At 36.7% G+C, this 115343-nt stretch carries 96 protein-coding genes, 2 pseudogenes, 3 riboswitches and 1 other annotated feature (1 of these 102 cut by a window edge); of the genes and pseudogenes, 58 read left to right on the forward strand and 40 right to left on the reverse strand.

The window, feature by feature from the left end:
* Positions 1-106 precede the first annotated feature (106 nt).
* A riboswitch (Lysine riboswitch) is annotated at positions 107-295 on the forward strand.
* Between the two features lie 117 nt (positions 296-412).
* The 4 genes from MHH70_RS02165 to MHH70_RS02180 all read left to right on the forward strand — a co-directional run bounded on the left by MHH70_RS02165 (position 413) and on the right by MHH70_RS02180 (position 3624).
* The gene (locus tag MHH70_RS02165) at positions 413-1261 is read left to right on the forward strand and encodes a transporter substrate-binding domain-containing protein (RefSeq protein WP_066162947.1); all 849 of its coding nucleotides are present in this window, start codon (positions 413-415) and stop codon (positions 1259-1261) included.
* Between the two features lie 144 nt (positions 1262-1405).
* Positions 1406-2137, forward strand: a complete 732-nt coding sequence (locus tag MHH70_RS02170) for an amino acid ABC transporter permease (RefSeq protein WP_066162949.1) — start codon at positions 1406-1408, stop codon at positions 2135-2137.
* Positions 2134-2868 carry an amino acid ABC transporter ATP-binding protein gene (locus MHH70_RS02175; protein WP_066162952.1) on the forward strand — a complete coding sequence of 245 codons (735 nt, stop codon included), beginning with the start codon at positions 2134-2136 and terminating at the stop codon, positions 2866-2868. Before MHH70_RS02170 ends, MHH70_RS02175 begins: the two co-directional genes overlap by 4 nt.
* Positions 2869-3426: 558 nt before the next feature.
* Positions 3427-3624, forward strand: coding sequence for a DUF6501 family protein (locus MHH70_RS02180; protein ID WP_042475574.1), 198 nt, complete (start codon positions 3427-3429; stop codon positions 3622-3624).
* Between the two features lie 390 nt (positions 3625-4014).
* Here MHH70_RS02180 and MHH70_RS02185 read toward each other — a convergent pair whose 3' ends face one another.
* The 5 genes from MHH70_RS02185 to MHH70_RS02205 all read right to left on the reverse strand — a co-directional run bounded on the left by MHH70_RS02185 (position 4015) and on the right by MHH70_RS02205 (position 8803).
* On the reverse strand, positions 4015-5070 hold the full coding sequence (locus MHH70_RS02185) for a toxic anion resistance protein (protein WP_342472430.1): 1056 nt from the start codon (positions 5068-5070) through the stop codon (positions 4015-4017).
* Between the two features lie 2 nt (positions 5071-5072).
* The gene (locus MHH70_RS02190) at positions 5073-5714 is read right to left on the reverse strand and encodes a 5-bromo-4-chloroindolyl phosphate hydrolysis family protein (RefSeq protein ID WP_066162958.1); all 642 of its coding nucleotides are present in this window, start codon (positions 5712-5714) and stop codon (positions 5073-5075) included.
* Positions 5715-6006: 292 nt separating this feature from the next.
* Entirely contained in the window at positions 6007-6285 is a 279-nt protein-coding gene (locus MHH70_RS02195) for an acylphosphatase (RefSeq protein WP_107942780.1), read from the reverse strand.
* Between the two features lie 68 nt (positions 6286-6353).
* Positions 6354-8069 (reverse strand): methyl-accepting chemotaxis protein, encoded by a 1716-nt coding sequence (locus MHH70_RS02200; protein ID WP_342472431.1) that lies wholly within the window; start codon positions 8067-8069, stop codon positions 6354-6356.
* 389 nt (positions 8070-8458) lie between these two features.
* A complete protein-coding gene (locus tag MHH70_RS02205) occupies positions 8459-8803 on the reverse strand; it encodes a hypothetical protein (RefSeq protein WP_342472432.1) in 345 nt (114 codons plus the stop codon).
* Between the two features lie 306 nt (positions 8804-9109).
* Here MHH70_RS02205 and MHH70_RS02210 point away from each other — a divergent pair, with 306 nt between their 5' ends.
* The 4 genes and pseudogenes from MHH70_RS02210 to MHH70_RS02225 all read left to right on the forward strand — a co-directional run bounded on the left by MHH70_RS02210 (position 9110) and on the right by MHH70_RS02225 (position 12316).
* Positions 9110-9655 (forward strand): NUDIX hydrolase, encoded by a 546-nt coding sequence (locus MHH70_RS02210; protein WP_342472433.1) that lies wholly within the window; start codon positions 9110-9112, stop codon positions 9653-9655.
* A gap of 128 nt (positions 9656-9783) precedes the next feature.
* On the forward strand, positions 9784-10479 hold the full coding sequence (locus tag MHH70_RS02215; RefSeq protein ID WP_066162970.1) for an RluA family pseudouridine synthase: 696 nt from the start codon (positions 9784-9786) through the stop codon (positions 10477-10479).
* 233 nt (positions 10480-10712) lie between these two features.
* A pseudogene (locus MHH70_RS02220) lies at positions 10713-11700 on the forward strand (IS1595 family transposase).
* 181 nt (positions 11701-11881) lie between these two features.
* Positions 11882-12316: an NUDIX domain-containing protein gene (locus MHH70_RS02225; RefSeq protein ID WP_342472434.1), complete on the forward strand. Its 435-nt coding sequence runs from the start codon at positions 11882-11884 to the stop codon at positions 12314-12316.
* 118 nt (positions 12317-12434) lie between these two features.
* On the opposite strand, the gene MHH70_RS02230 is transcribed toward MHH70_RS02225, so the two are convergent.
* Together MHH70_RS02230 and MHH70_RS02235 are read right to left on the reverse strand one after the other, a co-directional pair.
* Complete coding sequence (locus tag MHH70_RS02230; RefSeq protein ID WP_342472435.1) at positions 12435-12998, reverse strand: nucleotidyltransferase family protein; 564 nt, start codon at positions 12996-12998, stop codon at positions 12435-12437.
* Between the two features lie 437 nt (positions 12999-13435).
* Entirely contained in the window at positions 13436-14059 is a 624-nt protein-coding gene (locus tag MHH70_RS02235) for a class I SAM-dependent methyltransferase (protein WP_066162972.1), read from the reverse strand.
* Between the two features lie 372 nt (positions 14060-14431).
* Between MHH70_RS02235 and MHH70_RS02240 the strand changes: the two genes are divergently transcribed.
* The 5 genes from MHH70_RS02240 to MHH70_RS02260 all read left to right on the forward strand — a co-directional run bounded on the left by MHH70_RS02240 (position 14432) and on the right by MHH70_RS02260 (position 18821).
* On the forward strand, positions 14432-15142 hold the full coding sequence (locus MHH70_RS02240) for a hypothetical protein (protein ID WP_342472436.1): 711 nt from the start codon (positions 14432-14434) through the stop codon (positions 15140-15142).
* Entirely contained in the window at positions 15135-15854 is a 720-nt protein-coding gene (locus MHH70_RS02245) for a hypothetical protein (RefSeq protein WP_342472437.1), read from the forward strand. Before MHH70_RS02240 ends, MHH70_RS02245 begins: the two co-directional genes overlap by 8 nt.
* A 534-nt stretch (positions 15855-16388) precedes the next feature.
* Positions 16389-17837, forward strand: coding sequence for an ATP-binding cassette domain-containing protein (locus MHH70_RS02250; protein ID WP_342472438.1), 1449 nt, complete (start codon positions 16389-16391; stop codon positions 17835-17837).
* A gap of 253 nt (positions 17838-18090) precedes the next feature.
* Positions 18091-18381: a DUF1033 family protein gene (locus MHH70_RS02255; RefSeq protein ID WP_342472439.1), complete on the forward strand. Its 291-nt coding sequence runs from the start codon at positions 18091-18093 to the stop codon at positions 18379-18381.
* 239 nt (positions 18382-18620) lie between these two features.
* Positions 18621-18821, forward strand: coding sequence for a cold-shock protein (locus MHH70_RS02260; RefSeq protein ID WP_004230088.1), 201 nt, complete (start codon positions 18621-18623; stop codon positions 18819-18821).
* A gap of 245 nt (positions 18822-19066) precedes the next feature.
* On the opposite strand, the gene MHH70_RS02265 is transcribed toward MHH70_RS02260, so the two are convergent.
* Positions 19067-19669 (reverse strand): hypothetical protein, encoded by a 603-nt coding sequence (locus MHH70_RS02265; protein ID WP_342472440.1) that lies wholly within the window; start codon positions 19667-19669, stop codon positions 19067-19069.
* 259 nt (positions 19670-19928) lie between these two features.
* Here MHH70_RS02265 and MHH70_RS02270 point away from each other — a divergent pair, with 259 nt between their 5' ends.
* Positions 19929-20129: a cold-shock protein gene (locus MHH70_RS02270; RefSeq protein WP_004225195.1), complete on the forward strand. Its 201-nt coding sequence runs from the start codon at positions 19929-19931 to the stop codon at positions 20127-20129.
* A 393-nt stretch (positions 20130-20522) separates the two neighbouring features.
* Here MHH70_RS02270 and MHH70_RS02275 read toward each other — a convergent pair whose 3' ends face one another.
* The gene (locus MHH70_RS02275) at positions 20523-21761 is read right to left on the reverse strand and encodes an IS110 family transposase (protein WP_342471849.1); all 1239 of its coding nucleotides are present in this window, start codon (positions 21759-21761) and stop codon (positions 20523-20525) included.
* Between the two features lie 617 nt (positions 21762-22378).
* Here MHH70_RS02275 and MHH70_RS02280 point away from each other — a divergent pair.
* Positions 22379-23224 (forward strand): MBL fold metallo-hydrolase, encoded by an 846-nt coding sequence (locus tag MHH70_RS02280; RefSeq protein ID WP_342472441.1) that lies wholly within the window; start codon positions 22379-22381, stop codon positions 23222-23224.
* Positions 23225-23596: 372 nt separating this feature from the next.
* Here the strand turns inward: MHH70_RS02280 and MHH70_RS02285 are convergent, their stop codons facing one another.
* Positions 23597-25183, reverse strand: coding sequence for a catalase (locus MHH70_RS02285; RefSeq protein WP_342473148.1), 1587 nt, complete (start codon positions 25181-25183; stop codon positions 23597-23599).
* Positions 25184-25781: 598 nt separating this feature from the next.
* Between MHH70_RS02285 and MHH70_RS02290 the strand changes: the two genes are divergently transcribed.
* Positions 25782-28190: a putative Ig domain-containing protein gene (locus tag MHH70_RS02290; protein WP_342472442.1), complete on the forward strand. Its 2409-nt coding sequence runs from the start codon at positions 25782-25784 to the stop codon at positions 28188-28190.
* A 663-nt stretch (positions 28191-28853) separates the two neighbouring features.
* On the opposite strand, the gene MHH70_RS02295 is transcribed toward MHH70_RS02290, so the two are convergent.
* The gene (locus MHH70_RS02295; RefSeq protein ID WP_066163003.1) at positions 28854-30458 is read right to left on the reverse strand and encodes an ATP-binding cassette domain-containing protein; all 1605 of its coding nucleotides are present in this window, start codon (positions 30456-30458) and stop codon (positions 28854-28856) included.
* A 180-nt stretch (positions 30459-30638) separates the two neighbouring features.
* Between MHH70_RS02295 and MHH70_RS02300 the strand changes: the two genes are divergently transcribed.
* The 3 genes from MHH70_RS02300 (at position 30639) to recQ (ending at position 34687) form a co-directional block, all read left to right on the forward strand.
* Positions 30639-31805 carry an MFS transporter gene (locus tag MHH70_RS02300; RefSeq protein ID WP_066163006.1) on the forward strand — a complete coding sequence of 389 codons (1167 nt, stop codon included), beginning with the start codon at positions 30639-30641 and terminating at the stop codon, positions 31803-31805.
* 227 nt (positions 31806-32032) lie between these two features.
* The gene (locus MHH70_RS02305; protein WP_107942765.1) at positions 32033-32887 is read left to right on the forward strand and encodes a hydroxymethylglutaryl-CoA lyase; all 855 of its coding nucleotides are present in this window, start codon (positions 32033-32035) and stop codon (positions 32885-32887) included.
* A gap of 30 nt (positions 32888-32917) precedes the next feature.
* Positions 32918-34687, forward strand: coding sequence for a DNA helicase RecQ (gene recQ / locus MHH70_RS02310; RefSeq protein ID WP_066163012.1), 1770 nt, complete (start codon positions 32918-32920; stop codon positions 34685-34687).
* A 147-nt stretch (positions 34688-34834) separates the two neighbouring features.
* Here the strand turns inward: recQ and MHH70_RS02315 are convergent, their stop codons facing one another.
* The 4 genes from MHH70_RS02315 to msrA all read right to left on the reverse strand — a co-directional run bounded on the left by MHH70_RS02315 (position 34835) and on the right by msrA (position 36948).
* Positions 34835-35140 (reverse strand): hypothetical protein, encoded by a 306-nt coding sequence (locus MHH70_RS02315; protein WP_342472443.1) that lies wholly within the window; start codon positions 35138-35140, stop codon positions 34835-34837.
* 238 nt (positions 35141-35378) lie between these two features.
* Positions 35379-35705 (reverse strand): branched-chain amino acid transporter permease, encoded by a 327-nt coding sequence (locus MHH70_RS02320; protein ID WP_342472444.1) that lies wholly within the window; start codon positions 35703-35705, stop codon positions 35379-35381.
* Positions 35702-36415, reverse strand: coding sequence for an AzlC family ABC transporter permease (locus tag MHH70_RS02325; protein WP_066163023.1), 714 nt, complete (start codon positions 36413-36415; stop codon positions 35702-35704). Before MHH70_RS02325 ends, MHH70_RS02320 begins: the two co-directional genes overlap by 4 nt.
* A gap of 14 nt (positions 36416-36429) precedes the next feature.
* Positions 36430-36948 carry a peptide-methionine (S)-S-oxide reductase MsrA gene (gene msrA, locus MHH70_RS02330; protein WP_342472445.1) on the reverse strand — a complete coding sequence of 173 codons (519 nt, stop codon included), beginning with the start codon at positions 36946-36948 and terminating at the stop codon, positions 36430-36432.
* Positions 36949-37492: 544 nt separating this feature from the next.
* Here msrA and MHH70_RS02335 point away from each other — a divergent pair.
* Together MHH70_RS02335 and MHH70_RS02340 are read left to right on the forward strand one after the other, a co-directional pair.
* A complete protein-coding gene (locus tag MHH70_RS02335; protein ID WP_342472446.1) occupies positions 37493-38431 on the forward strand; it encodes an LCP family protein in 939 nt (312 codons plus the stop codon).
* Between the two features lie 163 nt (positions 38432-38594).
* The gene (locus tag MHH70_RS02340) at positions 38595-39800 is read left to right on the forward strand and encodes an AI-2E family transporter (protein ID WP_342473149.1); all 1206 of its coding nucleotides are present in this window, start codon (positions 38595-38597) and stop codon (positions 39798-39800) included.
* 103 nt (positions 39801-39903) lie between these two features.
* Here MHH70_RS02340 and MHH70_RS02345 read toward each other — a convergent pair whose 3' ends face one another.
* Together MHH70_RS02345 and MHH70_RS02350 are read right to left on the reverse strand one after the other, a co-directional pair.
* Entirely contained in the window at positions 39904-41061 is a 1158-nt protein-coding gene (locus MHH70_RS02345) for an aminotransferase class I/II-fold pyridoxal phosphate-dependent enzyme (RefSeq protein ID WP_342472447.1), read from the reverse strand.
* 174 nt (positions 41062-41235) lie between these two features.
* Complete coding sequence (locus tag MHH70_RS02350; protein ID WP_342472448.1) at positions 41236-42216, reverse strand: S-layer homology domain-containing protein; 981 nt, start codon at positions 42214-42216, stop codon at positions 41236-41238.
* Positions 42217-42523: 307 nt separating this feature from the next.
* Here MHH70_RS02350 and MHH70_RS02355 point away from each other — a divergent pair, with 307 nt between their 5' ends.
* The gene (locus MHH70_RS02355) at positions 42524-43339 is read left to right on the forward strand and encodes a hypothetical protein (RefSeq protein ID WP_342472449.1); all 816 of its coding nucleotides are present in this window, start codon (positions 42524-42526) and stop codon (positions 43337-43339) included.
* Between the two features lie 23 nt (positions 43340-43362).
* Here the strand turns inward: MHH70_RS02355 and MHH70_RS02360 are convergent, their stop codons facing one another.
* Positions 43363-44151: an enoyl-CoA hydratase/isomerase family protein gene (locus MHH70_RS02360; RefSeq protein ID WP_066163047.1), complete on the reverse strand. Its 789-nt coding sequence runs from the start codon at positions 44149-44151 to the stop codon at positions 43363-43365.
* 416 nt (positions 44152-44567) lie between these two features.
* Between MHH70_RS02360 and MHH70_RS02365 the strand changes: the two genes are divergently transcribed.
* The 6 genes from MHH70_RS02365 (at position 44568) to MHH70_RS02390 (ending at position 47994) form a co-directional block, all read left to right on the forward strand.
* Positions 44568-45443: a site-specific integrase gene (locus MHH70_RS02365; protein ID WP_342472450.1), complete on the forward strand. Its 876-nt coding sequence runs from the start codon at positions 44568-44570 to the stop codon at positions 45441-45443.
* A gap of 42 nt (positions 45444-45485) precedes the next feature.
* Positions 45486-46343: an aminoglycoside 6-adenylyltransferase gene (ant(6), locus tag MHH70_RS02370; protein WP_342472451.1), complete on the forward strand. Its 858-nt coding sequence runs from the start codon at positions 45486-45488 to the stop codon at positions 46341-46343.
* Between the two features lies 1 nt (position 46344).
* The gene (locus MHH70_RS02375) at positions 46345-46737 is read left to right on the forward strand and encodes a hypothetical protein (protein ID WP_066163051.1); all 393 of its coding nucleotides are present in this window, start codon (positions 46345-46347) and stop codon (positions 46735-46737) included.
* A gap of 69 nt (positions 46738-46806) precedes the next feature.
* Positions 46807-46906: riboswitch (guanidine-I (ykkC/yxkD leader) on the forward strand.
* 58 nt (positions 46907-46964) lie between these two features.
* The gene (locus tag MHH70_RS02380) at positions 46965-47297 is read left to right on the forward strand and encodes an SMR family transporter (RefSeq protein ID WP_066163053.1); all 333 of its coding nucleotides are present in this window, start codon (positions 46965-46967) and stop codon (positions 47295-47297) included.
* Positions 47297-47608 carry a multidrug efflux SMR transporter gene (locus MHH70_RS02385; protein WP_342472452.1) on the forward strand — a complete coding sequence of 104 codons (312 nt, stop codon included), beginning with the start codon at positions 47297-47299 and terminating at the stop codon, positions 47606-47608. The genes MHH70_RS02380 and MHH70_RS02385 overlap by 1 nt, the downstream gene beginning before the upstream one ends.
* A 194-nt stretch (positions 47609-47802) precedes the next feature.
* Positions 47803-47994 (forward strand): hypothetical protein, encoded by a 192-nt coding sequence (locus MHH70_RS02390; RefSeq protein ID WP_107942757.1) that lies wholly within the window; start codon positions 47803-47805, stop codon positions 47992-47994.
* A gap of 207 nt (positions 47995-48201) precedes the next feature.
* On the opposite strand, the gene yeiL is transcribed toward MHH70_RS02390, so the two are convergent.
* Positions 48202-48861: a transcriptional regulator YeiL gene (gene yeiL, locus MHH70_RS02395; protein ID WP_066163059.1), complete on the reverse strand. Its 660-nt coding sequence runs from the start codon at positions 48859-48861 to the stop codon at positions 48202-48204.
* 82 nt (positions 48862-48943) lie between these two features.
* Between yeiL and MHH70_RS02400 the strand changes: the two genes are divergently transcribed.
* The 6 genes from MHH70_RS02400 to MHH70_RS02425 all read left to right on the forward strand — a co-directional run bounded on the left by MHH70_RS02400 (position 48944) and on the right by MHH70_RS02425 (position 55694).
* Complete coding sequence (locus tag MHH70_RS02400; RefSeq protein ID WP_107942755.1) at positions 48944-50086, forward strand: 3-phenylpropionate MFS transporter; 1143 nt, start codon at positions 48944-48946, stop codon at positions 50084-50086.
* A gap of 135 nt (positions 50087-50221) precedes the next feature.
* A complete protein-coding gene (locus tag MHH70_RS02405) occupies positions 50222-50560 on the forward strand; it encodes a metalloregulator ArsR/SmtB family transcription factor (RefSeq protein ID WP_107942754.1) in 339 nt (112 codons plus the stop codon).
* Between the two features lie 29 nt (positions 50561-50589).
* Entirely contained in the window at positions 50590-52311 is a 1722-nt protein-coding gene (gene sulP, locus MHH70_RS02410) for a sulfate permease (RefSeq protein WP_342472453.1), read from the forward strand.
* Positions 52312-52698: 387 nt separating this feature from the next.
* Positions 52699-53157: a DinB family protein gene (locus tag MHH70_RS02415; RefSeq protein ID WP_342472454.1), complete on the forward strand. Its 459-nt coding sequence runs from the start codon at positions 52699-52701 to the stop codon at positions 53155-53157.
* Between the two features lie 93 nt (positions 53158-53250).
* Positions 53251-53497, forward strand: a binding site (T-box leader).
* Between the two features lie 54 nt (positions 53498-53551).
* Entirely contained in the window at positions 53552-54745 is a 1194-nt protein-coding gene (locus MHH70_RS02420) for an MFS transporter (protein WP_342472455.1), read from the forward strand.
* Entirely contained in the window at positions 54726-55694 is a 969-nt protein-coding gene (locus MHH70_RS02425; RefSeq protein WP_342472456.1) for a tyrosine recombinase XerC, read from the forward strand. The genes MHH70_RS02420 and MHH70_RS02425 overlap by 20 nt, the downstream gene beginning before the upstream one ends.
* Before the next feature lie 81 nt (positions 55695-55775).
* Here the strand turns inward: MHH70_RS02425 and MHH70_RS02430 are convergent, their stop codons facing one another.
* Positions 55776-55931 carry a transcriptional regulator gene (locus MHH70_RS02430; protein WP_066163079.1) on the reverse strand — a complete coding sequence of 52 codons (156 nt, stop codon included), beginning with the start codon at positions 55929-55931 and terminating at the stop codon, positions 55776-55778.
* Between the two features lie 433 nt (positions 55932-56364).
* Here MHH70_RS02430 and MHH70_RS02435 point away from each other — a divergent pair, with 433 nt between their 5' ends.
* A complete protein-coding gene (locus MHH70_RS02435; RefSeq protein ID WP_342472457.1) occupies positions 56365-58071 on the forward strand; it encodes an EAL domain-containing protein in 1707 nt (568 codons plus the stop codon).
* A gap of 101 nt (positions 58072-58172) precedes the next feature.
* Here MHH70_RS02435 and MHH70_RS02440 read toward each other — a convergent pair whose 3' ends face one another.
* Positions 58173-59543: a hypothetical protein gene (locus MHH70_RS02440; protein WP_066163084.1), complete on the reverse strand. Its 1371-nt coding sequence runs from the start codon at positions 59541-59543 to the stop codon at positions 58173-58175.
* Between the two features lie 582 nt (positions 59544-60125).
* The gene (locus MHH70_RS02445; protein ID WP_342471849.1) at positions 60126-61364 is read right to left on the reverse strand and encodes an IS110 family transposase; all 1239 of its coding nucleotides are present in this window, start codon (positions 61362-61364) and stop codon (positions 60126-60128) included.
* A 618-nt stretch (positions 61365-61982) separates the two neighbouring features.
* Here MHH70_RS02445 and MHH70_RS02450 point away from each other — a divergent pair.
* The 6 genes and pseudogenes from MHH70_RS02450 to MHH70_RS02475 all read left to right on the forward strand — a co-directional run.
* The gene (locus MHH70_RS02450) at positions 61983-62969 is read left to right on the forward strand and encodes a zinc-dependent alcohol dehydrogenase family protein (RefSeq protein ID WP_066163087.1); all 987 of its coding nucleotides are present in this window, start codon (positions 61983-61985) and stop codon (positions 62967-62969) included.
* A gap of 83 nt (positions 62970-63052) precedes the next feature.
* The gene (locus MHH70_RS02455; RefSeq protein ID WP_107942746.1) at positions 63053-63523 is read left to right on the forward strand and encodes a GNAT family protein; all 471 of its coding nucleotides are present in this window, start codon (positions 63053-63055) and stop codon (positions 63521-63523) included.
* A 108-nt stretch (positions 63524-63631) separates the two neighbouring features.
* Positions 63632-64042 (forward strand): peptide ABC transporter substrate-binding protein, encoded by a 411-nt coding sequence (locus MHH70_RS02460; protein WP_342472458.1) that lies wholly within the window; start codon positions 63632-63634, stop codon positions 64040-64042.
* 462 nt (positions 64043-64504) lie between these two features.
* Positions 64505-64831, forward strand: coding sequence for a metalloregulator ArsR/SmtB family transcription factor (locus tag MHH70_RS02465; protein ID WP_066163097.1), 327 nt, complete (start codon positions 64505-64507; stop codon positions 64829-64831).
* Positions 64824-65879: an ACR3 family arsenite efflux transporter gene (gene arsB, locus MHH70_RS02470; protein WP_342472459.1), complete on the forward strand. Its 1056-nt coding sequence runs from the start codon at positions 64824-64826 to the stop codon at positions 65877-65879. The genes MHH70_RS02465 and arsB overlap by 8 nt, the downstream gene beginning before the upstream one ends.
* A 15-nt stretch (positions 65880-65894) precedes the next feature.
* Positions 65895-66134 (forward strand): annotated as a pseudogene (locus MHH70_RS02475) (arsenate reductase); the annotation flags it as partial.
* Between the two features lie 175 nt (positions 66135-66309).
* Here the strand turns inward: MHH70_RS02475 and MHH70_RS02480 are convergent.
* Positions 66310-67104, reverse strand: coding sequence for an Abi family protein (locus MHH70_RS02480; protein ID WP_342472460.1), 795 nt, complete (start codon positions 67102-67104; stop codon positions 66310-66312).
* 141 nt (positions 67105-67245) lie between these two features.
* Between MHH70_RS02480 and MHH70_RS02485 the strand changes: the two genes are divergently transcribed.
* Positions 67246-69477: a Piwi domain-containing protein gene (locus MHH70_RS02485; protein WP_342472461.1), complete on the forward strand. Its 2232-nt coding sequence runs from the start codon at positions 67246-67248 to the stop codon at positions 69475-69477.
* Positions 69478-69631: 154 nt separating this feature from the next.
* Here the strand turns inward: MHH70_RS02485 and MHH70_RS02490 are convergent, their stop codons facing one another.
* Positions 69632-72856, reverse strand: a complete 3225-nt coding sequence (locus tag MHH70_RS02490) for a UvrD-helicase domain-containing protein (protein WP_342472462.1) — start codon at positions 72854-72856, stop codon at positions 69632-69634.
* Positions 72853-75549 (reverse strand): PD-(D/E)XK nuclease family protein, encoded by a 2697-nt coding sequence (locus tag MHH70_RS02495; protein ID WP_342472463.1) that lies wholly within the window; start codon positions 75547-75549, stop codon positions 72853-72855. The genes MHH70_RS02490 and MHH70_RS02495 overlap by 4 nt, the downstream gene beginning before the upstream one ends.
* Positions 75550-76484: 935 nt before the next feature.
* On the opposite strand from MHH70_RS02495, the gene MHH70_RS02500 reads away from it, so the two are divergent.
* The 4 genes from MHH70_RS02500 to MHH70_RS02515 all read left to right on the forward strand — a co-directional run bounded on the left by MHH70_RS02500 (position 76485) and on the right by MHH70_RS02515 (position 84863).
* Positions 76485-76766 (forward strand): transposase, encoded by a 282-nt coding sequence (locus MHH70_RS02500; protein ID WP_342472464.1) that lies wholly within the window; start codon positions 76485-76487, stop codon positions 76764-76766.
* 627 nt (positions 76767-77393) lie between these two features.
* Positions 77394-81920 carry a hypothetical protein gene (locus MHH70_RS02505; RefSeq protein ID WP_342472465.1) on the forward strand — a complete coding sequence of 1509 codons (4527 nt, stop codon included), beginning with the start codon at positions 77394-77396 and terminating at the stop codon, positions 81918-81920.
* Between the two features lie 17 nt (positions 81921-81937).
* The gene (locus MHH70_RS02510) at positions 81938-83095 is read left to right on the forward strand and encodes a helix-hairpin-helix domain-containing protein (RefSeq protein WP_342472466.1); all 1158 of its coding nucleotides are present in this window, start codon (positions 81938-81940) and stop codon (positions 83093-83095) included.
* Between the two features lie 331 nt (positions 83096-83426).
* Positions 83427-84863, forward strand: coding sequence for a hypothetical protein (locus MHH70_RS02515; RefSeq protein ID WP_342472467.1), 1437 nt, complete (start codon positions 83427-83429; stop codon positions 84861-84863).
* A gap of 429 nt (positions 84864-85292) precedes the next feature.
* On the opposite strand, the gene MHH70_RS02520 is transcribed toward MHH70_RS02515, so the two are convergent.
* A complete protein-coding gene (locus tag MHH70_RS02520; RefSeq protein ID WP_082798923.1) occupies positions 85293-85457 on the reverse strand; it encodes a DUF2197 domain-containing protein in 165 nt (54 codons plus the stop codon).
* 465 nt (positions 85458-85922) lie between these two features.
* On the opposite strand from MHH70_RS02520, the gene MHH70_RS02525 reads away from it, so the two are divergent.
* From MHH70_RS02525 to MHH70_RS02545, 5 genes are all read left to right on the forward strand, one after another.
* On the forward strand, positions 85923-86258 hold the full coding sequence (locus tag MHH70_RS02525) for a DUF485 domain-containing protein (protein ID WP_066163103.1): 336 nt from the start codon (positions 85923-85925) through the stop codon (positions 86256-86258).
* A gap of 2 nt (positions 86259-86260) precedes the next feature.
* A complete protein-coding gene (locus tag MHH70_RS02530) occupies positions 86261-87811 on the forward strand; it encodes a cation acetate symporter (RefSeq protein WP_342472468.1) in 1551 nt (516 codons plus the stop codon).
* A 435-nt stretch (positions 87812-88246) separates the two neighbouring features.
* Positions 88247-88567 carry a DUF485 domain-containing protein gene (locus MHH70_RS02535; protein ID WP_066163107.1) on the forward strand — a complete coding sequence of 107 codons (321 nt, stop codon included), beginning with the start codon at positions 88247-88249 and terminating at the stop codon, positions 88565-88567.
* Positions 88568-88575: 8 nt separating this feature from the next.
* Positions 88576-90120, forward strand: coding sequence for a cation acetate symporter (locus tag MHH70_RS02540; RefSeq protein ID WP_342473150.1), 1545 nt, complete (start codon positions 88576-88578; stop codon positions 90118-90120).
* 291 nt (positions 90121-90411) lie between these two features.
* The gene (locus tag MHH70_RS02545) at positions 90412-90585 is read left to right on the forward strand and encodes a hypothetical protein (RefSeq protein ID WP_342472469.1); all 174 of its coding nucleotides are present in this window, start codon (positions 90412-90414) and stop codon (positions 90583-90585) included.
* Between the two features lie 3 nt (positions 90586-90588).
* Here the strand turns inward: MHH70_RS02545 and MHH70_RS02550 are convergent, their stop codons facing one another.
* From MHH70_RS02550 to parE, 4 genes are all read right to left on the reverse strand, one after another.
* Positions 90589-91494, reverse strand: a complete 906-nt coding sequence (locus tag MHH70_RS02550; protein WP_342472470.1) for an EamA family transporter — start codon at positions 91492-91494, stop codon at positions 90589-90591.
* A gap of 60 nt (positions 91495-91554) precedes the next feature.
* Positions 91555-92742, reverse strand: a complete 1188-nt coding sequence (locus tag MHH70_RS02555; protein ID WP_066163110.1) for an MFS transporter — start codon at positions 92740-92742, stop codon at positions 91555-91557.
* Positions 92743-93131: 389 nt separating this feature from the next.
* Positions 93132-95555 (reverse strand): DNA topoisomerase IV subunit A, encoded by a 2424-nt coding sequence (parC, locus tag MHH70_RS02560; protein ID WP_342472471.1) that lies wholly within the window; start codon positions 95553-95555, stop codon positions 93132-93134.
* A 3-nt stretch (positions 95556-95558) separates the two neighbouring features.
* Positions 95559-97550 carry a DNA topoisomerase IV subunit B gene (gene parE / locus MHH70_RS02565; RefSeq protein WP_066163114.1) on the reverse strand — a complete coding sequence of 664 codons (1992 nt, stop codon included), beginning with the start codon at positions 97548-97550 and terminating at the stop codon, positions 95559-95561.
* Positions 97551-98101: 551 nt separating this feature from the next.
* On the opposite strand from parE, the gene plsY reads away from it, so the two are divergent.
* Entirely contained in the window at positions 98102-98704 is a 603-nt protein-coding gene (gene plsY / locus MHH70_RS02570; RefSeq protein ID WP_107942739.1) for a glycerol-3-phosphate 1-O-acyltransferase PlsY, read from the forward strand.
* Between the two features lie 217 nt (positions 98705-98921).
* Complete coding sequence (locus MHH70_RS02575) at positions 98922-99215, forward strand: hypothetical protein (RefSeq protein ID WP_066163118.1); 294 nt, start codon at positions 98922-98924, stop codon at positions 99213-99215.
* A gap of 109 nt (positions 99216-99324) precedes the next feature.
* Here MHH70_RS02575 and metA read toward each other — a convergent pair whose 3' ends face one another.
* From metA to MHH70_RS02600, 5 genes are all read right to left on the reverse strand, one after another.
* Positions 99325-100263, reverse strand: a complete 939-nt coding sequence (metA, locus tag MHH70_RS02580; RefSeq protein WP_342472472.1) for a homoserine O-succinyltransferase — start codon at positions 100261-100263, stop codon at positions 99325-99327.
* Positions 100264-100398: 135 nt separating this feature from the next.
* Positions 100399-100506, reverse strand: a riboswitch (SAM riboswitch).
* A gap of 51 nt (positions 100507-100557) precedes the next feature.
* Positions 100558-101538: an LLM class flavin-dependent oxidoreductase gene (locus MHH70_RS02585; protein WP_107942737.1), complete on the reverse strand. Its 981-nt coding sequence runs from the start codon at positions 101536-101538 to the stop codon at positions 100558-100560.
* Between the two features lie 236 nt (positions 101539-101774).
* Complete coding sequence (locus tag MHH70_RS02590) at positions 101775-102488, reverse strand: nucleoside-diphosphate sugar epimerase (RefSeq protein ID WP_342472473.1); 714 nt, start codon at positions 102486-102488, stop codon at positions 101775-101777.
* Positions 102489-102497: 9 nt separating this feature from the next.
* Positions 102498-106232, reverse strand: a complete 3735-nt coding sequence (locus MHH70_RS02595; RefSeq protein WP_342472474.1) for an AAA domain-containing protein — start codon at positions 106230-106232, stop codon at positions 102498-102500.
* 169 nt (positions 106233-106401) lie between these two features.
* Positions 106402-106827, reverse strand: coding sequence for a thioesterase family protein (locus tag MHH70_RS02600; RefSeq protein ID WP_107942734.1), 426 nt, complete (start codon positions 106825-106827; stop codon positions 106402-106404).
* Positions 106828-107115: 288 nt separating this feature from the next.
* On the opposite strand from MHH70_RS02600, the gene MHH70_RS02605 reads away from it, so the two are divergent.
* A complete protein-coding gene (locus MHH70_RS02605; RefSeq protein WP_342472475.1) occupies positions 107116-107247 on the forward strand; it encodes a hypothetical protein in 132 nt (43 codons plus the stop codon).
* 218 nt (positions 107248-107465) lie between these two features.
* Positions 107466-107927 carry a DinB family protein gene (locus MHH70_RS02610; RefSeq protein WP_342472476.1) on the forward strand — a complete coding sequence of 154 codons (462 nt, stop codon included), beginning with the start codon at positions 107466-107468 and terminating at the stop codon, positions 107925-107927.
* A gap of 227 nt (positions 107928-108154) precedes the next feature.
* Here MHH70_RS02610 and MHH70_RS02615 read toward each other — a convergent pair whose 3' ends face one another.
* Complete coding sequence (locus MHH70_RS02615) at positions 108155-108670, reverse strand: hypothetical protein (protein WP_342472477.1); 516 nt, start codon at positions 108668-108670, stop codon at positions 108155-108157.
* A gap of 618 nt (positions 108671-109288) precedes the next feature.
* Here MHH70_RS02615 and MHH70_RS02620 point away from each other — a divergent pair.
* Positions 109289-110527, forward strand: a complete 1239-nt coding sequence (locus MHH70_RS02620; RefSeq protein WP_342471849.1) for an IS110 family transposase — start codon at positions 109289-109291, stop codon at positions 110525-110527.
* Between the two features lie 396 nt (positions 110528-110923).
* Here the strand turns inward: MHH70_RS02620 and MHH70_RS02625 are convergent, their stop codons facing one another.
* From MHH70_RS02625 to MHH70_RS02640, 4 genes are all read right to left on the reverse strand, one after another.
* The gene (locus MHH70_RS02625; protein ID WP_342472478.1) at positions 110924-111592 is read right to left on the reverse strand and encodes a M15 family metallopeptidase; all 669 of its coding nucleotides are present in this window, start codon (positions 111590-111592) and stop codon (positions 110924-110926) included.
* A gap of 512 nt (positions 111593-112104) precedes the next feature.
* Positions 112105-112518, reverse strand: coding sequence for a YugN family protein (locus tag MHH70_RS02630; protein ID WP_066163139.1), 414 nt, complete (start codon positions 112516-112518; stop codon positions 112105-112107).
* A gap of 203 nt (positions 112519-112721) precedes the next feature.
* Entirely contained in the window at positions 112722-114053 is a 1332-nt protein-coding gene (locus MHH70_RS02635; protein ID WP_066163140.1) for a hemolysin family protein, read from the reverse strand.
* A gap of 38 nt (positions 114054-114091) precedes the next feature.
* On the reverse strand, positions 114092-114478 hold the full coding sequence (locus MHH70_RS02640) for a MerR family transcriptional regulator (RefSeq protein ID WP_066163142.1): 387 nt from the start codon (positions 114476-114478) through the stop codon (positions 114092-114094).
* 302 nt (positions 114479-114780) lie between these two features.
* Between MHH70_RS02640 and MHH70_RS02645 the strand changes: the two genes are divergently transcribed.
* Both MHH70_RS02645 and MHH70_RS02650 read left to right on the forward strand, forming a co-directional pair.
* Positions 114781-115152, forward strand: a complete 372-nt coding sequence (locus tag MHH70_RS02645; RefSeq protein WP_066163144.1) for a nucleotide excision repair endonuclease — start codon at positions 114781-114783, stop codon at positions 115150-115152.
* 144 nt (positions 115153-115296) lie between these two features.
* Positions 115297-115343, forward strand: partial view of a DUF2619 domain-containing protein gene (locus tag MHH70_RS02650; protein WP_066164422.1) — the start only. The gene runs 196 nt beyond the window's last position; the window shows 47 of its 243 coding nt (coding positions 1-47); its start codon is at positions 115297-115299; its stop codon lies beyond the right edge, outside the window.

Consider the following 115343-nt stretch of genomic DNA (forward strand, 5'->3'; position numbering starts at 1 on the left):
ATTAGTAGCATCCTAAATAATGTATGACTTTTCGAAGCCACTTGACAATGAGTATTTGGTAGTATATGATTTAGCTAAATAACTTTATAAGAAATACCTCACGTTCTAGTGGGGTAGAGGCGCGATATTTAATAGTTTTTCATGGAGTTTTGAGCAACAGTGAAATGAAGAAGAAGGAAATATCGCCGAAGTGTATCGGAAAGCTCGTAATTCGATATGCTGGGCTTGCAGTGAATAATTGCAGGACTGTCTTGAGTATTTCTTTCCAGCTTACTCAAGTTGTGCTATCTCATCAATGGAACTTAGAGGATTTGGGCTTTTATTTTATTAAATGGCAGCGACCTAAAATTCTTTAGGTCGCTTTTTTGTATAAGATAAAGCCCAAAATAAATAAGAAAAGGGGAAATTTTACATGAAGAAAAAATGGCTGTTTATGTTAGTTACTATGTTAACCGTTATTATGTTGGCAGCATGTGGCACTGGAGAAAAACAGGGTTCATCCTCCACGGAAGATGGTGAAGGAAAAAAAGTATTAAAGGTTGGTATGGAAGCGGGCTATGCACCGTTTAACTGGACGCAGCAAACAGATGCAAATGGTGCTGTGAAAATTAGTGGCTCTGCTGAATATGCAGGTGGCTACGATGTACAAATAGCGAAAAAAATTGCCGATGGACTTGGTATGGAGCTCGAAGTCGTGAAAATTGAATGGGATGGTTTAGTACCTGCATTACAATCTGGTGTGGTAGATGCTATTATCGCAGGGATGAGTCCAACGGAAGAACGTAAAAAATCAATTGATTTCACATCAAATTACTATACATCTGATTTCGTCATCGTTGTGAAAAAAGGTAGCCCATATGAAAGTGCGAAAACGTTAGCAGATTTTTCTGGTGCAAAAATTACATCACAGCTAAATACGTCAAACTATTTAGTAATTGATCAAATTCCCGGTGTGAAAAAGGAAGTAGCGATGGATAGCTTCCCAGCAATGCGAGTTGCAATTGAATCAGGCGCAATTGATGGCTATGTTGCCGAGCGTCCAGAAGCAATTTCAGCAGCAATGGCCAATAATAATTTTGCCTACGCAGTGTTAGAGGACGGCTTTGATACAGATCCTGGTGATACAGCAGTTGCAATTGGTGTACGTAAAGACTATGAACTTACTGATAAAATGAGTGAGATTTTAGAGGGAATTTCAGAGGATGATCGCCAAAAGTTAATGGAAGAAGCGATTGCAAATCAACCAGCATCTGCTGAGTAGTTGATAAAGTAAGGGGCTGTCCGAACTTTCTCGGACAGCCCTAGCTTCTATATTTTCAAGGAATAATCCTTGGCACAAGGAGCCATCTCAAAATGGCTGGCTCCCTTTATAAGATAAAGACAGCCTGCTGTTAGGGGGATTTTTATGAGTTTCGAAACAATCATGGCAATTTTGGAAAACAACTGGCCGATGTTTTTACGTGGCGCATATATGACGCTTGCAATTGCAATTATTAGTACAATTATTGGTGCGTTTATCGGATTTTTCATCGGTATCATGCATACGATTCCTGTTAAAACAAAATCTTTTAAAAGTATTTTATTAAAAATAGTAAACTTCTTACTTACTTGCTATGTAGAAATTTTCCGTGGTACACCAATGATTGTACAGGCAATGGTTGTGTATTATGGTTTGTACGCATACGGTCTTGAGCTAGATCGATTTGTAGCGGCGTTAGTAGTTGTCGGTTTAAATACAGGTGCTTATATGGCTGAAATTGTGCGCGGTGGTATTGTATCGGTTGATAAAGGGCAATATGAGGCGGCACAAGCAGTTGGTATGAATCATTTACAAACGATGATTTTTGTTGTTTTACCACAAGTAGCACGTAATATTTTACCAGCAACAGGAAATCAGCTTGTAATGAATATTAAAGATTCAGCAGTATTGAGTGTAATTAGTGTCACAGAGCTATTCTTTCAAACAAAATCTGTTGCGGGGGCAAATTTTAAGTTTGCGGAGTCATTTTTAATTGCATGTATCATGTATCTTATAATGACATTTACAGCAACGCGAATTTTACGTTTAATGGAGCGCAAGCTAGATGGTCCTGATGCGTATCAGGTCGATAAGGAGAGAGAGGGGCAAATGCAATGACAACAATGATTGAAATTAAAAACTTACGTAAATCATTTGGCTCTCATGAAGTGTTGCGCGATGTGAATTTTTCAGTAAAAAAGGGCGAGGTTGTTTGTTTAATTGGCTCGTCAGGTTCAGGGAAATCAACGCTCTTACGCTGTGTTAATTTATTAGAAACACCTTCAGGCGGCAGCATTATTTATAATGGTGAAAATATTTTAACTGGCAAACATAATGTAGAGCAATATCGAACACATTTGGGTATGGTGTTTCAGCAATTCAATTTATTTAATAATTTAGATGTTATCGGAAATTGCACAGTGGGCCAACAAAAAGTGTTGAAACGCAATAAAGTAGAAGCTGTTGAAAAAGCAATGAAGTATTTAGAAATTGTCGGAATGGCAAAATACAAAAACGCAAAGCCGCGCCAGTTATCTGGTGGACAAAAGCAACGCGTAGCGATTGCGCGCGCATTAGCGATGGATCCGGATGTTATGCTATTTGATGAGCCAACATCAGCACTAGACCCTGAAATGGTAGGAGAAGTATTAAAAGTCATGCGTACTTTAGCGAATCAAGGCAATACGATGCTCATCGTAACACATGAGATGGAGTTTGCTCGTGAAGTAGCAGACCGCATTGTTTTTATGGATAAAGGTGTTATTGTGGAAGAAGGGCATCCAGAACAGGTGCTAGTCAATCCGCAGCATGAGCGTACGAAAGAATTTTTAAAACGCACACTGAAATAAAAAGATTGTCTGGAAGTAAGCTAACGCAACGCTTTCAGACAATCTTTTTTTATTTAGAGCATAATACTGTTCTAGATTTGCTTAGCTTAGATAAATGACCTAATTCGCTCATTTAAAATAGTAAAGGTAACTTCACCTTAATATGTACGAAAAAAGCTCCTCTAACGTCTTGAATTCCATTCAGAAACGACAATAAAAATAATAGCAAAAGCGATGGCTAATGCCCAAAACCAGCTTGGTATACTTGACATAAACTTTCACCTCACACGCCATTTTATCATGTCCTATAAGTGGGCGGCAATGGTTTACTCTTCATTTTGAATTCAAAGAAAAACGATTGAAAAAGTAACGTCTTTTTTTAAATCAAAGAAAGCACCCTCTATTTTCATAAGTAAACATTTTTCCGAAATACTACCAGGAATGTGCGAAATGGTGGCAATATACGTCTTTTCGCACGCCTATATCTAACAATTTTTTGCTAAATGCTTTGAAAAACTACCATTCTTAAGGGAAATCGTATAAAATATAAGGAAACAGGCTAAAAGAGAGGTTACACAAATGTTACATTTAAAATGGAAAGATGCGCCTACAATTCGTACAGTGAAATGTGTGCATACAAATGCCGCAAAATACTTAGTATCGAATGTATTAACAGTTGGCAAAGAATACGAAGTGAAAAATGAAACAGAGGAATTTCTTTTTGTAGTTGACAACACAGGAAAAGTTGGCGGCTATTATAAAGATTATTTTGAGTAATATAGTATAAGAGGCGGGTATGATACAACTGCCAAAAGAGAAGGGGGGGGCGTCTGAAAAGTCATTTTGAGATGTTCCCTTTGCCCACGGGGATAGTGATAATTTACCACCGCAAAGGTAAGTATTTTTAGATATAGAAGCAGGGCAGGGGGCTATCCGAAAAAATCTACACTTTTCGGATAGCTTCACTTTATTTTTGAGACTTATCAAGCAATCTCTTTTTGCGTAGACAATCAAAATTCAATTTTTACTTTCATACGAAGGAAAATCCGATAAACCTTGTGTTTCTCCTATTTTTAAAGAATCATCAGTGAATTCTTTAAAGAAATATCAACGAAAGCGTCCAAAATGCTGGCAACTTCACCGCTTTTTGGACGCTCTCTTCATCTTTTAAATGGACTCGTATACATCAGTTGTTTTCGCGTGTACACGGAGTGTTTCTTCGATATCCTGTAGTAATTTTAGCTGTGTTTGTTTGAATTGATCTATGTCAGCATGTGAGATACCAGCTTGCCTTGACTTCATTTGCAGCATTTTACCGTTTTTGCGAGCCAATTCATCAGAGGCACGCATTAATTTATCCTGTGCCTCTGCTACACGACGCTGTTGATTCATTGTCAGTAGTGTAGAAATTTGTGTTTGCCACATAGGGATTGTTGTCATAACAGATGCCTGTATTTTATCGATTAATAATTGATTCGTTTGTTGCATTAAACGAATTTGTGGTGCGGCTTGAATAGCTATTTCCCTCGAAATTTGCATATCATAAAGACGTCGGTCAAGCCATTCAATCGCCATTTTTTGATCATTTAATTTCTGCAATTCCATTGGGTCAATCGGCTGGACGGCGGGAAGCTTATTTTTGACATCAGCAAGCTTAAGCTCGCCAGCTGCAATAAAGATGTTGATCTCTGCGAAATATTGCTCATTCAAGGCATATAAATCATTTAATAGCTTAAAATCACGCAATAAACCCATTTGTGCATGTTCTAATTGAATTGCAAGGCGGTCAATTTGTTTACTTAGTTTTTTATAATGTGTCATAACTTCTTGTGTTGATTGCTTTTGCTTTGAAAAAAGCTTACTCAAAAAGCCCTTTTCTTGCCCGATAAGCGCATCTGGATTAATTTGCTCTAAATAAGAAATAAGCTGTGATAGCACCTCGCCAACTTTGCTATGATCCTTTCGCTCGATATGGATAGCCATATTAGCGGTAAAATCACGAAGCGCTTGCTGGGCCTGTAAGCCGAAAGCAAGCACATTTTCATAAATATTAATTTTAAGCTCGCTCGCTAATGCCAGTGCTCGACCTTTATCTTGCTGACTTAATGCAGCATAAAGAGGACTTACAGATTGGCTTTCCTGCGCAACTTGGAATTCCTCCTCTGCCATTTCAGCAAAGCGACTCCCTGTATTTTTAAATGCTTCAAATGGATTTTGTTGCATGCTTATTCACCACCGATTAAACGATCTTTCCTTTTTTGATTTTCAAGCTTTGCAAAATCAAGCTCAAGCTTTAAATGCTCAATATCAGAGCTTAATGCCAACTTTAAATCGTCTTCCATTGTTGTATATAGCTCCTTCAGTGTTTTGCGGGCTTCTTCTAAAGCTAAATGTATTTCCGTACCGCCTACCTGCTCTTTTGTTAATAAAGTGTACTTGTCTATTAACTGCACAGCAGAAGGGAGGTGAGAATAGAAGAAATCCTCAACCGCATAAAATTTTTGCGGATTTGATTGCACAATACCAATGATGCGCTTGGCAAGTTTATTCATTTCATTAATTAATTTAAAAGAGCGTACAGAGCGTACACGTACATATTGTTGCATAAGTAAGGCTAAGTCATTTTTCGCTAGTTTGATATGCTGTTCAATATGTTTATATTCCGAGCGTGTTAAGCCAAGCATTTTGCTTCGTTTTGCTTTTTGAAAAGCTAAAATTCCTTTATTACTTGCATAATAGCTTGCGATCGTTAACAGCGGCACGATAAAAATGCCTAAATCAAAATTGATAACTGTAATAACAAATACAGCAAAGCTAATGATTAAGCTCAGTCCATGGCGATTGATAAAGTTCATTGTGCTAAGCATTTTCGTACCTCCTATATTGATTGTTACTACTAAATACGAGCTAGCTGCAAAAAAGTTTCACCAATATGTTTTTTCTTTTATTTTACGCTAAAAAAACATATAGACAAAGCCAAATGACTTTGCCTACATGTTCACCGATTTTTTTATCCTGCATTAGCGGGCAGTAAGACCCTACCTCAAGACTTAAGTGAAAATCGGCTGAAGGATAAATGGGGGATTAACTGCCCATAAAAGCCTGATTGATTCAGCTAGCAATCAGTGGGGAAAGCTTCCTCTGATTGCTAGTTTCACTTTATATAATGTCGGTTTTCATTGTTTTAAAGCCTTTTAAATCGTCAAAGATTTCTATTGTAAAACGATTTGATTGTGCTTGTAAGCTAACGCCTTGCTGGACAAAATGAATAAATTCATCAACAGCAGGGGTTGTACCCTCAACTTCTGCCTCAATATTATTTTGCTCGTTCAATATACAATGTCCTTTTAAGCCAAGCTCGAGCGCTTTTTGTTTAATGAAAAATCGATGACCTGTTCCTGTAGCATCACCAGAAAATATTACACGTGCTCGTTTCATCGTAAGTCGACACTCCTTTTGCATAAAAGTTTTAACTGACCTGCGCATTAGTTGAGCCGAAGCATCATTTAGATAGATTGTCTCTCTTTGACAATGATTTCAATTAAATCATTAATATAGCGTAGCACTTGTTCAGACGCGTGATTAATTTTTTGTAAGCAATCATCAGCAATTTGGATATTACCATTATTGTACGCCTCTACAGCTTGTTTCGCAAATACATGCACTTGCTCATGATAATGGTCTAAGTCAATAAATGATTGATGTGAGCCTAAGCGACGTTGTGTTTGCTCATTGGAATACCATTTACCAAGGCGGCATTCCTTGTGTGAAGATACATCGCTTGGTTGTAATTTTTCTAAACCTAAAAACATATTGTAAACTCGCCATTTCCATAAAATATGGTCAGCTTTTGAAAGTTGTAGCAAAGCAATGCTTGATAATGTCACACTACTGTCAGTTGTAAGTTCTGTTCGGAATCGATTAATTTCTTTCCCTAAATAATGTATATCTTGAGATGTAACATCGCTTAATCTTTGAATATCTTCCTGAATGCTCGCAATATCGACAATTCGGGAAGACATATCATCAAGTGCCGCAGCTTGTTGCTGAGAAATTGCAGCAGTATTTGTTACATCTTCATCAATACTTTCGATTGCCTCCACAATTGATGCTAAAAGTGGTAAAGATTGTTTTGCCTCAGATGTTGCCTCTTTAATCGTTGTTGTCGTTTCTTTAATCGATTGAGAAACAGAATTAGAATATGATTTTAACGCATGTACATTATTGGAAACTTCCTCTAAAGCAGAGACTGTTCCTTCTGCAAGCTTTCGTACTTCCTGTGCAACGACCGCAAAGCCTTTCCCGTGCTCGCCAGCTCTTGCTGCCTCAATCGATGCATTGAGTGCTAATAAATTGGTTTGGTCAGCAATTTGATTAATTAATATTACGACTTGCTCGATATCATCAACATATTTCTGCAAATTCGTAAAACCTTCAACAATTGCTGTAAATGTTTCTTCTGTTGTAAAAATTTCCTGTAATGCATGCTCAATCGCCTGTTGTCCTTTTGCGGCATAGGAAACGGATTCATTGGTTTTTTCAGCGATGCGTGTGGAAGTGCGGGCAACTTCAGCAATGGAAGCCGTGAGCTCCTCAATTGCAGCTGAGGAGGAGGCGATTTCCTCGGTTTGGTTATTTAAGCTAATTACTAAATCTTTCATATGCATAATACGCGCATGCGCATCTGTTATTGTAGCCACCTCTGTAATGACATCTTCCATAAAGCGTTCTGCACATACTTCCGTTAATAGCTGTAGTTCAATATTAATTGTGGCAGAAATCGTTTTTAAAAATTCATTTGAAGAAGGCTGTTTATGTAAGACATAAGAAAGTAAATAAAATGATAATTGACTCCAAGTAACGGTTAATTTACCAATTTCAAATTGTTGCTCACGTAGCATATTAAAAAATTTAATCCGCTGATTTACATAGTCATTATCACGTTTATCATTAAAAAAGCTTTGTAAGTACGCCGAAATCTGCTGAGTAGATACAGAGTGTCCAGCACTTGGTGCAATCTCATCTAAGTGGCGCATTAAAAATTGTTCTAACGATGGGTCAGCATCTTTTATCTGCTGAGATATCTTTAATAGATTTTGTTCGTCCTGCTGTGAGAAATGATTAAAAGCAAGAATGTCATAAAACCGTCCTGTAACCTGTAAATCCGTACCTCTCATGAAGAAATCATGAACATTTGCTTTTCGTTTGAATGCTGTAAACAAAAAAATCACTCCTATTGCCTTTTTATGAAGTTAACTTTATTCAGCAAGATTCTCACTTATTAATCATGCTCGGGCAGACTCAATTTGTGAGAAAAGACCCTCTGATAGAAGTCACATTACGGCTATTTTATCATAGCAAGTAGAGGAATAATAGACAGAATAATGAAAAGGTTTAACTTCTTTCAAGGGTATCTAAAGACCCGCTAAAATGGAGGAACTTCTCCTAAGAACGTCACGACAGAGTGCCCAATATTATGTTGGCTTAAAGTTCTAGCGGATATAACAGAGATTTGCGTAACGCAGGCATATGTCGTGACGGTTTTGAATTAGCTAGATAAAATTTGAATTAAAGTTAGTGCAGGCGTAAATGGTTCATAGAGAAAGTCATATTAAGAATAGCAAATAATTTCGCCTGTTTCGGCATTGATACAGGCAATTTTCTTTTGTGGCTTTTTCTCAGCAAGACTGTAAATGAACTTCTCGCTGGTTTCGACTTCATCGTATTCATGAGCCCATTTTAAAATTATATCGATGTTTTTTAGTGTGCTTTGAAATTGCTCTTTCGTAATAAGCGACCTTCTTTTATATGCTTTTAAATTAGCAATCGTAATTCGAGGTCCCATTAAAAATTCGATAAAACCTGTTGTCATATTAACAGATAAGTAAAAATGCTCGTCTTCAATTCTATTATAGTTAGAGTCCTTAAAGAGAGAAAAAATTTCAGGAACTAACATCCACCATAAGTCTGCCTATCAAATGGAGACTTCATGCGCTATATGATAGCATGAATATAAATTTGCTTTTAAATTTAGAGGGAAGGGCGTCCCAAAAGCGGTGCATTGCCTGCTTGTAGGACGCTTTTGGCGTAGTTTCAACAAAGAAAAAACTAGATAAGATGCAAAAGTATTTCTTTGAAAAGGAAATAATCACTGAAATTAGCGGCATTCTTTTAAATTTGAAGTAAGTGGAAAGCTAGTTTTCACTGCGCTGAGAAGAAATTCGGCTTTTGAGATAGCCCTAATATTTGGAGGTAAGAAATCATGAAAAAATGGACAACACACAATCAAGCCTATATTTATCAAACTGATTTTGGCAATCTTCGAAAGGATGAGTGTGAGCTGCCAAATGGCTTTGTTATTAAAGATTACTATGTAAACGAATATGCGGATTGGGTTAATGCCGTCGTTATTACGCGGAATAATGAAATCGTCCTAGTAAAGCAGTATCGCCATGCGGCAAATGACTTTTTCATAGAAGTACCAGCAGGGAAAATCGAACAAGGCGAAACGCAAGAAGAAGGTATTTTACGAGAGATACGTGAAGAAACTGGCTATACTTCGAGTGCTCCCCCAATCAAGCTAGGGGAATTTTTTGTAAACCCTGCAACACAGACAAATAAAATTGCTACATTTTTAATTTTAGATGCGTATCAAGAGGACAATCAGCAATTAGATATAACAGAAGAAATAGAAGTCTTTTTATTCAATTTTGATGAATTTGAAAGATTAGTAGAAAAAAATCAAATTAAAACACAGTTATTTACCGTAAATGCTTATTATTTAGCGAAGAACAGGCTAAAAAAATAGCATGTATTGCTTATTGTACTGAGTTTAAAATTGGTAGCTCACTAATGAATCATTGCTTTTCACCTTTAGAATATGGAATGTTTATTATATAATTGTTAATGATTTCATATTTTATGAGGGAGATAGAAATGCATATACCAATTTTGTATGAAGATAATCATTTAATTATTGTAGAAAAACCAATCAATATACCTGTGCAACAAGATGATACAAATGATCCTGATTTATTAACAATATTAAAGCAAGATATTAAAACTCGTTATAACAAGCCGGGGAATGTATATTTAAGCTTACTTCATCGATTGGATCGTCCAGTAGGTGGAGCCATCGTTTTTGCCAAAACATCTAAGGCAGCCTCACGAATGTCAGATTTATTCAGAAAAAAAGATATTGAGCGTGGCTATTTAGCGGTTGTGCGAAGGCAAGTGAAAAAAGAAGCTGACATCCTTGTCCATTATTTATGGAAGGATCAAAAGAAAAATATGGTTTTTGCAAAAAAAGCAAATGATAAGGAAGCAAAAAAGGCGATTCTTCATTATCATGTCGTTGCTAGACAAAGCGATTTAACACTAGTAAAAGTAAAACTAGAGACAGGGCGTTCCCATCAAATACGGGTACAATTTCAGCAAATCGACCACCCGCTTTATGGAGATCAAAAATATGGACCAGAAGTAAATAAAAAAGGACAACAGATAGCCTTATGGGCACATACATTATCCTTTATTCACCCTGTAACAAAGGAGCGCATTACTGTTAAATCTGAACCACCTAACAAGCATCCGTGGAATATTTGGAATGAACCCTTACTTACTTCTGTTCAATAAGAAGAGGCTGTCCAACAAGCCGTGCAGTAGCCGGCTTTTGGACAGTAGTGATAATATTTTTGATAAAATAGTAGCTAAATAAAAGAGAGAAGACTATCTTTGAAGAGGTGCTGGACACTGGATTTAGCCGTGTTTACTTTAAATAAAGGCTCTGTTAAAGGTTGATGTTGAAAATTGATTATCTTCAAAAAAAGTGGTTATAATAAGAACGATCATTCTTATTGGGGGCAAAAGTGAGTAAAGCGTTTAGCAATTTATTAAAACATATCAATAAATTATCACATACAGATAAAGAACGGGTGTTTCAATGGGGAAAACGCTATGTTGAACCTTCCTCGACTGTTGATGGTCGCCTAATCAATGAAATGCAAGAAGTACGTTTTAAAGAAGGTTTTGAATGCCCCCATTGTACTTCAGAACACATTAATCGATTCGGTAAAGTTAATGGTCGCCAACGATATCGCTGTAAGGTTTGTCGTAAAACGTTTATGGATACTACAAATACAATTCTTTACCGCACTCCAAAAGCTAATGAATGGATTACTTTTGTTGAATGTATGTTTAAAGGATATTCCTTGCGTAAATCAGCAGAGATTGTGGGCGTTACTAGGGTTACATTATTCTATTGGAGACATAAATTGTTATCGGCTCTTAAACAAATGGATTTTGAACAATTTGATGGTATCGTTGAGGTAGACGAGACCTATTTTTTGTATTCCCAAGAAGGGCAACGTGGTATTAGTGAACGTAAACTACGTAAGCATGGTGGTAAATCTGCACTTAGAGGGATAAGTAAGGAACAAGTCTGTGTTTTACTAGTCGCTAGAGACCGAACAAAAGCAACTGTTTCAAAAGTAGCCTGTATGGGTCGTGTTGTGAAAACCAAAGTTGATGGTATGATTGGGTCTATAACACCTAATAATGTACTTGTAACAGATGCTTGGAGAGCCTATAAAACGTATGCAGATGAGAAAGGGATAGAAGTCTGATGATGGAAAGCACGTTATTAAAGGTTTATATCATACTCAAAATGTAAATGGACTGCTTTCACGTTTAAAACATTGGATAAATCGTTTTAAAGGTGTAGCTTCTAAATACCTTGATAATTACCTTGTTTGGTTTAGTCATAGTAATGAAAGTACAAAACACAATATAAAAGAAATTCCTTTGACATCCTTTGTTTTTGAAATGACAGAAACCTATCAAAGTTTACGGTTATGAGATGAAATTTCGAAATTAATTCATACATATCCTGAAGACCAAGAAGTTATTGAACAATTACTATCTAATTTAGATTCTTAAATAAATATTCAATACTTTTAAAAATAACGTTCCCAATGACACTTTGGGGACAATTTTTATGTTATAATATTTTCTTTAAATTCCAAATTAGGGGGCAATTATGAGAACATTTGGTGAACGCGATTATGATTTGAATTATTGGAAAAGAACTGGCGCATATGCCGTCATTCGAAATGAACATCAACAATTTTTATGTGTGGAAGATTCAGATGGGAATTTATTTTTAGTAGGCGGAGGGATTGAAGATGAAGAATCTCCTGAACTTGCATTATTAAGAGAGAGCATTGAGGAAACAGGTCATGAAATCCAAATCGTTGATGTTATAGGTAAAGCAGAAAGACATTGGGTTTCAGAGAAATATCCTAATGACTCTCAACATAATATTGGAATACTATATGTTTGTGAGCTATTAGAAAAGATAGCAGAACCGATTGAAAAAGAAACAATGCGTTGGGTCGATTTTAATTATTTAGAAAAGCATCTTTTTCATGAACATCATTTATATTTAATAAAACAGCATTTAAATATTGCATAATTAATATAAAGCTTTATACATAATAACGTTCCCAATGACACTTTGGTAACTAATACACCTTATTCAATTGGATAAGGGGTATTGTGCTGCTTGTGACTAAAGAATGCTTTAAGGATTTTTATTCAAATTCAACTGTTAATTTACTCCAAATAGAACCCCAATTTTTACTTCGTATTCGATTTGAATAAATAGTGTGTAATTCGGAATTTTGATTAAATGGAGGCGTAGGTCTAACTATTCCTTCAAATAAATCGGTCAAACCATAAGGAGCCAATATTTCTATGTGATTGTTATTTAAACGAACAGCAATTGCTGTGGGTGTTTCAGGAAAATGAGCAACACCATCAAACGATGAGCCATAAGGAGAAATCTTGTTTTTAATATGCATTCTAGCTTGGTTTTTCACAGACCAAGGTTGATCCGGCATAATTTCTCGCAGCTTAGATTCTAAAGCTTTTTCTTTGCCTATTGAACTATCGAACTCGTCAAAATAAATAACATCAATATCATTTATTTCTGTATGTACATTGTGTAAGTAATCCCAAACTTTATTTCGAATAACACCCGCTGCAACCCAGCAATCATTCAATTGTAAGACTTGTACGGCTTTCAAAATTGACATCAATAATTGGTCTGATTTGATAATGTCGGTCAGTTCTAATTCATACTTCAAAAAAATCATCTCCTTTTTCTAATCTTATTATATCTTTTAGACTTTGAGCCTACTATTTTCCATACAAACCTATACAAATAAACGTTCCCAAATCAAAGTTGGGGACAGTTTAAAAAGGCACGAATGTTGATTTAACAGCGTTTTGCGCCTTTTCTTGTGAATATTTTTTAAGCAGTATTTTATACAGATGACTCAAAATGTTGATGCAACTGTATTTGTGCTTGATGGGCATGTTCTCTAACTTGTATAAAATCGTGTATATTCCATATTGTTATAAATCCATATTTCTCTCACTATACCTAAAATGGGGAACCACAATAAATCAGGTTCCCTAAATTATTTATTTTAAAACAACAATTAAATTTAACAGAGCCTAAATAAAAGAGAATCGATGAAGTTTTTCTCAATGCTTTGTCAAAGCAAAACTGAATTTTTGGATAGTTTGCTTATCTCAATGAAATAATATAAAGTCCACCACAATGGGATATTTGTTCATATTGTACATTATATTTTTCATCTAATATCGGTCGAATTGTATTATCAACAAAGTAAAATTCATCATCGTCCCAGCTATTTGAATGTGTGAGCTTGCACGCTTCAAGATGCTCCTCTGTTGTAAAGGAAATATCACCGATGTATAACTTTCCAGATGTAGTTATTTTTTTTAACATATTTTCGATTAAAACTATTTTTTCCTGATTATTGAAATGATGTAACACATATGTGCAAGTAATAGCATCAAATTGGATGTTGAGCTGTTCTGTCGGAATGCCTTTTGTTAAATCCCATTCAAAAATATGAGCATTCGGCATTTTCTCCTTTGCAGCAGCGACCATTTTGGGCGAAAAGTCAAAAGCTGTAACTTTGTTATCTGCATCATATAATCTTTTCGCAAGTGACCCTGTACCAACGCCAATGTCTAAAATATTTTGATTAGATGTGATGCCTCTACAAATTTTTTCGAGCAGCTTTTCGTAGCCAGCAAACGGATAGCGGTTGCTGGATTCTGCCTCCGACACCGTTTTTTCATAATAATCTGCCCAATGGTCAAAGCCTAATTTATCTAACATAAAAAAATCCTCCTGTTATAAGCATGTTTTTTATTTATATTGAAGTTAGTGTTTAATTTTTTCATCATCTCGAACACTCCTCTACGATTAGTTTAGATAATTTGGAATATTAGCTTAGTTTATCCCGCATTAACGGGCAGTAAGGCACCCGCTTCAAGACTTGAGTGAAAATCGGCTTAAGGATAAGTGGGAAATCAACTATCCGTAAAAGCCCTATACAATCAGCGGGGAAAAGCTCCCACTGATTGAAGTTTCACTCTATAGTTTACTAAAAACAAGTCAATAATTCCATTTTCTACATCTCTATATACTAATCTCATTTAAAGTTTAGTATAATCAATGTAATTTTACGAATAAATGGGGTGAGCGCTTTTGTTGCAAGTGAATATCGTTGAGTCATTGCTCACAATTATTAGCTGGCTTATTGTTATTTCTGCTGTGGTAATTATTTATCGAAGGCAAGAAAAAAAGGGGCTTATTTGGAAAATTATTGTGGCAGCTTTTGTTGGTTTGTTTTCATTTTCAATCACGCTAACTATTTTCGATAGGCCTGTACAATTTGCGATTTTACCGCTAGGGGTTTGGGTTTTATTTGCAATTTTAAATCGACGTGGGAGTTGGGATACATATCGACGCTTTGCATGGCTCGGTTTTTTAGCAAATTATTTATTTTTCCTCCTATTTTTTATTGGTCTATTACTTAATCATTTCTTTTATCCAAAAAATGAGCTTGCAACTTATTTGAACGATGTTGAAAATGCTGATTTAATCGCTATTCATCCAACAGGCAAGCAACATATTGAGCTTGATATTCCAGACGATTTAAGAAAAGTAAAAGCGATGCCTCATGATACGTATGATGTTCATGTTTGGTATATCGATATTGTATTGAATGAATCCTCAATAACTAACGAGAGATTTCCTTATTTACTAATTAATACGCAAGCAAAGCCTGGCAGCGGTTTGAGACCTACAATTTATGTTGAGGAAAATGGAAAAGGCTTACTCATAACAACTCAAGGGAAGCAATTTTACTTCTCTTTAAAGGATTCGATTATTCGTGAGGTGAATGGGTATGACTAAAAAACGAATCTTTATAGTAATTATTTTTTTACTCTCCATATTATTTGTCGTATATAAGCTTTCTATTTTAAAGCCGAAAGCATTTATTCATGAGAATGAAATCATACGTCAATTAAAAGAATTTGAACCGAATATAGTTGTTCAAACGATTGAGGATATAATTCAAGTCGATGGCAAGCATTATTTTGTTCCTGCTTCTGCTGAAGATGGACAACGGCTTTCCCTATACTATCAATGGGTAAAAGGAAAATGGCGAATAACTTATATTGATATAGGGACTAACGAGTTTATATATGGCTGGCAACTTGACTCAAAAGATCCAAGCTCCATCGTTTTTGTTTGGCATTTTCCAAAAGAAACGCTTGAAAAAATGGATGTATACTTAATTAAAAATCGTAATTACTTCATTTCACAAGGTCGCCAGCTCTACAGTCCTAAAATTCAATTGAAAGAAACAATTACGATTGATAAGCATTACGGTGTACAGCATATATCTGAAACATTTGCAAAAACAATCCATCATCTTTATTCCAATGAATTGCAGCAAACACACTTCAATTTAATTGTTCATAATGAATCACCACAATTTTTTGCGAAATATTATTATAAAACAAATTTCCAAAGTGGAGGAAATGGCTTTAGCTACACAACAGGATATGGAAGAAGCCAGCTTCATATCGTAATGGGTATAAATGAAGCTGATTTAGAATAAAGAAAATTGCAGATTTTTTTCAACAGTCATTAAAAATATTTCTAGCTATATATTGATAGGAATTTAATTGTTATTGCCCCTTGAAATCCCATACTGATAATGATATATTGATTTAAGTATTTTCGAAAGGATGATGGATGGAGCATGAGCAAATAATTCTATTTTTAAAGATAAAATGTATACGCATTTTCAATTTAAAATAGGATTAGTATGCCCATTTATCAAGCATGAAAATAGGTTTATCCTGATTCAGCAATTATTACTGCGACGAGTAACCGTAGGAGCGTATTTGAGAGATGAATGTAGTTGTTCAAATACTTGCTGATAAAAGGGACCTTAGTCTAAAATCGCTCGAAAGCCCGTAAATCGAGGTCGTATAACCGTTAACGACTTCCTCTACGTAGTTCGAAACTCTAGATTAAGGTTAAAATGAGGCGTAATTGATAAAATATAAATTCTAATCCTTCTGAATTTTTTTCAGAAGGATTTTTTGTTTATGCGTGTACACCAATTTCAACAAAGGTGGACAGAATAATGACAAATCAAATACTTATAAAAAATCTAACATTTCAATACGATTCGATGACGAAGCCAATTTTCAAAAATTTGAATTTCAATATGCATGAACATTGGAGATTAGGGCTTGTAGGTAGAAATGGGCGAGGGAAAACGACCTTTTTCAGGCTATTGCTAAATGAGCTAGAATATGAGGGCAACATTCAAACAAATTTGCGGTTTCACTATTTTCCTTCGTATCCAGAGGAGCAGGTAACTGTTTCAACGCTTTTTAAAGATGCGGAAATTTGGAAAATTGAGCAAGAGTTAGCCTTGATGAATTTACCAGTAGCTATTTTAAATAAACAATTTGCTGTCTTAAGCGGTGGCGAGCAAACGAAAATATTATTAATAGCGTTATTTTTAAATGAGCAAATCTTTCCATTAATTGATGAACCTACAAATAATTTAGATTTGCAAAGTAGAAAAATCGTTGGACAGTATTTAAAAAGAAAGAAAGGCTTTATTGTTATTAGCCATGATGAAAGTTTTTTAAATGAATTTGTAGACCATGTACTCGCTATTAATAAGCAATCGATAGATTTATATAAAGGTAATATTGCAACGTGGAAATACGAAAAAGCAAATGCTGATTTACTAACGGAGGAAATGAATGGAAAATTAAAAAATGAAATAAATAGATTAGACAATGTAGCAAGACGTGTAAGTAACTGGGGGATAAAGAAACAAAACAGTACGAATGATGCTTCTGCAAGACGAATTGCTGCTAAACATATGAAAAGGTCAAAGGCGATTAAGAAACGAACCGAAGCTTTAATTGAGGAAAAGAGAGAATTAATCGATAATATTGAAAAGCTCTCTGTATTAAAAATGCATGTTTTGCAGCCAAGAAAACAGATTTTGTATTTTAGAGATTTTACGCTTATACAGGATGGACTACCACTGTTTCAGCCTATTACGATAGACGTTTATCCAAATGACCGATTTTTTATCGAAGGAGGAAATGGTGCAGGAAAATCCTCTTTATTAAAATTTATTCTAGGTGTAAAACAATTTGAAACAACTGGTAACTATAGCATCCATTTACCTAAAAATATATCGATTTTTCATCAGAAAAATGCTGATAATGAAAATTATTTATGTACGGTTGACCAGCTAACGAAAATAGAGAAGGAAGAATATTGGCATATACTGCACCAACTAGGCATTGAGCGCTCAAAATTTACAGATAAATCAAGCGAAACATGGAGTGCAGGGCAAGAGAAAAAAGCATTATTAGCGAAGGCATTGTTAGGACAAAATGAGCTATTTGCCTGGGATGAAGTAACGAATCATCTTGATATGCTTGCAATCGAGCAATTAATTGCCGCAATACAGAAATATGAGCCAACGATGATTGGGATTGACCATAATGAGCATTATATGAATGCAATTGCAACGAAGAAAATCAAATTATTTAACAATTAAGGAGCTAGGAAAAGAAGTTTTACTCGTAACATACGGCTGCAATTTGAGTCATCCGAATATTTAGTGAAGGAATGGATTAAATAAATTCAATTGGAACTATTTAGTAATTGAAAAAATATAGTTAATTGCGAAATTTCAGCTCAATACAAATCATGTTATGGCTTTTAGATAGGAAAAGAAAGTGGACCAACCTTTTTATTAGACAACATGGCAGAATACCATTAAAATAACAGTTATCGGAATGCATGAAAGGGTGTCTAAGCTGTATAATATTATTTATATGAAGGCCGATTTTGAGCCATGGTGGCAATTTGAAGGCTGGGAAGAGACAATTCAGGAGACATACTTTTACGACACAGAAGAGGCGTTAGAAAAAGCTTTTCAAGAAATGCTTACGGCATTTCGAGCGCAATTTGAAAATGAAGGGCAAAAAAATGGAAAATACTTCGCTTTTTGGACTGAGAATGAATGCGAATATTGCGAGGCATGCGATGAAGATGCGCAAATTTATCACGGTTTAATAAAAATAAAGCCTGAAATATAAAGGTTTTAAGCAATTGACAGAAATAAAGGAAAATTTTAAAAAAATTTAAGAAAATAAATTGACATAGTGTAAAATCATGGTATACTTTAAATAACAATAAAATTGTTTGACCGGATACAATGGATTCACATATTACAAAGAGTGATCGGTGTAAATGACGGTACTCTTTGTAATATGTGAATTTTTATTTCGGTAAACAATTCCATATTGTTCACTTTATTTTTTGGAGGTTTTCTCAAATGAAACAAGGTACAGTAAAATGGTTTAACTCAGAAAAAGGCTTCGGATTCATCGAAGTAGAAGGCGAAAACGATGTATTCGTACACTTCTCAGCAATCCAAGGCGAAGGTTTTAAAACTCTTGACGAAGGTCAAAAAGTGGAATTCGAAGTTGTAGATGGCAACCGCGGACCACAAGCTGCTAACGTAACTAAACTTTAATTCTTAGAATTAAACTTAAACTCGTTAATCCAAAGCACTTCCTATAACAGGAAGTGCTTTTTTCAATCTGTAAAGTATGATAAAAGAAGGGGATAACCAATGCTTGCAACAATTTCGCAAAACCGAAATATAATGTTTGCTCGATTTGAACATCTGTTACCCTTTCAAGTTTATAATGAATAAGCGAAAGCCGTATTTCTATTGACTCCTAATTCTCTCAGCTTTTTCGCACAACCGCTCATTTTTCATTCCATTTTTAGCTGCCTTAAAGTTGAAGAAACAGTATACACCTCGTCTCCATTCATCATTTCTGTTACGCTCTTTACTAATCCATATCCGCGGATATAATAATTTGTTTCAGTTGAGTTTTCATCCTCTGTAATAATAATAATTGCATTGTCGAACATTTTATATGGTGTATCAACCTGTGCATCGATGGCTGTAATCGTCCATTTGTCCTCTGATTGTCCTACCTCAATTGGCACTTTTAAAATTGTCGCTAAAACAGGGTACGTATCAAGTGCAGCAAGGTCAAATTGTGCTACACCCTCTACCTCACGAAAAACTAATTCAATGGCCTCGTTAGTTATGCGATAAACTTTATTCATAATTGCACCGCCATTATCAACGCGAACATGCACATAGTTTGAGTTGAGCCAAAAGGTTTGCTCTGTATAGCTAGCAAATTCATTGCCCTCGCCTTCGAAAAAGGCTGTTGAGCCATCCTCTTTAAAAAATAACTGTAATTCATTTGCTTGATCTTCCGCAGGTGGATTTTCAGACGGTGGTAAATCATTCGTACAGCTTGCTAAAAACAACACCGTACATAGCAAAAAGAAGTAACGCATTTTTTTCACTTCCTTTTGGATTTTTTTATACTTTACCATTTTTATGTTTGATGTAAACATATTAGAAATAAATTCTGTTTTACACTTGATAAATGATTTTTTTTATTGTATACTAATAATTAATAAAGTCAATTGTAAAAGAAGATATGAAATCACATATTACAAAGGGTAATCGTGTTTTGATAGTTACTTTTTGTAATATGTGATTTTTTTTCGAGTAATAAGATTTTATTGAATACAATTAATGGAGGTCATCTAAATGACACAAGGTACAGTAAAATGGTTTAACGCAGAAAAAGGTTTTGGATTCATCGAAGTAGAAGGCGGTCAAGACGTATTCGCTCACTTCTCAGCTATTCAAGGTGAAGGCTTCAAATCACTTGAAGAAGGTCAAAAAGTTGAATTCACAGTAGAAGAAGGTCAACGCGGACCACAAGCTGCTAACATCGTAAAACTTTAATTGCGAAAATAGGCTAGAACCAAAACGTTCTAGCTAAATAAAAATCCGAACTATGATGCGAAACTTTAAGTTAAGATTTCGTAATAGCTCGGATTTTTTTATTTCATTTATATCCTAAATATTAAAATGCTTCTAAGTATAAATGATTATAAACAGGATAATTTAATATTTAAGTGAATGAAAAAGATGATATGTAAGAGGCTGATTCCTACAAATTAAAGCACAGTGGTGTAATGTCAACCATTAAAAACAGTAAAATTGGAAATTCTTAAGTGCTGTAACTGCTAAATGACCATTTTTAGGCGCACTCAAATAAACCTCGCGTTTTCCAACTAAAAATAGTTAAAAAATGGAAGTTTGGAAAACGGCTAAAGAAAAGTGAGAAATTGTTGGTTATTCTCTCCTTTCTTCTTTCGGAATGTACAACTGTTTCGTGCGTAGTAGCGAATGCACGAGTCGTACAAGTTTTCTAGCGGTTAAGACGAGAGCGCGTTTGTGTTGATGCTTGGTTACTTCATGGTATTTCTTTTGATAAAAGGCTTTATATTCGGTGTCATGTTTTCGTATGGCGTCTGATGCTTGCACAAGATAATAGCGTAAATACTTATTACCGGTTCGCATTCGGCTGGTATCCTCGGCTTCATACTCGCCTGACTGATACTGTGTCCATACTAAACCTGCATATTTCGCTAAAGCGTGATGATCATCAAAACGATGAATATCCCCAATCTCAGCGATTAAGCCCGCTGCGTACACGGGACCGATGCCTTTTACCGATGTTAATGTTTGTGGAATGCCTTTCATAATGCGCTCGATTTCCTTATCAAGACGCTTCACTTGGCTTTCGATGTGTTGAATGGTGCTTAAAATCACGGATAAAGAGAGATTAACCGGATCGGCCATCACTTTATCTAAACGGTACGAATTACGTGCGAGCTGCTTGAGATATTTCGCAATCTCTTCCGGCTCTGCAAAACGATTTTTGCCTTTCTCTTGAAGGAATTCGACCAGTTCCTCCAAAGGCATATCGGCAATGATGCCAGGGTCCAGTTCTTCAATGACCGCAATGCTTGTCGCACCGAATGTATCGGAGAACGGATTGTCTTGGCGTAAGCCACTAAATTTTAAGTACAGTTGATTTAACATGTACGTTTTATTACGCGCAATTTCATGGACTAAATGGAATCGTGTGCGTGTTAAACGACGCAGTGCATCATAGATTAAGGTTTCTTGCATTTCATGTGGCAATCGTCCAAAGCGTAGATGATCCGCAATAACCCAGGCGTCTACTTTGTCGTTCTTCGGTAACGTATCATAGCCCTTCTTAAAACGAGCTACTTTACGGGCGTTGAGCATATAAATCGCTGTTTGAAGATGGGGTAAGACTTTCTTACATTGTGCTTTTAAGTAATGGGCAAGGTGCCAACTATATTGATCCGTGGCTTCCATCCCAATTTTTAATTGATCTGTTTGATTTTTTTCCGCTGTTCGTACAATTTTATGAATCAAGGTGTCCGCACCTATAACATCATTTTGAACAGAAAAATCAGCGAGTGTGTGTCCCTCTCCATGCATGAAATGGACATGATGGGAGCGCAAACTCACGTCAATACCGACTAGCATTTGTGACATGCCAATCACCTCCTAAGGGGGAATTAATCAAGATACACTCAGACCTGGGTGCCCACCCGAATCATCGATGTCTGCCTCGTTATCAGCAATCGCAAGCAGAAGACCATAAATGAGCGCTACACTCTCTTCTAAACCTTGCGTCGCAGCCAGTGGTTAGACCTTCAATAATGAACGATGGGTAGCAGGCTTATTAAGCAGTACAATGGATGTCTGCAAGGAGGGAAAGCTATTTCCTGCGAATACCTTGTCTGTTCCATTGTCGCATGGACACAGGGCTGAGTGAACTATTTTGGATGAATAAAAAAGGACGAAGTACTGAAATGGAGCTTCCTCCATCCTTCGCCCATGTGCTATAAAATTAGGTTAAAAAAGTGTATGACAAATAAACAGGTAAGCACCTGTAGGCAATACTTAAAATAGTATTTAACAAAAAATGATGATTTCCTTTTGGCTCCCTCGGTAAAGCAGGGGTCAAACAGGTAAAACATAAAACAAGAGTGAGGGAGCCAATCGGCGACCACTTCCTATAGGAAATCCAACAGATCCCCCAGCTGTCCGGATCAACTGGAAATTCTATCGGAAAGAGCTCTTACTACTAATATACGAGGGGGGATTTTATGGATAAAAATTTAAGGTATGGTGAGGATTATCAATTTATTCCTGCGACTTCTGTTGGGAGTGGTATAGGTATTGAAGTATTGGCTGATTTATATCAGTATACGATTCAAATTGTTAATATTGTGCTTTATAGCAATCCAAGTACAAATGAGTTTGTGTTAATTGATGCGGGGATGCCTAAAAGTGCCGATGAAATAATTTCTGTTGTTGAAAATCGCTTTGGCTTTAATGCCCGACCGAAAGCAATCATTTTAACACATGGACATTTTGATCATGTTGGGGGAATTATCGAATTAGTTAAGCATTGGGATGTTCCTGTCTATGCACATCCATTGGAAATGCCTTATTTAACTGGAAAGCAGAATTATCCAGCACCTGACCCTACTGTCGATAGTGGGCTAGTTGCAAAAATGTCGCCTATTTTTCCGACTGAAGCCATTCAATTAGGGAACTATATTCAAGCTATTCCTGCCGACGGTACGATTCCATTTATGCCAGATTTTCGCTGGATTCATACGCCAGGACATGCACCAGGGCATATATCATTGTTTCGAGAGAGCGACAGAGCTTTATTAGCTGGCGATGCATTTGTAACAGTTAAGCAAGAGTCGCTTTATAAAGTTTTGACACAGCAAAAAGAAATTAGTGGCCCACCGCGTTATTTAACAACGGATTGGCAAGCTGCTCGGGCATCTATTGAAAAGCTAGAGGCATTAAAGCCTGCTGTAGCGATTACAGGTCATGGTTTGCCGATGAAAGGTATGGAGCTTACAGAAAATCTTAAAAAGCTTGTAAATAATTTTGAGGAAATTGCCTTACCGAATGAAGGGAAATATTTGAATTGAAGCCGTAACACATTTCCGTATACAAGCTGAAAAGGAGCTGACCAAAAAGTCCATTTTGTTTTGACACCACATTGAAATCAATGTTTTCATCGCTTCCCTTTTACTGAGGGATAACACTGCTAAAGCCAATGTTCATCCCATTTTTAAAGGAGGCGTTCTCTGTTTATATGAATCAATATTTTATGAAACATCATCGCTACTGTCCAAAATGCCGGCTATGCACGGCTTTTTGGACAGCTCCTATTATGCTGGTTTGTTATGCAAAGTATCAAAGTATTGATTAGTCTACACTAAGTTAGACAAATAAAATAAGGGTTTGTAAGCTTAGACTACTAAAACGGATAATATCAACCTTAGCTCGATAGGTAGGGTTTAATAAGGCGCTGCATTATGACCTTTATCAATCGCATCTTCTAGGGCTTTAGTGCCTGCTATATTGCCAAGCGGTTTTGAAGAACTAGAATTGTTTTGTGCATTATGCAAGCCATCTTTCAGCAAACGACCGTATTCCTCATCAGCTTCCTCTGCTAAGGCAATCATGGCATTTTGAATATCAATATGACAGACCGATAAATCACGTATTAAATTTGCAAGCAGCTCATCGCGTTCCCATTGCTCAAAGTTGCGATAGGTTTCACCAGCTTGCTTTGTATTGTTTTGACGGTCAATTGATTCACGAACAAGATTTCCTTCGATATATGGCGTATACTCTTTACCGTTTTGTGTTGCTTCCTTTAAGCCATTTAACATAGAAGGCTCATAATTAATATGTGGATTTTGCCCAGGTGCTAAATCGCGTTTATACATCATTTGCCCTCCGGCTTGATTTGTTGCAACATGCTTTTTCGGTGCATTAATCGGAAGTTGTAAATAGTTTGCCCCTACGCGATGGCGCTGTGTATCAGAATAGGAGAATGTGCGACCTTGCAACATTTTATCATCAGAAAAATCTAAGCCGTCGACAAGTACACCAGTGCCAAAAGTGGCCTGCTCTACCTCAGCAAAATAATCTTCAGGATTTTTATTTAATACCATTTTGCCAACGAGATGCCACGGAAATTGGTCATTTGGCCAAAGTTTAGTATCGTCCAATGGATCAAAATCAAGCTCGGGGTGTGGACCGTCCTCCATAATTTGAATATAGAGCTCCCATTCAGGATATTCTCCGCGTTCTATCGCATCATATAAATCCTGTGTCGCATGATTGAAATTTTTCTTTTGAATTTCTTCTGCCTCTTTTTGTGTTAAATTTTTAATGCCTTGAAGTGGCTCCCAATGATATTTCACAAGCACAGCATTTCCTTCACTATTTACCCATTTATAAGTGTTTACACCAGAGCCTTGCATCATTCGATAATTCGCTGGAATGCCCCAAGGTGAGTATACCAATGTAACCATATGGAAGGTCTCTGGAGAGCTCGCACAAAAATCAAAAAAGCGTTCCACACTTTGAATATTTGTAATAGGGTCAGGCTTAAAGGCATGAATCATATCTGGAAACTTGATGGCATCACGAATAAAGAAGATTTTTAAATTATTACCGACTAAATCCCAGTTGCCATCCTCCGTATAAAATTTTACCGCAAAGCCTCTTGGGTCTCGCAATGTTTCAGGGGAATGACCTCCATGAATTACAGTTGAGAAACGAACAAATACTGGTGTTTTCTTCCCCTTGTCTTGAAAGACTTTTGCACGTGTATATTTAGAAATGGGCTCATCACCAACGACACCATATGTTTCAAAATAACCATGTGCGCCAGCACCACGAGCATGCACTACACGTTCTGGAATTCTTTCGCGGTCAAAATGACTAAGTTTCTCTAAAAAATCGTAATTTTCAAGTGTAGCAGGACCACGATTACCAACAGTTCGTAAATTTTGATTGTTCGTAATAGGATGCCCTTGCCGATTTGTTAAAGTTGTATCTTGCTGATGTTTCGAATCGTTTTGTTTAGTCATCATATAACTCCTTTCTAGTAAGTAATTTTATATTGTCCATTATTGGGACAAACTAGACATACGAATAAAAAGGAGCATTCTTGTTAGAAATATTTTCGGGGACTTGAAAAAAACCCCTCCTGTATGATGCTTGAGTGTCAATCGGAAAATTGACTTGCACATCTACAGAGAGGACTCCATTCAATGAATTTTAATGCGAATGAAAAAATTAATCAAGCTTCTGAAACATGAGCTAGACATTCGAGAAGGGAGTATTTTAAAAGGGGAAAAACTGTTTTTAAATAATAAAGTTGTTTAGATAGGTAATAAAGTCATTTACACAAGTTAGTCTTGCCATTCAACAAATAGACCGAATTAGGGAGGCGCGTTTTTATGAAAAGGAAGCAAAATCCGCTTGAGCTGCGTTTTCCAACAGAAGTATTTTTGTCAAAATATAAATCAAGTGTAAACGAAAAAGAAATAGCCATTATTTCCTTCTCATAACCTTCCACAATCATTTTTCCGAAATAAAAAATTAAACTTTTTTAACCTAATTTTAACCTTTGCTCTGTATAATCTATCCATGTAAAAACAAAATCAATCGAAAGGAACAACACGTATGCAACGAAAAACAAAGCCAACCCTCGTTCCTATAGCGATTGCAGTCTTGTTTATGCAAACGTTATTTGGTAGTTTACCAGCAAGGGCAATTGAAAATTTTGCCAATCAATCTTATTATGAGGGAAAAATGATGAAAAATCCTATAGTAGGACAATTAGCTCTAATTAATCCAAAGCTTGAAATCGAATACGCCGCAGTGCCAGTGAATACAGCGCCCATGCTAGCAGCAATTGGCAATAAAACGGTCAACGAAGGAACTCCTCTTACTTTTACAGCGACAGCAACAGATTCAGATTCTGCTTTATTGACTTACAGCTTAGTGGGTGCACCAATGGGAGCAAGCATCGACGCAACGACAGGTGTGTTTACATGGACACCGACAGAAGCGCAGGGTCCAGGAAGCTATACCTTTGCAGTACGAGTAAGTGATGGAGCGTTAACAGACGAAGAAAGTATTACTGTTACAGTTAATGAAGTAAACACAGCGCCCGTGCTAGTAGCTATCGGCAATAAAACAGTAGATGAAGAAAGCATGCTTACGTTTACGGCAAGCGCGATGGATGTTGATTTACCCGAAAATTCATTAACGTACAGCTTAGTAGGTGCACCAATGGGAGCAAGCATCAATGCAATGACAGGTGTGTTTACATGGACACCGACAGAAGCACAAGGTCCAGGAAGCTATACCTTTGCAGTACGAGTAAGTGATGGGATGCTAACAGACGAAGAAAGTCTTACTGTTACAGTTAATGAAGTAAACACAGCGCCCGTGCTAGCAGCTATCGGCAATAAAACAGTAGATGAAGGAAGCTTGCTTACGTTTACAGCAAGCGCAACGGATGCTGATTTACCCGAAAATTCATTAACCTACAGCTTAGTAGGTGCACCAACGGGAGCAAGCATCAATGCAATGACAGGTGTGTTTACATGGACACCGACAGAAGCACAAGGTCCAGGAAGCTATACCTTTGCAGTACGAGTAAGTGATGGGACGTTAACAGATTCAGAAACTATTACTGTTACAGTGAATGAAGTAAACGCAGCGCCCGTACTAGCCTCAATTGGCAATAAAACGGTCAACGAAGGAACTTCTCTTACTTTTACAGCGACAGCAACAGATTCAGATTCTGCTGTATTGACTTACAGTTTAGTGGGTGCACCAATGGGAGCAAGCATCAACGCAATGACAGGTGTGTTTACATGGACACCGACAGAAGCACAAGGTCCAGGAAGCTATACCTTTGCAGTACGAGTAAGTGATGGGATGCTAACAGACGAAGAAAGTATTACTGTTACAGTTAATGAAGTAAACACAGCGCCCGTGCTAGCACCTATCGGCAATAAAGCAGTAGATGAAGAAAGCATACTTACGTTTACAGCAAGCGCAACGGATGTTGATTTACCCGAAAATTCATTAACGTACAGCTTAGTAGGTGCACCAACAGGAGCAAGCATTGACGCAACGACAGGTGTGTTTACATGGACACCATCAACAACTCAAAGCTTGAAAGAGTATACCTTTACAGTAAAGGTGAGTGATGGCTCATTAACAGATGAGGAAGTAATTACAGTTACTATAAAAATGGTGCATGGTAATAATTCGACTATTGATGTACCAGGTTCAACAGGAACAGCAGTCAATGCGTTAACCATTACATTGCATACGAACGGTGGCACAGCGATAGCACCAATCGACATAAGCTCTCATACAAAAGTTGGCGATTTACCTGTGCCAATAAGGGAGGGTTATCGCTTTGAAGGTTGGTATCAAGATGAGGCATTGACAAAACGATGGGTAGAGGAAACGATTTTGCGAGAAAATATTTCGCTCTATGCAAAATGGACAGCAATACCTATAGAGGAAGCTGAACCCTCACAGCCACCAAAGTCAATCGTGCCATTTCATGATGTAGAAAGACATTGGGCAAAAGAGATGATTGAGGAACTAACAGCCCTTGGTATTATCCAAGGCTTTGAAGATGGTACTTTCCGTCCGAATGCTCCGATTAGTCGTATGCATGTGGCAGTGCTACTAACAAGAGTATTTTCACTAGATGCAGTGAGAGAAGCAGATGGTTTCTCGGATGTACCGTCCACACACCCTTATTATGAGGCGATTCAAACATTGCAACAAGCAGGCATTATAGACGGGGCAAATGGTGCGTTTCTCCCAGCAGAAAATATGACGAGAGCGCAATTAGCTAAAGTGCTTGTGGGCGTGCTTGAGCTAACACCAGAAGGCATAAGTTCCTTTGCAGATGTGGCTAGCTCCCATTGGAGTGCTGGTTATATTGCGACGCTAGAGCGTGAAGGAATTACATTCGGTGATAACGGCCAATTCAGACCGAACGAGCCTGTCACAAGAGCGCAGTTTGTCGCATTTTTATATCGGATTATGCAAAAATAGTAAAAAGAAAAAACTTGAAAGGATGTTTCTTTCAAGTTTTTTTGTGCGGCAAGCGTAGCGATAAATTTTATTTGTACCGATAGTAAGGCGACAGGTACAGAAGACTCCCGTCTCTATAGGTGTCAGAATGAATCATAGGAACTTAGTCTAAGAACATCGCAATCTGAGATAACGACTGAGTGGCCCACATCGAAAGCTTTCGGTGGATGTCACAAATTTAGAAGGAAGCCTACGTGATGCAGGTCAGTTAACCGTTCTCACAGGACGTGATAATTTTAGGTTAACACTAATCAACATATGGAAGGAAATACCGGATGAAAGTTGTTTGATAGGGAAGCCCGAGTTTATCTATCCAAAATTTATAGATGCTTATAATTGGCTAAAAAGGAGATTGAAGGGGAGGTTTCCCAACTATAATGGCGAATACCCAATATGACTATGGAAGATATCTTTTGAAATTGTTTTCATGAAAAAAGACTTCTCCATTGAGAGAGAAGCCTTTTTTACCTTATAACTGCCCGTTTGATATGCCCTAAAATCTCCCCAATTCGTCCCCAAATAGAACGATTTTATATGGAGGTGTTTGGATAGTAAATAAATTATCAATTGTTTAAAAAAGCCGTTATATCAATGTTTTGAGCGATTATCATATGAATAGATGGACTAGTTTAAACCTTGGCTATCTTTCCATTCAAGGAATTCGTCGTATGTTAATTGCTTATCTAAAATTGACCCATCTTCGCGAATTTCAATTACGCGGTTGGCAATTGTTTGGATGAATTGGTGGTCATGTGATGTGAATAACATAGCCCCTTTAAAGCGAATTAAACCTTCGTTTAGCGCTTGAATAGACTCAAGGTCCAAATGGTTCGTCGGCTCATCTAAAATTAATACATTAGAGTTAGCTAGCATCATTTTTGATAGCATACAACGAACTTTTTCGCCTCCTGATAAAACAGAAGGGGATTTTTTCACTTCTTCACCTGAGAATAGCATACGACCTAGGAAGCCGCGTAAGAAGCTTTCCGTTTCGTCCTCTGGTGAGTATTGGCGTAACCAATCAACCAATGTTTTTTCAGTACCAGTGAAGTATTTATCATGGTCGTTTTCAAAATAGCTTTGAGATGTTGTGACACCCCATTTGAATGTACCGCTTTCTGGCTCCGCATTTTCTGTTAAAATATCAAATAATGCCGTTTTGGCATTTGGGCTACCTAGGAAGACAATTTTGTCCTCTTTATTCATTGAGAAACGAAGGTCTTTGAATAATATTTCACCGTCCAAGGAAGCAGAAAGCCCTTCAACCGTTAGCACATCATTGCCGATGTCGCGTCCGATTTGGAAGTTGATAAATGGATATTTTCGGCTAGATGGACGAATATCATCTAACTCGATTTTATCTAACATTTTCTTACGTGAAGTTGCTTGCTTCGATTTCGATGCGTTTGCAGAGAAACGAGCGATAAACTCTTTTAATTCTTTAATTTTCTCTTCTTTTTTCGCATTTTGATCAGACATCATTTTTTGAGCTAGTTGACTTGATTCATACCAGAAATCATAGTTACCAACGTATAATTGGATTTTACCAAAGTCAAGGTCTGCAATATGCGTACATACTTTATTTAAGAAATGACGGTCATGCGAGACAACGATAACTGTATGCTCAAAGTTAATTAAAAATTCCTCTAGCCATTGAATTGCCTTTAAGTCAAGGTGGTTAGTAGGCTCGTCAAGTAATAATACATCTGGCTCACCGAACAATGCTTGTGCAAGTAACACTTTGACCTTTTCAGCACCTTCTAAGTCAGCCATTTTTGAATAGTGAATATCGTCACCGATGCCTAAGCCATTTAATAGCGTTGCCGCATCTGATTCCGCTACCCAACCATTCATTTCTGCAAATTCACCTTCAAGTTCCGCAGCACGCATGCCATCTTCATCTGAAAACTCTTCCTTTGCATAAATAGCGTCTTTTTCCTTCATTACTTCATAAAGGCGTTTATTACCCATAATGACAGTATCTAAAACTGTATATTCATCGTATTCAAAATGATTTTGCTTTAATACCGATAAACGCTCGTCCTTGCCCATTGATACATGGCCTTCTTGCGGCTCGATATCACCAGCTAAAATTTTTATAAACGTTGATTTTCCAGCACCATTCGCACCAATCAAACCGTAACAGTTCCCAGGTGTGAATTTAATATTTACGTCTTCAAATAGTTTACGATCGCCATAACGTAAACCAACACCACTTACTTGAATCATGTAAGCTTCCTCCTTCAAATTAAACAGCGAGCATAATGCTCTTATTTGTACACAATACTTTCTATTATAACGCAACTTAGAAATAAAAGAAATGAAGAAGTAAAAATGATAGCGAGTAGAAATGACGTAAAGTTTATGCTTAACTTACTAAGAGAGTCGTTAAGGAAATGAGGAATTTGAGTGAAGTGGAAAGATGTTTTGATTATCATTGCGATTTTTATCGTAGCATTAAATTTGCGCCCTTCGATTACATCAATTGGACCAGTATTGAATAGCATTCGCACGGATTTATCTATTTCAAGCACACAGGTAAGCTTGTTAACGGCAATACCTATTTTCTGTATGGGATTATTTGCACCGCTTGCCGTACCTATGCAAAGGCGCTTTGACTATCGTTTAGCGGTTACTATGCTCGTTGCCTTAATTGGTGTTGCGACATTTATTCGTATGTTTGCAGCAAGCTACAGCATGTTACTTATAACAAGCTTGCTAGTCGGCTTCGCCATTGCCATTATTAGCCCGATGCTCAATACCTTTATTAAATTATACTTTCCGCATAAGGTAGCTGCAGTTGTGAGCATTTATTCCTTGGCGATGGGGGCAGGGGCAGCATTAAGCGCAGGCTTTACTGCTGTTTTTTATAAATATTTCGAGGAATGGCCAATCGCTTTAGGTATTTGGGGCATCCTTGCTATTATCGCAATCGTTTTTTGGTTATTTGCGATAAAGCGGGATGAGGGAGCAACGTTATTTGCTGCACTGTCGTTAGAAATTCGTAATCCGTGGAAGACAAAGAAAGCGTGGCTTTTATTATTATTTTTTGGTTTGCAAGCATCACTATTCTTTTCACTAACAACTTGGCTAGCGCCTGTTGCGATAGCGCATGGATTTTCAATTGTCACAGCAGGGGCGGTTTTAACAGTGATGTCACTCGTTCAACTAACAACCAATGCGCTATTGCCGAGCGCACTCGCGAAATATCCAAGCACGATTTTTTGGCTATTTATATTACTAGCAGTCGGTGGTATTGGGGCTAGCTGCTTATTTATCGGTACAAATAGTGCGATTTGGGGAGGGGCGATGCTGTTAGGAGTGACACTAGGTGGTTTATTTCCACTCGCATTAACACTTCCATTAAATGAAGCGCGTAATAATGAGGAGGCAAATGCATGGAGCTCGATGGTAATGTCAGGGGGCTTTATGATGAGTGCAATCATTCCTTTATTAATCGGCTTCATTTACGATATAACACGAAGTCATTTGTATACGAAAGCCATTTATATCATTTTAATCGCTGCATTATTACTTACTGTTTTTGCAATCAACAAAAGAAACAATAAAGCTTAATTTTATTCTAAGAACGCCATAAACCGCTCGTAACCAATACGATGCTTGGCTAAAGTATCCGGCGAATTAAGATACTACTACACCGAAAAGGTTCTAAATCAATTGTTTAAAAATCCCTCCTAATATAAGGGCAAATCTCTTTATGAAAAGTGAACTGCTGCACCACTTTTCATAAAGCCTATTTTCGGTTAAGGTTATAGTATATGTGAATAAGGGGTGGGGAAACTATGCATTTTCCGAAAATGGTAGAAATAACTGAGGTAGGACCGAGAGACGGCTTGCAAAATGAAGCGCAATTTGTGCCGACAGAGCAAAAAAAGAAGCTAATTGAACAGCTTGTTAAAACAGGGGTAAGACGCATTGAAACGGCTTCGTTTGTACATCCAAGGGCTGTACCACAAATGGCGGATGCGCAAGAAATTGTTGCTTTCTCGAAAAGCTTGGGTCTTGATTTTCTCGTATTGACACCGAATATGAAAGCGTTAGAAATGGCATTGGCAGCAGGGGTACAGCAAATTGCCGTTTTTGTCGGAGCGAGTGAAACTTTTAATGAGCGCAATATTAGACGCTCTATTGCTGATTCTTTGCAGGAATGTGAAGAAATGTTTCGCATAGCTAAAGAGCAAGGTTTATTCGTGCGTGGCTATGTATCGATGTGCTTTAGCTGTCCGTATGAAGGCGCCATTTCATACGAGCAAGTAGCACGTGTTGTAAGCCATTTTGTTCAGCATGGTGTTGATGAGATTTCCATTGGGGACACAAATGGTCAAGCAACGCCAAAAATTGTCTATGAGCGCTTTACTAGATTGAGAGAGGATTATCCGAATACTAAATTTATCGCTCATTTCCATGATACAAATGGCTTCGCTTACGCCAACACCATTGCCGCGCTGCAGGCAGGAATTACAGCTTTTGATAGCTCAGTTGGTGGGTTAGGTGGCTGTCCGTTTTCTCCAGGTGCAACAGGCAATATATCGACAAATAAGCTAGTAGAGCTTATGCATAAAATGGGCATTGCAACAGGCATTGATGAAGAGAAATTACTTGCTACAAGCAAATATGCACATAAAATTATTATGTAAACTAAGGGAGGTTTGTTGAAAGTTTTGAAGATGCAAGAAGCAAAAAAGCATTTACAAACATATTTTGGCTATGCATCCTTTCGCATAGGTCAGGAGCAGGCAATCGCACAAGTGTTGGATGGGATAGACACGCTCGTTGTGATGCCGACAGGGGGTGGAAAATCACTTTGCTACCAGATTCCAGCACTTTCATTAGAAGGAACGACTATCGTTATCTCGCCGCTTATTTCGCTTATGAAAGACCAGGTCGATATGCTAGTCGCAAGTGGTGTACCTGCAGCCTTTTTAAATAGCTCCCAATCGATGGAGGAAGTGCAAGATGTTTTACGCGATGTGCGCAATGGTCGAATAAAAATGCTTTATATTGCACCAGAGCGCCTAGACAATGATTATTTTTGTCAAACATTAGCGACGATTAAAGTGCCGCTCATCGCTGTCGATGAGGCACACTGTATTTCGCAATGGGGGCATGATTTTCGTCCGAGCTATCGCAATATCCACAACATTTTACAGCTTTGGCCAGAGCGCCCAACCGTTATTGCCTTAACTGCTACTGCAACGCCAGCAGTTTGTGAGGATATTCGAGGGACGCTATCGATTCAGGATGAGCATACCTTTATTACAGGCTTTGCCAGAGATAATCTGCGTTTTTCTGTGCAGTCTGCTATTAGCAGGGATGCGTATGTGAAAGAGTTTTTAAAAAATGCAAGGAATGAAGCTGGTATTATTTATGCCGCAACAAGAAAATCCGTTGATTCATTGTACGAGCAGCTTGTAAAAATGGGCGTGCGGGTAGCAAAATATCACGGTGGCATGGATGAGGTTTCACGCGCGCAGGAGCAAAATCGCTTTTTACGTGATGAGGCACAAGTGATGGTGGCGACAAATGCATTTGGAATGGGGATTAATAAAACAAATGTGCGCTTCGTGTTACATTACCAAATGCCACGAAATATGGAAAGCTATTATCAAGAGGCAGGACGGGCAGGACGGGATGGCTTGCCAAGTGAATGCATTTTATTATATGCCTCTAGTGATGAGCAGACACAGCGCTTTTTAATTGATCAAGCCCAGGATAGAACTCGCATCCCGATGGAGCTCACAAAGCTGCAGCAAATGGTCGATTATTGTCACACAGAAAGCTGCCTACAGGGCTATATTATCGAGTATTTTGGGGAGAAAGATGCTGAAGCTTGTGGGCAATGTAGCAATTGTGCAGATACACGACCGAAAGAAGATGTAACAGAGGATGCGCAAAAGGTCTTATCTTGTATTGTGCGTATGGGGCAAAAATTTGGTAAAACAATTACAGCACAGGTGCTAGCAGGCTCCCGTAATAAAAAGGTAAGTGAGCTGCGCTTTGATAGATTGCCGACATATGGTATTTTAAAGGCAATGTCAGCAAAGGATGTGGCTAACTTTATCGAGTTTTTAATTGCAGAGCAATTAATCGCTGTTAGTAACGGGCAATTTCCGACAATTTTTGTCGCAGAACGAGGCAAAGAGGTATTGCTAGGCAAGCAACGCGTTTATCGCAGACAAGCATCCTCTGTGCAAGTTGCCCATGATAAAGACCCGCTATTTGAAGAGCTTCGAGCTGTACGTATGGTGATTGCTAAAGAAGAAGGCGTGCCACCGTTTGTTGTCTTTTCAGATAAAACATTGCATGATATGTGCGCAAAACGCCCGCAAAATGAAGTGGAATTTTTAGCGATTAGTGGCGTAGGGGAGAGCAAACTTAAAAAATACGGTGCACAATTTATTGAAGCGATTATCATGTTTGAGACGGCGAATGTTTAGTTTCTTTAGGCTGCTGCTAGTGTCCAAACGCCTGCTAAAATAAGAACATCATATCCAGCTACAATTACAAATTTATATAAATAATAATATTATGTTAACTGAAATCATATGACGCGAGTGAAAATTCGCTGTCATATGGTTTTAATTTTAATCATTTAGTCTTGCATAGGGCCAATGATAGTGGACTTCATTTTTGAAACTAATCGGTGCAGGGTGATGAAGAAAATGCTCCTCACATGAAATAATATCTGGGAAATCTGCTATTACTTCTGTCGCTGCAATACTTAATAAGTCTTTTTCATTTTCTGAAGGCTCTTCATCAAAAAAGACTTTCCATATTAAATGGTTATTCTCGATTTTAGCGTAAATGGCTTTTGTATTTTTGGTAATGGCTAAAAATAGAGCTCTCTGTGCACTCAACATAAGCTCGGTATGAGGGTTAATAAGCTTCATTATGAAAGAATCTCCTTATCAAAAATGCCATCAATCAATGTCCTTCAATTGACTGCTGGCAACTATGGTTAATATGTACCTACCACATTAGCGCTTTTCGCTAAATTTGTGGTAGTAACCAAGAGCTGTCACAATTCTTAGTGCAAGGAGCCGTCTGAAAAGTCATTTTGGGACAGCTCCTTGCTATCAGTGATTTTAAATGTTTCCCCTGTTTGTAGCTTTTTCAGATTTCTGCCTCCTAAAAGACATACTGCACAAGTACCATATAGAAGCATGTGCCTGCTGCGATAGATAATAGCATGCTTCTTTTCCAAAGATGCAGGGAGACGACAAGAATTACCGCTAAAATTTCAGGCAATCCATGACGATTAGAAAAAAAGCTGACATCTTTAAAGCAATAAATAATGAGCATACCGATAACGGCAGCAGGTAACACTTTGCCAAGATATTGGATGTAGACGGGAGTCGGTTTATTAGCTGGGAAAATGAAAAAGGGTAAAAAACGTGTGAGCATCGTACCAATTACAACGACCCCAACTGTTATAATTTGCTGTGTAATTGTCATAGGGCAGTCCTCTTTTCCTTTTGTAATGTTGGACGAAGTAGTGTTAAAACACCTAAAATTGCCAGCATTGCAGGGATGATAAAGCGTTCACCACCGAAAACGGCTAGCGAAATCGCCGATAGCAAGAGTCCTAGCATTGCACTATAGTGCTGCTTTGTATTTAACCAATGTTCTAAAAAAATAACGACGAATAGAGCGGTCATTACAAATTCCAAGCCCTCTGTATTAAAGGTAATGAACGAACCGAAAACACCCCCAATTGTTGCACCAGCCACCCAATAAATTTGATTTAACAGTGTGACGAATAGCATGACCTTTCCTTTATCAAGATTATTCGGAATATTCAGCGTGCTATTGATAGCAAAAGATTCATCACACATACCGTATATGAGATACCATTTTTTATGACCAGACTGACCGTATTTATCTAACATGGAAATACCGTAAAATAAATGTCTTGCATTGACCATTAGCGTTAAGAAAAAGGCGCTAAGTGGATTAAAGGAAATAAGCAGTAGATTCGCTGCCACAAACTCCATTGAGCCTGCGAAAATAAAGAGGCTCATTAAAATCGGATAAATGGCATGGAAGCCTAGAGAATTCATAAAAATTCCATAGGCGATGCCTAAAAATAAAAAGCCCGCTAAAATGGGAACCGTTTGGGGAAACGCGAATTTTAGCGCAGCACGTGTTGCGTTTGTGCTGTTCAAAGTAGCCACATCCTTTACTTTTGCCAATGTGTGTTAATAAATTCATCGCGCCCTGATTTTGCGCGGTCTTCCTTGTAATGCTGCGACTCTTTTTTATAGTAATCTTGGTGATAATCTTCAGCTTCATAGAAAGTTGCTGCGTCTCGAATGGCTGTGACGATTGGTTTACTGAAGCGACCGCTTGCAGCAAGGGCCGCCTTCGAATTTTCTGCCTGCTCGCGCTGCTCTTTGCTATGTGTAAAAATCGCTGTTGAATAAGATTCACCTCGGTCATGAAACTGTCCGCCTGCATCTGTCGGATCAATTTGCATCCAGTAAATTTCAAGCAATTGTTCATAGCTAAATATGCTTGGATCAAATTCGATTTGAACAACCTCTAAATGCCCAGATTGCCCAGCCTTCACATCTTCATATGTTGGATTATCAATATGACCACCCATATAGCCGCTTGTTACTTTATGTATGCCGTCCCACTCTTCAAAAGGCTTAACCATGCACCAAAAACAGCCGCCGGCAAATGTTGCTTTTTCCATCTATATTCCTCCTTCTCATAGCCTGTATTGTATCATGCGCGAAAAACTATCGACAACCTTTTGAACTGGTAGGACGTCTGTAAAGGAGGACAGTAAATTTCTTTTCAGAAGATTCGTTTTGTTTTATTAAAAATATGGCCGTTTCAAAAAGGAAAATAGAATGTTTGACATGATTGCAAACAGCGAATCTATCAACTTTTCTTTAAAATTTTGTACTTGCCTCCTTAGCCTGCGTTTACTCGTCGCAGAAAAGATGTGCTCCTGCGGTTACTCGTCGCAAAAAAATTGCTGAAAGATGTTAAAATTTATACGGAAACAGTATAATAAGGGAGGACTGTCCGAATAGACTAACGCATCTTTGGTTTAGTGAAAAAGACTTTCACTTATTTTAAATTTACAAGAATGCTGTTAGTTTAAGAGTTTATAGCTTTTAAAACGAGTTACTTACTTTTTAAATAGTGAGTGATTTTAATGAAATATTAATAAAACGTTCAAAAAGTAGTGCGAAGCATTCGCTTTTCGGACGACTCTAAAGGAGAATTTTATGGAGCAGCTTGAACGACGACAAACACGACATAAACGAAAAAAATTTCGTACAGGAAGGTTTATTTTTCTAATAATTATCGCATTGCTATTAGGAGCAGTTGCTTATAGTGTTCAGCAATATCGCAGTGGACAAAATCTTGCGAGTGAAACAAAGCTACCTGAGCAAGACTTTGTAGCGGATGCAAAAAAAGGAGAGATTGAAAACTTTTTAATTTTAGGTGTCGATAGTCGGGGAGAGGAGAAGTCGCGTACAGATACGATGATGCTATTATCATGGAATCATGACACGAATGATATAAAGCTTGTCTCATTTATGCGTGATATTTATGCAGACATTCCGGGCTATCAATCCTATAAGCTGAATACAGCCTACTACTTAGGCGGTGTGCAATTATTAAAAGATACGTTAAATGCAATGTTTGAAGTGCCTATTCATCATTATGCAGTCATTGATTTTAAAAGTTTTGAAGCGCTAATTGATATTTTAGCGCCAAATGGTATTACGATGGATGTCGAAAAGGATATGTCGGCATATATTGGAGTTTCATTAAAGCAAGGTACGCAGCAGCTAAATGGCAAGGAATTGTTAGGCTATGCACGCTTTAGACAAGATGCAGAAGGTGATTTTGGGCGTGTTGCTCGTCAACAAAAGGTGATGGATGCATTAAAGAGCGAGCTATTATCACCAGCAAATGCCAAAAATTTACCGAAATTTATCGGTGCAGCACAAGGCTATATGACTACTGATTTAACATCTGCACAGGAGTTAAAAATGGCGCTATCTATAGCAGCAGGTGGTGGCGTAGAAATCGAAAAGATGACGATTCCTGTCGAGGGAACATATACATTTAACTCGTATCAGCATGCAGGCTCTGTTTTAGAAATCGATCAGCAGCAAAATCAAGCTTTGCTACATGAGTTTTTACAGATGAAATAAGCAGCTAATTCATGCTAGAATAGCTGCACAGATATCTTTTTTGAAAAATAAGAAAGTGTATGTTTAATGTTTGAGCAGCATCTAGGATAAGCTTGTGCTGTAGCAATTTTCTTAAAATTTGACAATTAGCAGGGGTGGTTTTTTGGAGCAGGGAAAAACAAATATGCAAAATAAGCAGCTACCGCAAGAAACTTCGAATTTCTTTTCGACACGTTTCATCCGCTTTTTAGGCGGAAAAAACTTATTGTTCTTACTTCTTATCTTGTTAATTGTCGGCTGTGTTATTTTTATTTATGATAAAATCTCATTTATTTTCCAGCCACTTCGTGTATTATTTGAGGTCGTTATTTTGCCAGGGGTGCTTGGCGTTATACTGTATTATTTAACACGACCATTTTTACGTTTATTAATGCGATGGAATATTTCTAAAATATGGGCGATTTTAATTATTTATTTAGTTGCAATCGGTGCTTTAGCATTAACAATCGTATTAATTTATCCATTTTTACGCGACCAGTTCACAAATTTAATGAATGAGTTTCCAGCGTATTTTATGGCATTTGTTGAAAATATTGTTTCATGGCTGAATAATTCACGGCTAGCTGAATACTTTGCGAGAATTAATTTTGATTACGATCAAATGATTACAAGCTTGACGGATGATATTGTGACGCAAGTAAAGGATTTGGCAACAGGCTTTGCTACAAGTGTTGCATCGGGAATTACCGGATTTGTTTCTGCTTTGACAGGTCTTGTGCTATCACTTGTTATAGTGCCATTCATCTTGTTTTATTTATTATATGAGGGCGAAAAAATGCCGAAGTTTATCGTGCGTCTTACTCCGCCGAGCATGCGAAAATTCGTAGGTGAAGTATTACACGATATGGACAAGCAAATTAGCTCCTATATTCAAGGGCAAATTTTAGTGTCTATTTGCATTGGGGCGATGGTAACAATCGGCTTCCTAATTATCGGCTTAGACTATGCATTACTGTTAGGGGTACTGGCGATGGTGACGAGTGTCGTACCATATTTAGGCCCTGTTATCGCGATTACACCTGCTGCAATTATTGCTATTGTCTCTGATTCACCGTTTATGATTTTAAAGCTTGCGGCTGTCTGGACGATTGTACAATTAATTGAAGGGAAGTTTATTTCGCCACAAATTATGGGCAAATCATTGAGCATCCATCCAATTACTATTATTTTCGTGTTATTAACAGCAGGCTCCTTATTCAGCGTTCCAGGTGTTATTTTAGGGATACCAGCTTATGCGTTAATTAAAGTGCTAGTGACACATATTTATCAAGTGTTTAAAAAGCGCTACAATCGTTTCCAAACGACTGAAGAGGATATGTACGAGGAGTAGCGAATTTCATCATAAAAGGGGCTGTTCGAAAAAATAGACATTTTTCGAACAGCCCCGTCTTCTATATTAAATATTCGCTAAAACATGCTTAAGGTAGACTTAATTAGATAGCGCGAAGCTTTTCAACAGCTTGCGCTAGTAATTCTACATCTTGTACAAGTGCTAGGCGCATATACCCCTCGCCAGCCTTACCGAATACGGTGCCAGGAACCATCACAACACCAGTCTCTTCAATGGCTTTAAAGGCGAATTCCTCGCTTGTCATCTTATATGGGTGCTTTGCCCAGACGAACATTCCGCCATTGGAAGGTGCTACCTCCCAGCCAATTTGCTGAAGCCCAGTCATTAATACACGGTGTCGCTCTGCAAATGTCGTGCGTAAGCTTGCTGTAATTTCCTCTGCATGGTCTAGGGCGAGTGCAGCAGTTAGCTGAATCGGCTCGAAAATACCAAAATCTAAATTTGATTTAAGCTGCTTAACAATGCCAATCATATTTGCATTGCCTACAATATAAGCAATGCGTGCACCTGCAAGGCTAAAGCTTTTTGATAAAGAATTAATTTCTAAGCCGACCTCTTTTGCACCCGGTGTTGCTAAAAAGCTTCCCGCAGCATTCCCAGTGAAATAAAATTCAGAGTAAGCCGCATCGTGTAAAACGATGATATTGTGCTTTTTAGCAAATGCCACAACTTGCTCAAAATATTGCTCAGAAGGCATTGCCGGTACAGGGTTGCCCGGTAAGTTTAAAATAAGTAGTTTAGCTTTGTCTGCAATGTCGTTTGGAATACTAGCTAAGTCTGGCAAATACCCATTGTCCTTTGTAAGTGGCATATAATAGGGCGTTGCACCTGCTAAATGAATGCCCGCATCGTATGCGACATAGGCTGGGTTCGTTGTTAAGACGATATCACCAGGGTTGCAAAAGGCAATTGGTAAATGGACTAATCCTTCCTGTGAGCCCATCGTTTGTACAACTTCTGTTTGTGCATCAAGCGCAACACCGTTTACTCTTTCATAGTAGCGACAAACAGCCTCGTTGAAAGCCTGTACACCTGTTAATGTGTAACGATACGATTGTGGTTTGGCTACTAGCTGTGCCATATGTTCAAGCAGCATAGGAGCAGGGGGAATATCTGGACTGCCTAAGCTTAAATCGATAATTTCCATACCTTTTCGCTGCTGCTGTGCTGCAAATGCTTTTAATTTCCCAAAAATCGCCTCTGTAAATAGCGACATTTTTAATGATGGCTCAATATTCAAAAAGAACACTCCTTTAACCTGTTAAAAACTTCAATTCATTGTAGCACAAACAAGACATTTTGTATTTCGAGAATTCAGAAAATAGTATATATACTTCTAAACGAGAATATATCGCTGAAGGGAAGAACACTGGGCGTGCCCCAAAATGGATTATTAGGCACGCCCAGCGCTTTGTTATTCTTTTACAAATGCTCTTATTAGTTTATTCTCATTATAATCGTACCATAACACCCATTGCTGATTGTCTTGCGTTTCAAGATTTTCGGCTATGCCAGTATAATAAACTTGATAAAGTATTTCATCTAATTGTTGCGCAGTTTTATTGAATGACTTTTGAGCAAGTTCTATAAACGCATTATATTCCCTGGCATTTTGTAGCATAACTGAGGCTGTTTCATAGCTTTTGTCTTTGGCAAATAGTTTTTCTGCTGAGTTTTTAGAGGCTGTCGTTGCTTCTGTCGCATTTTTATATTTTGCAGGATATTGAAAATCTGCTTCTTGCATACTAGAAAATTTGCTAGAATCCGCAAAAGTAATTACCTCACTCGTTTCAATGGCCTCTGCTGCGCGGTACATAAAAACAGTGAAATGTACACGTGTCAGCCCTTTATCTTCACGGAATGTTTTGTCCTCAAAGCCTGTTGTAATATTATTAGCATATAAGGCATCCACATATGAAGCGAGCTGCGGCGAAACATCCGTTAATGGGCTTTTCTTATCATTGCTTGTTAGATTGTAGGCTAGCGCTAATGCACGTGCCATTTCGCCTCGTGTAATAATATCATTCGGTCTAAAATCAAAATTATCGACATGTTGAATAATATCTGCTTCTAATACGCGTCTAATATCTTTGTAGTAAGGATTGTCCTTGCTTACATCGGTTAAAGAAATCCCTTTATAATATACTGGAAGTGTAGGAAATGCACGGCTTATTAAAGTTGCCGCATGCTTGCGCGTCATCAATTCATTTGGTTTGAATGTTCCGTCTGGATAGCCAGTAATTACTTCTTTAGCGGTCATCTCTGTAATGATGTCATAATAATCATTTTTCGGTGAAACATCGCTAAACTTTTTAGTAGCTGCTTCTGTTTGTATTGGCGCTGTCACAATAGTAGCTGCAATAGTAGCACTGATAAATAAGTTTATTTTTTTCATAATCAATTACCTCTCTTCATTGAAATGATAGATGAAATACTGCGATAGAAATGGTAATTTTCTATATGAGTTGAAGAAGCCCAATACATTTATAATAAACGCTTTTTTTCTTTTTTTCTACAAATCCTATCATCTATTGATTTTAACTTCTTTCAGCAAGTGTCCCGCTACCGATTGAATCCAGACTAGAGTTAGCTAAGCCGCAATTGATTATCGTAAAAAATAGTGTATATTTTTTATAAAGTGAAATGGGGGTTTTGAACTTAGTTCATGTGAAATAGAATTCTTTAAAGGAGGGGGAGAGCGAATGAAGGTTTACTCTTTAAGCGGACCAAGTGGTACGGGGAAAAGTACATCTGCCTTGCATTTTGCATATACAAAAGGGATTGAAGGCATTATAGATGATGGCCTGCTTATTATAAATGGCAAAAGGCGAGCAGGAACGAGTGCAAAATTCGAAAAAAATACAATAACAGCAGTGCGACGGGCTATTTTTGAAGATGAAGCACATCGACGGGAAGTACAAGCTGCGATAAAAGATGCCAAGCTTTCATCGGTGTTAATTATCGGTACATCAGATAAAATGACAAAAAAAATCGCTAAGCAATTACAGCTTGGACAGATTGTTCATTTTTACTATGTAGAAAATATTCGGTCTGCTCGTGAAATTCAAATCGCCCGCTTTATTCGCCAAACGAAAGGACAACATGTTATGCCAATTCCGTATGAGCAAGTGGAGCAAAACTTTTTTAAACGCCTTGTACGTAAAGGTCGTGCGATTTTTGTAGGGAATCTTGTTAAGGTTGGTGAAACGACGATTGTTCAGCCTGATTTTCATTATGAAACACTAACTATTCATAAGCAAGTGTATCGCGATGTATTGCAGCATATTATAGGGAAAAGTCCGATAGTGGCACATGTGGAAAAAATTCAATTTAATATAGCGTCAATTCCTAAAATTAGCGCAACACTCGTTTTAAAGGGGCCCATTCATTATGATGTCATTACCGAGCTGCGCGGCTTGCAACAAGAAATTGTTGAGGCCTTTCAACGAACATTTGAGCTAGAGCCTGAGCGAATCTTTTTAGCTGTAAAAGGGATAAAAGGTGCTGGGGCTGTCTAGAAATAGACAGCCTCACATTAGAATTAGCGTGTAAATTGGGGTTGACGTTTTTCCACGAAGGCGCGTACACCTTCAGCAAAATCATTTGGTGAGACGAATGGGGTAGAGTCCTGCCATAAAGCGGGTGTAGATTCTGTGCATTGCTGAACGGCTTGTTTTACCGCTAGCAATGAGTCGGGTGACATGCCAGCAACAAGCTTACCTACGCGAATCATAAATTTTGTCAAATCTTTTTCAGCCACTAAATAATTAAGCATGCCTGACTGAAATGCTTCTTCCGCTTTATAGGTACGTCCTGTGAAAACAAAATCCTTTGTGGCAGAAGGGCCTACTAAGTCTACAAGGCGTTTGGCAAAGCGATTATTTAACGTAATGCCTAATTTTCCAACAGGAATACCCATTTTCGCCTTATCAGAGCCGATGCGGATATCACAGGCAAGTGCTAGCTCTAAGCCTGCGCCCATCGCAGGGCCATTAATAACACCAAGCACGGGAAGAGGCAGACGTTCCACAGTAGAAATCGTTTTCTCCATTTCGACAAAGGCTTGCTCCGCCTCATCAAGTGACATCGTATGAAATTCTTTAATGTCTGAGCCAGCGGAAAAATTTTCTCCAGCCCCACGCAATATAAGCACTTTATTTTTAGGGTTTTGTAATGATTGTGAGGCAAGGGAGGCTAGCTCTCGCCACATTTTTGCTGTTAGTGCATTTTTGGCCTGTGGTCTGTGGATTGTAATAATAGCCAAACCAGCTGTTTCCTGATAAATAATTTTTGCGTCCTCTTCATGTAGTCGCACTGTTTGAATTTGCATAGGACAACCCTCCATTTCTGCATATTGAATTAATGAAAGTATAGCTTAAAATAAGAGGAAAGTACGAAATAACGCATAAAAACATGAATACACGTTATATTGAACGAAGGTTTTGCAATTAATGTCTTGTAGAATTTTTTTTTGCGACGAGTAACCGCAGGACAAGTAATTTTTATACTGAAAAGCAAGGCTACTTCTACAAAAATCACTACGCCAAGGCGTAATTGCTTGTAGCATATGCATGGTTGAATAATAAAGCAACCTTTTATATAATGAGAACAAACATTCCGTCTAGTTTATGTGTTTCATAAATGGCATATTATACGACACTTTTTATAGAAAATAATATACTTGACGCATCAAATATTTACAAAACACCAGCTACTTTACGCCAAATCTAACAAGGAGAGCTGATTATGAGAGATTATTCGATTTATATCCCTCGTTTTAAAGCATTTTTAGCAGGTCAGTCGAAATCCAATTTCACAGTGAAGCAGTATAGCTTAGATTGTGCACAGTTTGTGAAATTTATGGAGGAACAGAAGTATGAAATCATTTCAGTAGAGCTTATTGAAGCATATCGGCAGTGGCTACAACTGCATTACACTTCAATTCAAAGTGTAAATCGTAAGTTAGCTAGCTTAAAAAGCTTTATACACTTTTTACAAGCTAGGGAAGTAATCCCATTATTTGCTGATGATTTATTTAGCCCCTTGCCATTTGAGAAAAAGGAATTACAAACATTATCTGCACGGCAAATTCGACAAGCGCTACATGTTTGGCTCACTTCCTATGAAACAGCGGAGCAGAAGGATATAAGCTGGATGGCATTACGCAATTATACAATTATGCGTGTTATTGCTGAGCTTGGTATTAAATCAAGCGAGATAGTGCGGATGAAGTGGTCGCATGTGCGCAATGATTTTATTCGTATTTTAACGAAACGAAGCTATCGAGATTTGCCATTACAGCCGGCGTTATTAGATGTGCTTCAATTTTATAAGGAGGAAACGCTAAAGCAACTTCCTATTGGACAGGAGGTAGATTATATTTGGCTTGGCTTAGGCAATAAATTAGGAGAGCCAATTACTGTTAAAACGATTGAGCGTTTATTTTCATACGTCTCACAGCAAGTAGGTTTTTCTGTTACAACGACAAATGTTCGTTACACAGCCATTAAGCAGGATATGGACAATACACTGCAAGACATTGAGGATTTATACGAAAAATATGGCTATGCACGAAAAGGGGTATTGCAGGAAAGAGCAGCACGGATGGAAAAACCCAAGTAAAATGCTATAATTAAAAATAAACTTTCAAAAAGGAGAGATAATTTGCGTACAGAGGCAGAAATGTTCCAGATTTTTTCGAATTTTGCTACAGAGGATGAGCGCATTCGAATTTCAATGCTTGAAGGGTCAAGAACAAACAATACTATTCCAAAAGATAGTTATCAAGACTATGATGTAAGCTTTTTTGTAACGAATATGAGCTCTTATTTGAAAAATGATGACTGGCTGCGAGCGTTTGGTGAGCTTATTTTCGTCCAAAAGCCAGAGGACATGGAGCTTTTCCCTGCGGAATTTGAAAATTATTTTACTTATATTATGTATTTTACTGATGGGATTAAAGTGGATTTAAGCTTGATTCCTCTAACAGAGTTAACAAGTTATTTGCAAAAATCAGATGGCTTAATAGAGGTATTACTCGATAAGGATGGACACATCGAGCAAGCAATAGTCCCTTCGGACGAAAAATACTGGCTCACTAAGCCTAGCGCTCGAAGCTTCGATGACTGCTGCAATGAGTTTTGGAGCGTTGCAACATATGTGGCAAAGGGACTTGCGCGCAATGAATTTCTATTTGCCGTTGACCATTTGCATCATAATATAAGACAAGAGCTATTACGCATGTTATCATGGGATATCGGCATTCAAAATGGCTTTTCTTTCAGCGTAGGAAAAAACTACAAATTTATTCATCAACATTTACCAGCACAACAATATGAAAGATTGTTAAGCACATATGCAACGGCAAGTATAGCGCAAACATGGACCGCTTTTGAGCTTTGCTGCGAAATGTTTCGCGAAACTTCTCGTAAAGTGGCACAAGCGCTTGGCTATCCTTATCCAAACTATGATGAAAATATTACAAAATGGATTGAAAATACATACAAAAAAGGAGCACGATGAAATGGCAATTTCATTAATGGAAGCTTATTTAATTGAAGCTTTACGACCAAAATACGGCTATGAGCAAGTGGCGGAGCAACTAGAGAAAAAGGACTTAACATTATTTGCTGATATGAAATCGGATTTTTCATTATTACAGCAGCTTTACAATACGAATAAGGAACTTTTTAAAGAAGCATACACGACAGGTTATCAAGTTAAATTTTTAACAATCAATGGCTTGAAAAATATTTTGCGCATGCGTTTTGGCATTGAAGAAAATACCTATGATTTGCAAGAATTCGGTGCCTACAACGTACCAGCAAATGAGGAAACAGAGAAAGCAATTGCAGCACTTGTTTCATCTAATTGGAAAATCGAGCGTTCAGGGCAGACAATTAATATTTTTGTTTAACTTCTTTCAACGAGTGCCACAGATTTTGAAAAAAACTTGCAAAATCATCATTTTGTGAGATAATAATTGCAGAAAGCTTTCTAGGGTTCCGTAGCATTTGCTAGCCTGGTCCGAGAGAAGGCGCACACAATATATGTGTGTTACACGGAAGGATAAAAGCCTGGGAGAACTAGCTGTTTCGACAGCCGTTCTCTCAGGTTTTTTGTCATTTTAAGGAGGAGTTAATTATGAATTTCACATGGCTTCAAGTAATCATTGCAGCAGCTTTTGAGGTAGGTTGGGTAATTGGATTAAAACATGCAGCTACGCCACTTGAATGGACTGCAACAGTCATTTGCATTATCGTAAGCTTTTACTTAATGATTCAGGCAGGAAGTAAGCTGCCGGTTGGGACAGTGTACGCAGTATTTGTTGGACTAGGGACTGCAGGAACTGTAACAGCTGATATGGCGTTATTCGGAGAACCAGTGCAGTTAGGTAAACTACTATTAATCGCCATTTTATTAGCGGGTGTTATTGGGCTTAAACTTGTATCTAGCGATAAGGAGGAGCATGCGTAATGGCTTGGATTGTATTAATTTTTGCAGGACTTTTTGAGATGCTAGGCGTCTTTATGATTGGCCGTATGTATCAAAAGCGCAATGTCGCATCCTTTATTTATATGGTTGGTGCATTTGCACTTAGTTTTATATTACTGGCAGTTGCTATGGAAACATTACCAATGGGCACAGCCTACGCGATTTGGACAGGCATTGGCGCAGCTGGTGGTGCAATCCTTGGCATGATTGTTTTTGGTGAGTCGAAGGACTGGCGACGTATCGTCTTTATTTTCATGATTTTAGGCGCAACAATCGGATTGAAATTAATGTAAATTATCTCTTTATTGAAAACATACAGCTAGAAATTCTAAAATCTAGTATCCTATAAATGGGAAAAATGCAAAAAAGGGAATCATCATAACATAACGGGAACTTCTTGAGGCAGTACTACAAAAGGTAACAAGTATGCAGACGAGCATACAAGGTATTCAAGGAGAGATGCAAAGGGAAATGCCGGGAATTCAAAGTGGAGCAAAGAAAAACAAATGAGCGATTAGATGGTGTGAAGGCAAAACTGCATATTGTTTATGAGCAAACGAGACGCTTATCTGAATATCATGCTGAAATTACTTCTCGTTTTGAACAGATGTCTACTATGCAAGATTTGGAATTTTTTGAGCATAAATTAGTAAGGCATGAACATGAGATTTTTAATTAAAGCGAAAAATTTAGAAAATGGAGCTGTCCAAAATGCGGGCTATGCACAGCATTTTGGACAGCAACTAAATCGAGAGTATCTTTTAAAAATGTGATGAACACTTGCTTTAACGGTGTTTATCTTCAATCAAAAAGTAGCGATGAAAACCTTTATTAATACAAAATGGAAGCCTAATTTTCAAATTAGACGAATCATAGTTCCTTCTTTCTATATAATTCCTCGCCTCTGTAATTCATTCATATTTGTAATTATATAGCTACGTCCATGCTTTTCGAGTAAGCCTTGTTCACAAAATTGTGAGAGCACGTGTAGTAAATGGCGATAGGACACGCCTAAATAATCGCATACCTCTGTATGCTTTTCCTTATAAATTCCCGCATCTGCAGAAAGGACAATAAATTCAGCTAGCCGATTTTCAAGTGGGTAAGCAAGGCTTTTTGAAAATTTGGCAGTTATTTGTGATGTTTTATTACCAAGAAAAGTACATAAATAGCGTAAAAATACGACATCAGATAATAGCTCCCTTTTACATTTTGCTATAGGCAGTGCCAAACAAATTGTTGTTGTCATCGTTTGCACACCTTTCGAATAATAATTTTCATCCAATAGCTCTAGCTCGCCAATAAAAGCGTTTGGCTGTGCGAAGCTAATTAAGGCAACTTTGCCATTTTCCTGTGTCATATAAACCTTTGCTTTTCCTTCGACTAAGTAATATAAATATTGTGGAAAATGACCTTCTTTAATAATCCATTCGCCGCGTGCAAAACGATGTACCTCCACTAAATCTGTTATATCAAAAGAAAATAAATGTTGAATCGGAAAGTGCTTAATATAGTATTTTTGCTCTTCATTTTGTAAATTTTGCATAGAAAACCACCTAAACATGAGATATCTCACATTATTTTAAAAGAAAGCGTGCTATGATGCAAGACAGATGGAGGGATTTGAAATGAATAATCAGCGCTGGATGTCGCAAAAATTCTTTACTTTTTACATGACATGGGGCATCTTTTTACCATATTGGACAGGGTTTTTAGTTTCAGCAAAGGGGCTAACTGTACCTGAGGCAAGCTTGATTATGAGCTTTGGCTTAGTGATTAGAGGGCTTTCAACAATGTTTGCTTTCCCTTATATTGCAAGTAGATGGAGCAGTAAACGAGTGTTAAATGTATTAGCTGTTGTATCGTTGATAGCAGCTTTACTTTTTGTTCCAGCCAACTCTTTTACAAGCCTGTTTATTGTTACATCATTGTTTAGTTTCTTTTATCCAGCTTTAATGCCGGCTTTGGATAGCGTTGCAGGCGTATTAGTGCAGCATGGACAACTACACTATGGTAAAAGTCGCTCATATGGCTCCCTAGGATTTGTTGTAATGGTTTTAATCGTTAGCTTGCTCACAGGGAAGTTTGGTGATACAACAATTGTATGGCTGTTGCTTGGAGGATTGCTGCTCTTTGTTGTTTTAAATACGCGCCAAGCACCGATGATATTATTAGAAAAGCCGAATGAAAGTCGAGCTAGCAAATTTTCAATCAAGCAACTATTGCAAACACCTAATTTTTTAATTGTGTTGATTATTGCAATTTTATTACAAGGAGCACATGCCTCTTATTATAATTATGGCTATATTTATTTGCAGGAGCTAGGTGTTTCAAAATATTATATCGGGCTGATTATTAATATCGGTGTGTTTTTCGAAATTATCTTTTTTGCTAAATCTGATCGGTTATTCGGTCATTGGAAGCCTGCAAACCTGCTTGTTATAGCAGCAATTGGTTCAACGGTGCGCTGGTTAATGGTATCGCTTATCCCATCAATACCTATTTTTATTTTGTCGCAATCATTGCATGCAGTATCATTTGCCCTTGCGCATTATGCAGTTATTTTATTTTTCACACAGCATTTACGAAGAGAGCAAATTCCGAATGCACAAGGGATGTACAATGCCTTTGCTATGAGCTGGAGCACCGCTATTTTAACATTGCTCGGTGGCTATTTATATGAAATAGAACCGCGCTTTGCCTTTTTAGGAATGATTATTTGTACAGTACCAGCGTTATTCCTGTCATTTTATTTAAAGAAAAAAATATAAACTGCAGCGCTAAATTTCCTTACAAAGAAGGAGTTTAGCGCTTTTTACATTGAAAATTAAGAGATTAAGAGGTATCATATATACATATTCAAAAGTTTGAATATGTATATTGGTGAGATGAAATGGAGGGATACAATGGGAGGGGAGCTACAGCAATTTAAAGCAGATTTTTTCAAAGCATTAGCACATCCTTTACGTATACATATACTTGAACTTTTATCAGAGGGAGAGAAAAGTGTACAGGAAATTCAAGAAGCCTTAAATAAAGAAGGCTCGGCTATTTCGCAGCAACTCAGTGTACTGCGAGCGAAAAATATCGTTGTCGGTACAAAGGATGGCAAACGAGTTTTGTATTCTCTTAGAGACCCAATGATTTTAGATTTACTCAACGTGACAAAAAGGATTTTCAATAATCATTTAATTGATACAATTTCAATGCTAGAGGAATTAGAGGATGCCGATAGCGAAAGCTAATAAATTAAAATGAAAAGAAGGGTTTGGAAATGGAGAAGCTGCAAAAAGGAAGGTTTAAAGGATATTCGTTAGCGCGTTTTCGAAAAGATCTTTTATCTGGACTTATTGTAGGTATAGTGGCGATTCCACTTGCAATGTCCTTTGCGATTGCATCAGGAGTAAAGCCAGAATACGGTATTTATACAACGTGTATCGCTGGTATTATTATTGCATTGTTCGGTGGTTCTAAATATCAAATTGGTGGTCCAACGGGTGCTTTTGTTCCTATTTTATTAGGAATAGTTATTAGTTATGGCTATGAGGATTTATTGCTCGCGGGCTTAATGGCAGGTATTCTTCTTTGCTTAATGGGTCTGCTTAAATTAGGTTCTTTAATACAATTCATTCCGCGTCCTGTGACAATCGGCTTTACCTCGGGTATTGCAGTTATTATTTTCACAGGGCAAATTGCCAGCTTTTTAGGGCTGACAGGCATCGAAAAGCATGAAAAATTTATAGCAAATATGAAGGAGCTATTCAGCCATATTCATACGCTCAATATTTATAATCTTGTCATCGCTGTTCTTTGTTTGGCAATCATTTTAATCACGCCAAAAGTTTTGCCGAAAGTACCTGCTTCATTAGCGGGTATCATCATTTCGACAATTGTGGCACTAATCTTTTTTTCAGGGCAAGTACCTACAATTGGCTCGGCGTATGGTGCAATACCAAATACGCTACCACAATTTCAAATGCTTGAAATAACATGGGAGCGCATCGAACGACTTATTGGGCCAGCCTTTGTCATTGCAATGTTAGGTGGGATTGAGTCACTTTTATCAGCAGTTGTTGCAGATGGTATGACAAATACAAGGCATAACAGCAATAAGGAGCTTTTAGGTCAAGGATTGGCAAATATCGTAACACCGCTGTTTGGTGGTATACCTGCGACAGGGGCGATTGCGCGAACTGCTACGAATATTAAAAGTGGCGCTACTTCGCCAATATCGGGTGTAGTGCATGGAATTTTTGTACTGTTAGTGCTTTTATTATTTGCACCATACGCCTCGCATATTCCGCTTGCAAGCATGGCACCTATTTTAATGGTTGTAGCATGGAATATGAGTGAGCGCCATCATTTTATCCATATTTTGAAGCTAAAATCAGCGGATTCACTTGTTTTAATTGTCACATTTTTATTGACGGTATTTACAAGTTTAACAATAGCTGTTGAGGTAGGGTTAGTGCTAGCTCTTATTCTATTTACAAAGCAAATGATTGATGTACCTGCAATTTATAAAGTTTTGCCTGATCATTCAAGAAAAAATGCTAAAGTACAGCCGCATGTTGTCAATAGAGAGCGTGATTGTCCGCAAATTAGTATATATACAATTGAGGGACCGTTATTTTTTGGTGCAGCACAGGAATTTGAACAAACGATTTTAACAAACTTAACTACAAGACCGAAAGTATTAATTTTACGCATGAGCAAAGTTCCCTTTATGGATACAACTGGGGAAGCCTACTTTAGTCAAATCGTACAGCAGTTTAAGCTACAAGGAGGTACACTTCTCTTAACGGGGTTACAGCCGCGCTTAACAACCGTAATGAAGAAAAGTGGCTTGTTTAATGAAATTGGCAGTGAAAACTTTTTTGAGCATACAGGGCAGGCGATTGATGTAGCACTTGGTTTTTTAGATAAAAATAAATGCATCGGCTGCCAGCATTTCGCCTTTAGAGAATGTACGAGATTATCAAAAGGAGAAATATAACTTTCTGAATAATAAAGGAAAAAGCCAAACCTCTCAATTTACTGAGAAGTTTGGCTTTTTCGATTCAAGCTTTCTCACCTAAAAATTTTCGTAATGAATTGATAAAATAATCCTTTATATACAATGTCGAGTATTGTTGCAATACATAAAATGATGACAGCACCCAAAGTCACAATCTTTCGTTTTGACATTCCGAAAGCTCCTTTCAACGTCCAGCTTTTTCTATTTTATCATACAAATTTATCATGTAAAATATGGAGAAGAGAGCATATTTCATAATGCCTTTAGACGAAGTGAAGTGTACCATTATACATTCGAACGATTCTCACTTCGTTAGAATGCGATTTTACAAATAGAGAACAAGCGTTCCTTTTAGGGGGAGTATTGTTGGTTAAAGCAGAAATTATTAAGCATCATCTTGATTTTATGGAATTTGCCTGTTTTTTGCTTACGTTAGATAAGTGGCTATTGCGAAAACCTATTTCTGAAGGGAAGTGGTCTTCCGTAGAAATTATAGGTCACCTTGCTGCGTGGGATGAATTTGTGCTACGTGATAGAATCCCATATTTCTTTAGGAGAAATGCTTTTCCTGCTGGGCCTGATGTTGTTATTTTTAATGAACAAGCTGCTTTAACAGCTAGGGAAATAGAAGTGATTTTTGTTATTGATGCATTTTTAAATGGTCGTATTCAATTAGTGGAATGGCTAAGGGAAATACCGCGGGAGCTCTGGTTTGCTGAAATCAAAATTAATCAATCTACGCTCACTTTATCTAGCTATTTTAAGGGGCTAATGGAGCATGATTTGCATCATATGGGACAAATAAAGAGAATCATTAAATGTTGAGTAATAATAAAGTTCCCAAATATGAATTTGGGAACTTTATTATGGTTTTAGAAAATCATATAGACAACCAGAATAGCATTATGCTAAAATCAATAAAATACATTGAAGAGAAGAGTAAGTTTTTGGAAGCCTTAACAGAGAGCTCGGGATGGTGCAAGCGGGCAGGTGGATGGAAGCTGAAGCAAGGCTTGGAGTAGCACATCGGATTGGGTGCATGATGATGTGACGGGTCTCTCCCGTTATAGAGGCGCAGTATGATTGTACTGATAGAGGCATAATTAGCGATAATTATGTGAAATAGGGTGGCAACACGTGTCGCAAAGTCGATTCCGTCCCTAAGATAAATATCTTAGGAGATGGGATTTTTTTATTGCTCAAATAAGGAGGAGACTTTATGACACGGGTAAAAATTTATTTAATCATCAGTTTATTCATGGCTAATATTGGTGAGTGGATTTACTTTATCGCATTAAACTTAATTGTCCTGGCAATTACAAATTCGCCAGCAAGCGTTACTATTCTTTATTTGTTTGCACCAATTGCCACGCTATTAACAAATAGTTGGGCAGGCTCTATTGTTGACCGAGTGAATATAAAAAGGCTGATTATTTATTTATATCTTTCAAGAGTCGTATTGATGCTTATTTTAGTAATTACTACTCATCTGTTCACCATTTATTTACTAACCTTTTTCATTTCAATATTTACAGCCATTTATACAAATGCTGTATTTGTTTATTCAACAAAAGTGATTGTCCAAAATGAGCAACAACGCTTTAATGGATGGAGAAGCATGACACAGTCAGCAGGATTTATATTAGGTCCCATGATAGCTGGACTACTTTTCTTTATTGGTACAGCCAAACTAGCTATTATTATAAATATAATAGCTTTAATGATTGCGATGTTATTCTTTAGCAAATGTCCAAATAATATTACGAGCAACATAATAATTGGCGAACGCATTACTTTTAAGTTGATTAAATCAGATTGGATTGACGTAAGTTCATATGCAAGGAAGCATCTTTATGTTTGCTCGATTTTTATTATGAATGGCTTTTTTATCTTATGTTTAACAGCAATTGATTCGCTAGAAGCCGCCTTTGCAACAGCGACATTACAACTAACAGAAGGCTCCTATGGGTTGCTTGTCAGCGTAGCTGGTGCAGGATTTATTATTGGCTCAATTTGTAATATAAAATGGCTAGTAAAACCAATAACAGCAATGTTTTATGGTGTGTTATTTTGCAGTATTGGCTATTTACTCTATGGATTAGCTAATAATTGGTGGCTAGCAGCAGTCGGATTTTTTATATTGTCCTTTGCTATTAGCTTTGTGAATGTTGGTTTTACGACATATATTCAAAAAGTATTGCCATTGGCGATTTTAGGGAGATTTATTGCTATTTTTAGCTTGATTGAGGCAATGACTACAATTGCTGTATTACTACTATTTACTATAGGTACACAAATTTTCGCATTACGCGCACTCGTGCTGTTTGGTACTTGTTTATTATGGATGCTGACATTGTTATATGGAGCTTATTATATCAAGTATCGAAAGGGCAATGGAAGTGCTGTATACTAAGGGAGAGGTGAATGTTGTGCTTCCGAAAATTTTAAAGGATTTTTTAGTGTATTTAACGACAATTACAGGAAAATCACAGAGAACACGCAAAGAATATGAATATGATTTAGTATTATTTTTCAGATTTTTAAAGGCAATTGAACAGGATATTACGATAAAAAATTTACAAAAGATAGATATTTCTGACGTTACAATTGAAACGATTAGGGAAATTACGCTGGAGGATTTATATTTGTTTATGGAGTATTGCGAGGTACAGCGAGGAAATTCATCGGCTGCACGCGCACGCAAAGTAGCGACATTAAAATCATTTTTCAAATATTTAAAAGGCAAGCGCCGCTTAATTGAGGAAAATCCAGCAGAAGAACTAGAAACACCAAAAATCGGCAAAAAAACACCAGTATATTTAAGTTTACAAGAGGCTCAGCAACTCATTGCTGCAACGACAACACAGCCTTATAGCAAACGTGATTATTGCATTGTGATGTTTTTCTTAAACCTCGGCATCCGTGTAACCGAGCTATGCTCACTAAATTTACAATCGATTCAGGGGCAGCATATTACAGTTATTGGGAAGGGGAATAAGGAAAGAACAGTCTTTATGAATGAGCGTTGCTATGATGCATTGCAGCAATATTTACCGACGCGCCATACATATAAAGGGGATGGAGCAGAGCCGCTTTTTGTTTCACAGAAGGGGACGCGCTTTGCAAGACAGTCCATCGCCAAAATTATAAAGCAATTGAATACAGCAACATTGAATAAGGAAAAGCTATCGCCACACAAGCTGCGCCATACATCCGCAACATTAATGTACCGAGCGGGGGCAGATATTCGTAGCCTACAGCATATATTAGGGCATTCAAGTGTTGCAACAACACAAATTTATACGCATATTGAGGATGAACAAATTCAAGAGGTTATGAAAAATCACCCATTAAATGATTGATGCAAAAAACAAACTTTATGGACATTTCAAAGTCATAAAGTTTGTTTTATTTACGTTCTATGACGGCAGGATTATTCATACTTAAATACCCGCTCGCAATGTGCGTGCCTGTTCTGTGAATGATACTAGCTGCTCTTGAGATAACTGTATTAAGTAAAAATGAAAATTAACAGGCTCAATCCCAAACTGCTCACATTTTTCTAAATAATGCTCATAGCCTTCACGATACATTGACATTAAAAACACTCCTTTGTATTATAACAGTATTATTTATCTGTATTTAATATAGTACAGAAAAAGATACGTGTCAATAGTTTGTTTCAGAAAATTCTTACATTAAAATAGTTTACATAATATAATTATTGTTCTATAAACTTCAGTCGGTGTCCAAACACCTGCTAATAAAAAAGAACTCAGTCGTGTTGGCCTAAGCTTCAGTGCATGTCACAAATTTTGAAGAAATGCCGAAGTGACGTAGGTCGGTTAACTGTTATCACAGTATGGACAATCAACAAATTGTTACAAAACTGAGAAGTCTAGTACTATATTAATATTGATAGTCTTTAAATCACTATTGAATAGTAGAAAGGCAATAGATTATACTTATATATAGTGTATTTTTGTCTAAATCTCAATTATTGAGTAACTTATGAACGGGGAGAAACTTATAATGACGAATGACTCTCATATTTTAACGAATATGGAGCTTACTTATGAGGAGCTTAAAGATATAAAAGCGGCATTAGATCAATCAGCAATTCTTGCGGTTACAGATGGCAAAGGCATTATTACAAATGTAAATGAACGATTTTGCCAAATTTCCAAGTATAGTCGTGCTGAATTAATTGGACAAGATCACCGCATTTTAAATTCTGGACATCATTCGAAAGCTTTTTTTAAAGAACTATGGCGCACAATTGGCAAAGGGGAAACATGGAGTGGGGAGGTTTGTAACCGCGCAAAGGATGGCTCGCTTTATTGGGTACAAACGACAATCGTTCCATTTTTAAATGACAAAGGGAAGCCGTTTCAATATATTTCTATACGCACGGATATAACGGCTCAAAAAAATATAAAAAAATATACGCATTTTGCTTTCCATGATGATTTAACAGGATTACCAAACCGCCGAAGTCTATTGAAAACCTTGGAAAAGGAAATGGAAAACGCCCGAAAAAAACAATCAAAATTTGCTTTGTTTTTTATTGATATAAACCGTTTTAAAAATATTAATGATGGCCTTGGGCATAAGGTTGGCGATATGTTTTTACAAGTCTTTGCCAAACGTTTGATGAGTATCGATGATGAAAGAAATGCTGTTTTCCGACTAAATGGTGATGAATTTGTCTATGTTTTAAAGGACGTTTCACAAATTAGAGCAGCAGCACAAAATATCGTTAATCTATGCAAAGAAAGTTTTAATTTTTACGACTATGAATTTTATATTAGTGTCAGCATGGGGATTAGCATATTCCCAGACCACGGCAATACAATATCGAAACTACTACGCTGTGCAGACATTGCCATGTATGCCGCAAAACAAAAAAGCAGAAATAGTTATGTCGTATTTGAAGCAAATATGAAAGGTATTGATGATCGTTTGCTTCATCTTGAGACAAAAATTCATCAAGCAATACGAGATGACAGCTTCGAGCTTCATTATCAGCCTAAATATAATATTCAGGATAATGTAATGACGGGGATGGAGGCATTAATTCGCTGGAATGATCAAGAATTAGGTATTATGCCACCGGATCAATTCATTCCATTCGCAGAGCAATGTGGTTTAATATCCGCGATTGGGGAGTGGGTATTACGCAAAGCGACGGCTCAAATAAAAAAATGGAATGAGGCATATAATAGTGATTTACGTGTTGCGGTTAATATTTCTCCAATTCATATTGCAGAAACATCTTTTATTTCACGCCTAGAAGAAATATTAGAAGAAACTCAGGCGAATCCACAGCATTTAGAAATTGAAATTACAGAAATGTCGATGATGGACTATACGGATGAGTTAATCGAAAAAATTAAAGAGATGAAAAAAATGGGCATTGAAATATCGCTAGATGACTTTGGAACAGGCTATGCATCATTAAGCTATTTACGCCAATTCCCATTCGATGCATTAAAAATCGATCGTACATTTATTCAAAACATCCGCACAACATCTTCAGGTGAATCAATGGTCGCTGCTATCATTTCACTAGCACACGCATTGAACTTAAATGTAGTTGCTGAAGGCGTTGAACAATCTGAAGAATTAGATGTCCTAAAAAAGCATAATTGTAAATCTGTACAGGGCTATTTCTTTAGCAAACCGTTGCCTGTGGATAAATTAACGAAATTGATTGAAGAAACACGTAATGTAGAATAAAAGGCTGCTGGGAAAGCTCCATTTCCCAACAGCCTTTTTCTGTGTAAAGTTATTTTATTCCGTATTAACTACTGACATGTGCTCGATTGTTAGCCTTCGTTCTATTCCGACAGCAATTTTTCAAGCTGTATAAGCTCTTCCTTTGCAATAGAGGTGCTGTATTTATGCAGTAGTTGCAAGTTTATTTTAATCGTATCCTTATAAGCCTCATAAAGAGGGACTGTTAAATTTCGCAGCACAACTGGTACAGGATTTTTATGGTTGAAGCGCTTCATATATTTCAGCATAAATTCCTCGGACAATTGGCAGCTCGTATGCTCGCCAAGTGCTTCAAAATCAATAAACTTGAGATGCGCTAAAATAAAATCCTCAGCCAAATAGCGATTATAGCGGCAAATTTTCGTCCAGTTTAATTTATTGCGATAACGATGCAACCAATGTGGCTCTAAAACCGCACATAGTAAGTCTAATTGAGTCTGACTAACCGTAGCAATCAGCGTATCCATTTCTTTATTTGTCTTTCTTTTAAAGCCATATTGATCATATTTTTGACAAGCTAATGATGGAATCCCCTTTACTAAATGCTCACTACCACTCCATTTATTTGGTCCTACATCATATTCAAAAAATTGTAGCTCCATTTCCTCTTCAAATTCTTCAAATTCAAAATACGTAACTTCTTTATCCATATAGAAATGGTCGTCTGCAATAAACTGCTCTAGTTTATGTGCAAAATCCTCGTTAAATGGGATTTGTTGCTGCTGTAAAAAATCAATCAAATACTGCTTAAATGAGCTAGACAAACGATTTAGCACAGGATAATTATATTGCAAAGTTGGTGCAAGCTGCTCTAAATGCTCGATTAAATACTGCTCTGTTAAATATGGATTTGTTAAGCAGAGATGCTCAAAGCTTATCATGTGTAAGTACGGCTCTAAATCATTGATATGCATTTGCGCTGCACGCGAGCGCCAGCTAATATATTGTCTAATAAAGCGTTTACTCAAATGTGGGTGCTGTTGTTGAATTTCGAGCACCTGCTTCATCGATACTTGCTTAAGTATCGGTTCAATCGTTGCCGGATTAAAATTTTCCGGGAAAGTTAGTGCATTATATTCCTTTTCAATATCATATTTACGACGGTTTATATGAGTAGGGAAGCTATATGAACCAATTGAGCCTCGTTCCTCTAATAATATATAAGCAAGCTCCTGTTTTTGGTCTCTCGTCAAGCGTACATGCTTTGGAAACTTTACTGAAGCAAAGTACGTGACGTTGGCCATATCATAAAAAAACTTATAGTCGCCTTCCGCAGTGTACTCGCCGTTTGTCGAATTGCGACACCAATATAACAATGCACCATGAATAGGCTCATAATTTGAAAAAGTAATATTAGCGATAGAAAAAATATTATGTGACATCGAGTCATCATAAACAGCTTTTATAAAATCAATTTGTTTAATTTTTAGCATATCGAACCCCCTAAGCTATTATATACCGTAATAATCTAAATGTGTAGGAAAGCGCCGCATAGCAGTGGTTTTGAGCAATACCAAAGCGACTATATAAAATTTTCGCTATTAATGAGCCTTTTTAAATTCGTTTGAGAAATTGCTTTAATTTATAGTAATAGAAAAAATATTAAAATAGGTATGAAAAATAGCTTCCAATAATCCTTGTATGTTTATAAGGTGATTCATTTATTATTCACCTTCCCATATATGGTTAATTTAGAATGCATTTAAAATTATACAATTTTAGTCTTTAAAGAATCAATTGGAAAAGTAAGGTGTCTTCGGTTTTAAGACAGTTTCTTGCTTAGATCCAATTTATTTTTTGAAAATTTACTAGAAAAGATAAAAATGCTACGCTTTTAACAAAGCACAGTGGTGTAATGTCAACCATTAAAAACAGTAAAATTGGAAATTCTTAAGTGCTGTAACTGCTAAATGACCATTTTTAGGCGCACTCAAATAAACCTCGCGTTTTCCAACTAAAAATAGTTAAAAAATGGAAGTTTGGAAAACGGCTAAAGAAAAGTGAGAAATTGTTGGTTATTCTCTCCTTTCTTCTTTCGGAATGTACAACTGTTTCGTGCGTAGTAGCGAATGCACGAGTCGTACAAGTTTTCTAGCGGTTAAGACGAGAGCGCGTTTGTGTTGATGCTTGGTTACTTCATGGTATTTCTTTTGATAAAAGGCTTTATATTCGGTGTCATGTTTTCGTATGGCGTCTGATGCTTGCACAAGATAATAGCGTAAATACTTATTACCGGTTCGCATTCGGCTGGTATCCTCGGCTTCATACTCGCCTGACTGATACTGTGTCCATACTAAACCTGCATATTTCGCTAAAGCGTGATGATCATCAAAACGATGAATATCCCCAATCTCAGCGATTAAGCCCGCTGCGTACACGGGACCGATGCCTTTTACCGATGTTAATGTTTGTGGAATGCCTTTCATAATGCGCTCGATTTCCTTATCAAGACGCTTCACTTGGCTTTCGATGTGTTGAATGGTGCTTAAAATCACGGATAAAGAGAGATTAACCGGATCGGCCATCACTTTATCTAAACGGTACGAATTACGTGCGAGCTGCTTGAGATATTTCGCAATCTCTTCCGGCTCTGCAAAACGATTTTTGCCTTTCTCTTGAAGGAATTCGACCAGTTCCTCCAAAGGCATATCGGCAATGATGCCAGGGTCCAGTTCTTCAATGACCGCAATGCTTGTCGCACCGAATGTATCGGAGAACGGATTGTCTTGGCGTAAGCCACTAAATTTTAAGTACAGTTGATTTAACATGTACGTTTTATTACGCGCAATTTCATGGACTAAATGGAATCGTGTGCGTGTTAAACGACGCAGTGCATCATAGATTAAGGTTTCTTGCATTTCATGTGGCAATCGTCCAAAGCGTAGATGATCCGCAATAACCCAGGCGTCTACTTTGTCGTTCTTCGGTAACGTATCATAGCCCTTCTTAAAACGAGCTACTTTACGGGCGTTGAGCATATAAATCGCTGTTTGAAGATGGGGTAAGACTTTCTTACATTGTGCTTTTAAGTAATGGGCAAGGTGCCAACTATATTGATCCGTGGCTTCCATCCCAATTTTTAATTGATCTGTTTGATTTTTTTCCGCTGTTCGTACAATTTTATGAATCAAGGTGTCCGCACCTATAACATCATTTTGAACAGAAAAATCAGCGAGTGTGTGTCCCTCTCCATGCATGAAATGGACATGATGGGAGCGCAAACTCACGTCAATACCGACTAGCATTTGTGACATGCCAATCACCTCCTAAGGGGGAATTAATCAAGATACACTCAGACCTGGGTGCCCACCCGAATCATCGATGTCTGCCTCGTTATCAGCAATCGCAAGCAGAAGACCATAAATGAGCGCTACACTCTCTTCTAAACCTTGCGTCGCAGCCAGTGGTTAGACCTTCAATAATGAACGATGGGTAGCAGGCTTATTAAGCAGTACAATGGATGTCTGCAAGGAGGGAAAGCTATTTCCTGCGAATACCTTGTCTGTTCCATTGTCGCATGGACACAGGGCTGAGTGAACTATTTTGGATGAATAAAAAAGGACGAAGTACTGAAATGGAGCTTCCTCCATCCTTCGCCCATGTGCTATAAAATTAGGTTAAAAAAGTGTATGACAAATAAACAGGTAAGCACCTGTAGGCAATACTTAAAATAGTATTTAACAAAAAATGATGATTTCCTTTTGGCTCCCTCGGTAAAGCAGGGGTCAAACAGGTAAAACATAAAACAAGAGTGAGGGAGCCAATCGGCGACCACTTCCTATAGGAAATCCAACAGATCCCCCAGCTGTCCGGATCAACTGGAAATTCTATCGGAAAGAGCTCTTACTACTAATATACGAGGAGGAACAGTTATGAATAGAAAATATATTTCTTTCAAGAAATTTGGCAGTCCTGAAGATGTATTAGTAGTTGACGAAACAATGATTCAACCACTGGCAAGTGATGAAGTGTTAGTACGTATGTTAGCTAGACCCATTAATCCCTCTGATTTAATACCGATTAGAGGGTCTTATGCGCATCGAATTTCTTTACCCGCGATACCAGGCTATGAAGGTGTTGGAATCGTAGAGAAGGTTGGAGCTTCCGCCTGCAAAAGTCTTATTGGTAAACGGGTTTTACCTTTAAGAGGAGAAGGCACATGGCAGGAATATGTGAAAGCACCCGCAAACCTTGCTATTCCAGTACCACATACGATAGACAATTTTACAGCTGCTCAAATGTATATAAATCCAATAACAGCATGGGTTATTTGTACAGAAATATTAATGCTGAAGCCAACAGACGTGCTGCTCGTTAATGCTTGCGGCTCTGCAATTGGTCATATTTTTGCACAATTATCAAAGGTATTAGGTTTTCGCTTAATTGCCATTACTCGTAGTAATACGTACACAGAGCAGTTATTAAAATTAGGTGCATCTCATGTTATTAATACAACAGAAAATAGCTTACAGGAAACTGTTATGACGTTGACAAATGGTGCGGGAGCAAATGCTGCTATCGATTCCATCGGTGGTAGTCCCGGAACAGAGCTTGCGTTTTGCTTGCGACCTCAAAGTCAATTTTTAACGATTGGTTTGCTATCAGGCATTCAAGTTGATTGGGCAAAAATTGCTAAGGAAGCACAGGTGAACGCCAAAATATTCCATTTGCGTCATTGGAATAAAAGCATATCCGTCGCACATTGGCAAAACACTTTTCAGCAAATTACCGCGTTAATAGAGCGACAACAACTAACTTTAATGCCAGCAGTAGCCGAGTTTAATTTAATAAATGTAAAAGAGGCAGTACATTATGTAGAAACTGTACAAAATCGAATGGGGAAAGTTTTTTTGATTTAGATTAAAAGCAAATCCTTTAATTGAACAATACAAATAAAAGTGCTAAAGTATAGAAACAAACGTTCTGAAAGGGGGATATAGCAATGCAACTTTATTTTTACGAGGACAGATTCAAAAATAATATCGACCACTATGAATTGACTGAGGAACAGCTTCATTACACTAGTCATCCTAAAGAATGCATCAAATTATCCAATGAAGATTCCGATAGATATTCAATCTTAGCGATAGAAGATAAAGAACTTGTCACTTTTTTCGATTTACATAAAAATGAAGGCGTAAAACCCTATTCCAATAATCATCATGCCATATTAGTCAGGGCATTTTCAACTGATTTCCGCCACCAAGGAAAAGGCTATGCGAAAAATGCATTAATACTTTTACCTGAATTTATTAAAAAGAACTTTGGTGAAGTAAATGAAATCGTATTAGCTGTTAATCTTAAAAATATACCGGCACAGGAACTGTACAAAAAATGTGGCTTTGTTGATGAAGGTGTCCGAAAAATGGGGGAAAAGGGCGAGCTGATTGTAATGAGTTATCATTTATATTGAAATAGGGGAAATTATAACAAAAAAGAGGGGGAGTTGAAGTTAAAATATTGTAGCATTTTGTTTGCCCTAACATTATTTCTTTCTGCTTGTAGCAATGAGGTAAAGCCAATGGAGCATCTAGCAGAAATATATAGCATTGCACTGGACACCATTATGGAGCACGATGCAGCATTAAGCGATGCGATAAAATATATAGCGATTGATATGAGCAACTTTGATGAAGTGGGTGAAAGTGATAAAGAAGCAATTTTAAGTTATTTTAAGAAAAAATACAAAGTTGAAGTAATGGATGCTACCTTTGAGCAACTGAAAGAACAAGGATTATATGATGCGGATACACTGGCTTTGAACGGTGTACTTCTAAAAATTGAAAAAGTTGATTTTAAAGCAAACAACGAAATCCTTTTTGAAGGTTCCAAATATCGCTCCGGTCTTGGGGCTGTTGGAATAAAACTTACAGTTCATTATAAAGATAATAAGTGGCTATTTAAAGATGTGAAAATGATTTGGATTAGTTAAATATTATTGTGTTGGTGGTTGCTTTTGTTGAAAATTTTAAAATGAAGAAAATGATAAAATGGCTTAGTTTTATTTGACGAACTAAGCTATTTTTATGCTGAAATTACAAAATTTCAATGCTTGTGCTAGTAAAAAAATTTGGAGGGACGTTTCCTTTAATTTTTTTATACAAAATAAAATGTGAGGGTGTCACTTCTGTAGTTTCATTGTTTTAATCGCTTTTTGTTTCGAAAACGTAGCAACAGATACAGAAATCTTCTACCTCTATAGGAGGCAAGATGAATACAAGCATCATACGAAAAACTTTGGAGTAATTGCATAAATAGGAAATAGTCCTTGTATTTATTTTTGAGTTCTCATAATATAAGTATATAGTTATATACAAATGTAATCACCTATTCATCTGGGTGATTTTATTTAAAATTATATATAAGTAAATACTTATATAGGGAGGGCAAATTCATGGAAAACACATTAATTGAAAAACAATTAAAAGCAGCAGCCGACTTGAATCGTATCAAATTGCTTGCATGCATGAAGAATGGGGAGGTATGTGTATGTGATTTTGTGGATATTTTAGAGATTTCGCAACCTGCTGTGAGTCAACATTTACGGAAATTAAAGGAGGCAGGCATTATTACGGAACGAAAAGTGGGAACTTGGAAACATTATCGTTTAGTGGAGGAACAAACGCCATTGATGAGAGGCATTTTAGAACAAATCCAACCTTTAACTAGCTGCAATTGTATTTCTGATTGTTGTCATGTAGGAGGAAATATTAATGAGTAATGATTCTTTAGTAAAACAATTGTCCTTTCTTGATCGTTACCTTACTCTTTGGATATTTGTTGCGATGGGCATAGGTGTTGTATTAAGTGTGACAATACCCGATATTGGGGAAGCACTAGAAGCTATGTCGATTGGTACAACATCAATACCGATTGCTCTAGGACTTATTGTGATGATGTATCCACCATTAGCAAAAGTAAAATATGAGGAAATGTGGCGTGTATTTAAAGACTGGAAAGTGCTTTTACTATCGCTTTTTCAGAATTGGTTACTTGGCCCATTCTTAATGTTCTTTTTGGCGATTATTTTCTTGCATGATTATCCAGAGTATATGGCTGGACTCATTATGATTGGGCTAGCTCGATGTATTGCGATGGTCATTGTGTGGAATGATTTAGCAAGAGGGGATCGCGAATACGTCGCTGGTCTAGTTGCCTTTAATTCTATTTTCCAAATCGTAACCTATTCGATATTTGCGTACTTTTTCTTAAATGTATTGCCTGGTTGGTTTGGTTTAAAAAACTTCCACGTATCCATTTCCATGTGGGAAATTACAAAGAGCGTGTTGATTTATTTAGGGCTTCCGTTTGCTGCGGGTTTCCTCACACGTTGGATTGGTATCAAAACAAAAGGGAAAGAGTGGTATGAGGAAAAGTTCTTATCAAAGATTTCACCACTTACTTTAATTGCACTGCTATTTACGATTGTGATGATGTTTGCTTTAAAAGGTGAGAAACTAGTCGAGCTCCCATTTGATGTAGTGCGTATCGCAATTCCATTATTCATTTATTTTGTCATTATGTTTATTGTTTCATTCTTTTCTTCACGCAAAGCTGGCGCATCCTATCCTGTTACAGCAGCGCTTTCATTTACAGCTGCAAGTAACAACTTTGAACTAGCAATTGCCGTAGCCGTAGGTGTGTTTGGGCTTCACAGTGGTGTGGCGTTTGCGACAGTTATTGGACCGCTTGTTGAAGTACCTGTTCTCATCGGGCTTGTATGGGTTGCCTTACGTTGGCAGAAAAAATACTTTAAAACTAATAATTGATAAGGAGCAATGAACATGACAAAAACACTTTATTTCTTATGTACAGGGAATTCTTGCCGTAGCCAAATGGCGGAAGGCTGGGCTAGAAAATTATTGCCCTCCGATTGGACGGTAAAAAGCGCTGGCATTGAAGCACATGGGGTCAATCTGAAGGCTGTTCAAGCGATGGCGGAGGTAGATATTGATATATCAAATCAGACATCAAACTTAATTGACGTTGAAACATTGAATCAGGCAACATTAGTTGTAACTATTTAATGCTTTAATTTTTGCCAATCTGTAATTTTCTTTCTACCCATTCTTTCAAGGATTTTTAAAAATAACTCACGTTTTCTTTTCGAATTACAATTTCTATAGGTTGTTTTTATAAGCATACTAATTTCAGATAAATTTTCAAATTGAGCTAAAACGAGCAATGTATCAAATAGTTTTAGTTCATAATCCAACTGATTGCCGAATCGATTTTCAAATTGGAAGGTGTTCTATATCTGTTAACTAGTTGAAAGTGCGCACAAGTATTTCTCAATTCTATGAAAATACGAATAGAATTAATAAATTTTTCTTTATCCGTAGCATATTCAATTCCCATATCCATTATGACCTTTTCAAAAATCTTTTTTTCATAGGCAAGAAGTAGTTGGAATGGGGGACCAAACTCTAAAACCTTTATAGTCATCCAAAATGGTGGATCATCATATGTATTAAAAAAACTATATTTCGATTTACAGAAATCAATAAAATCACTATATTCGCGTAAATTTCTCAAGTTAAACATTTTATGACCAGAAACATTTTTTCTAATATCAGATGGGAGACTCAGATGATGTGAAGAACTTATTGGATTAGAATAGAGTGAAATATCAATGTAACATCTCGCTTTTGATGGTGATGTATAATGTTTTTCACAAAAACGATAGGCCATAGATGTCTTTAACCTTGTTTCAAACCTATCCAACGATTTCAATAGCAATACATTCATATTTTTGTCAAGATTGTATAAAAACAAAAAATCCTCAAAATAAAATTGATTATATTTTTTATCTGCAGCTTTAGAATCCACTAGCATTAATGTCTCAAAGCCATTTATTAAGTCAAAATAATTTTTCTCTAGTAGCACTTTTTTTGCGTACTGTTCATCTTGAATAATCAATCCACGACTTTTTAATAATAATACTTGGTCATCTAAAGAAGAAAACATTTTTGTAGTATGTAACTTGTTACTCAATCGACTCTCCTCCTTTATTATACGTATATTAAATATAACAAAAATGTGAATAGTAGCATAGAATCAGATAATTAATTCAAATAAATCGAATGCAATGATATACTTAAATAGATAATATCCCTATTTTTGGAGGTGTTCGTGTTGGAAGCATATATTTCTGAAGCTATGGCTAAACAATTGGTAATTGAAATACCAATACATATCTATGAATTTGCTGTGGAAGATCAAACAAGAAAATATCAAGGTGTAGCAAATATTTATTGGTCTTGGAAAAGGGCAAATCAGTATATACCGATTGGTTTTCATCAAAGTACAATAGCTTCATTTCAACCAATCTTAGAGATGGATGGTTTTCAACCAATATCTTATCAACAAAGAACAATAGATTCATCGAATAGTTTTGAAAGAACATTACTAGAAAAATTAATAAAAGATAGCTTTTTAGTTGTGGGTCAGCAATCTCTATATTTAAAGCGTGTCGGTTCGGATTTACAAGAATGGCAGGCAAGAAAGATTGGAGATGTATTAATATATCCAGCACTCTCGATTCATGTAAATATTATAAATAATCGTGTTTGTATTGGATTCAATATGACTCATAAATTTGAATATAGTTTCACGTTACAACAAATGATTGAGCAAGGAAACACACCTAGTGAGGGAATGAAAATCATTCATAGTGATCCTACAACCAACTTTACATATGAATTCGATAGAATTGCTGATTATTCTGTAATGGATATCTGTCCATTGTTAAAAAAATCAATTTATCAATACTATGTAGATAAAGGTAAACAAGCAGTCATAAAAACACTTCACCCGAACGTTAAAGTTATTTATGCCAAAACACAAGATCAAGCAAGTTTAAGTTATGCAGCAAGTGTATTGAAACCGCTTTGTTCCTTTGAAACAATGAAACCTCATGAAAGAAAACGTGTTATGGATGCATTAAAGCTCAAGCCTGACGAACGTATGAAAAAAATGCTTCGACAAATGATGGAAATTATAAAAAGATATCCTTATTTAGAATTTGAACATAATCCATTTTTAATAGAACATAATGATTATAAGATGATTAAACTTGAGGATCCAACTATTCATTTAGATAAAATTTACAAAAAACCATTGCATGGTTTAAAAAATGGTCGAATTTTTAAAGGTGGAACAATAAGACTATCTATATTTCTAGATGAAGATTTTAATAAGAAGCTTGGGATTACAAAAACAACTGTATATCAATTTATTAAGATAATTGAAAGTATTGCAATTCAACATGGTGTTGAATTTGACATTAATACTAAAACTCAAGAAACAAGAGGGAAGTTTACTGAAGAGTTTTTCCAACAATTTTCATGGGAAATCGGTAACTTAGAGTCGATTTTTAAAGGGACTACCGTCTTAGCATTTATTACGGAAGAACACCTTTCTAAAATGCCTATAAAAATTTATTCAGAATTCAAAAGACAGTTTGGTGGAAAATGGGATTTATCTTCGCAAGTGTTAACAGAAAAGAGTATTCAATCATTCAAAAATATTTTAAAGCAACATAAACTTGAGGATTTTAATGTACATGACAATTTAGCGTGCCAAAAAGTAGCGAATACTGTGAAAAATTCAGCGTTATCTTTCACTATATTTAACATTTTACTTGGATTATATGTAAAAAGCGGTATGCAACCATGGGTGCTTGCTGAGCGAACATATTCGGATTGTTTTATCGGCTTAGACGTAAGTCATGAGGATGGCAAAAGTGCAGCTGGAATTATGAATGTAATCGGTTGTAATGGCCATCTCATTAAACAAACTGCTATTAATGGCGTATTAGCTGGTGAAAAAATAGACAACGAAACGCTTAAAGAAATAATGGTCGATATCCTTGGATCATATAAGCAACAATTTGGAGATTTTCCAAAGCACGTTACAATTCACAGAGATGGTTTTTGGCGTGAGGATTCAAAGCTTGTCGACCAACTGCTAGGTGATAAAAACATTTCTTACGATATAGTCGAGGTCATTAAAAAGCCTAACAGAAGAATGGCCTTATTTGATTCAGTAGCAGATTATGGCAAAGGAAAGTTCCTAACAAAGCAAGGTGTTTATTATTTACGTTTAAATGAAGCATATCTTTGTGCTACTGATCCACGGGAAAATGTAGGTATGGCACAACCAATTAAAGTTGTTCAAAAAACGAATACATTATCAATTAACCAAATAATTGAGGATGTGTATCGTTTATCATTTATGCATATTCATGCACTTAATAAAATGCGTTTACCTGCGACAGTTCATTATGCAGATTTAAGCTCTACGGCATATCAACGAGGTCAAGTAAGTCCGAGATCAACGAATTTAACTCATTTACCGTTTGTTTGATGGTAGATTCATTCAATAAAATTACACTTAAATAAACATGAAGGCATATTTTTTAGAATAATTGAATTAAATTAACATATAATTCACCAAGATAGCATAAGAATAGCGCCCTTGAAAAAGGGACGCTATTTTAATTTTATAAAAATTAAAAGTGTTATTTGATACTCAGATGTAAACTATTTTCCGTAAGAACTAAATTCGACTGACTAAACTGCACCATCCTACCAACAATCGGCATATGAATCCAAGCTTCTAAAACTGGCTTCGAGCTAGCAATTTCTAAAGCATGAGCATAAATTTGAAGTTGTGGTAAGTATGACACAGCGCGGTCAACCCATAATTCTTCGCGGCCTGGGAATGTTTTATGATCAATGATTACCCAGCCATTTGGCAGCTCTATTAAATAATCAATTAAGCCAAATGCTTTTTGATTATTTAACCTTAAATGAATAGGGAATTCCTTAGAAATTTCTAATTTATCTGTATATGTTTGCTCTATAAAACGATGTAACCTATTAGAAGATTCAATTAGATCGTTAACCTTTAAAGCAGTTATATTATAGTTTTGCAAAATACTTTGTGCGAGTTGTTCACGTTTAATTTGCTGTAATGTTCCAGAATCAGCTGCTAAAAATGTATGCACCATTGTTCCCAAAACATCCATCTCAGGACTACCTATAATAGGTAAACGCGAGCCGATTGAATGAACTGGAACATTTAATGTTTCCGCTTTTAAAACATCTTCATCCTCGATTTCGATAAAGGTTGTCATGCTCGGTATAAAATTAGCAGATTTAAAATCTACTGAGTTATTAGTAATACCTACATACATAATTTGATCACTAGCAGTTACTATTTCAATAGGTTGTTCTGGTAGTTTTAGGTTACGAGTTTTAATGTTAAATGATTTACCGTTAACATTAATAAAGTCACTTGAAATAGAAGTTATGATTTCATTGTCGTTAGCGTCTTTTTGTTCTTTTAACCATGAAGCTTTTGAAAAATCACGTGTTGCTAACACTAAGTAATCTCTTGCACGAGTCATACCAACATACAACAAGCGTTGACTTTCTTCAAAGAGTTGCTTTTTACGTAAATCTAATTGAGGCGTATTTTCCACGTAAGCATCAAAACCAACACCTTTATAACTCTTTCCATATGGCCATGGCCAGTAATAAAGCGTACGCCCATTTAATGGTTTTTCAACATCAAAAGGTTGAGTACTTGTCGCAAGGATCCGATCAAAAACTGGTGGTTTACCACTACCAATGGCTGATTTATTCAATGAGTATAGTATAACAAATGGCCATTCTAGACCTTTTGAACGGTGATACGTTAATATTTTCACAGCATTTTCGTTAGTTGATTCTGCAACACGATTAAGTTCTTTATCTTTCTTAACATCTTCTAGATAAAAGAGTAGCCCATTTACTGTTGCGGCATAACCATTTGTTTCTGCACCATGTTCATACTGCTTGACGAGGGAACGAAGGTTATCAATATTAGCTAATCGCTGTTTAGCGTTCCCCCAACGCATTACCTGTTCATCTACTTTTGCCTTCACAATTGCTAAATCTAACGTTTCTGAAGGACTCATTTTATAAATGTTCTCGCGTGCCTCAGATAATTGTTTAATAATCGGATCGTTTTCAACTAACTCATCAGGGTTTTCAACTTTTAACCACTCTTCAAGCCACTCTCCATTTTGCCAAAAGTCAGATGAAAAGTGAATTATTTTTGCTAATGCTAATGTATCTCGCTTATTAATTAGATAACACAATGTAGCAATTGTATAGACAACTTCTTCAGTATCCATTAAACCACTACCACCGATAGTTGCTTGAATACCAATGTTTGCTAAAGCACTTGCTATATCGGAGCATTCATCATTTGACCGGCAAAGTATTGCAATGTCATTTGGTTTTAGTGTTCTTTCTAAGCGAGTTTCTTTATCGATTACAATGTACTCTTCTTTTTGTTGAATAACATCATAAATGCCTTGAGCAACAGATTTTGCATCTGTTTTTACATTTTTAGAATCTATAAAAGTCCAAGCCTCTATTGAGGGTTGTTGTTTGTCTAAATCTAATCGCTTAGGATTTAATTCCACAAGCTCTTTAGGTAATCCTGTTACTTCGAATACAGGTATAAATAAGGCATTTACAAATTCCACTAGGGATTTTCTTGAACGATAAGAATCGCTTAATATTTCTTTAGTAATATCATTTATACTGTTCATCGCTATTTTCATTAATTCTGGATCTGTTCCACGGAAACCGTAAATTGCTTGCTTTGTATCGCCAACCCACGTAGCTTTTTTAGCAACTTCAAGTAGTTTCATATTCAATGCAATTTGTAACGGACTTGAATCCTGAAACTCATCAACAAAGACTGCTTCTATTCGTTCCTTTAACGCAGCTATATACTCTGGGGTTTCAAGCATCTTTAATGCCAAATATTCTTGATCTGTAAAGTCGATTAAGCCGCGCAAGCTTTTTTCCTTTTCATATTGTTCAATCGCTTCAGCTGCACAATTAAATACTGCTTGAATAATTCCTTTAATATCTTTATGAAGCAGTGGATGCTGTGTATGAATACAAGCAGCATTATGAATGGGTAATACTTCTTCCTGACTTGCTTTAGCTGGTTTTAACTTGCTAGCTTTTGCCCAGTGATCCCATGTTAAATATCCGTTCCGTTCATAATAGGAAAGCATTGATCGTATAGACTCTACTACAGTCTGTGTAGTCTTTGTTGAATCTGTACCAGGCAAAGTTATACTTGCATTTTTTAACGCAACAATTAAATTACTTGTTAATTGCTCGCTATCACCAGTCGGGGATGGAAGCCATTTTTCCATTGTTTCCCACGAAAATGTTGCACAAACTTCAACATCTTTTGCCAAAAGTCCGTTTTCACGTGCAAGTTTTAATACGTCCAATACATACTTATTCCATGGATAGTCTCCACCAATTAATTGAAAGCGTTGAAGGGCTGTATAGTGCTGACGTTCGTATTTTTCAATCGTTTTATATGCAATAGAATTAAATAACAATAGCGCTTCCGAATCTTCTAAAATATTTTGTTCTGGTGATAATCCAATTTCAAGAGCAAATTCTTTAATTAATCGACCAAATACACTATTCATTGTTCCTACATATCCATCAAGTATTCTAGATGCTTCATCTGTCTTGCCCGACTTAAGAAGCTCTAATCTAATTCGTTCTATTAACTCTTCCCCAGCTTTTTTCGTGAATGTAGTTGCCATAATTTTTTCGGGAGCAACTTGCTGTATAACAGCAGAAATAATTTCTTTAGATAAACTAGTTGTTTTACCCGCACCTGCACCTGCACTAATAATTTTTAAAGAACCTGTCATAATTGATTCCTCCTAATCCCACATAGATCTTGATAATCACAAAATGAACATAATGGTTTAAATGCCGCTGCTTCATCTAATTCAATACCTGTAGCAATTGCTATCCCAGAATCTAATGAGCCTTGAATTTCACCTAAACTATGGCGTATAAGCTGTACAGTATCATTTAAAGCCACACTATCAATATGATATTGCTCCGGTATTTCAGCATTTTTAACAGAATAAATATCACCACTAGATAACATAAAATACGCAACTGGTAATACTTCGTCATCACTAGTGGACATAAGCCATTGATATAATGCTAACTGAATTGATCCATCTATTAATTTTTGTTTATAGTTAGCAGGACGACGTGACCATTTCGCATCTAAGATAACAGTTCGATTAGAGGGAGTTTTACCGATTAAATCTAAACGGCCTTCAAATTCAATCTCATCCTGCCAAATTTTCTGATGTGAACTTTCTGTTTCTGTAATCACTATTTTCGACACATCTAAGAAATTGGCGAATTGGCGCATGGATTTTTGTAAATCATTACGAACTCTACTACGCAATGATTGATTCTCAGGTAGTAACAGGGGGGCCGCCAACTTCGGGACTAACTCATCATACAGAGATCCGGTCATTTCTTGAATATCCGAATCAGTTGTAAATACCTGTGCGTCTATCAAACGTTCTAAAATGGCATGTCCTAAGTTACCTAACATGATTGATTCGTTTGGTAAAGAAAGGGCATTACTCGGCTGAACTTTAGCACTATATTGAAGTGTCCATTTCAATGGACAACTTAACACCGTTTCAAAACTGGTTGCAGATTCAATTTCACGTAATTTAACCTTGTGTTCAGGTAGTTTCCATTGTTGTATTGGGCTAGGAATCTCTTTGTTAGCTAATCCAACTCTTTTAAATTCGTTCTCAATAATAGTTACTTTCTCTTGTTTATATAAAATGGATGGGTTAATAGTAATCTGATGTTCATTTTGTTCTATTTTCGATAAGGCAAAGCGGATTTCATCTAATAATGGATGAGCTTTTACATCCTCAGCGCGTACCTTTGAAGGTATAAATAATATAACTCGTTTATTTGCAAATCGGATTGCGTTATGCCAAGACTCATTTTCACGTTTTCTAATTAGTTCTGGTGAAACTAAATGGACATTATGGGATTTTAAAAAAGCACGTTCAGCATCAGTCAATTTATTTAATTGCGATGTTGTATTTTGAGTAAATTCCCACCAAAGAATATTATCAACTGCTCCCCAAATAGCGCCAGGTTGCTGCACATTCGACCAAGGTGCTAATTCCTCAATATAATTAGGTAACTTAATACCATCACCTAAAATCGAACCTAATATATTGGCTAATTGAAGTTGGTCTATTTTCTCAATATTTAAAACTCTGATACCTTCAATTAATTCCATAGCAGAAGAGTGGGCTTGAGCGAAAACTGGGTTGGGAGTATATAAATTTTTATTAAATGCCCATTTACTAATTTTTCTACAAATACTTTCAATGACTGAACATGGTATACCATCTGATGTATCGTAATACTCGTGATTTATCCAGACATCAATTTGTTCAAAGAGCTCTTGTTTTTTCTTATTTAGTTTCTTAGAATCGAAACCCTGTTCCAACCATGTTGTTTCAATTTCAGAAACAGCTTCACCAATTGCAGCGTGCCATCTATCTCCACCGATACCTGGTTCTTCTGAAATAACTCGAGCTAATTTATAGCACAGCTTTTTAGGGAGTGGGGATATAGGTAATGTAAGTAATTCCATAATTCGGTCTATACGTATAGGTTGCCAATACGTATCTAATGTAAGAGGTAGTACTTGTAAAGCAGATCGCCACTTCGAAAATTCATTTATTTCACTCGATGGCAGACCACGTCTATGAAATAATTCTGTTAATAATAAGTTATTAGTGTTATTAATTAATACTGTTTGATCGTCACCATTTACTTCTAACCAGCTTATAAGGAAATCCGCAGCATCCCATTCTTGTTCAGAACGTACAATAATAAACGAACCATCACCACTCAGATTAAAATTAAAAGTTGAATTAGCATCATATAAAGCCAATTTAATACGCTCAAGGTCATTTGTAGGCTGGTCAGAAACTACTGGTAGTTGTAATTCAATCTGTTCGAACTGTATACCAATTTGTTTTAATATCAAAACGAGTTCTTTCTCCCAGTTCTCCCAAATTGAATCGTCCTCATCTACAAGACTTATTTTCTTTATATTGAGTGGTAAATATTTTTGGTTTAATAATTCAAATAATATACGTACTCGATCTGAGAAACCTTTGCTATGATGGTGATTTGAAAGTTCGATTTCTGCAATTGATTCAATCCATTTTCCACCACCTATATGAATATTTGGGTTCCATCCAGCTAAGACTAATTCGTCACGTTTCTTTTTCAGTTCTCGTGCTGTATTCCACGAATCAGTTTTAAAAGAACGAGAATAAGGTTTATTACCATCATCAAGTTTAGCTATAGTTGTCTGCCATTCAGCTATACGGACACTTTCGGATATAGTAGGATTCGATTGTCCAAGTTGAACTTCTAAAATGTTAATAAGACCACGAAACCCTGTAATTACTTTACCAATACTAGCCGTACAACTTGTAAATTCATCCGGGTAGGCCTTAGAGTCAAGCCAATGCCCTAAAATAATCTCCATGCTAACATCCCTCCAAACATTTAGTTAAATATAATTTTACAATTATTTAGTAATTTTAGGAATGATAAATTTCAATTAATAATTAAAAATGACTTTTCGATAAAAAGTAAAATTATGTTTAATAGTTTATAGAATTTATTTAGTTTTCCTTTAGTTACTTTTATTTAACATAAATAAAGTAAAGAAAATCTTCTTATTTTGGGAATGAAAGCAGACTAAAACAAGATTTCTATTAATAATCGCTTAAATTTACATACAATCATAGACATCTAGTTGCAGCTGAATGTTGAAATAAATCTTCAATTAATACAAATCATAAAAATTGATTATTTTCTCTAGATGTAGGTTACTATTGTTTCGGCATCATATAATTTAATGATCCATTCGCGATATTATATTAGCAGCTTCATATATACACGAACTATATATGATCCGCCGAATCGACAACAGTTAATTCTTAAAAGGCCCAAAATTATGTTGGTCTTACATACGAGAGCAATTAAATATTCGCGGCTATAAAATCTCAAATAATTTATACCTGACAATTCTATATTCCATAGAAAATACAGCATATAGATTAAGACCATTTTTAAAAATTTTTCTTTAAAATCTGAAAACCTCACTATTATATTCCTTGAAAATCGTTCCCTATTGTCCCTATCTGACGGACAAGTAGGGCTAATCTTCCTAAAACCTTTAAATAGCAGTGTTTTTAAATGCATCATTCCCCTCAAAAATGCTGACTTATAAACTAAAAACACTTTGTATTTAAACCACAAAAATTTTTTACAATAGGGAACAAATTATGCTGTATTAGAAAATAAGGACGTTTTAAAACACCTAGAAACTAAGGGAAATGGATAGTCTACACTTAACTAAACAACTTCCATAAGGGGTATACTAAAAATATGAGAACCCTTAGGAGCGTGTACCTTATGAAAAGAGAACGTCGAACTTATACCCCTGAATTCAAACTACAACTGGTTAAACTTTATGAAAATGGGAAATCTCGTGCAGATATTACCAGAGACTATGACATTACACCATCTGCTTTGGATCGCTGGATTAAAAATCAGAAAGAAACAGGTTCATTTAAAGCAGAAGACAATCGCTCTGCAGAAGAAAACGAGCTACTTCAATTACGTAAAGAAGTGGGGCAGTTGCGTATGGAGAACGATATTTTAAAGCAAGCAGCGCTGATCATGGGACGAAAATAGAGGTCATTCAACAAGACGCAGACCGCTATTCGGATAATTGTTTTAATAACGCTCAAATTCGCCCAGGAGCTGACTATCAAATTTCCTATACAATTAATAATTCATCTTCAAAAAATGCAACAGATGACCTCCTACGCGTTTATAAATGTTTGTTGCGACGTTTGCGTAAAGAATGCAAACGAAAGTGTTTTAAAAAACACTTTAAAATGGGGATGATTACAAAATTATGCTCGAAATGCTGCGCTTACATTAAATTGAGGATGGAACTAGAACAATTAACTACAGATTGGGATTTTTATTACCGGCGTAAAGACATTGCGTTAGTTCCATCTCTTGATATTTTCTCAACTTCGAAAATAAAATGAAATTTAAAAAGCAATTTAAATTTTGTATTGCTATTAATGCAGCAACACAAAAAGAGTTGCAGTTTATTGTATATACAATGGTATAAGCCTTTTAAAATAAACAATTTACTTTTTATATCAAACATTCTGTTAATTTCATTACTTATTTTTACTAATAAGGTAAAATGAAAAGTGAATATTTTATATTAATAGATACCATGCGTTATAAATATTTCTAACGCACATATTTTAAATTTTATCATAAGATTGTGAGGTTAAATTTATGATGGAACTGGATTTTACTCGTATAAGATCTTTTGATGGTAGTAAAGATGGCGGGTTTGAAGAATTAGTTTGTCAATTAGCCCATTTAAATAAACCTGATCAGGGTAAGAATTTTATTAGAAAAGATGGGGCTGGCGGAGATGGTGGAGTTGAATGTTATTGGATCTTTGAAGATGGTTCAGAGCATGCTTGGCAAGCTAAATATTTTACTGACAGGCTCGAAGGTAGTCAATGGAGCCAAATAGATGCTTCAGTTAGAACAGCGATTGATAAACATCCTAGATTAACTAAATATTATGTAAGTGTGCCGAAGGATTTAAATGATAGTCGAAAATCGGGTCGTGGTGGGAAACAAGTTATATCTTCCTTAAATAAATGGAACCAATATGTCCAAAGTTGGACGGAAATAGCCAAAGATAAGGGAATGGACGTTGAGTTTGAATATTGGGGTCGCCACGAATTAAGTATGATGCTACAAAGAGACGAAAGTAATTATATTGGTAGAACATTATACTGGTTTAATGAGCCGGTATTGAGTATCGGAACTTTTGCGGAATTAGCTAATAAATCGAAAATTTCTTTAGGGGAGCGATTTTCAGAGAAATATCATATTGATTTACCTATACAGAAAAAGATAGAGGGACTAGGTATATCTCCTGAATGGAAAGAAGCAATTAATAATCAAAAAAAGATTGTATTCGATTTGCTACAAAGGATAGACAAGTTAGATTGCTTTGAAAATAAAAATTTGAATAAAGGACCAAACTGGACTGTATTCAAAGAGAATGCAATTAAATTTAAAGAAACTTATTTAGAAATTTTATTTACTAAGTACGATGACCTTGAATTTACAAATCTCAGGGTAGATTTTAAAGGTTTAAGAGGCTTAGCTGCTAAATTCAATAGTTTTATTTGGGATAATATTGATGATAAGAATGAACGATGGAAAGACATTAGATATCAATTTAGAGGAATTATTGAGGCACTAGATAATATTGAGGAATTTATATTTAGTATTGCTACGGAAGCGTATGAAACAAAAAGTGTAGTCATATTAGGAGAGGCTGGAATAGGAAAATCACATTTATTATGTGATATAGCACAAAAGCGTATAGCTGAGGATTTACCTACTGTCTTTCTATTAGGGCAAAGGTATTTTGGAGGTAATCCACTTAATTTTATAGCTGAAGAACTTGATTTGAGAGGCGTAAGTTTTAAACAGTTATTAGGGGCTTTGGATGCGGCTGGAGAGGCAAAGAAAACTAGAACATTAATTATTATTGATGCCTTAAATGAAGGTAATAATCGTTTTGATTGGCAAGATCAACTAATGTCATTTATAGCTGAATTAAAAAATTATCCTCATATCGCATTACTTATAAGCTGTAGATTAACTTATAAGGATTTCATATTGCCTGAAGAAATTAATGGGAACATAGTGGAGATTTTTCATGCAGGTTTTAAAGGATATGAACACCGGGCAGCTATGAAGTATTTGTCAAAACAAGGGATAGACAAGCCTTCTGTACCATTATTATCTCCGGAATTTAGTAATCCGTTGTTTTTAAAAACATGTTGTAAAGCAATAAAATCAAAAAGATTGACTTCTTTCCCTAAAGGTCTTGAAGGCCAGACTGCAATCTTTAATTTTTATTTGGAAAGTATTGAAAATGTTATTAAACGTAGAAAAAAATATATTGGGAATAGAAATGTTTCTAATAGAATTTTATCTAAATTGATTGAACTAATATATCCTGATAATTTGTTTGGTGTTGAAATAAATTTAGCAACGGACATTATTAGAGAAGTGGATCCTAAACCTAATTTTGACGATGACTTAATCGATATACTTATTTCAGAAGGTTTACTAGCATTAGATATGATTACTGATGATAATGGAAATGCAATTGAAGTTGTTAGGTTTACATATGAAAGATTCAGTGATTATTTCATTGCAGAAAACATTATTAATAATCTGAACGCAGAAAATCTTGAAGTGGAGTTTGGAACTAATGGGAAATTAGAAGGAATAATAAAGAATCCATATAAGTATTCAGGCATTATTGAAGCACTAGGCATAGTTTTCCCAGAAAAATTCAACTTAGAATTTATTGATTTTGTATCTGAAGATAGTACACATTATAATTCGATTTTTGATAAATCCTTCACGAAAGTTCTTTTATTACGTAGCAAAGATTCGATTAATGATAGAACGGTTGCATTACTAAATAAAATTTCTAATTATGGTTTTTTTAATGAGTCTCTAGATAAGGTATTAGCTTTTTCTACAGAGCCTAATCATCCATTAAATGCTTTATTTTTACATGAAAATTTACAAAGAAGAAATTTAGTGGAAAGGGACCGTTTTTGGTCAACTCATATAGCTGTAAGCGATTATGAGGAAGATGACGAGCAACCTGAAACGGTAACTCGAACTTTAATTGATTGGACATTGTATGCGGATTTAAGTGATGTAGAAGACGAGCGTATAAGATTATTGAGTTACGCACTTTTATGGATGACAACGACTTCAAATAGAAGAGTAAGGGATCAAGCTACTAAATCATTAGTTCGAATTTTAAGTTATCATCCGTATGTCATTAAAGAATTATTAACTGAATTTAATGATATAGATGATTTATATTTAAAAGAAAGATTGTATGCAGCTAGTTATGGTGTAGTCTGCAATATTAACGATTTAGATGAAGTAAGAGAAATTGCAGAGAAGGTTTATGAGTTGCAATTTGCAAAGAAGAAGCCAGAATCACATCTCCTTTTAAGGGATTATGCTCGTGGGATAATGGAATACGCCTTGTATAAAAATTTAATCGCTGAAGAAATGAGCAGTAATTTTAGACCTCCATATATAAGTGAATGGCCAATTGAAAATCCTACTAAATCGGACATTAAAGCTTTAGATGAAGATGAGTATTCTTCGATTAAAAGTTCTCTTATGGGATTCCCAGGTGATTTTGGTAACTATACTATGTCCTGCGTACATGACTGGTCAGCAACATCGCTTACGGAAAGTCATCCTAAAACAGCATATGAATTACACTTAGAATTCGCTGAGAAAGTGCCAAGTGACCTAAGGGAAGAGTACTTAAAAGAAATTAACCAAAGAATTGAATCATACGGTAAACCTATGACAGTTAATATTATAGATGATATTTTAAATGATTCAGAGTATGACCTTGATGACCTTGAAGAGTTATTTAAAGAGGCTGATGAAATGCCTTGGGAAATTTCAATTGTTACTAAAAATATTGATAGTCCAAGTGATAATTGGGATTCTTTAAAGCAACGTATCAATACATCTTTATCAGACGAGGACAAAGAATATTTTAGATGGTTAACAGGTTTAGGAGTTAATAATAGAGTTGCAATTTTTAGTAGGAAATGGGCGCAACGATGGGTATGTAAGAGAGCATATGAATTGGGCTGGACTTCAAAAATGTTTGGTGAGTTTGAAAGAAGACATAGTAATACTTACGGTAGAGAAGGTTCAAAAATTGAACGAATTGGTAAGAAATATCAATGGATTGCATTTTATGAACTTTTAGCTAGAATGGCAGATAATTTATATTGGGCCAACAAATATGAAGATGAAACAGAATATAAAGGTCCATGGCAGCTTTGGAAACGTGACATTGATCCTACTATATGGCTGAGAGCTACTAATGATTCAAACTGGGATGAGTTTGGAAAGGTTTGGTGGTCACCGTATACACCGAGTTTTAGTGTCAATGAATCGGAGAATTGGGTGTTCGATGAAGAGACGATTCCTGATTTCAAGAATTTATTAATAGTAGCTGATAGTAAAGGTGAAAAGTGGCATAACTTGAGAGGCTTTAGAAAATGGACGAATAAAACACTTGATGGTAAATCTAAAGAAGAGTTGTGGTATAGAATCAATACATGCATTGTACCAAAAGCTGATGTAAATATTGTACTTGAAAAAATGAAAGATAAAGCTTTATTTGACCCTTCTACTTTTGCACCACGAGGTTCCTCACATCAAGGTTTTTTACGAGAATATCCATGGCATTCTTACTATAAAGATTTCGATATTTGGCGTAATGATGAAGATTCTCGAACTTTAAATATTCAACATTTAGTACCAGTTAACGAATATGAATGGGAAACAGGTGAAAGAGATAAATCCATTGACCAATATATTTCTCTCTATTTACCTAATCAACAATTAATTAAAGACTTAAATTTAAATTGGTCATTAGGGAATTTTAGTACATGGGAGAATTCCGACGGCAAAATAATCTTTATGGACCCAAGTGAATTAGAAAATGGTCCATCGGCAGCATTGATTGAGTCAGTGCAATTTGAACAATGGTTGGGGGAAAATGACTTACAAGTGATTTGGTTTATAGGTGGAGAGAAGCAAATTTTTAATGATAAAGGTTATGTTTCAAAAAGATTGGAATTTAATTATATATTGACGTTTGAAGAAAGAAGTGTAAAAAAAGTAACGTGGTTAGCTCCTTATACATTTAATCTGGAGAATTAAATAGAGAGGTGATATTTATGAGTAATAAGTCTATAAAAGAGGTAGAAAAAATAATTTTAGAATCCCTTAATGAACTGGAATCACCTAAGGGATCTGTTGAAATTGCGGTTCGCAAATTATTAAGAGCTGCTAAAATTCTGAATGAGAAGGAAATAGTTGATTGGTGTGATATTCAATTAGGAAATAGTGAACACATCCATGAATTAAAAAAGCTTCTAAGAGCATTTCGAGAAGAAAAATCAAATGTAGAGAAAATCATTCAATCATTGGAAGAAAAAGGTTTGAATATGGATAAACATTTTCCAATAGAAGATTTAGAAATAAAGATTAATGATAGCAGCGGTGGTTATAAAGGAATTGGATTTATAGAAGAAAGATATAATGACTTAGTTCGATTAAAAAATGGTAATGATGGGACCCATTATAAAAATGAACTAAGTAAACATCTTAAGTATGTAGCGAATAAAACATATGAATTTTCCACAACTCTACATAGTAAGGTAGTTCTAACTGAGGCCCCAAAGACTAGTTTTGATGTTCTAAAAGAAGCTGTAGACGATAAATTATTAGATATAAATCCTGAGTTAGCTGAAAAACTAATGGTAGCATTTAAAAGAATATCTAGTGAGAGTAATGAAGAATGGTCACAAGCCTTAACAACTTGTAGACGTTTTATAGAAGAGCTAGCAGACACTCTTTATCCTCCTTCTCCAAAAGAAATTAACGGACGGAAATTAGGTGTAACTCAATATATTAATCGTCTATGGGCATTTATGGATGAGAATATTGCAAGTAGTACAAATAAAGAATTAGCAAAGGCACACGTCGATATATTAGGTGCTTATTTACAAAAAATTCATAAACAAACTAATAAGGGAGTACATTCAGCACTAACGAGAACTGAAGCTGTAAAATCAGTTTTTCACACTTATTTAATGGTTGCCGATATTTTAGAATATTTAGAGTTGGATTTAGAAAAGAAACGAGGCTTAGATATAATGACAGCAACCCTAGACGAACTACAAAGCTTTTTAAATATATCCAAGAATGTTGCTAAAGAGATTGTAAAGTATAGAGCTATTAATAACAGTCTAACTATTAAAGATTTGAAAGAGATAAAAGGTGTTGGGGATAAGACTATAAAAACAGCTATAGAAGTATATGGTGTATTGTGATTTAGGACAATAAAAATAGATTTGTAAATAGAGGTGGATAGGCTACATTTAGTTAGATACTTTTTATAAGGTATAGAGGGCAAATCCCAAGCCGATCAACGAAGAAGAGCTTTACGTGGAACAATGGGCATGATAGCCTCGTTTGGCTAAGTCAGCCTGATTTAGCTCGCTTTCTGACGCAAGGAATCATACCCATAGAGGCTCCATGTTAAGCAACTTATGCGCCCTTGCTGCTTAAAAAAGCCCCTTATAAAAGTTATCCAAAAGTGTTGCCATTCCAAATTTGGTGTTGAAACGCCAGGTAGAGTTAAGAAAAGGAGATTGGCGATATATGTTATTAGTGAAAAATGAAGAATTATGCAATCTTTTATATACTGTTACATACAGTGCATTTGAAAAAATAAATTCTTATATGAGAAATGAAAAGATATATTATCTTCCAAGATATTATAAATGGCCCAAAAGATCTCTAAATTTCAACAATGGCCTGCCTTCTTTTTCAGAGGACTCGTATTCAGAAGAACGTCCAGTAAAATATAAGGATTTCTTTGCCCGTTGGCAAGGAAATCCTAGAATTGAGATTACAGATTTGAATGGATACAAGGAATACGAAAAATATGCAATGGAAAATCAGTATTTTAAAGAAAAGTATCTCTTGACCCCTAACGGAGAAGATAACAGTTTGTTTAGTATTAGCATTAAGTCGATAGTAGAATCATTAGTAGAACGTTACTTTCACATGTACGATTGCAATGAAAACTTTGATTTTGATAAATTTAAAAAGATATACATTCCTATAGAAAATTCAATATTTAATGAGATACTACATATTGAAATAGTGGTACCTTTATTGTTTGTAAAATTTGACTTTGAATCATTAGAAATAGATGAGAATACATATATTGAACAAATGGATGAAGTTATGCAATTATCTAGAACACGTATATCTAACTATGCTGTTCCAGTAAATGAAACAGTAATTAACGCAACTACACATGCACTAGTGTTAAAAAACTACAGTTTTAAAAATACCTCGAAGTGGGGCGTAAGTGAATTATTAAGTCAGAAAAATGCGTATCCGTTAGATATTATTGACACTTTTATTAATTGTTTAAGAATATCGTTAGGGTTAGAAACAGGATATGGACAATTAATTTCAAGACCATACGATTGGTGTAATTCGTATGATGCTAACTTAAGACCAATTTATGGGACATTAATTAGGGCGTTTCCATCGAAGTTTGATAGGTTTTATTGGCTTAATACAGAAATTCCTACGGTTACAATAGAACAAATGCAAAGTGTTGGGGATATGTTCTTAAAAATCCAAAAAGAACCAAATTCAAAAATGATAATTGCCACTCAAAGGCTCAAGTATTGCTATTTGAGAGATAATGAACAAGATGCAATTATCGACGCAATGATTGCACTTGAAACACTGTTATCTGATGGTGAAAAATCAGAATTGAATCATAAGCTTGCTCTAAGAATGGCAGCTTTGTTACCACTTTCAAAAGAGGTAACTCAAACACCTATAGAGATTTTTACAACTGTTAAAAAAATATACGATTATCGATCAGCTATAGTACATGGGAATCCTAAAGCTAATAATAAAAGAGAGATAAAGTTTGAAGGAGTGGAGCCTATTCCAGCTGTTGAGCGGGCAATTGAATACCTTAGATTAGCTATCTCTATAATGATTGAAAACCCCCAATATTTAAAAGCTAATAAAATAGATGAAGAACTATTATTAAAATCATTCCAATAAATACAACTAATTGTGAAAAATAAAAAGTAAGCCCGCAATCAAATAACGCATATAAAACACCAGGCAGCTTCAACAGATGTATCTCAAATAATATAAGTGAGTTTTTAGCTACTATAAAAGAGTTCAATACTGCAGTTAATTTAAATCTAAACCTAAACCTGTTCATAGTTAAATGAGCAGGTTTAGGTTTAGCTATTTTATACATAAGTTAAGACAAGAAAGTCTTGTCCATGTACAGAAGTGTACATTTATAAGAAGAGAAAAAATAGCTTAATCTTGTGCAAGTATCAAATCAGTTTTTTAGTTTACATAATATAAATTATAGGAAGTTACGTGTCAGTATAAAGTATACTTTTAATATTGAGATGAAACAAAAAATTTCAATTTTAATTACTAATGCTTTTTAGTGAGCCATTTATTTTATAGCTGCTACCTAAAGAAGTTTTTAATCGCGTCCATCCGTATTTTGCTGTAGCATTCATCGCAGCGAAAAATGCTATGCGTTCTTTCTTTTAACTGTCGAAACCTTAATGAATCTTCATATACTTTGAATTTATTTTTACAGCTAGAACATGTTATCTCGTAATAAAACATAACGCAACCTCCTACGTTCCACATTTTTTGGTTGTATTATAGGCCCTCCTACCTTTATTTTAGTCTACTCATACAAATAAATCGAATAGCTTCTTTTTCCCTAAAAAATAAAAATTTTTTCATAGCAAATTTTTATCATTTTCATTGGTGTTATATAACAAATGTAATTTCAGTTCTGCTTTCGACCTTTAGCATAACGAAATATTATTTTGTGCTTTATGTATAAATTTTCTGCGCTTAAATAAATAATATTGTCTTTATTATAGCATTATAAAATATTTTTAAAGATTTACTCATTTGTGTTTTAGTCTATAAACCTTGATAATTCTATGGTTATTTCAATTACTTTAATTTCTGAATATTAGAAAAATGGTATTGCAAACAAAATAAATTTCTCCTAAAATAACTTCTAACATGAATTTGGCTTATGCCAGCTTAGTGAAATTAAAAATTAGGGGGATATTTATGAGCACTGTTTTAGCAACAAAAAGTAACAAAAGCAATGAGATTAACTATGAGAAAATTAATCAAATGGAGTCCTTTAACACGTTTGTGAAGAAAAAGAATAAGCTGTTATTCACGATTACTGCAGTATTTTTAACAATTTATATCTTTTTACCGATATTAGCCTTCACTACTGTTCTACAACAGAATGCAGTTGGCTCAATTACTTGGGTATGGGTATACTCTGCTGCCCTCTTTATTATGACTGTTGTGCTATGCACGGTTTATGGAAAAATCGCTGCAAAGTTTGATCGTCAAGCACAGGCAGTATTAGCTGAATATAAAGGAGGAAAATAATCATGAATTTAGTATCAACCGGCTTTTTTCTTGGGATTGTTGGATTAACATTAATTATTACGTATATTGCGGCGAAAAGAACTTCCTCTGCTAGTGATTTTTATACGGCTGGTGGCGGTCTAACTGGCTGGCAAAATGGCTTTGCAATTGCAGGTGACTATTTATCCGCTGCAGCGTTTTTAGGCGTATCTGGTGCGATTGCTTTAACTGGCTTTGATGGCTTCTTCTTTTCTGTTGGTTATGTTGTGGCAAATCTAGTATTGCTATATGTCATCGCAGAGCCAATGCGTAATTTAGGACGCTATACATTAGCAGATATGCTTACAGCCCGCTTTAATGAAAAACGGGTGCGTGGAGTTGCAGCAACGGGAACGATTATTATCGTTATTTTCTATATGATTGCCCAGCTTGTAGGTGCTGGTGCATTAATCAAGCTATTATTTGGTATCGAATATTGGATTGCTGTGTTAATTGTTGGTGTGATGATGACAACATACGTATTGTTTGGTGGCATGACGGCAACAAGCTGGGTGCAAATTATTAAAGCTGGCTTATTGCTATTCGGTACTGCCCTTCTTGCAATTTTAGTATTCTATAAGTTTGATTTTAATCTAGTAAAAATGTTTGATACGATTGCACAGGATCATGGCAAGGAATATTTAGTGCCAGGTATAAAATATACATCAACAATTGATTCTGTATCGATGATGATGGCCCTTGTATTAGGAACATCTGGCTTACCGCATATTTTAATGCGCTTCTTTACAGTAAAAGATGCAAGAACAGCAAGAACTTCTATTTCATTTGCTACTTGGATTACAGCGATTTTCTTCTCGCTGACAATTTTCTTAGGCTTTGGTGCGATGCATTTTGTCGGTTTTGACGCAATTAAGGCTGCTAGCGCTGCTGGAAATACGGCTGCTCCGCTACTTGCAGAGTTTTTAGGTGGCAATATTTTATTATCATTTATTAGTGCTGTAGCATTTGCTACAATTTTAGCGGTTGTATCAGGGCTAGTATTAACAGGTGCTTCCGCTATTTCACACGATATTTATGGTGAAATTATTAAAGATGGTAAGCTAACAGAAAAGCAACAAGTCATTGCAGCTCGCCTTGGTTCTATTTCAATCGCAATTGTTTCAATTATTCTGGCGCTGTTCGCGCAAAGCTTGAATGTTTCCTTCTTAGTGTCATTTGCCTTCTGCATTGGTGCTTCGGCAAATTTACCTGTGATTTTGTACACAATTTACTGGAAGAAGTTTAATTCTACAGGTGCAGTAGCATCCATTGTAACAGGTTTGGTTTCTTGCTTAATACTTGGTGCATTAGGTCCGAATGTTTGGAGTGAGGCAGGTACGGCGATTTTTGTTGGGAAACCTTTAGTTAATTTAGCTGTACCAGCTATTATTACGATTCCATTAGGTTTTCTTGCGGGTTATTTAGGGACAATTTTATCAACGACTAAGCAAAAACAGAAAGAGTCAGAAATTATTTTCAAGGAAATACGAGTTAAGGCAAATACAGGAATATCCGTGTCAAATGTGACACATTAATTTGTCAAGTCATCTTTTTTTATTAAAAGATGACTTGTTATTTTTTTAGTATATAAATTGACAAAAAAACTTATTAGACTATATTAATTTTAGGTAAATCGCTTTCGAAAACCACCTTTTTAAAAGGGTTAAAAATCGGTCGAAAACACAAAAATATTCTCTTTTACGAAAAGATATTGTTTGTCAAGTTCTATATTAACCTTGATATATCAACATTTTTAAAATAATGTCTTCCTCGGAAATTCATTTTTTTCTCCCCTCACTTTATAAATTTTCTCGCTCAAGTTATTTTTCTAAAAATTTTTTTCGCATAATTTTTTCAAAAACTATTGCAATTTTGTGAACGGTAAAATAGAATGAAAATTGTAAATTCTTGATAGAGAAATTTACATACAATAAGCAGTAATTTTAGACGAAATTGGGGGGATAAGATTTATGGGAAATCAACAAAAGCACATTGACTATGACAAAATTGCGCAACTTGACTCTTTTAAACAACTAGTAAAGAAAAAGAATTCATTCGTATGGACATTAGCAGTCATTTTCTTAATTGCGTATATGACATTACCAGTGCTAACTTCGTACACAAAAATCTTACACGCAAAAGCGATTGGAGATATTACATGGGTATGGGTATACTCAGCAGGCCTCTTCATTATGACATGGGGTCTAGCACACTTATATATCTCTAAAGCATCGAAATTTGATAAAGATGCGAAGGCAATCATTGAGGAATATGAAAGGGGGAATAGCTGATGGAGGGTATGAGCTTAACGGCCATTTCGTTTTTCGTAGGTATTGTAGGTTTAACATTAGTTATTACTTGGTGGGCTTCAAAACGTACTTCTTCAGCAAGTGATTTCTATACAGCTGGTGGAGGTTTAACAGGCTGGCAAAATGGACTAGCTATTGCTGGTGACTATTTATCGGCTGCATCATTCTTAGGAATTGCTGGTTCAGTTGCCCTTTTCGGTTTTGACGGCTTCTTCTTCTCTCTAGGCTATTTAGTTGCTTACTTAGTAGTACTTTATATCGTGGCAGAGCCTTTACGTAACTTAGGTCGATTCACATTAGCTGATATGATTACAGCTCGTTTCAATCAATCAAAAGTTCGTGGAACGGCTGCACTAAGTACAATTACAATTGTATTATTCTATATGATTGCACAGCTTGTTGGTGCGGGGGCACTTATTCAATTATTACTTGGTATTGATTACTGGGTAGCAGTTCTTTTAGTAGGTTTCATGATGACAATCTACGTATTATTCGGTGGTATGACAGCAACAAGCTGGGTACAAATTATTAAAGCTTGTTTATTAATGCTTGGTACGGTAATTATTTCATTCTTAGTATTAGCGAAATTCGATTTCAGTATTGCTAAAATGTTCTCAGATATGGCTACTGCTACAGAGCATGGCGAAGCATACTTAAACCCAGGTTTACGTTACACAGATGGTCTTGATACTATTTCTATGATGATTGCGTTAGTATTAGGTACAGCAGGTCTTCCTCATATTTTAATGCGTTTCTTCACAGTAAAAGATGCTCAAACAGCACGTTCTTCAGTAATTTGGGCTACTTGGATTGTTGGACTTTTCTATGTTTTAACAATTTTCTTAGGATTCGGTGCGGCAGCATTCGTAGGTAAAGAGAAAATCGTTGCAGCAAACGCAGCAGGTAATATGGCTGCTCCACTTCTTGCGGAAGCATTAGGTGGCGATATTTTATTCTCATTTGTCTGCGCGGTAGCATTCGCGACAATTTTAGCGGTAGTTGCTGGTTTAGTACTTTCAGGTGCATCTGCCCTGTCACATGATATTTATGGTCAAATTATTAAAAAAGGTAAAATTACTGAAAAAGAGCAAGTTCTTGCTGCTCGTATCGGTTCGATTACAATTTCTATCGTATCAATTGTTTTAGCTTTAGGTGCACAAACATTAAACGTGGCATTCTTAGTATCGTTAGCGTTCTGTATTGCAGCTTCTGCAAACTTACCAGTAATTATTTACACAATTTATTGGAAACGCTTTAATACGTCAGGTGCAGTTACAGCAATGCTAACAGGTTTAATTTCTGCCCTTGTATTAGTAGCTGTATCACCAAACGTTTGGGGTCCAGAAGGTAAAGCTATTTTTGTAGGTGAACCATTAATTATGTTATCAAACCCTGCATTAATTTCTGTTCCATTAGGCTTCATCGGCGGTTGGATTGGTACACTTCTATCGAAAGAAAAAGCAGACGAAGCGAAATACCGCGAAGTTGATGTAAAAGCAAACACTGGTATTTCTGTGCAGGATGTTTCTCACTAAAAACAATGAAGTTGTCTGAAAAGCATGCGAAAACGCCGCTTTTCAGGCAGTTTTTTTGTTTTATTAAATTGCTGAAATTAGTGGTATACTATTTGAAAATGGCTTTTAGTAGCTTTTTGCCAAATTAATATAAAAAATGAAATAAGCTAGCTCATTACACATTTTTAATATTTGGTGCTGTTCCATATCAACTTTTTATTTAAGGTGATAATCAATTACGTCGAGGTGTAATTGCGTCCGATTTTTCAAAATCTGTGACACCCGCTGAAAGAAGTTAAATGAGGTGATAACATGACACAATCAAAAGCGAAAAAGAAACGCTTAGCAAAGCAGCGTGCAGGTGCTGCGGATGTGACGAAGCAGCGTGGCATTACCGCCTTCTCCACGCATGAACGCAAAACAAAAACAAGGCAAGAAACAATCGATCAATCTTATAAAAAATATAAAAACCATTTCCATGAGTAATCTCTAGGAAATGGTTTTCTTCTTTTGTATAGCGAGTATCGCAATTGTGCCTAAAATGAAAAATGTTCCTAACCAATCAATCCAGCCAAATGCAACACCTAAAAATAGCACAGATGTTACTGCTGCTGATAGTGGTTCTGCACAAGCAAGTAGGCTTGTTTCTGTAGGTGTTAAATATTTCATGCTTTCTAAATAGCTGTAAAAAGCTATGACGGTTCCACATACAATAACAAATAATAGAGCAAAAGGTGCTGAGAATTGCCATTCCCCTTCAAAATGCCAAGGTGGATGAACGAAGCTAAATGCAATGCCACCAATAATCATCCCCCACCCTACTACGAGCATAGAGCCCCAACGACGCAATACTTGAATTGGCTGAATCGTATAAAAGGCTAGGCCAAATGCAGATAATATTCCCCAAATAAATGCGTCCTTAGAAATAGATAAAGAATGAATATTGCCATGTGTAACGAGCAAAAATGTACCGAATAATGCAAAACCTACAGCTAAAAGCTCCTTTATTGTCGGAAGGCGTTTTGCCAGAGCGATGAAATAGGCTGTGACAATTGCTGGACCCAAATATTGTAACACTGTGGCAGTTGCTGCATTTCCATGATTAATGGCTGCTAAATATGTATACTGCACACCAATCATACCTATAACACCGAAAATAATTAATGCAAGAATATCTGCTTTTTGCCGCCAAATATGAAAAATACGAGTTCCTTGCTGGCGATAAGCTACCGTTAATAAAATAATACCTCCACATAGTAAACGTATTGTTGTAAGCCATTCTGTACTCATATGTAGCGTTTGGAATAAATATTGAGATACAGTTCCAGAAATGCCCCAAAATAATGCGGCGAGGAGAACAAGTGCAATTCCCTTCCCGCGGTTTTCTAATGCCATAATGCCATTTCTCCTCTAACGATTTTACATGTATTATAAGTATAAGCTTTTTACTGTGCTTTACATAGCCATTTCAATCTTTTTATTACGAATCACAATAAGGAAATAAGAGCTTAATAGTAAGCTAAATACACCAAATGTAATTCCCATCCACTGAAGGCCAATTAAATCAAGTAACGCCCCTGTTGACAGCAAGACAACCTGAAATAGCACTTGGTCAATCATATTACGGAAGGAGAAGAAACGACCGTGATAATCTTTTGGCACTTGTCGTTGAAAAATAGTCATCGTTGTTGGGAAGAAGCACCCTACTGTAAAGCCGAATAAAGCAAATGTTAATAAAGCAAATAGTTTTATATCAGATAAAAATAGCATAAGCTCCATAAGTCCGATTATAAAAACTGAAAGAAATAAAATTGTGCCAGTTTTCGCGATTTTTGTTAAATGTTTAATAAATACAGCACCTAGCATGAAAGCCGTGCCTTCCACTGCATAAATCATTCCTGACAAACTTTGCGACTGGTGTATTTCTGTAATTTTCATAATGACCAAATTAAAGGAGCCTAAAAATAATATCGGAATAACCATTAATACAAGTGTCATTAACACAACTGGATGTTCCTTTAGCATCGGGTATACTTCTTTAAAGCTACCCTTGCTCTTGTCTTTCGCCTGTAAGGCTTTGTTCTGCTCCTGTAAATCAAATGTAAACGTAATGGCTAGCATAACTACATACATAACCATTGAGGCGATATACAGCCATTTAACGTCTAAATAGCTTAACATTAAACCAGCAGCGGCCGTTCCTATAATTCTTGATATTGTGCGTGCATTCATATGCCAGCCGTTTAAGGTAATTAAATCTTTATCCTTAACTATCATCGGTATCACGGCTTGTAATGCCGGCATATAAAATGCCGCTGCCAATTGCAAGCTAATTAAAAAGAACAGCATCCATATGACCGAGTTTGTAGCAAGTGCAATAAACATAAATATAACAGCGACAACTCGTCCTGCACTCGCAATAATTAATACTTTCTTTTTGCTAGTTGAATCAATAAGACGACCTGCTAATGGACCAACTGCAACGCCAGCAATCATACCGATTGCTAATATGAGCGATTTATGAAAATCAGAGGGCACTGTGTCCTGCATAAATGCTAAGTTGCCGATAATTCCTGCCCAAAGGCCTAAGCCAACGACAAATTCGCCAATTAGCACAATCCATACATTTTTATTTTTCCACATTTATTATCGTCCTTTCCACAATATAACGAAAACCGAAATAAATTGAATGATATAGCAATCTAGGGGAAAAGTCAATAGAGTTTACGAGAGGGCAAAGCGTCAAGTTTTCTTAAAGTAATGACAGTTTAAAAAGAAAAAATCTTGTCCTATACTTTATTTTAAATTCAAGAGTAAGTTACTAAATCTAGTGTTATCAAATTTTAAAGAAACTCCTTCCTATTTTATCGAGGTATTTCTTTGATAAAACATCATTGAAAATGTCTTAAAAGCAGGGCAATGCCCTGCTTTTGGTTTTACACGCTGAAAAAATTTGAATCAAGATAAAACCACCACCGCATTCGTTTGCGATGATGGTTTTTTAACAAGGGACTAAGACGTCCCCATTCACTTTATTGCGCCTCTTTTTTTATGATTGTCGCTCTTACTAAAGCCCCGTCGCCTACTGTGTCAATTCTTAATGACCCATTTGAGTAACGATCCGCTCGCGATAAGCTTGCTACTTGAATTGTTTCTTGGACGCCGCGTTCCGTTTCAAGCAATATCTCGTCCTGTGAAGTGACAGGCAAGACAGCATAAATACGATGTGGATTTGCTTTTAGCTCTTTTAAAATAACAACGCCACGCTTTGCACGATTGCCAATTTCTACTTCGTGAATGGCCATGCGCTTTATTGCGCCACGCTGTGTCACGATGACGAGCTCTTGATTGCCTTCCAGTAAATTTGCAGCCGCTAAGTATTCTCCATTCTTCAATATAATCCCTTTCACACCGCCCGTTCTCACACCAGTAATCGGCAGCTCTTCCGCAGCAAAGCGAATTGTGTAGCTCGTATTGCTCGTTAATAAAATTTCCTGCCCAGGCTTTTGGAGCGATGCGTAAATCATTTCATCACCATTTTTTAAGTTCATCGTTTTTACAGGCTTTGAATAACGTGTGACAACATAATCAGCAAGTGCTGAACGCTTAATTTGTCCGTCTTTTGTAGCTGTAAATACATATACATCTTCTTGTTGGAATGACTCGATACCAATTACTTCAATAATAAATTCCTCTGCATCAAGCGGTACAATGCTTGAAATATGCTGACCGAGGTCCTTCCAACGAATGTCTGGCAGCTCATGTATCGGCTGATAAATATAGTTCCCCTTATTCGTGAACAACAATAAATGGTGCTGTGTATTTAAAATTTCTTCATACAATAAATAATCGGATTCCTTCATTGCGAAATCCAGACCATTGGATGCACTGTGTGAGCGAAGGCTTGTACGCTTGATATAACCATCCTTCGTTACAGTTACGACCACTTCCTCACTTGGGACAAGCACATCCAAAGTTAACTTGATTTCCTCAATTTCTGCTTGGATAACAGAGCGACGTGGCTCTGCAAAGCGTTTACGTACATCAAGTAGCTCATTTTTAATAACGCGTGCTAGCTTTTTATCATCATTTAAAATATCTGTTAGTTTTTCAATAAGCTGTGTTAACTCTTCTTGCTCTGCTCGTAACTCGGTAATATCTGTGTTCGTTAAACGATATAGCTGTAAGCTAACGATGGCTTCTGATTGTATCTCAGTGAAATTGAATTTTTGCTGTAAATTCATTTTTGCGTCACGCTTATCTGCTGAAGAACGAATAGTTTGAATGACTTCATCTAAAATTGACAACGCCTTCATTAAGCCTTCCACAATATGTAGGCGGTCTTTTGCTTTTTCCAAATCAAAGGCTGTACGTTTACTCACAATTTCCTTTTGATGGGTAATATAGGCATCAAGCATAAGCGGTAGCGTCATTAATGTTGGACGTCTGTTATGGATAGCAATCATATTAAAGTTATACGTAATTTGTAAATCCGTTGATTTTAATAAATAGTTTAAAATACCTTGTGCTTGCACATCTTTTTTCATTTCGATAACGATGCGCAAACCATTGCGGTCTGATTCGTCGCGTACATCAGCAATGCCTTCTAAACGCTTATCAGAACGCTGCTCATCTATTTTTTTTATTAAGTTTGCTTTATTGACATCGTATGGTAGCTCGGTAATAACAATTTGCTCTTTGTTTCCCTTAATTGCCTCTATTTCAGAAGCTGCCCGAATAATAATTTTACCTTTACCTGTTTCATATGCCTTTTTTATACCATCTACACCTTGAATAATGCCACCTGTTGGGAAATCAGGTCCTTTTATAACCGTCATTAAATCATCTATTGTACATTCAGGCTTGTCTAAGCGCATTAAAACCGCATCAAGCGACTCCTGCAAGTTATGCGGTGGAATATCGGTTGCGTAACCTGCTGAAATCCCTGTAGAGCCATTTACGAGCAAGTTTGGGAAGCGCGCTGGTAAAACAGTCGGCTCCATGTCTTGATCATCAAAATTCGGGACGAAATCTACTGTACGTTTACCAATATCACGCAGCATTTCAGCCGCCACCTTTGATAAACGTGCCTCTGTATAACGCATCGCAGCAGCAGGGTCACCATCAACAGAGCCGTTATTTCCATGCATTTCAATGAGCATATGGCGAGCTTTCCAATCTTGACTCATACGAACCATTGCATCATAAACAGAGGAATCCCCATGCGGATGGAAGTTACCAATTACATTCCCGACCGTTTTTGCTGATTTTCGGAATGGTTTATCATGTGTATTGCCTTCATTAAACATTGCATATAAAATACGGCGCTGTACGGGTTTCAACCCGTCGCGTGCATCAGGTAATGCGCGGTCTTGAATGATATATTTTGAATAGCGACCAAAGCGGTCTCCCATTACTTCTTCTAAAGGTAAATCTTGAAATCTTTCTGTTGTCATTAATTAGTCCCCCTCTTGATGGATGAATTCATTTTCTAAAATATTTACCTCATCCTCCATCCCGAAGTCGACATGTGTTTCAATCCATTTACGACGAGGCTCTACTTTATCACCCATCAATGTTGTCACACGACGCTCAGCACGTGCTCCGTCCTCTATTGTTACGCGAATTAATGTGCGCGTTTCTGGATTCATTGTTGTATCCCAAAGTTGGTCCGCGTTCATTTCTCCTAGCCCTTTATAACGTTGAATAATATAACCCTTACCTACTTTTTTTATAGCAGCATCCAATTCATTTTCTGTCCAAGCGTACTCAATTACTTCTTTTTTGCCCGCCCCTCTTGAAACTTTATAAAGCGGTGGTAATGCAATATATACTTTTCCTGCCTCTACAAGTGGCTTCATATAACGATAGAAAAATGTTAATAACAGTACTTGAATATGTGCACCATCTGTATCAGCATCCGTCATAATAACAACTTTATCATATGCTGCATCCTCTACAGAGAAGTCAGCACCAACACCTGCACCAATCGCATGAATAATCGTAGCGATTTCCTCATTTTTCATAATGTCCTGAAGCTTCGCCTTTTCTGTATTAATCACTTTCCCTCTAAGTGGTAAAATGGCTTGGAAGGAGCGATCGCGTCCTTGCTTTGCTGAGCCACCTGCCGAGTCACCTTCGACTAAATAAAGCTCATTTCTCGCCGCGTTGCGTGACTGTGCAGGCGTTAATTTACCTGATAAAAGCGTGCTGCCCTTTTTGCTTTTTTTGCCGTTTCTTGCATCTTCACGCGCTTTTCTTGCTGCCTCTCGCACCTGCTGCGCACGAATCGCTTTACGCACGAGCGATGCTGACAATTCAGCATTTTCTTCTAGTACATAAAGAAGCTGCTCTGATACAACAGCATCCACTGCAGAGCGCGCTTCACTTGTACCAAGCTTGCCTTTCGTTTGCCCTTCGAATTGCAACAAGTGCTCGGGAATACGAACGGAAACAATTGCTGTCAAGCCTTCTCGAACATCTGCACCATCTAGGTTTTTATCCTTTTCCTTTAATAAACCGATTTTTCGTGCATAATCATTAAAAACTCTTGTCATTGCTGCCTTTGCCCCAGTTTCGTGCGTCCCACCATCACGTGTACGCACATTATTAACGAAGGATAAGACTGTTTCCGAATAACCATCATTAAATTGCAGAGCAAACTCAACCTCAATCTCTTGCTGCATGCCCTCCACATATTTAACAGGATGCAAAACATCTTTTTCTTCGTTTAGGTAAGCAACAAATGCTTCTATACCGTTTTCATAATGAAATACTTCGTGCTGTCCTTCTGGGCGTTCATCGATTAATTCAATTTTCAAATTTTTTAATAAAAAGGCGGATTCACGTAAACGCTCAGCTAACGTATCGTAATTAAATTTCGTCACAGAAAAAATCGTTGCATCTGGTAAGAAATGAACGAGTGTCCCTGTTTCTTTTGATTTTCCGATAATCTCAAGGGATGTGACTGGCTTGCCACCATTTTCAAAGCGTTGACGATACACTTGCCCATCTCGATGAATCGTCACCTCTAAAAAGCTGCTTAACGCATTCACAACAGATGAACCTACGCCATGTAAGCCACCGCTTGTTTTATAGCCACCTTGTCCAAATTTTCCACCGGCATGTAAAACAGTGAAAATAATTTCCGATGTTGGTTTCCCCATTTTATGCATACCTGTTGGCATACCTCGCCCAAAGTCACGCACGCTAATACTGTTATCTTCATGTATTCTCACGATAATGTGTGCACCAAAGCCTGCGAGCGCTTCGTCCACCGCATTATCCACTATTTCATAAACTAAGTGATGAAGCCCACGTCCGTCTGTTGAACCGATATACATACCTGGTCGTTTACGAACTGCATCTAAGCCCTCTAACACTTGAATCGCATCATCATTATATGCGATTGGTTGTTCCTTCACCAAACAAATACCCCCTAAAACAAACATACGTTCTTTTCTTTTATCGTACAAAGAATAAGTTTAGCTGTCAAGGCGCTAAACCTCTACACAGATAGTCATTGTACCATTTAAGCAAGCTATTTTTCAATGAATGCTTTATTTCAGAGCCCATATCTTCAGGATAATCTCAGCTTTTATATTAAATATTTGCTAAGAAAATCTGTACCTGTCTCTTTGCTTTCGTTACAAATAAGGCTTGCTTCTCCGGCGGTTACAATAAAGTGAAACTTCATTCAGTGGACGCTCTTTCCTACTGAAAGTTAGTTGAACCATTCGGGCTTTTACGGGCAGTTGGTCTCCCACTTATCCTTTGCCCAATTTTACTAAAGTCTTGAAGTAGGAGGCTTACTGACCGTTAATACGGGATAAATGGTCACTATCCTCATTTCAATAGGTATGTCTCAAAAACGTTTTTGACACGCCTATTCTTGCAAAAACAAAAAAAATCGTCAATCTACTATTCAATTGCTAGGCAATCAGTGTATAATCATTATTACAACATATTAGTACCAACTATCAATTTTGAAAGGAGCACATGTATGTCAACTGCCATTATATTGATTTGTGCTTATTTAATTGGCTCCATCCCTTCGGCATTATGGATTGGTAAGCTTTTTTATAATACAGATATTAGAAAGCAAGGAAGCGGAAATTTAGGTGCAACGAATACTTTTCGTGTTCTCGGTAAAAAAGCAGGCTTAATCGTGACAATTATTGATGTTTTAAAGGGCACAGCTGCTGTTCTATTACCTTTATTGCCATTTTTCCAAGACGTGCAAATTCACATATTAATTTTAGGTGTTGCCGCTGTACTAGGTCATATCTTCCCTATTTTTGCGCGTTTCCGTGGTGGCAAAGCCGTAGCAACTTCTGCAGGTGTTGTGCTAGGATATGCATGGCCATTATTTTTACTACTTTTTGTCGTATTTTTCATTACGCTAAAGCTTACAAAAATGGTCAGCCTCACATCTATGATTGTTGCACTCATCGCCCTTATTTATAGCATAGTTTACTTAGTATTAACAGGTGATTTTGCCTTATTTATTTTAATTGCCATTTTATTTACGTTTATCGTTTATCGTCACAGAGAAAATATTAAACGGATTAAGGCAGGTACAGAGCCGAAAGTGAAATGGATTTAAACTACAATAGAGTTGTCTGAAAGCGGAATAACGTGTTGCTTTCAGACAATTTTTGTTTTTAAAACGAACGAGTAAAATATTGTGCTAAAGATGCCTTAGTCCACCTCTCATGCATGTAATTAATCTTCGCTTGCAATGACTCTCAAAGCAATTTACTGTTACTACCCTGTGAAATCCGCTAAAATATAAGTATAAATGTATGTCGGAGGCTATTGTCATGAAAATAGTATTAACAGATGCAGCGATTAATTGGTTTCAAAAAGAAATGGAAGTACAACAAGGAGATTATGTACGATTTTATGCAAGATACGGTGGTTCTTCCCCTTTTCATGAAGGCTTTTCACTCGGTATGAACCGCGAATTCCCTCATGAAATTGGCGTAGACACAGTTGTTGAAGGTGTTCATTATTATATCGAACGCAATGATGAATGGTTTTTCAATGAGCATGATTTATATGTAAGTGTGGATGAACAGCTCGATGAATTAGCTTATGAGTATAAAAAAGCCTAAATCAAGATAAATAGCGATGGAATTCGTCTGAAAATTCATTTTGAGACGGCTCCATCGCTTTAATATAAATGCTAAATTAAATTACGTCCTCTAGCATTCAACTAGCTTGTTAAATATGATATTCGATTTCTTCCTCAACAAAATCCCATTTATATGGTGTTTCTTGGTATACGTAATAGTTCAGCCAATTGTAGAACAATAAATGTGAATGTGCACGCCACGTGTTTTTCGGCGCTTTAGTAGGATCATCATTTGGAAAGTAATTAATCGGTACTTCTACATTATCTCCCTTTGCCACATCTCGCTCATACTCATCTGCAAGCGTTGTCGCGTCATATTCTAAATGACCTGTAATCATAATTTGCTTGTTGTCTTTAGACTGTACAATGAAGACACCAGCATCATCAGAATAGCTAAGTAAGCGTAAATCTGGATGCGCGCGAACTTCCTCTATCGATACCGATGTATGTCTTGAATGTGGTGCTACGTATTCGTCACTAAAGCCACGCACTAAATCGACAGTTAAATCTGTAATGACGTGCGAATAGACACCAGAGCATTTTTTCGGTAACTCGAATTTTCCAATGCCATAATGATGGTAGAGGGCAGCCTGAGCGCCCCAACATATATTCATAATCGATGTGACGTTTAATTTTGCCCATTCCATAATATCCGTTATTTCTTTCCAATAAATAACGTCCTCAAACTCCATTCGTTCAATTGGTGCGCCTGTAATTATCATCCCATCAAATCGGCGGTGTTTGATTTCGTTAAATGTCGTATAAAACGATTGTAAATGCGATTTTGAAACATTTTTTGACTCATATGTCGCTGTATTTAAAAATGTCACATTCACTTGTAATGGTGTATTTCCTAACAAACGTAATAATTGCAACTCCGTTTTCTCTTTTTCTGGCATTAGGTTACAAACTAAAATATTTAACGGACGGATTTGCTGTGTTCTCGCACGGTCCTCCTCCATTACGAAAATTTTCTCTTGTCTTAATAGCTCGCCTGCTGGCAATTGCTTCGGAATATTAATTGGCACTTCGCTTCCCCCATTTCTTGAATTAACAAATCAATTATCTTTTGAAGCATGGTTGAATCAGCTAGAGAAGGTAATGCAAAAACCCTCTCATTCCAGTAAAGAGAATGAGAGGGTTTTCGTAATCAAATCCGTTCACTCTTATCTCTCGGGGACAATCCCCGCTGGAATTAGCACCTTTCTAATAAATATTAGAGGTTGCTGAAGCGTCAACGGGCCATGTCCCTCGGCTTCTCTTGATAAGATTTATTAATTTTCATATATTGTAGCATGTGTGTTGCGGTTTGACAATAGGGTTTAAAAAAGCTCCTTCAACAATGTAAATGACTTTGTCCGAGCCTCTTCATCATAAATAGAAGCAGTTACCATTAATTCATCTATTTTTGTGTCTGCAACGAATTTTTCTAATTGTGCTTTGACTGATTGCTGGTCACCAACGAACATATATTGACGTTGCTGCATAATTGCCTGCTTTTCAAATGGTGTCCATATTTCATCCATATTGTCTACAGGTGGCTGAAGTAAATCATGTGTGCGACGAATAATGCTTAAGAAAAGCTGATAGTAAGTTGTTGCCAATTTTTGAGCTTCTTCATCGGTATCGGCAATCATCACATTGACACAAGCGAGCATTTTCGGCTTCTGTAAATGCTCAGAAGGCTGGAATTGTGTACGATAAATATCAATTGCCTGCATTAAATAGTCAGGGGCAAAATGACTTGCAAAGGCATATGGCATACCACGGCGAGCAGCTAGTTCTGCACTAAATAAACTTGAGCCTAACACCCACATTGGCACATTTGCACCAAATCCAGGATAAGCCTTAATGTAATCTGATTCCTGTGCTTTTGCTAAAAAGCGCTCTAGCTCCTCAATATTATCTTCAAAGTCCTCAGCATCACGGCGACGTAGTGCCCTTGCTGTAAAATGGTCTGTACCGGGTGCACGACCTAAGCCTAAATCGATTCGACCTGGGAACATTGCATCAAGTGTTCCAAATTGCTCGGCAATAATTAATGGTGCATGGTTAGGTAGCATAATTCCACCGGAACCGATTCGAATTTCCTTTGTTGCACTAGCCAAATAACTCATGACAACAGAAGTGGCTGAGCTTGCGATGGAACGGCTATTATGATGCTCAGCCACCCAAAAACGTTTATAGCCTAACTGCTCGGCTAAAATAGCTAAACGACGAGAGCGTTCAAATGCTTGGGTTGTAGTTTGACCTTCACTCACAGACACTAAATCTAACACAGAGATCGGTATATTTTTCAACATGATTATCACCTCACTAGTTACTATAACGAAAGTGGAAAAAAGATGCTTGCAATATGCTTTCCATTTAATTTCTTTCAATTATCATGACGAAACTTCGTAAAAGCACGCAAAATACGCTCTTTTTGCTTCGTTACATTAATAGCACCAGATGTAGCTTATGCTCTAAAGGGCATCTAATAAGCCGATGGTATAGATTGGGCGAAATGTCCCACCCTCTAGTATTGAGCTTGTATTTGTCATGCTTGCTCCCGCTCCTTTATCACCAGCTCTAAATGTGCATCCCAAGCGTTGGTCAATGTATTAAAGACACGTATATCAAAACTATCTTTGCTTGTATTATGTAATACAAATTGCAAGCATGGTACATCATGGATTTGTAGCTCTTCGACGCTATTTATTGAGGTAATAAATGTTGGCTCTGCGTGGTCATTTGTCGCGCCATTTTGCAATGCGTCCACAATTTGTTGCTCATTCCACGTCACGGATAGTTGCTCTATATATTGTAGCTCGTCAGGAAATTCATCGAATTCCTCTAGTTCACCTTGTAAAAAGCTTGCGTGCAAAGGACTATAAAATAATTCCTGCTCCATTTCCTCAAGCTGCTCCTCAAAAATACCTGCAGCCAGCTGTGCCTCCCCTTTTTCAGTTAATTGAATCGCTTCCTCCATTGTTAGCAGTCCTGTTTTCTTCATTTTTTGCAGTAAATCCTCAATAAATAATGATTCGACAAGCAGGACATCTGCCACCGTTTCGGCATCTTGAAAACGCCCTGTTTGAAAGGCACGCAACATCATTTTCATTAAAATATCCATCGGTATGCGACGAATTGGTGTGTATTTCGTTAAGAGCGTATGAATCGGTATTGAAAAATGCTTCGTGCTAACAATTTCCGCTGAACTAGGAAGCGGCAGTTGCTGTTTTATTTGTCTTTCAAGCTGTTGTAATTCCATAATTCACTCCTATGTGCGGTAGCCGTCCTGTGCTTTCACTACATCCAGCACATGCTGATACATACGGCGCGTTTCCTGTTTTTTCGGACGCTGCGTAAACATTTCCGTGCTACCAACCATAATTAATAATTCACGAGCACGTGATAGTGCGACATTTAAGCGGCGATAATCCTGTGCAAAGCCAATGCTACCATGCCCGTCATTGTTTCGCACCATGCTGACAATAATGACATCCATCTCCATTCCTTGAAACTTATCGACCGAGCCTGTGCGAATATGCAAATGTGGGAATTGATATTGTGTCATATCATTAATACGCTTCACTTGCTCCGCATAAAAGCTAATAACACCAACTGATTTTTGCGCATCCTGTGCTATCAAGCCCTGTTCCTTTGCTTGCGCTGTTGCATCATTTAGCGATATAAGGAGCTCCTTCACCTTATCTAATTCAGCCCGATTAAATAAGCTAGCCCCCTCTTTCATCCGTTCTTCAAAACAGCTTGTTGTATGAGGGATATCGAGCCATAATAAATGATGCTGACGATTGAATAATGGCGTTTCCAAAAGATGATCGCGTGCTGCGTCAGAATCAATTAAACCGCATTGCAAGGTATCTTGCTCGTTTTGATAAAACGGCACAATCGTTTCCATAATATTGGTATGCATTCGATATTGGATTGCTAGCATTGTTTTATTCGACTGGGGCAGATTTTTGTATAAGCGCTCAAACAATGATTCCTCAAGTAGCTTTTCAAGCTCCCGCTTTTCCTCAAATGTGTCGCTATTTTTGATTACCTGCTCTAGCGTCTCTTCAAATGTTTCATCCCCAATTAGTGGTGGAAGCTGATGATGGTCACCAACTAAAATAATTTTCTTGCCTTTTAACATCGGTAGCAGTAGCTCTGGCGGTGTAGCCTTCGATACTTCATCAATAATCACAACATCAAATATTGGATAATTATCCATAAACTCTTTATTCGCAGAGGCCACACAGGTTGTCCCAATGACGTTTGCATGCTTAACATAGAGCTTACGAATTTCCTCTAAGTCATGCTCACTTGCCTTCGCTAGCATCGTTTGCCATTCGCTTTGTAATTGTTGTGTGATTGGCAGAAGTTCAAGCTGCTGCTCGATTTTTTCAATCGTGGCTCGGTTGACTGCTATACGCCCCTCTATTGCATTTAAAGCTGCCTCGAGATTTTGCCTTGTTAGTTGTTCAAGCTCTTCACGCTCTTTTTCTAATGCTAAGCCTGTGCTATTAATTTCTTTTAGCTGCTCTTTCAATAATTGCAATTTCTCGTTACCATTTGTTAACTGCTCATTAAGTTGCTGCAAGTCTGCTGTTGTTGTTTCATAAGCTGCTGTTAAGTTTATACGAGTTATCTTTTGTTGTTCAAGCTTCTGTTGGCTTTGCTCTAACTCAGTACGCTGCTGCTGTAATTGCTCAGCAGTTGCAGTTATTTCTGGCAAACTTTGCAACTCTAGCTGAATAGCTTGAAGCTTCTGTTGATATTGCTGCTCTGTACTGCGCAATTGCTGTAGCTGCACTTCACTATGTCCAAGCTGCTCTTTATATAAATCAACTAACTCCTCCTTAAGTTTCGTGAAAATTAGCATAACCTCGCGCATTAAATCTTGATATTTCACCTGTAACTGTTCAATGTATGCAATACGTAGTAGCACACCTTGAATAGAGCGTGTACCATTTTCTACATTGATTTTTTTCTCAGCAAAAGCGCGGCTTAGCTTTGTTAAAAATTCATTGACCTCCGCTAGCGAATACGTATGATTCACTGGTAAAGCTGGCGCTGTTACATGGATTTGCAGCGTTTTTTCACTATAGGCAAGTGCTTTTTCTAGCCTTTCACTTAATTCCTTTAGCGGTTTGTAAGCGACAATTTCAGGCTGCAATTTTGCTAATGAGGCAAGCAATCGGTCGATGACGAAGCTGCGCCGTATATTATGTGCTACGATAAAATCTTCAACATCCTGTACTTTTTTTAGCTCCGTAATTTTTGTTGTTAATTGCTCAATTACATTGCCCTCTGGCGAGATACGCTGTAGCTGTGCCGTTATATTCATTAACTGTTGTTCTAACAGCAGTTCTTCTGCTTTTATAGTAGCTGCTTGTATGGCAGCAGTAAGCTGTACGAGCTGCTGCTGATTTGTGACCTCTTGGGCACTGATTTCCTCCTTTGTAGGAAGCGCAACAAGTTGTTGTTCACTTATTGCAATAACCTCAACAAGCTCCACTTTCTTTGCCTCAAGCTGCTCTAGCTGTTGCTCAGTTTGCTCAAGCTCTTTTTTTAATGGCGCCAGCTGTTTTTTCAGTGCTGCTATTTTTTCAATTACTATTTTTAGTTGTTCTTCAGCTTGCTTTTTTCTCGCAATTGCCTGCTGAAGCTCGTTTTTTTCTTCCTGCAATTGTTCAAGCTGCTTTTCGGTTGTTGCGATTTCCTGTTCAAGTAGCTGCTGCTTTTTATCCTGCTGTGAAACTTCATGGGTAATTGCCTCAAATGTTTGCTCCTGCCAATACGTGCCTACATTCTCCTCAATAAACTTTTTGCCTTCCTCTTCAATACTTTCAGTACGCCCATAGCGCAAAATTCGAATATCCTTATTCGATAATAAGCGGCTCAAAGCATTATCAACAGCTAAATTAGACTGTGAGGCAACAAGTGTTTTTAAGCCCGCTTTTGCATTTTGATAGCATATTTCGGAAATAACAGTTGTTTTGCCTGTGCCTGGAGGACCTTGTATCACATATAAATCCTCGGCGCTCATAGCCCCTGCCACAGCTTTACGCTGAAATTCATTTAATTGATTATAAAAATCGGGTTCAATAGCTGTTGTGTGAGTCGCGATAACAGGCTTATCCTCAAATAAAATATTTTCTAAATTAGCGTTTGCCGCAAGCCCTTCCTTTAAACGCTCAAAGCCTTTTAGCAAACGATTAAGCTGTGATTTGGTAGAAGCATTACTGAAATCTATAAAGCCCATTTCAAAATGAAGCTCATTATTTCTTGCTAACCGGATTGCTTCAGGCTTTAAGGCGATTTCGATTATGTGAGCACTGCGATTCACCTTTACAACCTCACCTAAGTCCATTTTAAAACCACGTACTCGTGCACTCAGCCCCTTTAATTGCTTCCAAGCTTTATCAGGTATTTCACTACAAGTAAACGTAATATGGGTAAAATCGCTATTCAATGTGTGCGTTGTGAATTTTGCTTCAATATCTTCAATGTCAGCATTTTGATTGAGCACCTTCAAATAACCTTCCCACGAGGTGATGCGCTTGTTTACATAATCAAAACGCTCCTGAGCAACAGGTAGCGCGGCTAGCGTTTCAATAAATTTATCCGGATATGTATGACCGCTAATTCGCGACGGCACAAAATGAATGAGTAGCCTTTCACGACGATTTGTAGCAACAGGGGTTCCTTTTCCTCTTGTACGAAAGCTTTTTGCGACAAGTCCATTTTTCAAATCAAAAACGCAATCCATTATGACAACGCGCTCCTGAAACTTATTCTTTAAGGCGCGGTTTTTCTCATTATCAAAATAAAGTGTAAGTGCAAGCTGTGTTTGCTCTATTGCGAGTTTTTCAATATAAACAATAAAGTTTTTTTGCAAACGAAAAAAGGCCTGTTCATCTTGAACATGCTGCTGAATGGCTTCACGTGCCGTATTCGTTAATAATATATGACAACGAACCGTTTCAATGGCAACCTTCTGTACCATGAACATACCTCCCATGCAAATTTGACACAAAAATAATTATACCAAGAAACAGCGTATGCCGATAGCTCCTATACGCGAAAAAAGAGCAGTCTAAGAGACGGCTCTTTTATGCTGAAAGCAAAGCGACAGGAACACATGGTTTTAGCGAATCATAAAATATAGAAGTTAATTACTTCTTCATTCGCATATGCTCAATATACGCCGCTTCCCATTTAGGATTTACTTTACTTAAAGCAATCGGTCGGAAGTTTTCTTTACGCACTAATGTATGTACAGACGTTGCAGTTGCTGCTAATGTACCATCCTCATGAAGTATTTCGTAGCCATACGTTGTTCGTAAACGAGAATGCGATTCAATCCATGTACGAACTGTAGCTACTTGCCCATAGCGAAGCGCTGCCTTATATTGAATCGAAACATCTAAAACAGGCGATAAAAAGCCATCCTGCTCTAATTTTGCATATTCAAAACCTAAATCTTTAATTAATTGTGCCCGTCCAATTTCCAACCAAATGACATAATTCGCATGGTAGACAACACCCATCTGGTCGGTCTCCGCATAGCGGATTTCAATTTGTTTTTCTGATATATACATTTTCTTCACCTCAGGTACTATCATACCGCGATTGGTGGGGGTTTGTCAGTTCAGAAGTGTTATTTTAGGAAGGTTGTTTTTGGGGGATTTTTTTAGTGGTTTTTTCTTTTTGACTTTCATTTCTGTTAATTGTTGCTTTCTTCCTAAGCAATCTGCTATATGATATAATAAATATTATTGTGCTTTTATCATAAGAGATTGCACAAGAAAAAACCGAATTAGAATCACAAGCTTTTGTACAATCCTCTCCTTGAGAAATAGTCGAACCTACGAAAGAAGGTGTAATATTTGACAGACCGTGAATTTCTTGAAGCTATACTAAAAAAAGTTGAATCAATTGATTCGAAGATTGATACAGTGACACATCTAGTCGTTAAAAATAGTGAGGATCTTACATATTTACGTGCAACGGTAATTTAAACTCCTTTTGACCTTACGATATTTCAACTTACGTCTCACTACTTCCCGTTTACGATCAATTCTTTTGTTTCAAATAACTTTTTGTAAATAGAAAAAGAGAAAGATTATTTATTGTGTAAAGGGTCTATTCTTATTCCGTTATCAAAACTTGCTTCTTGTTAGCGAGTAAGGGGAAAGATTTTCTAACCGAAAAATATGATGAAGGAAGGGATTTATTAATGAAGGAAAGACATGAAATATTATTCAATCAGTTGGCAAGTTATCGAAATACCACTCTTAGTTTATTGAAAGATGTTACAGCAGAAGATGCAGAAATCATTCCAAATAAGTTCAATAATAATATTCGTTGGAATATGGGACATATTTATCTTGATCAATATTTGTGGATAGAAACGCAAACAAAAGAAAGAATAAATGTCCCATCAGAATTCAATTCTTGGTTTGGATATGGTACATCCCCAACAAGTTTCACCTCTAAGACACCATCTTATGAAGAATTAAAAGTACTTTTAGAAAATCAAATAGAAGATATCAAAGAAAAATATGCTAGTAAACTAGAAATTAAATACTCCCCTACTGAAATGGGAATGAATACAATTGAACAAGTATTAATTAGAACAATTTTCCATGAAGGTATACATTTTCAAACCATTTTAAATTTGAAAAAGTTGATTAAATAAATATAAAAACCTGCCATCATAGCTAAACAGTTACTGCAAGAAAATATAATAAATTGTGGTTTACTTTAAAACATCTCCTCTTTGACAAAATAAAAAGTTGATTTTTACTTATTCATTCTAAATTCAGTATTTATAACTTTTGCATATAAAATTCTTATTTTTTTAATGAAGCACAACTGAAACGTCCGAAAAGAAGTGCTACGCACGCTTTTGGGACGCCCCATTCCTTATTTCAAATCATCTGGATAAACAGTTGTATCAAAAATTTCGCCGTTCGCTTCGTCTTTATAATGGATTGTTACTTTATAATCTTCCGCATTTGCACCGCTAAAGATTTGGTGGTACATGCCTGCAATCGCTAGTCCAAATGAAGCAATAGCATCAAAGCTTCCTTCAAACTTTTCTTTTTCAACTGTTAGTGTAAATTCAGTATATTTTTTATCGTAGTCTACATCTTTGATTGATGGGAAGTTATCCGTACTTTTAATTTCTTCAATTGATTCTAGTATCCCATCCTCCAATTCTTGCATCATTTCTTTATGCTTGTCCTTTGACATTTTATATGTCAATGAGCCGTCCTCATTTTTCGTTACTTCACTGATTCCTTCTTCCTTAGCATTTGCAATTACATCCTCTACATTTTGACCTTCTAGAAAAGATGCAGGTAACTTGATTTCCACATTTTGATTACAAGCTACTAAAATAAAAGATAACGCTAATAGGAATGGCAATATTTTTTTCATAAATTCTCCTCCTCGTATATTAGTAGTAAGAGCTCTTTCCGATAGAATTTCCAGTTGATCCGGACAGCTGGGGGATCTGTTGGATTTCCTATAGGAAGTGGTCGCCGATTGGCTCCCTCACTCTTGTTTTATGTTTTACCTGTTTGACCCCTGCTTTACCGAGGGAGCCAAAAGGAAATCATCATTTTTTGTTAAATACTATTTTAAGTATTGCCTACAGGTGCTTACCTGTTTATTTGTCATACACTTTTTTAACCTAATTTTATAGCACATGGGCGAAGGATGGAGGAAGCTCCATTTCAGTACTTCGTCCTTTTTTATTCATCCAAAATAGTTCACTCAGCCCTGTGTCCATGCGACAATGGAACAGACAAGGTATTCGCAGGAAATAGCTTTCCCTCCTTGCAGACATCCATTGTACTGCTTAATAAGCCTGCTACCCATCGTTCATTATTGAAGGTCTAACCACTGGCTGCGACGCAAGGTTTAGAAGAGAGTGTAGCGCTCATTTATGGTCTTCTGCTTGCGATTGCTGATAACGAGGCAGACATCGATGATTCGGGTGGGCACCCAGGTCTGAGTGTATCTTGATTAATTCCCCCTTAGGAGGTGATTGGCATGTCACAAATGCTAGTCGGTATTGACGTGAGTTTGCGCTCCCATCATGTCCATTTCATGCATGGAGAGGGACACACACTCGCTGATTTTTCTGTTCAAAATGATGTTATAGGTGCGGACACCTTGATTCATAAAATTGTACGAACAGCGGAAAAAAATCAAACAGATCAATTAAAAATTGGGATGGAAGCCACGGATCAATATAGTTGGCACCTTGCCCATTACTTAAAAGCACAATGTAAGAAAGTCTTACCCCATCTTCAAACAGCGATTTATATGCTCAACGCCCGTAAAGTAGCTCGTTTTAAGAAGGGCTATGATACGTTACCGAAGAACGACAAAGTAGACGCCTGGGTTATTGCGGATCATCTACGCTTTGGACGATTGCCACATGAAATGCAAGAAACCTTAATCTATGATGCACTGCGTCGTTTAACACGCACACGATTCCATTTAGTCCATGAAATTGCGCGTAATAAAACGTACATGTTAAATCAACTGTACTTAAAATTTAGTGGCTTACGCCAAGACAATCCGTTCTCCGATACATTCGGTGCGACAAGCATTGCGGTCATTGAAGAACTGGACCCTGGCATCATTGCCGATATGCCTTTGGAGGAACTGGTCGAATTCCTTCAAGAGAAAGGCAAAAATCGTTTTGCAGAGCCGGAAGAGATTGCGAAATATCTCAAGCAGCTCGCACGTAATTCGTACCGTTTAGATAAAGTGATGGCCGATCCGGTTAATCTCTCTTTATCCGTGATTTTAAGCACCATTCAACACATCGAAAGCCAAGTGAAGCGTCTTGATAAGGAAATCGAGCGCATTATGAAAGGCATTCCACAAACATTAACATCGGTAAAAGGCATCGGTCCCGTGTACGCAGCGGGCTTAATCGCTGAGATTGGGGATATTCATCGTTTTGATGATCATCACGCTTTAGCGAAATATGCAGGTTTAGTATGGACACAGTATCAGTCAGGCGAGTATGAAGCCGAGGATACCAGCCGAATGCGAACCGGTAATAAGTATTTACGCTATTATCTTGTGCAAGCATCAGACGCCATACGAAAACATGACACCGAATATAAAGCCTTTTATCAAAAGAAATACCATGAAGTAACCAAGCATCAACACAAACGCGCTCTCGTCTTAACCGCTAGAAAACTTGTACGACTCGTGCATTCGCTACTACGCACGAAACAGTTGTACATTCCGAAAGAAGAAAGGAGAGAATAACCAACAATTTCTCACTTTTCTTTAGCCGTTTTCCAAACTTCCATTTTTTAACTATTTTTAGTTGGAAAACGCGAGGTTTATTTGAGTGCGCCTAAAAATGGTCATTTAGCAGTTACAGCACTTAAGAATTTCCAATTTTACTGTTTTTAATGGTTGACATTACACCACTGTGCTTATCTATTACTATACATAATTTAAAGACATACTACTATGAATTTTGTAAAAAAATAGCGATATATCCCCCGCTTGCTTTTGTCTAGAAATATCCGTTGGAGGTTGGGACAAGGCTATTTAGTCGCTTGGATTTCAGCGTGAATCCTGCACCTGCTGAAAGATGATAAAGACTTAAATTTAATAAGTAAGTTTAAAAGCCCACTTTACTAGCTGGGCTCAAATTTATTTCGTTGCACTGCGTCGCTGCTCAATCGTTACGTATAGCCCTAACAATCGGTCTGTTGTCATTTGTTTATTTTGCAAATCTTTTAAATGCGAGTCTTGGATGATGCCATCTTTGGTTGCTTGGGCTAAAAAGGCTTCTGCAGCTGTTTGCATGGCTGGACTTCCCGGATTCCATATTTGAGACATTGGTATTCCCTCCTTTGGATCCGCTACAATTAACTGAACTTGTAGCTTACTATTCGATGGAACAATGACAGTACCTTCTAGTTTATAGCCAGAGGGCATTTGCCACGTAGACTTGATTTCAAAATGTACTCTATCCACACTTCCTAGCCAATCGCCACCCCACGTAATGTTCAACTTTCGAGCAATCGCACCTACTTTATTTAATATTACTGCATCATATAAAACATTAGGTGGACTAACAGCAATATCCCATGCCAGACGTGATGTATGGTTACTATTTAACGTCCAAGTGACAATGGGACCAGGTCTTGTACGTCCTTGTGCGTAAAGATAATTTTGGCGTTCCTGTGAGCGGTATGTTTCGGTGATGAAAATATTTCGAATACCTGCTTTGTAGCACTCCTGAAATAATAGTCGGCATGCGGTTTGCCCTACTGGCAGTAGCTCGGTTAAATCTCTAATTGTTGCTTCTACACTCATTCATATCACCTTCTTTCTTTCTATTTTTATGCTGTATCTTCACTGTTAATTGTGCGAATTATATTAGAAAATAGAAAAGTCCAAAAAGCCGAGCATAGCTGGCATTTTGGACAGTAGCGATGATGTTACGCAAAATGTTGATTCACAAAAACAGAAAACATCTTTTTTAACAATCTGATGAACATTGGCTTTAGCAGTGTTATCCTTCAGTAAAAGGGAAGCGATGAAAACATTGATTTCAATGCGGTGACAAAACAAAATGGACTTTTCGGATAACTTCATTGTCGGTGATGCTCCTTCAAAAGTCTTTGAAAAAGCGAGAAACACTGAGTTCCGAATGAAACCGAAAATTGAATTTTCATTGTCTCGCACGCATTGGACTTTGGCATAATAATGCAACAAAAGGCTGTCCGAAAAGATACACACTTTTCGGACAGCCTTCCTTTAGAAAAAACATTATGCGCGTTCTTTTATAATGTAGCATAACAGCCCTAGACAAAAACTAAACAATATTAATGAATATACGGCATTATATGATTTTGAACAACTTCCTGTCCTGTGGCAATCCATCTTCCTTTTTGAAAGATTTCTGCATCTTTTTCGACCGGTGATTGAAATTGGCTCGCACCCGTTGCATCTAACCAGGAGCTTTCATCATAATCGAGTCCCACATTTACAATATGTTTAATAATAAATGGCTTCTGAAAGCGAATGATGCAATCATAACAATCCATTTCACCTTCTACTACAACGAATGGGGCACGTAAATAAATTGTTGTACCTCCTCCACGCCATAGCGCTACATCAAAACTCCCTCGGTCATAATCCCAATTGCCACCAATCGAAAAGCCATATTTGCAAATTTGGTTGCGTAGTAAGCCGTACTTCGCTTCACGTCCTACAATTGCCGTTTCTAACAATAACATAATATCTACCTCCTTGCTATGGAGTGTAGCCAAAAAAAGTCCCTTTAAACAGCTTGTTTAAAAGGATTTTCTCATAAAGTGAAACTTCAGTTTCCCTCAGATTGAATTTGAACCAATCAGGGCTTTTACTGGCAGTAAATCTCGCACCTTTATTTTTCTTGAAGTGGGTATCTTACTGCTCGTAACTGCGTGATAATTTGCAATTATTCTATTACATCTTCAGCAGGTTGCTCATTCTCTAATTTTTTCACTTCGATATAGCGTAAATAAATATCTTCTTTTTCATAGATGGAAAAGGCATAATTTTCGTATTCGATTACGATATCATCGATTAAATCTGTATTTTGCGAAAAATACCAACCACCAATTGTATCAATATCTGGGTTTTCCAGCTCGATATGTAATAGATTTGCGACGTCGTCTAATAGCATTTTTGCATATAAAATGTAATGATTTTCTCCTATTTTCCGAATATTAGGAACTTCATCTCCGTCAAATTCATCGCGTATTTCACCAACAAGCTGCTCTAAAATATCTTCGACAGTTACTAAGCCAGATGTACCTCCATATTCATCTAATAAAACAGCCATATGAATGCGCTCTTTTTGCATTTTTGTTAATAAATCTTGAATAGGAATTGTTTCAATCGTTTTAATGATAGGGTTAACGAAATCCTCAATTTTAAATGTTTCTTCTCTAATACGATTGTTAATGCCTAATGTTAAAATTTCTTTAATATTGAAAAAGCCAATAATATTATCTCGATCGCCATCAAAGACAGGATAACGTGTGTAACGTTCCTCTGAAATTCGGGTAATGACCTCCTGTAAATTGGCAGAAATATCAAAGCCAATGATTTCTGTACGAGGAACCATAATTTCGCGGGCAATTGTATCGTCAAATTCGAAAACGTTATTTACATATTTCAGTTCGTTTTTATTAATTTCACCACTTTTAAAGCTTTCCGCTAGCAGTAATCGTAGCTCTTCTTCAGTATGTGACAGCTCATGCTCGCTTGCGGGCTTCATGCCAAACAGGCTAACTAAAATACGAGCGGAGCCATTTAAGAACCAAATGAATGGATATAAAATTTTATAAAAAAGCATAATAGGTTTGGCGCAAAGTAGCGTAATTTGCTCTGCCTTTTGAATCGCCATCGTTTTTGGTGCTAACTCTCCTACGACTACGTGTAAAAATGTTGCAATTACGAAAGCGCCTCCAATTGTAAACGCTTGAATATAATTTGTACCAATGCCAAGAAACTCGAAAAAAGGATGTAAGAAAAACTCGAATGTTTTTTCTCCAACCATACCGATACCAAGTGCTGTCACTGTAATACCTAATTGACAAGCTGATAAATATTCGTCTAAATGAGTGGTTACTTGTTTTGCAGATTGAGCGCTTTTCACACCTTCAGCAACGAGCTGGTCAATGCGTGATTGGCGTACTTTAACAATCGCAAATTCAGTTGCAACGAAAAATGCGGTTAGTGCTAGTAAAATAATGAAAATGGTTAAATTAACACCTGTCGTCAATAAATTGTCCTACGCAGTGTAGCGTAAGACTTCACCTCCTACGTAATTAAAAATTGTAAAGATTGAATTAACGCCTTGCTATCATCCTGCATATTCTTTTTAATATGCTGCCATATTAATGGATTTTCTTTTGATAATCGTGTAACAAGTAGCGTTACTTCCTTTTCAAGCTGCTGAATATGCATACATAGATTGGCAATGTCAGCGTCAGCCATTTCTGTTTGAACTAGTGCTTTAATTTGCTCTAATGATAGCCCTTCTCTTTTCTTTAACTCAATGAATTTTAATTGTGCAATCGAATTTTCATTGTAATAGCGATAATTGGAGCTCGAACGATGGGCCTTTAGTAAGCCTAAATTCGTATAGTAATCAATTGTACGTTTTGTAATTCCTGTCATTTCAGCTAGCTCACCAATTTTCAGCATCTCGATCCCAAATAAATCCCCTCCAAACTATCACGTGATAGTTTTAGTATACTCGTAGACGAATATTGTTTGCAATTATATTAACTCTCATTTAATGTTATTAATTATGCGAGAAATAAATATCGTTTTTGTATGAATAATAGACGTGAGTAAAAAAGTAAATTCTTCTATGTAGTGTCGTATAATATGTAGATTAATAATGGCATATCACCTCTTATACTATAATGAATTTATCTTCTAATAGTCAAATCCATTAATTAGTGATAAAATAAAGCTTCAATACAGTAAGGGACGTGAATTTTTTGATTAAAATTGAATTACCAAAACCAGACCTTGTTATTCGTCAGCGTGAACAAGTATTAAAACCAGGCGATGTAGAAATTACACCATTCCATGGCTTCATTGATTTCCACAAAATCACACGCGATAAGGGCGGTATTTTCTTTTTCTATAATGAAAAAAATGAGCTTTTATTTGTCGGGAAAGCACGTAAAATTCGCCAGCGTATTAAAAAGCATTTTGAGGACAATGTTTCACCGATGAAAAAACACCGTGATGAAATTTTTAAAATTGAAGTGTACGAAATCGAAGATCCGATGGAACGTGAAATTTACGAAACGTATGCGATTAATACATTGCGTGCTAAATATAATACAGAAAAAGTTTTCTTTTAAGTGAAAAGCCTCTGCTGTGCTCTATACATGGCAGAGGCTTTTTTAATAAGTTGAAAATCTTATTATGATAAATGCTTATCTTCTATCATATAGTAGAGCATCTAAGTGAAAGGTGGAACAACTGTGGAACTGGCACTACTCTATATGATTTGGCTACGCATTTTATCTGGTAGCGTTGATATCTTTGCCGC

It is taken from the genome of Metasolibacillus sp. FSL H7-0170, from assembly GCF_038593115.1.
Taxonomy (GTDB): domain Bacteria; phylum Bacillota; class Bacilli; order Bacillales_A; family Planococcaceae; genus Metasolibacillus; species Metasolibacillus fluoroglycofenilyticus.

Bases quoted from the DNA above. Each gene is read 5' to 3' on its own strand.
- arsB (WP_342472459.1), top strand. From the start codon at position 64,824: ATGAGTAATGATTCTTTAGTAAAACAATTGTCCTTTCTTGATCGTTAC.
- MHH70_RS02385 (WP_342472452.1), top strand. From the start codon at position 47,297: ATGGCTTGGATTGTATTAATTTTTGCAGGACTTTTTGAGATGCTAGGC.
- MHH70_RS02435 (WP_342472457.1), top strand. From the start codon at position 56,365: ATGACGAATGACTCTCATATTTTAACGAATATGGAGCTTACTTATGAG.
- MHH70_RS02530 (WP_342472468.1), top strand. From the start codon at position 86,261: ATGAATTTAGTATCAACCGGCTTTTTTCTTGGGATTGTTGGATTAACA.
- MHH70_RS02495 (WP_342472463.1), bottom strand. From the start codon at position 75,549: ATGGAGATTATTTTAGGGCATTGGCTTGACTCTAAGGCCTACCCGGAT.
- MHH70_RS02500 (WP_342472464.1), top strand. From the start codon at position 76,485: ATGAAAAGAGAACGTCGAACTTATACCCCTGAATTCAAACTACAACTG.
- MHH70_RS02315 (WP_342472443.1), bottom strand. From the start codon at position 35,140: ATGAAGCTTATTAACCCTCATACCGAGCTTATGTTGAGTGCACAGAGA.
- MHH70_RS02455 (WP_107942746.1), top strand. From the start codon at position 63,053: ATGCAACTTTATTTTTACGAGGACAGATTCAAAAATAATATCGACCAC.
- MHH70_RS02210 (WP_342472433.1), top strand. From the start codon at position 9,110: ATGAAAAAATGGACAACACACAATCAAGCCTATATTTATCAAACTGAT.
- MHH70_RS02205 (WP_342472432.1), bottom strand. From the start codon at position 8,803: ATGTTAGTTCCTGAAATTTTTTCTCTCTTTAAGGACTCTAACTATAAT.
- parE (WP_066163114.1), bottom strand. From the start codon at position 97,550: ATGTTTGTTTTAGGGGGTATTTGTTTGGTGAAGGAACAACCAATCGCA.
- MHH70_RS02275 (WP_342471849.1), bottom strand. From the start codon at position 21,761: ATGTCACAAATGCTAGTCGGTATTGACGTGAGTTTGCGCTCCCATCAT.
- MHH70_RS02550 (WP_342472470.1), bottom strand. From the start codon at position 91,494: ATGGCATTAGAAAACCGCGGGAAGGGAATTGCACTTGTTCTCCTCGCC.
- MHH70_RS02640 (WP_066163142.1), bottom strand. From the start codon at position 114,478: ATGCTGAAAATTGGTGAGCTAGCTGAAATGACAGGAATTACAAAACGT.
- MHH70_RS02510 (WP_342472466.1), top strand. From the start codon at position 81,938: ATGAGTAATAAGTCTATAAAAGAGGTAGAAAAAATAATTTTAGAATCC.
- MHH70_RS02335 (WP_342472446.1), top strand. From the start codon at position 37,493: ATGGAGCAGCTTGAACGACGACAAACACGACATAAACGAAAAAAATTT.
- MHH70_RS02180 (WP_042475574.1), top strand. From the start codon at position 3,427: ATGTTACATTTAAAATGGAAAGATGCGCCTACAATTCGTACAGTGAAA.
- MHH70_RS02525 (WP_066163103.1), top strand. From the start codon at position 85,923: ATGAGCACTGTTTTAGCAACAAAAAGTAACAAAAGCAATGAGATTAAC.
- MHH70_RS02165 (WP_066162947.1), top strand. From the start codon at position 413: ATGAAGAAAAAATGGCTGTTTATGTTAGTTACTATGTTAACCGTTATT.
- MHH70_RS02195 (WP_107942780.1), bottom strand. From the start codon at position 6,285: ATGAAACGAGCACGTGTAATATTTTCTGGTGATGCTACAGGAACAGGT.
- MHH70_RS02355 (WP_342472449.1), top strand. From the start codon at position 42,524: ATGAAGGTTTACTCTTTAAGCGGACCAAGTGGTACGGGGAAAAGTACA.
- MHH70_RS02540 (WP_342473150.1), top strand. From the start codon at position 88,576: ATGAGCTTAACGGCCATTTCGTTTTTCGTAGGTATTGTAGGTTTAACA.
- MHH70_RS02215 (WP_066162970.1), top strand. From the start codon at position 9,784: ATGCATATACCAATTTTGTATGAAGATAATCATTTAATTATTGTAGAA.
- MHH70_RS02360 (WP_066163047.1), bottom strand. From the start codon at position 44,151: ATGCAAATTCAAACAGTGCGACTACATGAAGAGGACGCAAAAATTATT.
- MHH70_RS02280 (WP_342472441.1), top strand. From the start codon at position 22,379: ATGGATAAAAATTTAAGGTATGGTGAGGATTATCAATTTATTCCTGCG.
- MHH70_RS02170 (WP_066162949.1), top strand. From the start codon at position 1,406: ATGAGTTTCGAAACAATCATGGCAATTTTGGAAAACAACTGGCCGATG.
- MHH70_RS02620 (WP_342471849.1), top strand. From the start codon at position 109,289: ATGTCACAAATGCTAGTCGGTATTGACGTGAGTTTGCGCTCCCATCAT.
- MHH70_RS02225 (WP_342472434.1), top strand. From the start codon at position 11,882: ATGAGAACATTTGGTGAACGCGATTATGATTTGAATTATTGGAAAAGA.
- MHH70_RS02450 (WP_066163087.1), top strand. From the start codon at position 61,983: ATGAATAGAAAATATATTTCTTTCAAGAAATTTGGCAGTCCTGAAGAT.
- MHH70_RS02465 (WP_066163097.1), top strand. From the start codon at position 64,505: ATGGAAAACACATTAATTGAAAAACAATTAAAAGCAGCAGCCGACTTG.
- MHH70_RS02260 (WP_004230088.1), top strand. From the start codon at position 18,621: ATGAAACAAGGTACAGTAAAATGGTTTAACTCAGAAAAAGGCTTCGGA.
- MHH70_RS02190 (WP_066162958.1), bottom strand. From the start codon at position 5,714: ATGCTTAGCACAATGAACTTTATCAATCGCCATGGACTGAGCTTAATC.
- recQ (WP_066163012.1), top strand. From the start codon at position 32,918: ATGCAAGAAGCAAAAAAGCATTTACAAACATATTTTGGCTATGCATCC.
- MHH70_RS02430 (WP_066163079.1), bottom strand. From the start codon at position 55,931: ATGTCAATGTATCGTGAAGGCTATGAGCATTATTTAGAAAAATGTGAG.
- MHH70_RS02400 (WP_107942755.1), top strand. From the start codon at position 48,944: ATGAATAATCAGCGCTGGATGTCGCAAAAATTCTTTACTTTTTACATG.
- MHH70_RS02290 (WP_342472442.1), top strand. From the start codon at position 25,782: ATGCAACGAAAAACAAAGCCAACCCTCGTTCCTATAGCGATTGCAGTC.
- MHH70_RS02595 (WP_342472474.1), bottom strand. From the start codon at position 106,232: ATGGTACAGAAGGTTGCCATTGAAACGGTTCGTTGTCATATATTATTA.
- MHH70_RS02630 (WP_066163139.1), bottom strand. From the start codon at position 112,518: ATGTTATTGTTAGAAACGGCAATTGTAGGACGTGAAGCGAAGTACGGC.
- parC (WP_342472471.1), bottom strand. From the start codon at position 95,555: ATGACAACAGAAAGATTTCAAGATTTACCTTTAGAAGAAGTAATGGGA.
- MHH70_RS02350 (WP_342472448.1), bottom strand. From the start codon at position 42,216: ATGAAAAAAATAAACTTATTTATCAGTGCTACTATTGCAGCTACTATT.
- MHH70_RS02365 (WP_342472450.1), top strand. From the start codon at position 44,568: ATGAGAGATTATTCGATTTATATCCCTCGTTTTAAAGCATTTTTAGCA.
- yeiL (WP_066163059.1), bottom strand. From the start codon at position 48,861: ATGCAAAATTTACAAAATGAAGAGCAAAAATACTATATTAAGCACTTT.
- MHH70_RS02340 (WP_342473149.1), top strand. From the start codon at position 38,595: ATGCAAAATAAGCAGCTACCGCAAGAAACTTCGAATTTCTTTTCGACA.
- MHH70_RS02515 (WP_342472467.1), top strand. From the start codon at position 83,427: ATGTTATTAGTGAAAAATGAAGAATTATGCAATCTTTTATATACTGTT.
- MHH70_RS02625 (WP_342472478.1), bottom strand. From the start codon at position 111,592: ATGAGTGTAGAAGCAACAATTAGAGATTTAACCGAGCTACTGCCAGTA.
- MHH70_RS02460 (WP_342472458.1), top strand. From the start codon at position 63,632: ATGGAGCATCTAGCAGAAATATATAGCATTGCACTGGACACCATTATG.
- sulP (WP_342472453.1), top strand. From the start codon at position 50,590: ATGGAGAAGCTGCAAAAAGGAAGGTTTAAAGGATATTCGTTAGCGCGT.
- MHH70_RS02420 (WP_342472455.1), top strand. From the start codon at position 53,552: ATGACACGGGTAAAAATTTATTTAATCATCAGTTTATTCATGGCTAAT.
- MHH70_RS02295 (WP_066163003.1), bottom strand. From the start codon at position 30,458: ATGATTCAAGTAAGTGGTGTTGGTTTACGTTATGGCGATCGTAAACTA.
- MHH70_RS02245 (WP_342472437.1), top strand. From the start codon at position 15,135: ATGACTAAAAAACGAATCTTTATAGTAATTATTTTTTTACTCTCCATA.
- MHH70_RS02250 (WP_342472438.1), top strand. From the start codon at position 16,389: ATGACAAATCAAATACTTATAAAAAATCTAACATTTCAATACGATTCG.
- MHH70_RS02265 (WP_342472440.1), bottom strand. From the start codon at position 19,669: ATGCGTTACTTCTTTTTGCTATGTACGGTGTTGTTTTTAGCAAGCTGT.
- MHH70_RS02375 (WP_066163051.1), top strand. From the start codon at position 46,345: ATGGCAATTTCATTAATGGAAGCTTATTTAATTGAAGCTTTACGACCA.
- MHH70_RS02405 (WP_107942754.1), top strand. From the start codon at position 50,222: ATGGGAGGGGAGCTACAGCAATTTAAAGCAGATTTTTTCAAAGCATTA.
- MHH70_RS02175 (WP_066162952.1), top strand. From the start codon at position 2,134: ATGACAACAATGATTGAAATTAAAAACTTACGTAAATCATTTGGCTCT.
- MHH70_RS02320 (WP_342472444.1), bottom strand. From the start codon at position 35,705: ATGACAATTACACAGCAAATTATAACAGTTGGGGTCGTTGTAATTGGT.
- MHH70_RS02445 (WP_342471849.1), bottom strand. From the start codon at position 61,364: ATGTCACAAATGCTAGTCGGTATTGACGTGAGTTTGCGCTCCCATCAT.
- MHH70_RS02600 (WP_107942734.1), bottom strand. From the start codon at position 106,827: ATGTATATATCAGAAAAACAAATTGAAATCCGCTATGCGGAGACCGAC.
- MHH70_RS02185 (WP_342472430.1), bottom strand. From the start codon at position 5,070: ATGCAACAAAATCCATTTGAAGCATTTAAAAATACAGGGAGTCGCTTT.
- MHH70_RS02230 (WP_342472435.1), bottom strand. From the start codon at position 12,998: ATGATTTTTTTGAAGTATGAATTAGAACTGACCGACATTATCAAATCA.
- MHH70_RS02555 (WP_066163110.1), bottom strand. From the start codon at position 92,742: ATGTGGAAAAATAAAAATGTATGGATTGTGCTAATTGGCGAATTTGTC.
- MHH70_RS02585 (WP_107942737.1), bottom strand. From the start codon at position 101,538: ATGTTGAAAAATATACCGATCTCTGTGTTAGATTTAGTGTCTGTGAGT.
- MHH70_RS02380 (WP_066163053.1), top strand. From the start codon at position 46,965: ATGAATTTCACATGGCTTCAAGTAATCATTGCAGCAGCTTTTGAGGTA.
- MHH70_RS02285 (WP_342473148.1), bottom strand. From the start codon at position 25,183: ATGACTAAACAAAACGATTCGAAACATCAGCAAGATACAACTTTAACA.
- MHH70_RS02520 (WP_082798923.1), bottom strand. From the start codon at position 85,457: ATGTTTTATTACGAGATAACATGTTCTAGCTGTAAAAATAAATTCAAA.
- MHH70_RS02490 (WP_342472462.1), bottom strand. From the start codon at position 72,856: ATGACAGGTTCTTTAAAAATTATTAGTGCAGGTGCAGGTGCGGGTAAA.
- plsY (WP_107942739.1), top strand. From the start codon at position 98,102: ATGTCAACTGCCATTATATTGATTTGTGCTTATTTAATTGGCTCCATC.
- MHH70_RS02610 (WP_342472476.1), top strand. From the start codon at position 107,466: ATGAAGGAAAGACATGAAATATTATTCAATCAGTTGGCAAGTTATCGA.
- MHH70_RS02235 (WP_066162972.1), bottom strand. From the start codon at position 14,059: ATGTTAGATAAATTAGGCTTTGACCATTGGGCAGATTATTATGAAAAA.
- MHH70_RS02505 (WP_342472465.1), top strand. From the start codon at position 77,394: ATGATGGAACTGGATTTTACTCGTATAAGATCTTTTGATGGTAGTAAA.
- MHH70_RS02615 (WP_342472477.1), bottom strand. From the start codon at position 108,670: ATGAAAAAAATATTGCCATTCCTATTAGCGTTATCTTTTATTTTAGTA.
- MHH70_RS02425 (WP_342472456.1), top strand. From the start codon at position 54,726: ATGGAAGTGCTGTATACTAAGGGAGAGGTGAATGTTGTGCTTCCGAAA.
- MHH70_RS02305 (WP_107942765.1), top strand. From the start codon at position 32,033: ATGCATTTTCCGAAAATGGTAGAAATAACTGAGGTAGGACCGAGAGAC.
- msrA (WP_342472445.1), bottom strand. From the start codon at position 36,948: ATGGAAAAAGCAACATTTGCCGGCGGCTGTTTTTGGTGCATGGTTAAG.
- MHH70_RS02270 (WP_004225195.1), top strand. From the start codon at position 19,929: ATGACACAAGGTACAGTAAAATGGTTTAACGCAGAAAAAGGTTTTGGA.
- MHH70_RS02440 (WP_066163084.1), bottom strand. From the start codon at position 59,543: ATGCTAAAAATTAAACAAATTGATTTTATAAAAGCTGTTTATGATGAC.
- MHH70_RS02535 (WP_066163107.1), top strand. From the start codon at position 88,247: ATGGGAAATCAACAAAAGCACATTGACTATGACAAAATTGCGCAACTT.
- MHH70_RS02590 (WP_342472473.1), bottom strand. From the start codon at position 102,488: ATGGAATTACAACAGCTTGAAAGACAAATAAAACAGCAACTGCCGCTT.
- MHH70_RS02545 (WP_342472469.1), top strand. From the start codon at position 90,412: ATGACACAATCAAAAGCGAAAAAGAAACGCTTAGCAAAGCAGCGTGCA.
- MHH70_RS02575 (WP_066163118.1), top strand. From the start codon at position 98,922: ATGAAAATAGTATTAACAGATGCAGCGATTAATTGGTTTCAAAAAGAA.